The sequence below is a fragment of the Streptomyces daliensis genome, assembly GCF_054782395.1.
This window is the reverse complement of record NZ_BAAGSO010000058.1, coordinates 59,066-174,408: the sequence shown is the minus strand read 5'-3', so window position 1 is coordinate 174,408 and position 115,343 is coordinate 59,066. Positions and strand designations below refer to the sequence as shown.

Sequence of the window (115,343 nt, the reverse complement as noted above, 5' to 3'; positions counted from 1 at the left end):
GCCCGTCCGCTTCGTCTTCGAGGTGCTGCGCGGCCTCGCCCAGGTCGACTTCATGCCCAACGCCGCGTGCGGCCTCTTCTTCGCCGCCGCGCTCTTCGCCTCCGGCTGGCGCTACGGCCTCTACGGGCTCACCGGCGCCGTCGTCGGCACCGCCACCGCCTACGCGCTCGGCGTGGACAGACAGCGGATCTCGCAGGGCCTCGAAGGCTTCAACGGCTGCCTCGTCGCCGTCGGGTTCGCCGTCTTCCTCGGCCCCGCACACCCGTCCACCTGGCTGCTCGCCGTGGGCGGCTCGGTCGTGGCGGGCGTCGTCACCGGCGCGCTGGTGACCGTGCTGGGCACCTGGAACCTGCCCACCTTCACGCTGCCCTTCTGCCTGGTGGCCAGCGCGATGACGATCGCGGCGCCCGGCTTCCAGCGCGTGTGGCACGCGGGCGCCGGGCTCTCCGCGCTGCCACGGCCCGCCTCCGGCGCCTCGTCGTTGGGGTGGAACGAGCTGTGGCACGCGTTCTTCGCGAACGTCGGCCAGATCTTCTTCATGCCCCAGTGGTACGTGGGCCTGCTCTTCCTCCTCGGCATCTTCGCCGCCGACCTGACGGCCGGGCTCACCGCCTGCTTCGGCAGCGTCGTGGGGATCGGCACCGCCTGGCTGCTGGGCTCGCCCGCGCGGGACGTGGCGCAGGGCGTCATGGGCTACAACGCCGTGCTCGTCACCATGGCCCTGGGCGGCGTCTTCCTCGTCCTGAGCCGCTGGAGCCTGGCGTACGCGGCGGTCGGCGCGATGGCCGCCACCGCGCTCACGGCGGCGGTGACATACGTCTTCGCGCCCTTCGGCGGCCACACCTTCACCTGGCCGTACATCCTCACGACCCTCGTCTTCCTTGCCGCCGTGCCGTCCTTCCCGCGACTGCGCAGAGCCTGACGGGGCCTCCCTCCCCGGGCTCCGGCTCCGGTCACGGGGCCGGGCCGGTGCCGTGTGTGCACGGGGCTCCGGACGTGGGTCAGTCCGCGCCCACGTGTGTGATCCGGTCGTCGCCGAGCCGCGCCTGCACGTCGGCCAGCAGGATCCGCAGCAGCTCCGTGAGCTGGGCCTGCTGCGGTTCCGAGAGTCCGGCGACCAGCTCGGACTCGCGGCCCAGCACCTGGTCAACGGTCTCCTCGACCAGCGCGTGCCCCGCCTCCGTCAGCGCGACCCGCACGGTACGGGGACGGCCCTCGCCGGGTGAGCGGACGACCAGCCCCTCGCGCTCGGCCCGCGCCACCCGCTGGGAGACCGCGCCGGCGGTCACCAGGGAGCGGTTCGCCAGCTCGCGCGTCGTCAGCTCGTACGGGGCACCGTTCCGGCGCAGCACGCTGAGCAGGTCCAGGGTGGCGCTGTCGATCCCGGCCCGCGCGAGCACACGCCTGCGGTCGTCGCCGAGCAGCTTCGCGAGCTGCCAGATCGGCGTGACGATCCCGATGGAGCCCACCGGCGTCCCGGGCCGCTCCCGCCGCCACGCCGCGGCGATCTCCTCGGCGGGGTAGCCCGAGGCGTTGTCGACGGGGAGGGCGCCTGGCGCGGGCCGCCCGCCGCCCTCGCTCCTCCCTCCGGGTTCGTCCGCCCTTCCGGGTTCGTCCGTCCCGCCGTCCGTCGGCGTGCTCGTCATTTGCGGCTCCCTCGCGATCAGGTTACGTTTAGCTCTAAATTTAGACCTGAACATTCGACTTGGGGGTCACCCTATGACATCCGCACCAGCAGCACAGGCATCACAGGCACCCGCCGCACGTACCTCGGGCACCCCGCGCCATGTCCTGGTCACCGGCGGAGGCACGGGCATCGGCCGGGCCATCGCCGCCCGCTTCGCCTCGCGGGGCGACACGGTCACCGTCACCGGGCGGCGCGCCGCGCCGCTGGAGGCGGCGGCGAAGGAGACGGGCGCCGAGCCCGTCGTCTGCGACCACACGGATCCGGAGCAACTCGCCGCGCTGCTGGAGCGGCTGCCCGAGCGCGTCGGCGTCCTGGTCAACAACGCGGGCGGCCAGACCGACTTCGGCGCCCCCGACGAGGACGGGGAGGCCGGAGAGGGCGGAGCGAGCGGGCTGGCCTCCTACGCGCGCCGCTTCCGGGCCAACCTGGAGGCGAACCTGATCACCGCCGCGCTCACCACGCACGCGCTGACGGACCGGCTGGCCGAGGGCGGCGCCGTGATCCACCTCGGCTCCATCGCCGCCGACAAGGGCAACGGCGCCTACGGCGCGGCCAAGGCGGGCCTCGCCGCCTGGAACGTCGGGCTGGCCAGGGAACTCGGCGTGCGAGGGATCACCGCGAACGTGGTGTCGCCCGGCTACATCGCGGAGACGGAGTTCTTCGGGGACGCGCTCACGGGCGAGCGGCGGAACCAGCTCGTCGCCGACACGGCGCTGAAGCGTGCGGGGGTTCCGGAGGACGTCGCGGAGACCGTGGCGTTCCTGGCGTCCGAGGGCGGGCGGCACATCACCGGGCAGGTCATCGCCGTCAACGGCGGGGCGCACAGTACGCGTTGACGCGGACGGCGCTTCGTGGCGCTCGCGGACCGCTGCTCGCTGTTCGCCGCGTACGGCGGGTGCGAGGAGGGGCGTCCGCTCCCGTGGGCGTTCCCGTGGGAGCGGGCCACCGGGCCTGGCCGGGTGACGGGGGCGCGGTGGCGGTCCTTCGATGGGCGCGGCCGACGGGGTGGTGCGGGCCGCGATCCGGTCGGGGGCGGCGCCGGTGGGGCGGCGCCGTGCGTGCGGGGTGCGCCGTGGCCCGTGCCGTACGGCCAGGACGACCCCTCGGGCGTCAGTCGATGCCGCGCCAGATGTGCGGCTCGGCGCCGTTCTCGTCCTCGGTCTCGAAACCGGCCAGCGGCCACGAGGGCGCGCCGGGAGCGGCGAAGCCGACGGCGTCCACGGGGGACATGCGGACCAGGGGCCCGGCCGGTGCCGGTGCCCCGGGATGCGGCTCGCTCTCTTCCTCCACGCGCTCCACGCGTTCCTGCGGAGGGCTCACGGTGGTGGTCATGTCGCGTCAACTCCTTCGTACGACCTGGACGTCGGGTATGCCGATTCTGTCCTGCGGCCACGCGTCCCGCAGTTGAATACCGTGCAGACCGCTACTCTTCGGCCATGTCCGCCGGCCGAATGGGACACACGGTCCTTACGTGCGGTTCGCGGGCCGCACCGCCGGGTTTCGGCGCCGTGACGGTCAGTCGGTGCCCCGGCGGATGCGGGGCTCGAAGCTCTCCTCGTCCTCGACGCCAGCGAGGAGCCACGCGGGGGCCTCACGGTGGAACTGGACCTCGTCGTTCCACGGGAGTCTTTCCTGCGTGGGTGGGGTCGTGGTGGTCATCCTCGCGTCAACTCCCTGGCCCTGTCGCCCGGCACGATGAGCCGCCGACGAGGCCCCCGGAGCCGACCGGATCTATCTGGCCGAAAACCGATGCTGCCGACGTCAAGCGGTACGGCCGATTCTGGCCCCTTGGCCCTCGCATCGCAGCTCGGCAGGGCCCGAAGGGATCGGCTCACACGGTCCTTACGGCCTCATGCGGCCCTTCAGGGTGGCTGAAACGGCACCCGGTGCCGCGTAAATGGGGGATGGCTGGCACCGGGTGCTGAGACATATGTCGTCTGCCGCGCGTCTACGAGTCCTGCGGCTCCTGCGACTCGGCGAGCCGCGCCGGGAAGCCGCCGGTCGCGACCGGACCCCAACGGCGCGGTGTGACACGGATGAGCGACTTGCCCTGCTTGAGCATCGCCGCGCGGTACTCGTCCCAGTCGGGGTGCTCCCCGGAGATGTTGCGGAAGTACTCGACCAGCGGCTCGACCGAATCCGGCGCGTCGATGACCTCAGCCTCGCCGTCGATCTGCACCCACGGACCGTTCCACTCGTCCGAGAGCACGACCACGCTCACCCGCTCGTCGCGGCGCGCGTTACGGGTCTTGGCGCGGTCGGGATAGGTGGACATCACGATCCGTCCCGCGTCGTCCACGCCGCACGTCAGCGGCGACGCCTGCGGGGAACCGTCCGCGCGCCGGGTCAGCAGGAGGGCGCGGTGGCGGGGGCGTACGAAGTCGAGCAGGCCGTCGAGTTCGACCTTGGTGTTCGTGGCGATGGAAGGGCTCATACGCCCGAACGTACGCCATCGCCCCCGCTCTCCCCGCTCTCCCCGTGCGTCCCCCGTCCGTCACGTGTCGCACTCCAGGACCGTGCGGCACAGCCCGCACCGCGCCCTGACCCGGCCCTGGACGGGGACGCGGATGCGCTGGTGGCAGACGGGGCACGGGAAGCTGACGCGCAGGGGGGAGTGGCTCTCGAAGGTGTAGAAGCCGTTGCCCAGCGGCGGGACGCCGGGACCGAGGCGGTCCCGCGCCTCCCGGCGGTCCCGCGCGTAGCGCCGACGCGCCGCCCAGCCCGAGGCGGCCAGCGGGGGCCGCGCCGCGTCCTGCCTGGCCAGGTCGCGGCCCGCGACATACGCCTCGTACGCCTGCGGGCTGGTGAACCACACTGCCGGGTCCTCGCCGAAGAGCGCGGCCCGCTTCGCCAGGACGTAGCCGTACTCCTCCGGCGTCAGATAGCCCAGCTTCTGCGAGGAGAGCGCGTCCTGCCGGAACGCGTCGAGCAGCAGCCAGCCCGCGCCGAGGTAGGCGGTCGCGGTGTCGGTGAGGATCTCGTTGTCGCGGGTGCCGGGGAAGGAGAGGCCGAGGCGGTGCAGGTAGACGTGCATCACCTCGTGCGCGAGGGCCGCGCCGATGTCGCGGCGATGGTTCTTGAAGCGGGCGTTCAGCTCGATGAAGTACTCGGGCCCGGCGGTGAGTTCGACGTGCGCGGCGTGCCGCATCTCGCGGAAGCTCACGATCATGCGGGCCTCGGGGAGCCGCAGATGCCGCACCATCACGTGGGCGACGCGCTGCACGCCGAGGTACAGCTCGTCGCCGTCGGCGAAGGCGACGTCCCCCGGCGCGACGCTCGCGTCGAAGGTGCCGATGGTGTCCCAGGACATCCGCTTGTAGAGGGCTGTGAGCGAGGCGCGCACGGTCTCCAGATGAGGGAAGCCGCGCTCGACGGGCGCCGCGCCGTCAGGACCGGCATCTCCCGGCTCGCGGCCCTGCTCCCGCCCGTGGCCCTGCGGCGTGCTTCCGGCCGACGTCATGCCACCACCCCCGCGCCGTGTCGGTCCCCTTGCCACTCTACGGGCGCGGTACGGGGCAGGGCCCGGTCCTGACGAAGCGGGGTCACGGGGTCACGGCGGCAGCGGCGTCGCGGCGGCCGTTAGTCCAACATCTGCCCCGCCTTTGTCCATGGGCACGCTCCGCGCCCCTGCCGCAGGCTGGCGCCGCACCACGTCACACGTCACCGGTGCGCGGCGGCCCGGCGCCCCGCGCGAGCGCGAGGAGGCACGGAGATGACGGAGCGGCCTGTACGGACAGAGCCGGGTACGGCGCACCAGGGCGGCCCCGGGCGGCGTTCCGTCGTCGCCACCGGGGCCCTCGCCGGGGTGGGCGCGGCCCTCGGCGCCGCCGGACCGGGCGCCTCGGCCGCACCCGCCGCGTCGTCCCGTGCGCTCGGCCGGGGCGGTGCGCGGGAGGGCGAGGGGGACGGGGAGGCGCTGATCCGTTCCGAGGAGCTGGAGGTACGGGTCGGCACGGACTTCCCCCGGATCATCGCGTACACCGACCGCGCCACCGGGGCCACCCTCCACGGGCAGCGGGAGCCCGTGACCACGCTCCTCGTCGACGGCACCCCGTACACGCCCCGGACCGCCTGCGAACCCGGCGGACCCGGCGGACCCGGCGAGGACCGCGTCGCCTACACCCTCACCCTGGAGGGCGGTACCGAGGTCGGCGTCGAGATCCGGGTGGCGGGCCCGGCGGTCCACTGGCGGGTCACCCGCATCCACGACAGAAGACGGTCCCCGCGCGTCGGCACCCTCCAGATCCCGGACCTCGCCTTCCTCTCCGTACGGGCCGACCAGCCCGGCGCCACCCTGTACGCCGCGCGCGTCGAGCTGGACAAGGCCAAGAGCGGCGACACGCTCGTCGAGGTCACCCCCGGCACGGCCACGGACCCGGAGCCGGTGGGCTGCGCGTACGCCGTCGTCTCCACCGACGCGCTCGCGGCGGCGATCGAGACCAACACCAGCTACGACAAGCCCGCCGCGACCAAGGGCGCCACCTGGGAGAACGGACGGCTGTGGCGCCAGACCCGCGGAGAGGGAGACGGGGACGGCGCGGGCCGCACCGTCACCGCGCGGCTCACCTGCGGCCAGTGGACCCACCGCGCCGCCACCGCGCCCGACGAGGACACCGAGCCCCTCCCGTACGCCACCGTCATCGTCACCCGCGACCGCAACGGCGACGGCACCGTGGACTGGCAGGACGCGGCCATCGCCCTGCGCGACATCATGACCGACCCGCTCGGCGCCGACGGGCAGCACCTGCGCGTCGTCCCGCACATCCCCTTCAACTTCGCCAGCCAGGCAACCAACCCGTTCCTGGCCACACTTGACCAGGTGAAGCGCATCTCGCTCGCGACCGACGGACTGCGCCAGTTCACCCTGCTCAAGGGCTACCAGTCCGAGGGCCACGACTCCGCGCACCCCGACTACGCGGGCAACTACAACAAGCGCGCGGGCGGCCTGGAAGACCTCAACACCCTGCTGCGCGCGGGCGCGAAGTGGCACAGCGACTTCGGCGTGCACGTCAACGCCACCGAGTCCTACCCCGTCGCGCACGCCTTCTCCGAGACCCTCGTCGACAAGACCGACGAACAGTGGGACTGGCTCGACCAGTCCTACCGCATCGACCAGCGCCGCGACCTCGTCTCCGGCGACATCGTGCGCCGCTTCCAGGACCTGCGCGACCAGACCGACGGCGCCCTCAACACCCTCTACCTGGACGTCTTCCGCGAGTCCGGCTGGACCTCCGACCGCCTCCAGCGCGCGCTGCGCGCCCAGGGCTGGCACGTGACCACCGAGTGGGGCCACGGGCTGGAGCGCTCCGCGCTCTGGTCGCACTGGGCCACCGAGACCGACTACGGCCCCGACACCTCACGCGGCATCAACTCGCGCCTCATCCGCTTCGTCCGCAACCACCAGAAGGACGTCTTCGCCGACAAGTGGCCCACCCTCCTGGGCATCCCCCGCACCGGCAACTACGAGGGCTGGGTGGGCAAGACCGACTGGCACGCCTTCTACGAGCTGATCTGGACCGACAGCCTCCCGGCCAAATACCTCCAGGCGCACCCGATCAGGACCTGGACCACGCACGAGATCACCTTTTTCGGTGACACCGCCACCTCCGTCACCGACGTGGACGGCACCCGCAGGATCACCACCGACGGACGCCTCGTCTACGACGACGGCGCCTACCTCCTGCCCTGGGAGCCCCGCGAGGCCACCGACCCGCACCGCCTCTACCACTGGAACCCGCGCGGCGGACGCACCACCTGGCGCCTCCCGCGCGGCTGGTCCGGCGCCCGCACCGTCCTCGCGTACCGCCTCACCGACACAGGGCGTGCCGACCCCGTCAGGCTCCCCGTCACCCGGGGCGAGATCACCCTCGACGCCGAGGCGAAGCAGCCCTACGTCGTCCACCGCCGCGACCCCGGCCCCGTACCGGACCCGGAGTGGGGCGAGGGCACCCCGCTCAAGGACCCCGCCTTCACCTCCGGCACCCTCGGCTCTGGCGCCTGGACGGCGCGCGGCCCCGCACGCGTGGCGCGCAACGCACTCGGCGACCCCGAACTCGTCATCGCGGGCGGCGGCGCTCCGGCCACCGTGTACCAGCGGCTCGCCCGGCTGCGGCCCGGCAGCTACGCCGCCTCCGTGCAGATCGAGGTCGGCGAGAAGGCGGGCGAGAGGCGACGGGCCGCGCTCACCGTGCGTACCGCCGACGGCGTCACGGCGTCGAACTGGACCGAGACCTCCACCGCCGTCAACCACGTCGCAGCCGACCGCAAGCACGGCACCCGCTTCCAGCGCCTGTTCACCTGGTTCACCGTCCCCGAGGGCGGCGGCCCCGTCACCCTCACCCTCACTGCCGGGGCGGGGAAGGCCACGGTCCGCTTCGACGACGTCCGCGTCGTCCCCTGCCCCCGTACCCGCCGGGAGGGCGCCCTCGTCCACGAGGACTTCGCCCATGTGCCGCAGGGCTGGGGCCCCTTCGTCAAGGGCGACGCGGGCGGGGCCGACGACCCGCGCACCCACATCGCCCAGCGGCACGCGCCCTACACGCAGCGCGGCTGGAACGGAAAGGCGGTCGACGACGTCATCGAGGGCACCGAGGCCCTCAAGTCACGCGGCGAGAACAGCGGCCTCGTCTACCGCACCGTCCCGCACACCGTCCGCTTCAGCGCCGGACGCCGCTACCGGGTCACCTTCCGCTACGAGAACGAGAGCGCGGGACAGTACGCCTGGATCACCGCCGTCGACGCGCCCGAGCCCCGCGAACTGGACCGCACCCCGCTCCCCGAGGCCCACCACCCCGCCACGCACACCCACACCTTCACGGCACCGGAGACCGGCGAGGCGTGGGTGGGGCTGCGCAAGACCGGCGACAGCGCCACGGCCGAGTTCGTCCTCGACACCTTCACCGTGACCGAGCTGGACTGATCCGCCGCGGATCCCCGTACGCTGCTCCCCTCGTAACGGATCGACCCGACCACATCCGCGGGCGGCGAGGGGAGCGGGCGGTGGAGCAGCCGGTACGGCATGCCGAGGAGCGCACGGCGGCATCGCGGACGTCGCAGGCATGGCGGGGGTCGCGGGGGCCGGCGGCCATGCCTCCGCACCGGCCGCCGCCCAGGTACCGGACGTGGATGCGGTACTTCACGCCGGGACCCGTCCACCACGGGCTCGGCCTGGTCTGCCTCGGAGTCGGCCTCCAGCACGGCAGCCTGCCGACGGTCGGCCCGCGCACCCTCGACCACCACGTGGCCGTCGTCATCAGCGCGGGCCACGGCTGGTTCAGGGGAGCCGAAGGGCGCGTCCAGCCCGTACGGGCCCCCGCGCTGCTCTGGCTGACCCCCGGCGTCCCCCACCACTACGCGCCCGACCCGGACGAGGGCTGGGACGAGAGCTTCGTCGACTTCACCGGGACCGCCGTGGCCGCGTACACCGAGCTGGGCTGCGTCGAGCCGGAGCGTCCCGTCGTCCCCCTCACCGACACGGGGCCCGCGCGCACCGCCATCGGCCGCATCGCCCGCGCCGCGCGGCACGGCAACCCGCTGCTGGAGGTCGAGTCGGCCGCCGCGGTCCACGAACTGCTCGTCGCCCTGCGCCGCGCCCGCGCCGACACGACGTCCGACGGAGCGCCCGTACTCCAGGCGCTGGCCCGCGACGCGTTCCTCCCGCTGTCGGTCGCCGAACACGCGGCACGGCACGGCATGACCCCCGCCGCCCTGCGCACCGCCGTGCGGCGCGGCGCCGGATGCAGCCCCAAGGACTATCTGCTGGGCATCCGCCTCGGCCGGGCCAAGGAACTGCTGGCCACGACCGACCTCGCCGTCTCGGCCGTGGCGCGTCGCGTCGGCTACGACGACCCGGCCTACTTCTCCCGGCTGTTCACCCGCCGCGTCGGGACGCCGCCCGTCCGCTTCCGGGAGCGGCAGGGCCGCACGGTCCACGGCGGCTGGAGCCACCGCGTCCCCGACCCTGACCACCCGCCGACCATCGTCGCGGGGCACCACGACGACGGGACACGGCGGCCGTCATAGGGTTCGTGCGTACGGGCCCGCCGTCCGCGACGGCGGGCCCACGTGTGACGGACCGACCGACCCCGGACAGGACGAACCCATGGCGACGACGGACAGCGGAACGGACAGCGGAACGGGCAGCGCGGCGAACACGGCGGCGGATGCTACGGACACGACGGACGGAGTCGAGGAGGCCGTACGCGCCGAGCTGGGCGCCCTGCGCGACAGCATCGACAACATCGACGCGGCAGTCGTGCACATGCTCGCCGAGCGCTTCAAATGCACCCAGCGCGTCGGACAGCTCAAGGCGGACCACGCCCTGCCCCCCGCCGACCCCGCCCGCGAGGCCCGGCAGATCGCGCGGCTGCGCCAGCTCGCCGAGAGCGCCAAGCTGGACCCGGCCTTCGCGGAGAAGCTCCTCACCTTCATCATCGCCGAGGTGATCCGCCACCACGAGACGATCGCCCGCTCCTGACGGGAGCGCTTCGACCGGGCCAGGCCGGACCCGGGTCGGATCAGTGCTTCTTCGGGGCGTCGTCCTCACCGATGTGGTGCACCCGCACCAGGTTGGTGGAACCGGCCACACCGGGCGGCGAGCCCGCCGTGATGACGACCAGGTCACCCTTCTCGCAGCGCCCCAGCTTCAACAGGTGCTCGTCGACCTGGTCGACCATCTCGTCCGTCGACTGGACGGTGGGGCCGAGGAACGTCTCCACGCCCCACGTCAGGTTGAGCTGGGAGCGGGTGGCCGGGTCCGGGGTGAAAGCGAGCACCGGGATGGGGGAGCGGTAGCGCGACAGACGGCGCACGGTGTCGCCGGACTGCGTGAAGGCCACCAGGAACTTCGCGCCCAGGAAGTCGCCCATCTCCGCAGCGGCCCGCGCCACGGCCCCGCCCTGCGTCCGCGGCTTGCTGCGCTCGGTGAGCGGCGGGAGGCCCTTGGCGAGCATGTCGCCCTCGGCCGCCTCGACGATCCGGCCCATGGTCCGCACCGTCTCCACCGGGTACTTGCCCACGCTGGTCTCGCCCGAGAGCATCACCGCGTCCGTGCCGTCCATGACGGCGTTGGCGACGTCCGAGACCTCGGCGCGCGTCGGCCGGGACGCGTCGATCATCGAATCCAGCATCTGCGTGGCGACGATGACCGGCTTGGCGTTCCTCTTGCACAGCTTGACGGCGCGCTTCTGCACCAGCGGCACGGCCTCCAGCGGCATCTCGACGCCCAGATCACCGCGGGCGACCATGATCCCGTCGAAGGCGTCCACGATGGACTCCAGGTTCTGCACCGCCTGCGGCTTCTCCACCTTCGCGATGACGGGCAGCCGCACCCCTTCCTCCGCCATGACGCGGTGCACGTCCTTGACGTCGTGCCCGCTGCGCACGAACGAGAGCGCGATGACGTCGGCCCCCATGCGCAGCGCCCAGCGCAGGTCCTCGACGTCCTTCTCGGACAGCGCGGGCACGGAGACGGCGACACCGGGCAGGTTCAGGCCCTTGTGGTCGGAGACCATGCCGCCCTCGATGACCATCGTCCGGACGACGGGTCCCTCGACGGCGGTCACCTCCAGCGTGACCCGGCCGTCGTCGACGAGAATCCGTTCGCCGGGTGACACGTCGGCGGCGAGGCCCCCGTATGTGGTGCCGCAGCAGGTGCGGTCGCCCTCCATCTCCTCCACGGTGATGGAGAATTCATCACCGCGTTCAAGGAGTACGGGCCCCTCACGGAAACGGCCCAGCCGAATCTTCGGACCTTGAAGATCCGCGAGAATGCCGACGCTACGGCGCGCTTCCTCGGACGCGTGACGCACCCGGTGGAAGCGTTCCTCGTGCTCGGCGTGCGAGCCATGGCTCATGTTGAAGCGGGCCACGTCCATACCGGCGTCGACGAGCGCCTTGATCTGCTCGTACGAGTCGGTGGCCGGTCCCAGAGTGCTGACGATTTTTGCACGGCGCATGGTTTGAGCCTACGACTTACCCATGGGTAGAGAACTCATGTCTGATGACTCTCCAACGTCCTTTGCGTGAAAGGACATTGACAACTAATAAAGTGGGCAAGGGGTCGCTCTGATGAGCGCGAAGAAGGGCCCCGGAGGGCCCCAAGAGGGGCGGCACATTCCGCCCCACGCGCCTCACGCATCATGCTCAGAGCGCGGGGCGCGTCATGAGGAACCGCGCGTTGACCTCCGCGTACACGCTCTGCCGCTGCGGTTCCAGATCCAGCGCGGGCGCCGTCTCCGACGGCCCGGCGAACGCGGAACGCGCCATCCCCTGCCTGCCCTGGAACGGCGGCGGGGCGCCGTCCTCCGCGCCGATGTCGGCCAGCTCCACGAGCGCGGCCAGCTCGGCCCCCAGCGCCCCCGCGTACTCCCGCGCACGGGTCACCGCCTCGTGCACCGCCTGCTGCCGCGCCTCACGGTGCGCGGGCGAGTCGGGACGCAGCGCCCACCAGGGGCCGTCGACACGGGTCATCTCCTGCTCGGCCAGCAGCGTCGTCAGCTCGCCGAGCGCGGTGAAGTCGGCCACCGTCGCCGTGACGTGCACCCGGCCGCGGTACGTGCGCACGCGCTCGCGGCGGCCCTTCTCCGTCAGCTCGGGCGTGACGGAGAACGCCCCCGTCTCCAGCTTCTCGACGGCCTCCCCGTAGCCCTTGACCAACTCCAGCGTCCGCGCGTTGCGACGGGTGAGATCTTCGAGGGTGGCGCGCCTGTCGGTGCCGCGCGCGGTGACCGTGATCGCGAGACGGGCGATCTCCGGATCGAACTCCAGCCGGGCCTCACCCCGGACGGCCAGCCTCGGCGCGTCCGCCGTGCCGTACGGTACGTTCTCGCGCTCGCGCCCCTCAGTAGTCATGGGGGCACCCTCCCACGCCCGGTGCGCCCGGGGGACCCGGCCCGGGGACCCGGTCCCGGTCAAGGGGTGCGCAGGGGGCGGACCTGTGCCGGGGGGACCCCGTCGGGGAGCGGCGCCGACGCGGTGGAAGCCGCCACGTCGCGCAGGCCGAACGAGGTGAACGCGGTCCGGCGCGGCAGCCGGAAGTGCTCACGGCCCGTCACCGCGTTGAGGATCGTCGCACTCCGGTGCGCGGCGAGCCCCAGATCGGGCGCCCCCACCCCGTGCGTGTGCCGCTCCGCGTTCTGCACATAGACCGCTCCGGTCACCGACCGGTCGAGCACGAGCCGGTACCGCTCGTCCACCCGCGGCCGTTCCGACCCGTCGCGCCGGATGTACGGGTCCAGCGCCGCGAGCATCCCCTCGGCCGACCGCTCGCGGTAGCCCGTCGCCAGCACGACCGCGTCCGTCGTCAGCCGCGTGCGCTCGCCCTGCTCGGCGTGCTCAAGGTGCAGCTCCAGTTGCGTGGTACCGATGCGGCCCGCCGTCCGCACGGACACACCGGGCGTCAGCACCGCCTCCGGCCAGCCCCCGCCCACCGTGCGGTGGTACAGCTCGTCGTGGATCGCGGCGAGCGTCTCGTGGTCGACGGCCTTGTGCAACTGCCACTGCCGCGGCACGATCCGGTCCCGCACCTGCTCGGGCAGGGCATGGAAGTAGCGCGTGTAGTCGGGCGTGAAGTGCTCCAGGCCCAGCTTGCTGTACTCCATCGGCGCGAAGGCGCCCGAACGCGTCAGCCAGTGCAGCCCCTCACGCCCCGCCGGCCGGTGCCGCAGCAGGTCGAGGAAGACCTCGGCCCCGGACTGGCCCGAGCCGATCACCGTCACATGCCGCGCCCCGAGAAGCCGCTCGCGGTGCTCCAGATACTCGGCCGAGTGGATCACCGGGACCGTGGGCGTCTCCGCGAGCGGACGCAGCGGCTCGGGCACATACGGCGCCGTGCCGATGCCGAGCACCAGATTGCGCGCGTACGCGCGGCCCAGCGCCTCCGCCTCGCCGCCCGCGTCGAGCTGGGTGAAGTCCAGCTCGAACAGGGCCCGCTCCGGGTTCCAGCGCACCGCGTCCACCTGGTGCCCGAAGTGCAGCCCCGTGCCGCTCGCCACAGGCGCGGCGCCGTTGGCGGGGCCTTCGCCGGAGCCGCCGCGGGCCGCCAGGCCCTCGCTCACCCAGCGGCAGTACGCGTCGTACTCGGCGCGCTCGATGTGGAAGCGCTCGGAGAAGTAGAAGGGGAACAGCCGCTCCCGCTCCTTGAGGTAGTTCAGGAACGACCAGGGGCTCGCCGGATCGGCGAGGGTCACCAGGTCCGCGAGGAAGGGGACCTGGAGCGTCGCGCCCTCGATGAGGAGACCGGGGTGCCAGCGGAAGCCGGGGCGCTGGTCGTAGTGGGCCGTGCGCAGACCGGGGACGCCGTGCGCGAGCGCCGCGAGGGAGAGGTTGAAGGGCCCGATGCCGATCCCGGCGAGATCGAGCGGCGCGTCGCACCGCGTCGGGTTCGGGACGTCCGGGGGGCTGGGACGGTGCTGCTGGGATCCGTCGAGGGGGCCTGGGGAGGCGGGGGCCGTCATCGGGCTGGGTGTCCTTCCGCAGCGGCGTCGTGTACAAGCGTCAGCAGCCCGGCGAGATCACCGGACCGCACATGGGGGTTGAGGAGGGTGGCCTTGAGCCAGAGCCCGTCACCGGCGACGGCGCGCCCGAGCACGGCCCGCCCCCCGGCGAGCAGCCGACGACGGATCGCGGCCACCGCCTCGCCGTCCGCCCCGACGGGCCGGAAGAGCACCGTGGACAGCGCGGGCGCCGCGTACAGCTCGAACCGCGCGTCCGCCGCGACGAGTTCCGCGAACCGGCACGCCGCCTCACAGGTCCGCTCCACCAGCTCCGCCAGCCCCTCGCGGCCCAGCGCACGCAGCGTCACCGCGACCTTGAGGATGTCCGGGCGACGCGTCGTACGCAGCGAACGGCCCAGCAGATCGGGCAGGCCCGCCTCGGTGTCGTCGTCGGCGTTGAGATAGTCGGCGCGGTGGTCCAGCGGGCTCAGCGAACGGCCGTCCGGCACCAGGAACAGCCCGGCGGCGACGGGCTGCCAGCCCAGCTTGTGCAGATCGAAGGTCACGCTGTCGGCCTGCTCCAGGCCCGCGAGCCGGGGACGCAGCCGCTCGCTGAACAGGAGCGGCCCGCCGTAGGCCGCGTCCACGTGCAGCAGCGCGCCGTACTGCCGCGCGAGGGGAGCCAGCTCGGCCAGCGGATCGATGTCCCCGGTGTCGGTCGTGCCCGCCGTGGCCACCACGAGCGCGGGCTCCTCCAGCGACACGAGCACCTTCTCCAGCGCGCCGGGCTCCAGCACGCCACGCGGCGTCGGGACGACCACCGGCGCGGGCAGGCCCAGCAGCCAAGCAGCCCGGTGGACGCTGTGGTGCGCGTTCGCGCCGCAAACGACGCGGACACGCCCGTCCGCCGCGCGTTCCCGGGCGAGCAGCACACCGAGCTGATTGGACTCCGTCCCCCCGGTGGTCACCAACGCGTCGGGCCGCCCCGGCCAGTCGTGGGTGTCGTGGGCTCCGTGGGTGTCGTGCGGGGCGTGTCCGTTGCGGCGGCCGGACGTGACCGGCGCCTCCGGTCCGCCGAGTGACGCGTCGTCGCCGGGCTCGCGGTGCACGGGCCCGACGTGACGGTCGTGACGGTCACACCCGCCGCCATCGCCGTAGACGAGGGCGGCCAGCGCACGGCACGTCAGCGCCTCCAGCTCCGACGCGGCGGGCGCCTGGTCCCACGAGTCCATCGACGGATTGAGCGCGCCCGCCGCCAGATCGGCCGCCGTCGCCACGGCGAGCGGCGGACAGTGCAGATGGGCGGCACAGCGCGGATCGGCCGGATCGGCGGCCCCCTCGGCAAGCAGCCGCACAAGATCGCGCAGCGCCGCAGGGCCACCCGTGCCGCGCTCGGGAATGCCCGCACCGAGCCCCTCGCGCACCCGCTCGGCGACCCGCTCGGGGCCACCGGCCGGCAGCGGGCCGTCGCGCTCGGCGGCACCCTCGAAGAGCGCGTCCAGCACGGTGTCGGTCAACGGCCGCAGCGCGGCGGGTCCTTCGGTGCCGCCCGCGAGCAGGCAGGGGTCGGCGGCGTACGCAGGCATGGGGAGGGCTCTTTCGGATCGTTCGGCGGCGCGGGCGAACCGGCGGTTAGGTGGGCCTAACTTATGCTTGTCCGTCCGGCTTTCGTACCGATCTCACCCGTTCTTCGCCCGAAGGGGGTACGACTGCCCCGAACAGCACCCCCCTCTCTGCTACGGCCCGCGCCCCGTGCGCCACCCCCCCCGCCGCTGACCTCGCCCGCGCCGCACCCGGGCCCCGGGCCGGGCCCGCCGCTGACGGTGCGGCCTCGACCCGCCCCGGCCCCCAGTCCAGCCGTTCGACCTGAGCATCTGGACACCCGTCCCGGACGTGAGCCGCGCCCCCTCCCGACGCCCCCACCGCCCTGGCCCGACACCCCCGCCCCGCAGCCCTACTCGGTCCGGCACCCCCTCCCCACCCGCCACCCCGCAACCGTCAGCCCCGGATCAGAGCGCCCCGCGCACCCTCAACGCCCGGCGCAGATCATCGAGCTGGTCCGCCAGTTGGCGCCGCAACGCAGGCGTCGGCCCCTCACCCGCCAGACACTCCTCACCCGCACGCAACGTCCCCACCTCCACCGACGCACGCGGGAACGCGTACCGCCCCGCCGCCTCAGCCATCGACTCACCACGCCGCCGCGCCAACTCCACCACCTCCACGAAATACCGCCCCGCGAACTCCTCCAGCAGCCCCGCCTGCTCCGGCTGCCAGAACCCCTGAGCCGTCGCCGTGAACAAATAGTTCGACAACGCCTCCGACTCCGAGACCTCCCCGAACATCGCCCGCCACGCCGCCGCCTTCGCCCCCGGATCCGGCAGCGCCGCCCGGCAACGGGCCGCCCCCTCCTCACCCGTCGCACTCGGATCCGCCACCAGCGCGGCCTCCACATCCTCCGCACCCGCCGTCCCCAGCACACACAGCCGCAACAACAACCGCCACCGCAACTCCGCATCCAGCTCCGGACCACCCGGCACCGCACCCGACGCCCACCACACACCCAGCTCATCCGCCGACGTCGCACTCTCGATGAAGTGCCGCACCGCCGTCAGCCGCAACCCCGCACCCGCCGCATCCGCAGCCCCCGCCGTCGCCTCCAGCACCACCCGGCACGTCTCCGCCACCACGTCCAGCGCCTCACCGCGCCGCTCCGCCGCCACAAAACGATCCGCCACCTGCGCCCGCGCGAACGTCAGCACACTCTGCACCACCGCGTTGTCCGACTCCGACGGCAAATGCGCCCGCATCGTCTCCAGATACGCCCACGGCGACAGCTCACCGTCCCGCACCATGTCCCGCGCCGCGTTCCACACCACCGCCCGCGACAACGCGTCCGGCAGACCCGACAACGCCTCCCGCGCCGTCGCCCACGACCCCTCGTCCAGCCGCACCTTCACATACGACAGATCACCGTCGTTCAACAGCACCAGGTCAGGACGCGACCCATCCGCCACCACCGACGACTGACCACTGTCATGCGGCACATCCCGCTCCAGCCGCTCCCGCAGCACCAGCCGACCCCCACCACCCGGCACCCGGTCGTACAACCCCAACGCCAGCCGGTGCGGACGGCTCCCCGCATGCCGCACATCCACATACCACTGGCCCTCCGTCTCCGCGACCTGCGGCGTCAGCGCGTCCACCCCCGTCGTCCGCAGCCACCGCTCCGCCCAGCCGTGCACATCCCGGTCCGAGGCCCGCGCCAGCGAATCGATGAAATCCGCCAGCGTCGCGTTCCCGAAACGATGCCGCGCGAAATGATCGTTGATCCCCGCCAGGAACGTCTTCTCCCCGAGCCACGCCACCAACTGCCGCAGCGCCGAAGCCCCCTTCGCGTACGAGATCCCGTCGAAGTTCAACCGCGCCGCCGCCGTGTCCGGCACCGCATCCGGATCCGGCGCCACCGGATGCGTCGAAGGACGCTGATCCGCGTCATAACCCCAGCTCTTGCGCGCGATCGCGAAATCCGTCCACGTATCCGTGAAACGCGTCGCCTCACTCAGCGTCTGATACCCCATGTACTCCGCGAACGACTCGTTCAGCCAGATGTCGTCCCACCAGCGCAGCGTCACCAGATCCCCGAACCACATGTGCGCCATCTCGTGCGCGATCACCATCCCGCGCGTCTGACGCTCCGTGTCCGTCACCGCCGAACGGAACACGAACTCGTCCCGGAACGTCACCAGCCCCGGATTCTCCATCGCCCCCGCGTTGAACTCCGGCACGAACGCCTGGTCATACGAATCAAACGGATACGGCTCATCGAAAATCTCGTGATACCGGTCGAAACAACGCCGCGTGATGTCCAGCAACTCCTCCGCGTCAGCATCCAGATACGGCGCCAGCGACCGCCGCACATGCAACCCGAACGGCAGCCCCGCATGCTCCGTACGCACCGAGTGGTACGGGCCCGCAGCCACCGCGAACAGATACGTACTGATCGGCTGCGTCGGCGCACACACCCACCGGCCCTCACCCACACGCTCCGTCACCCCGTTGCCCAGCACCGTCCACTCCATCGGCGCCGTCACCGAAACCCGGAACTCCGCCTTCAGATCCGGCTGGTCGAAACACGCGAACACCAGCGGCGCATCCGACATACAGCACTGCGTGTACAGATACGCCAGCCCGTCCACCGGATCCGTGAACCGGTGCATCCCCTCACCGACACGCGAATACGGCATCTCCGCCTCGACCGCCAGCTCGTGCTCCCCCTCGGCCAGCCCTCGCAGCGGCAACCGCCCCTCAGCCAGCGCCCCCACGTCCAGCTCGACGCCGTCCAGCACAGCACTCGACAACGTGACGGGCCGCAGCTCGACGAACGTGTCCGTGCCCGCCTCCCGCACCGTGAAGCGGATACGCGTCGTCGAACCGAAGACCTCCTCGCCGCGTGTCAGGTCGAGATCGACCGCGTACTGCTGAACCTGGAGCAGCCGGGCACGTGTCTGCGCTTCAGAGCGCGTCAATACGGACATGCGCGCCATGGTGCCCCACCCCGGGACCCCGCGCACCGCTGTTGCCCGCCCCGCCTCCCCGGACCCCCGGCTCACCACTTCGGCCCCACATGCACATCCATGAGCGCCACGGACTCACGCCGGGCCACCGAGACGTTGTAGTCATCGCCGCCGCGCCGCGTGTAACGCCACTCCACCCCGACCCTGTCGAGCGTGGCGCCGCACAGACGCAGCAGGTCCCCGGACTTGTTGGTGAAGAAGTACCGCGGATACTCGTACCGCTTCGCCCGCCCGCCGACGATCCGCGTCGTCCAGTTGGTGATCCGACAGCCGTCGGAGTGCACCAGACCCCGTAACAGCCCCCACGGCTCGGCCTCCACGATCTCTTCCTGCCACGGCGCGAGGACGATGGGGCGCTCGTGCTTCTTGCCTGGACCGTGCTGGGGGAAGAGGCAGGGCCAGTGGTTGCTGTAGGCCGTCACCGCTTTGCAGCCCGGGTGCTGGGAGCGCGAGACGCGGTTGTCGGGGCGGACCGCACGCATGGCGTGCTCGCACTCGTCGATCAGACCGGGCCAGGCGTCGGCACAGGCGATGCGCAGGGAGTAGGTGCGGCCCAGGCGGCTGATGCAGCCGTCACCGAGATAGAGCCCGAGCAGATAGGCGTAGGCGGCGGGGTCGTCGGGCAGCCGGGGAAGGCCCATGCACCGTGGGCAGTCGGACGGCGCCTGTAAGGGTTCGAGCCGGGTCTGCCAGGAGCGGAGCGCCGCCCTGGAGATGCCGGTGTGCTTGCTGACCGCGTTGAGGCTCCGGCCCTGGGCCACGAGCGAGAGCGCGTGTTTCCGCGTAGCGATGTCGTACATGAGTACGAGTGTGAGTGCGGCAACAGGTGAACGGGGAAAATCGAAGGCTTGTTCCCTGGAAGGGGTGAACCCCCGCGAAGTCGCTTGCAACCTTCGATTCGAAGGAAAAGTACCCCGGGTCGGATTCGAACCGACACTGTATGGGTTTTGAAGCCATGGCCTCTACCGTTGGGCTACCGGGGCCAGCCTGTGGAATCGAAGGTTTACGACCACCTGCCGTGCGACCACTTTACAGGAGGTGGGTAGGCTCGATGCTCCCACCGTGCGGAAACGAGGAGCCCAGTGAGCACCGCGGACGTCCCCGAGCCCAATACCGACGTGACCGAGGCCGACGAGGCCCCCGAGACCGCTGCCGCGGAGGCCAGTGCGCATGTGCCTCCGTTGACCACGCGGGTCGTGCTCGCCGAGGACGAGGCCCTGATCCGGATGGATCTCAAAGAGATGCTGGAGGAGGAGGGCTACACCGTCGTCGGGGAGGCGGGGGACGGGCAGACGGCGATCGAGCTGGCCCGTGAGCACCGCCCTGACCTGTGCATCCTCGATGTGAAGATGCCGGTGCTCGACGGCATCTCCGCCGCCGAGAAGATCGCGGAGGAGAGTATCGCGCCGGTGCTGATGCTGACCGCGTTCTCGCAGCGTGAGCTGGTGGAGCGGGCCAGGGACGCGGGGGCGATGGCGTATCTGGTGAAGCCGTTCAGCAAGAGTGATGTGGTTCCGGCCATCGAGATGGCGGTGTCGCGGTTCACGGAGCTGAAGGCGCTGGAGCAGGAGGTCGCGGATCTCTCGCAGCGGCTGGAGACGCGGAAGCTGGTGGACCGGGCGAAGAGTGTGCTCCAGACCCAGTACGGGTTGGCGGAGCCTGCCGCGTTCCGGTGGATCCAGAAGACGTCGATGGACCGCAGGCTCTCGATGCAGCAGGTCGCGGAGGCTGTGCTGGCGGATGCCGAGGAGAAGAAGCAGAAGTAGTGAGCGTGTGCCGAGGGCCCGCCCGGACATTCCGGGCGGGCCCTCGGTGTTGTGCGGCCCCGCGTCACGCGTCACGCGTCGCGGAAGGGCGTCAGTCCTCGCCGAGGTACGCCTTGCGTACGGATTCGTCGTGCAGGAGTTCCTGGCCGGTGCCGGAGAGGGCGATGGTGCCGATCTCCATGACGTGGCCGTGGTCGGCGAGGGAGAGGGCCGCCTGGGCGTTCTGCTCGACGAGCAGGATCGTCGTGCCCTGGGACTTCAGCTCGGTGATGGTCTCCATGATCTTCTGCATCATGATCGGGGAGAGCCCCATGGAGGGCTCGTCGAGCATGAGGAGCTTCGGGCGGGACATCAGGGCGCGGCCCATGGCGAGCATCTGCTGTTCGCCGCCGGAGAGGGTTCCGGCGGCCTGGCGGCGGCGTTCTCCGAGGATGGGGAACAGTTCGTAGGCGCGGTTGATGTCCTGTTGGATGCCCGGGGTGTCCTTGCGGAGGAAGGCTCCGAGCTGGAGGTTCTCCTCGATGGTGAGCCGGGGGAAGATACGGCGGCCTTCGGGGGAGTGGGCGAGTCCCATGGCGACGATCTTGTGGGCGCCGACGCCGTTGAGGGGTTCGCCGTTGAAGACGATCTTTCCGGCGAGGGGCTTGAGCAGGCCTGAGAGGGTGCGCAGGGTGGTGGTCTTGCCCGCGCCGTTGGTGCCGATGAGGGTGACGACCTGTCCGGCTTCGACGTTGAACGAGATGCCTTTGACGGCTTCGATCTTGCCGTAGGCGACGCGTAGGTCTTCGACTTCGAGCAGTGGCATCAGTCCTTGCCCCCTTCCTCTGAATCGTTGCGCCCGCGTCCGGTCGCCGTGTCGCTGCCCCCGGGCGCTGCCGTGGCGGCTTGTTCCGCTGCCTGGACCTCGGCGGCTTCTTCGGCGCCGGGGGCGCCTTCGAAGGGGGTGCCGAGGTAGGCGGCGACGACGCGGTCGTCGTTCTGGACCTGTTCGGGGCTGCCCTCGACGAGTTTTTGGCCCTGTACGAGGACGGCGACGCGGTCGCAGAGGTTGAAGATGAACCGCATGTCGTGCTCGATGACGAGGACGGCGGTGCCCTGTTCGCGTACGGCGAGGACGAGGTCGCGGGTGGCGCTGGTCTCGCTGGCGGTCATGCCCGCTGTGGGTTCGTCGAGCAGGAGCAGGCCGGGTTCGCTGGCGAGGGCGCGGGCGATCTCCAGCTTGCGTTGTTCGCCGTAGGGGAGGTTGCGGGCGAGGTGTTCGCGTTTGGCGGTGAGGCCGGTGAACTCGAGGAGTTCCATGGCGCGTTCCTCGGATTCGCGTTCGGCTTTCTTGAAGCCGGGTCCGCGCAGGAGTGCGGACCAGAGTCCTTCGCGGGTGCGGGTGTGGCGTCCTACGAGGACGTTTTCCAGGACCGTCATGTTGGCGAAGAGGCGGATGTTCTGGAAGGTGCGGGCGATGCCTGCCTGGGTGACCAGGTGGGAGCGGTGCGGCAGCACTTTGCCCTTGTAGGAGACGGTTCCCTCGGTGGGGACGTAGAGGCCGGTGAGGCAGTTGAAGAAGGTGGTCTTGCCGGCGCCGTTGGGTCCGATGAGTCCGAGGATCTCGCCGCTGCCGACGGTGAGGTCGACGTTCTGGACCGCGGTGAGTCCGCCGAAGCGCATGGTGACGCCGGAGGCTTCCAGTACGGGGCTGCCGTCCGCCGGTGTGGTGCCGGGGGTTGTGGTCGTGGTTGTGGTGGTCATCTGTCTCATGCCCCCGTCTTGCTGAGGCCGGGTGTGCCCTTGGGCACGTCGAGCTGTCCTGTGTCGTGGAATTCGAGCTGCTTGCGCCGGTCGGCGATGAGGCCCTCGGGGCGGAAGCGCATGAGGAGGACGAGTGCGAGGCCGAAGAGCAGCAGTTGGTAGTCGCCGATGAACTGGAGCTTGGCGGGGATGAGGTAGAGCAGTGAGGCGCCGATGAGGGGTCCGGAGACGGTGCCCATGCCGCCGAGGATGACGGCGGCGAGGAGGAAGGCGGAGTTGGGCGGGACGACCTCGACGAACTGGTACTGCTCGGGTGTGACGGACGAGGTGACGTGTGCCTGTACGGTGCCTGCCATTCCGGCGAGGGTGGCGCCGAGTGCGAAGGCGATGAGCTTGACGCGGAAGCCGTTGATGCCCATGGCGCGGGCTGCGGTCTCGTCTTCGCGGACGGCGACCCAGGCGCGGCCGATGCGGGAGCGGTCGGCGCGCCGGAAGACGGTGACGACGATGATCGTGAAGATCAGCATCAGCAGGTAGTAGTTGGCGAAGGGGCCGAGTTCGAAGCCGAGGACGGTGTGGTCCTCGCCGAGGTTGAAGCCGAAGATCTCCAGGTCGGGGATGTTGGCGATGCCGTTGGCTCCGTTGGTGACGGAGGGTCCTGAGGAGCCGTCGAGGTTTTCCATGACGATGCGGAAGATCTCGCCGAAGCCGAGGGTGACGATGGCGAGGTAGTCGCCGCGGAGCCGCAGGGTGGGGGCGCCGATGAGGACGCCGAAGACGAGTGAGGCTCCGGCGCCGGTGAGGACGGCGGCCCAGAAGGGGAATTGGACGCCGAGTACGGAGGTCTCGGAGCCGGAGACGAGGGCCGCGGCGTAGGCGCCGACGCCGAGGAAGGCGACGTAGCCGAGGTCGAGGAGTCCGGCGAGGCCGACGACGACGTTCAGGCCGAGGGCGACGGTGGCGAAGATGAGGATGTTGGCGGCGACGGAGGTGTACTGGTCGCTGCTCTGGGTGAAGGGGAAGCAGGCGGCGGCGACGAAGGCGGCCGTGAGGGAGATGGTGCGGTGTTTGCCGGTGAGTCCTGCGAGGCGTCGGGTGAGTCCGGCTCTGCCGAGCGCGGGTGCGGCGAAGCCGACGAGGACGAGGTAGCCGACGAAGAGTTCGCCGTACGAGGTGTCGATGCCGTAGGTGAACAGGTAGAGGCCGGCGCCGAAGGAGACGGCGATGACGAGGATCTCGGCCCAGCCGGGGAGTTCCTTGGCGGGGGTGGGCGCGGGTGCTTTGAAGGAGTGCAGCAGCCGCTGCCAGGGGTTGGGCCGCTCCTGTCCCGGGAGGGGTTCGTAGGGGGTGTCGGCGGGGAGTCCGAGGGCTCCGGCGACGGTGGTGAGGGTGGCGAGTACGGCGACCCACATGCCGGGTTCGAAGTTGACGATTCCGCCGAGGGTGCCGGTGATGGCGCCCGCCGTGTACCAGGTGGTGCCGAGGGTGCCGAGGGCGAGGAGGAGTACGGGGCTGTGGGTGCCGCCGGGGGTGAGCCAGCGCAGTCCGCGGACTCGGTAGGCGCCGGAGAGGAGGAAGAGGAGGGTGAGGACGGAGCCGACGAGGGTGAGGAGCTGGAGGTCCACGGGCGAGCCGTAGTAGGTGAGGTCGCCGGGGAATTCGGCGGTCCAGGTCCAGGCGAGCATGGTGCTCGCGAAGGTGGCGGCGGCTCCGGCCGCTGTGATGAGGCGTGCCGCGCCTGCGGGGAGCGGGAGTGCGCCCGGTGTGGTGCGGTCGCTGGTGGTGGTTTTGGCCGTGTCGGGGCCGTCGGGCTCTGCGGGGGTGGTGGGGTCGGTGGCCGTCATGCGTATCACGCCCTGTCCGCGACGCGCTCGCCGAGCAGGCCCTGGGGCCGTACCAGCAGTACAAGGATGAGGAGGGCGAAGGCCCAGACGTTCTTCCAGGCGCCGCCGCCGAACAGGTCCATGCCGGGGATGTGTTCGATGTAGGCGGTGGCGAGGGATTCGGCGAGGCCGAGGACGAGGCCGCCGAGCATGGCGCCGTAGATGTTGCCGATGCCTCCGAGGACGGCCGCCGTGAATGCCTTGAGGCCGAGGATGAAGCCGATCTTGAAGTCGATCTGCCCGTACTTGAGGCCGTAGGCGAGCGCGGCGACGCCGCCGAAGGCGGCTCCGATGGCGAAGGCGGTGACGATGATGCGGTCGGTGTTGATGCCCATCAGCTTGGCGGTGTCGGGGTCCTGCGAGGTCGCCTGCATGGCCCGGCCTGTGCGGGTCTTGGCGACGAAGAAGCCGAGTGCGGCCATGCAGATGGGGGCCGCTATGAGCAGGAAGATCTCGCCGCGCTGGATGTTGGCGCCGAGGATCTCGAAGCTCTCGCCGCTGAACTGGGGGAAGGAGCGGGCCTTCTTGGCGTCCGGGTAGAACGTCCAGATGAGCTGCTGGAGCATGATCGAGAGGCCGATGGCGGTGATGAGCGGGGCGAGCCGTGGTGCTCCGCGCAGCGGCCGGTAGGCGAATCGCTCGGCCCCGATGCCGACGAGGACGGTGACGGCGACCGCCATGAGGAGCATGAGGGGCAGGGCGAGGACGAGCGAGGTGCCCTCGGGGAGGATCAGCCATGCGGTCAGTGCTCCGAAGGAGCCGACCATGACGATCTCACCGTGGGCGAAGTTGATGAGCTGGATGATGCCGTAGACCATCGTGTAACCGATCGCGATGAGACCGTACATCGCGCCGAGAATGAGTCCACTGGCCAGTTGCTGCGGCAGGTCGTTCACCGCTGGGCCTCCGAGTGGTGTCAGATACGACCGCGCGGGGGCGCTGTTGGCGCCCCCGCGGGTGTGTGGGCGTGCGGGACGGGGCGGTTGGCCCGGGTCAGTCGTTGAAGGTGCCGGTCTTGACGGGCTTGTGCTCGCCGTTCTTGACCTCGTACAGCGAGAGCTGCTTGTTGGTGGTGTCGCCGTACTGGTCGAAGCCGACCTGGCCGCTGACGCCGTCGAACTTGACGTCCTGGGTGGCTTCGACGACCTGCTCGCGGGCCTCGTTGATGTCCTCGGGCAGCTTGCCGTCGTTCTTCTCGACGACTGCCTTGACGGCCTCGATGATGGCCCAGGTGGAGTCGTAGGCGTAGCCGCCGTATGCCTCGTAGGGGAGCTTGTAGCCCTCGGCCTTGTAGTTCTTCATGAACTCCTTGGCCGTGTCGAGCGTCTCCAGGGGGGCGCCGACGGAGGAGGCGAGGTCGCCCTCGGAGTTCTTCTTGGCCAGCTTCACGTACTCGGCGCTGAAGAGTGCGTCACCGCCGACGACGGGGCCGTCGAGCCCGGCCTGCTTGGCCTGGTCGGAGAGGGGGGCGCCGGCCGGGTACTCGCCGCCGTAGTAGACGAATTCGGGCTTCGCCTTGGCGATCTTGTTGGCGACGGCGGTGAAGTCCTTCTCCTTGGGGTCGACGTGGTCGGTGCCGACCACCTTGCCGCCCAGCTTCTCGAACTCGGCCTTGAAGGTCGCCGCGAGGCCCTTGCCGTAGGTCTTCTTGTCGTCGACCACGTAGACGGACTTGAGCTTCTTCTCGTTGTACATGTACTGCGCGGCGAACGGGCCCTGGATGGCGTCCGTCGTGGAGGTGCGGAAGTACGTGTCGAAGGGGCGCTCCTTCTTGCCGGTGCGCCAGTTGTTGCCCTGGGACAGCTCGGGTGCCGTGTTGGCGGGCGAGATCTGGACCATGCTCGCCTTGTCGAAGACCTTCTGCATCGACTGGCCGACGTTGGAGTTCAGGGGGCCGACGGCGCCGATGACCTCGTCGTTGGCGACGAACTTGTTGGCGTTCTGCTGTCCTGCCGAGGGCTGGGCCGCGTCGTCGAGCGGCTCCAGCTTGAAGGTGACGCCCTCGGCCGTCTTCTCCTTGTTCGCGGTCTTGACCGCGAGGTCGGCCGAGTTCTTGATGCCCTGGCCCAGAGCGGACAGGTCACCGGTGAGCGGGGCATCGAGCCCGATGGTGACAGTGGTGTTCTTCCCACTGTCCCCGCCGCCGCTTTCGTCGCGTGATCCGCACGCGGAGAGCGTGAGGGCTCCCGCGGTGACGGCGGTGGTGAGTATGAGCAAGGAACGGTGACGCACGATCAGTCCTTTCCCCTGGCGCGGCCATCACAGGTGAATGGCCGTAGGCGCGCCGGGCCGTACTGGGGTGGTACAGATCGGTGCTCGCATCGCACGCCCGGCGGCGCGGTGACTGGCGGTGACTCTATGGCCGAGGACTGGAGTCGGGCAGAGGTGCAAGCCAGGATGTGACTCTCTTGTTATTGACGCGCGTCGAGGTGTACCTCTCCGGGCGCGGTGTCCCTTACAACGGTTCTGTTTCGGGGTGTATCGGCGATGTAGCGGACACGTATCGGGCATCGAAGGGCCAGTTGGCTCAGGGGGCGGGTGCGGAGGGGCGCGAAGAGGGTCCGCATACCGTACGGAATACCCGCGTCAGTTCGTGTGCGTACCTTTCTCCCGGGATCACGCTGAAGTCCTGTACCGCGCGCGTGTTACGGAGCGTCACTTCGAGGAAGGGCATGCCCGCGTCGATCGGCAGCCCTCGGCAACTGATGATCCGCGCACGCAGGATGAGCTTCTTGGGGGAGTACGCGGTGACCTCGACGGGGTGCGGCGAGGCGGAGGTGAGGTCGAGCGCTTCGTAGCCCTGGGTGACGCGTTCGACGGAGACGGGCGAGGTGGTGCTGGCGAGCAGCTCGATCGTGAACGTCCCCTCGTCGGGGGAGACGTCGCTGATCCGCGAGAAGCTGACGCTGACGGCCTGCGCGGGGTAGGGGGCGCGGGCGCGCGGCGGGGCGTGCGGGGGGCCGGGGCGTACGGCGAGCGCGTAGCCGGTGGCGGCGGCGAGCAGGGCGAGGCCGAGCGCGGTGACGGCCGTGCGGCGTACGCGGTGGGGGAGGGTTTCCCAGCGCTCGTGCAGGCGCCGTGATTCGTCCCCGGCCGCCAGCACTTCGGGTTCGCGCACGGAGTCCCCCATGCGCGTGAAGCTAGCGGGCTCGCGGGCCGGGGGCCAGAGCGCGTGCCGGTGCGCGGCCGGGCGCACCGGTTGCGGGCGCTCCGGCCGCGTGGTGCGGTCGGCGAAGGGTCAGCGGGCGGTCAGCACAGGGTCAGCGCGCGGCGCCCTCGGGGTTGCCGGTGCTGCCGCCGTCGGGTGAGGCGTCGCGCAGCATGCAGGTCAGCCGGGCCGTGCACACCCGCTTGCCCCGCTCGTCGGTGATGACGACCTCGTACGTGGCGGTGCTGCGGCCCTGGTGCGCGGGGGTGGCGACGCCGGTGACCAGCCCTGAGCGCAGGCCGCGGTGGTGGGTGCAGCTGAGGTCGACGCCGACGGCGATCTTGCCGGGGCCGCCGTGCAGCATGGCGCCGACCGAGCCGAGGGTCTCGGCGAGCACGGCGGAGGCGCCGCCGTGCAGCAGCCCGTACGGCTGGGTGTTGCCCTCTACGGGGAGGGTGCCGACGACCCTCTCCGGTGCCGCCTCCACCACCTGGAGGCCCATGCGCTCGCCGAGGTGACCGGCCGAGAAGAGGGACGGCAGGTCGAGCCCTGAGCCCGCCCACTGGTCGAGGATCTCCTGCGGGAACTTGGTCGTGGTCTGCTCGCCCATGGGCTGCGGCTCCGATCACCCTCGTGCGGCCGGCACCGTCGGCCGGTCATGTCGCTGTCGTACCCACCTGTTCCTATCAGGTGGCTGAGCGTGCGCTCAGGAGGGAGTGACGCGGATCACCACGGACTTGCTGGCCGGGGTGTTGCTGACGTCGGCGGTGGCGTCCAGGGGCACGAGGACGTTCGTCTCCGGGTAGTAGGCGGCGGCGCAGCCGCGCGCGGTCGGGTAGTGCACGACGCGGAAGCCGCGCGCCGTACGCTCGGTGCCGTCGTTCCACTCGCTGGTGAGGTCGGCGTAGGCGCCGTCGGCCAGGCCGAGCGCCGTCGCGTCCTCGGGGTGTACGAGGACGACGCGGCGGCCGTTCTTGATGCCCCGGTAGCGGTCGTCGAGGCCGTAGATCGTGGTGTTGTACTGGTCGTGGGAGCGCAGCGTCTGGAGCAGCAGCCGCCCCTCCGGCAGCCTCGGGTACTCGACGGGCGCCGCGGTGAAGTTGGCCTTCCCCGTGGCGGTGGGGAAGCGGCGGTCGTCGCGCGGCGCGTGCGGCAGCGCGAATCCCTCGGGGCGTGCCACGCGGGCGTTGAAGTCCTCGAAGCCGGGGATGACGCGGGCTATGCGGTCGCGGATCGTCGCGTAGTCCTTCTCGAACTCCTCCCACGGCGTGGCCGAGTCCGCGCCCAGCACGCGGCGGGCCATCCGGCTGACGATCGCGGGCTCGGACAGCAGGTGCTCGCTCGCCGGGTCCAGGCGCCCGCGCGAGGCGTGCACCATGCCCATGGAGTCCTCGACGGTCACGAACTGCTCGCCGCTGCCCTGGAGGTCGCGCTCGGTCCTGCCCAGCGTGGGCAGGATCAGGGCGCGGGCGCCCGTGACGCAGTGTGAGCGGTTCAGCTTCGTGGAGACGTGCACCGTCAGCCGTGCGCGGCGCATCGCGTCCTCGGTGACGTCGGTGTCGGGCGAGGCGGCCACGAAGTTGCCGCCCATCGCGAAGAAGACCTTGGCCTGCCCGTCGCGCAGGGCGCGGATGGCGCGGACGACGTCCAGCCCGTGCTCGCGCGGGGGCGCGAAGCCGAACTCCTTCTCCAGGGCGTCCAGGAACGCGGGCGCGGGCCGCTCGAAGATGCCCATGGTGCGGTCGCCCTGCACGTTGCTGTGCCCGCGCACGGGGCAGACGCCCGCGCCGGGGCGGCCGATGTTGCCGCGCAGCAGCAGGAAGTTGACGACCTCGCGGATGGTGGGCACGGAGTGTTTGTGCTGGGTGAGGCCCATCGCCCAGCACACGACGGTGCGCTCGGACTCCAGGACCATGCGCAGGGCGGCCTCGATCTCGGCCCGGTCCAGGCCCGTCGCCGCGAGCGTCGCCTCCCAGTCGGCGTCGCCCTCGCGTGCGGTGCGCGCGAACTCCTCGAAGCCGTGCGTGTAGGTGCGCACGAACTCCTCGTCGACGGCGCCCTCCGTCTCCAGGACGAGCCGGTTCAGCGCGCGGAAGAGGGCTTGGTCGCCGCCGATGCGGATCTGGAGGAACAGGTCGGTCAGCGGGGTGCCGCCGCCCGCGAGGCCGCGCGGGGTCTGCGGGTTCTTGAACCGCTCCAGGCCCGCCTCGGGCAGCGGGTTCACCGTCATGATCTTCGCACCGCCCGCCTTCGCCTTCTCCAGCGCGGAGAGCATGCGGGGGTGGTTGGTGCCCGGGTTCTGCCCGGCGACGATGATCAGATCGGCCTTGTGGAGGTCGTCCAGCAGCACGCTGCCCTTGCCGACGCCGAGGGTCTCGGTGAGCGCGGAGCCCGAGGACTCGTGGCACATGTTGGAGCAGTCGGGCAGGTTGTTGGTGCCGAACTCGCGCGCGAAGAGCTGGTAGAGGAACGCGGCCTCGTTGCTGGTGCGGCCCGAGGTGTAGAAGAGGGCCTCGTCCGGGGAGTCCAGCGCGGTCAGTTCCTCGGCGATGATGTCGAACGCGCGCTCCCAGGAGACCGGTTCGTAGCGCTCGCCGCCCTCGGGCAGGTACATCGGCCGGGTGAGACGGCCCTGCTGGCCGAGCCAGTAGCCGGAGCGGTGCGCGAGGTCGGCGACGGGGTGCTCGGCGAAGAACTCCGGGGTGACCCTGCGCAGCGTCGCCTCCTCGGCGACGGCCTTGGCGCCGTTCTCGCAGAACTCGGCCGCGTGCCGCTTGTCCGGCTCGGGCCAGGCGCAGCCCGGACAGTCGAAGCCGTCCTTCTGGTTGACCCGGAGCAGGGTGAGCGCGGTGCGGCGCACCCCCATCTGCTGCTGGGCGATGCGGAGGGAGTGCCCGACGGCGGCCGTTCCGGCGGCGTAGTGCTGGGGCGCGGAGACGTCGGGGGAGTCCTGGACCGGGTCCTGAGCAGGCGGCTTACGCATGGTGCCGATCCTGCCACGGTGTGCGGCGCGGACGGGAGGGGGACGGGGCCGGGGTGCCGGAGGGCACACTGCGCGGGTGACCGAGCGTGGCGGGAGTGACACGAGGGGACGCGGGGTGACGGCTTCGGCCCGGCTTCGGCCCGGCGCTTCCGGGGCTCGCGGGCGGGGGAACCGGATTGTCAGTGGGCCGTGACAGTATCGGGGACGTGGCTAAGAAGGCATCGAAAGAGACGGCACCCCAGCACGCGCAGCGCCTGCTCCTCATGGACGGGCACTCTTTGGCCTACAGGGCGTTCTTCGCGCTGCCCGCGGAGAATTTCTCCACCTCCACGGGCCAGCCGACGAACGCGATCTACGGCTTCGCCTCGATGCTGGCGAACACCCTGCGCGACGAAGCGCCCACCCACTTCGCCGTCGCCTTCGACGTCTCGCGCAAGACCTGGCGCTCCGAGGAGTTCGCCGAGTACAAGGCGAACCGCTCCAAGACCCCGGACGAGTTCAAGGGCCAGGTCGAGCTGATCGGGGAGCTGCTGGACGCGATGGGGGTGCGCCGCTTCGCCGTCGACGGCTTCGAGGCGGACGATGTCATCGCCACTCTCGCCACCCAGGCCGAGGCCGAGGGCTTCCAGGTCTCGATCGTCACCGGTGACCGCGATTCCTTCCAGCTCGTGAGCGATCAGGTCACGGTGCTCTACCCCACGAAGGGCGTCTCGGAGCTGACGCGCTTCACGCCCGAGAAGGTGCTGGAGAAGTACGGCCTGTCGCCCTCCCAGTACCCGGACTTCGCGGCCCTGCGCGGTGACCCGTCGGACAACCTCCCGGGCATCCCCGGCGTCGGCGAGAAGACCGCCACGAAGTGGATCACCCAGTTCGGCTCCCTCGCGGATCTCATCGAGCGCGCCGAGGAGGTCAAGGGCAAGGCCGGGCAGAACCTCCGCGAGCACCTGGACTCCATCAAACTCAACCGCCATCTGACGGAGCTGGTCAGGGACGTCGAGCTGCCCTGCCGCCCGGATGACCTGGAGCGCGCGGCGTACGACAGGGAGGCACTCGGAGTCGTCCTGGACGCGCTGGAGTTCCGCAACCCGAACTTCCGGGAGCGGCTGTTCGCCGTCGATCCCGGAGCGGTCGAGGAGGAGATCGTCCCGGACGCCGGAGTCCAGGTGGACGGCGCCGTGCTCGGCGCGGGCGAGCTGGGCCCGTGGCTGGACGAGCACGGGGGCGTGCCGCTCGGCCTGGCCACGGTCGATGTGTGGAAGCTGGGCACGGGCAGCGTCAGCGAGATCGCGCTGGCCACGGCCGAGGGCCCGGCCGCCTGGTTCGATCCCGCGCAACTGGACGAGGCCGACGAGAAGGCGTTCGCCGCCTGGAGCGCCGACACGGCCAGGAAGAAGGTCCTGCACGACGCCAAGGCGATCATGCGGGTCTTCGGTGAGCAGGGCTGGAGCGTCGAGGGCGTCCACATGGACACCGCGCTGGCCGCCTATCTGGACAAGCCGGGCCGCCGTTCCTTCGCGCTGGACGCGCTGTCCGTGGAGTATCTGGGCCGCGAGCTGGGCCCAGCGGCCGAGGGCGGCGGACAGCTCGCCTTCGGCGTGGACGAGCAGGCGGAGGCCGAGGCGCTGATGGCCAAGGCCCGCACGATCCTCGATCTCGGCGAGGTCTTCGAGGGCAGGCTGGCGCAGGTCGGCGCGGCGGAGCTGCTGCGGGACATGGAGCTGCCCACCTCGGCGCTGCTGGCCCGCATGGAGCGCGCGGGCATCGCGGCCGACCGCGAGTGGCTGACGAAGATGGAGCAGCAGTTCGCCGACGCAGTCCAGCAGGCGGTGAAGGAAGCGCACGCGGCGGTGGGCCACGAGTTCAACCTCGGCTCGCCCAAGCAGCTCCAGGAGGTCCTCTTCGGCGAGCTGGGCCTGCCCAAGACGAAGAAGACCAAGACCGGCTACACCACGGACGCCGACGCCCTCGCCTGGCTCGCCGCGCAGACCGAGCACGAGCTGCCGGTGCTGATGCTGCGCTACCGCGAGCAGCAGAAGCTGCGCACCACCGTCGAGGGCCTGATCAAGACCATCGCCGCCGACGGCCGCATCCACACCAGCTTCAGCCAGACCGTGGCGGCGACGGGCCGCCTCTCCTCCACGGAACCCAACCTCCAGAACGTGCCGGTGCGCACGGACGAGGGCCGCGCGATCCGCAAGGGCTTCCGCGTCGGCGAGGGCTATGAGTCCCTCATGACCGCGGACTACAGCCAGATCGAGCTGCGCGTCATGGCCCACCTCTCGGAGGACGCGGGCCTGATCGAGGCGTTCACCTCCGGCGAGGACCTGCACACCACCGTCGCCTCGCAGGTCTTCGGCGTGGAGAAGTCCCAGGTCGATCCCGAGATGCGCCGCAAGATCAAGGCGATGTCCTACGGGCTGGCGTACGGCCTGTCCGCCTTCGGCCTCTCCCAGCAGCTCGGCATCGCCCCGGACGAGGCCCGCAGGCTGATGGACAACTTCTTCGAGCGCTTCGGCGGCGTGCGGGACTATCTCCAGAACGTCGTGGAGGAGGCCCGCGCCATCGGCTACACCCAGACGATCCTGGGCCGCCGCCGCTATCTCCCCGACCTCAACAGCGACAACCGCCAGCGCCGCGAGATGGCCGAGCGGATGGCGCTCAACGCGCCGATCCAGGGCACGGCGGCCGACATCGTCAAGATCGCGATGCTGCGCGTGGACGAGGCACTGCGCAAGGAGAAGCTCAGCTCGCGCATGCTGCTCCAGGTGCACGACGAAATCGTGCTGGAGATCTCGCCGGGCGAGCGGGAAGCGGTGGAGGAGCTGGTCCGGCGCGAGATGGCCGGGGCGGCAAAGCTGCGCGCCCCGCTGGACGTCTCCGTCGGTTCCGGCCCGGACTGGGAGTCCGCGGCGCACTGACGCAGGCGGAGGCGGGGCGCCGCCGTCGACCGAGCGGGTTGCGGTGCTCCCCCTCCGGAGGGGCCCTGCTTCGCGGGGCGGGGCCCGTTGGCCGGGTAAGTGTGCTGGCTGAGGGCCGGGCGGGGGTGCTGGCGCGTCCGGCCGGGGTGGGCTCCGGTTCCGTGTCCGGGGCTCGTTGGCCGGGTGCGTCGGGCAGGGGCCGCAGGAGCTGGGCGGGGGTTCCGGTGCCTCGGCCGTGGCGCGGGCCGGTTCCGCGGCCGGGCGCCGTTGCGCCGCTTGGCGCAGTCCCGCGTGCGGCGCTGGCACACGTCACCGGAAGGTGGGCCCATGGTCGTCAACGGCACCCCTCCCGCCCGGACAAGCGCACCCATGGCGCCCCGCACCCGCCCCCATCCGACCGAGGTGACACCGGTGGCTGCCCGCGCCCGCGCGGGCAGCCGCGCACTGGTCGTCGGCGCCCTGGTCCTCACCCTGTGCGCCCCGGCCTCCGCGACGCTGGCGGCCACCGCCCCTCACCACGCCGACCCCGGCATCCCCGACGGCACCCCCGCCGCCTCCGCCACCCCGGCGAAGCCGTCCGCGTCCGCGAAGCCGTCCGCGTCCGCGAAGCCGTCCGCGTCCGCGAAGCCCGCCGCTCCGAAGATCTGCACCTCGCCGACGCGCCCCGCCTTCGCGGCGCGCGTCGAACGCGAGCTGCGCAAGGTGCTGCGGACCAGACCGGGGTCCATCGCGTTCGACGTGCGCGCCGAGGCGTACGGGATGCGCTGCCGGTCACGGGAGCGATCACAGTACGAGGCGGCCAGCGTCACCAAGGTGCTGATCATGGAGGCGACGCTGCACCGCGCCGAGACGCGCGGCAAGGACAAGGGCAAGGGCGGCGGACTCACCAGCCGGGAGGCACAGCTCCTGCGCGCGATGATCACGCGCTCCGACAACTCCGCCGCCTCCACCCTGTGGTCGGACCTGGGCCGGTCCCGTCTGCACGCGTTCCTGCGCGAGGCCGGTACGCAGGACACCACGCTGGGCCCGGGACGCCTCTGGGGCCTCACCCGTACCTCGGCCCGCGACCAGACGCGGCTGCTGGGTCTGCTCACCAACGCCAAGTCCTTCCTCAAGAACCGCAGCCACGCGCTCACCCTCCTCGGCAGGGTCCAGCGCGGCCAGCGCTGGGGCGTCTCGGCCGGGGTGCCGCGCCGGGTGCGGGTCCATCTGAAGAACGGCTGGCTGTCGCGGCCCTCGGGCGGCTGGCGCGTCCACAGCGTCGGCGCCTTCACGGGTGGCGCGAAGGGTCCGTACCGCATGGCCGTGCTCACCCAGGACGACGGGTCGATGGCCCAGAGCGTCCGGACGATCGAACGCCTGGCGCACGCCGTGAACCGGAACCTTCACTCCGGGCGCAAACAGGAACGCCGGGGCTACACGCCGCACGGCTCCATCGACCGGACCCCGGACGGCAGCGTTCCGGCGGACACCGCGGACACCGCGGGCACCGGAACCAGCCCGCAGAGCCCCGGCCCCGTCGACGGCCCGCAGCCTTCCGACGGCCCCGGACCCTCCGAGATCCCCGATCCCCCCGAGCCCCCGGAGCACCCCGGACTCTCCTAGCGCCCGCAGCCCCGCAGCCCCGCAGCCCCGGGAATCCGGGACCCGGAAACCCCGGAGTCCCGGGCCAGGCCCCGGGGACGAATCCCCCTCACCTTCGCGAAACCGGAATCCGCCTCGGGTCCGGCACCGTCCCGAACCCGCCAAATGCGCCGGGAGTGCCCGGAGTGCCCCACGAGCGCTGACTTCGGGCCTGGACTTGTCGTAAGGTCACGACAGTTCACGGGTGCGGTGTCCGAAGGGGAGAGGACGGGACGGGCTCATGGGGCGGTACCGCGGTAGGCACGCAGCGGCCAGGCAGTACACCGCTACGGACGGAGGGCGGCGCGTAGGCGGCAGCAGGCTCCGCAGGGGAGTGACCAGTACGGCCATCGCGGCCGTCGCGATGGCGGCGCTCACCGCCTCGCAGGCACCGGGCGCGGTGCTGGGCGGCGGCTCGGACGAGGACGGCAAGGCACGCGCGGACTCGGCGCAGCGCGACAGTGGTGCCCAGGGCGACGACTCGTACCACACGGAACTGCCACCACTGGAGTCCCCCGCGCCGTCCGACGGCGCCTCGGCGATACCCGGCGTGGGAGAGGCGGAGTCGGGCATACCGGCCTCCGTACTGGACGCGTACAAGAAGGCGCAGTCCTCACTGACGGCCTCCCTGCCCAACTGCGGGCTGCGCTGGGAACTCCTCGCGGCCATCGGCAAGGTGGAGTCGGGCCAGGCACGCGGCGGCGCCGTCGACAAGAACGGCACCACCCTCAAGCCGATCCTCGGCCCCGTGCTGAACGGCGAGGGATTCGCCCGGATCACGGACACGGACGGCGGCGAGTGGGACGGCGACTCGACGTACGACAGGGCCGTCGGCCCGATGCAGTTCATACCGTCGACGTGGGCCAGTTGGGGCGCGGACGGGAACGGCGACGGCCGCAAGGACCCGAACAACGTCTACGACGCCGCGCTCGCGGCGGGCAAGTACCTCTGCGCGGGCGGCCGTGACCTGTCACAGAAGGCCGATCTGGACCGCGCGATCCTGAGCTACAACAACTCCCAGGATTATCTGCGCACGGTCCTGTCCTGGTACGAGTTCTACCGCAAGGGCGCCCACGAGGTCCCGGACGGCCTGGGCCAGCTTCCCACCTCTCCCGGCGCGGGCAACAAGAACGCGTCCGGCGGCTCGTCGGGCGGCAGCGGTAGCGGCAGCAGCGGCGGGAAGTCGGGTGACAACGGCGGTTCCGGCAAGGGAGGCGGGAAGACCCCGGGCGGCAACGGCTCCCAGAAGCCCAGCAAGCCCGGCAGCCCCAGTCCCGACCCGTCCAAGCCCGGAGGCAGCGGCGGCGGAGGCGGGGAGAGCGAGTCGCCCTCCCCGAGCCCCACGGCCCCCAGCGTCCTGGAGCACGACAGCGACCGCGCGGTGACGGCGACGGCGGGCGGCACCTTCGCCGAGCGCCTGCGCGTACGCGCTGAGAACAGCAAGGGCAAGCCGGTCGACGAGGCGCGCGTGAAGTTCGCCATCGTCGGCGAGACCGGCGCGCGTTTCCCCGGAGGCGCGCGCAGCGCCACCGTCTCCACCAACGCCGACGGCATCGCCACCGCGCCCAAGCTGAGCGCGGGTGCCGAGGCCGGGACCTTCACCGTCCGCGCGACGGCCGTGGGCACCTCGCTGCGGGCCGACTTCAGTGCGACGGTCAAGGCCAGGGCCGACAAGCTGACCCGCGTCTCCGGCGACGAGCTGAAGGCCGGGGCGAACGGCAGCTTCGCCGACGCGGTCGAGGTCAAGGCCACGTACAAGGGCGCGGCCGTGCCCGGTGTGCCGGTCTCCGCCAAGATGATCACCGACGGCGCCCTCCCCGTGCAGAACCACAAGGGCCCGTACTTCAAGGCGGACGGCAAGACCGTGCGCTCCCTCAGCGGCCTCAAGACCGACGCCGAGGGCGTGCTGCGGCTCCCGAAGATCTACACCGACGGGAACGAGGGCACGTTCAAGCTCCAGCTCACCACGGCCGACGGCGCGAAGCTGACCGTCGAGCTGGAGGTGGCGAAGTCCTGACGGCCCAGGCCCAGGCCCAAGCCCGGAATTGACCCGCACCGGACACCACCCGCACCGCACCGCCGTCACGCCGCGACGGCGGTGCGGTGTTTCGCGTACGGCCCGGCCCACTGCGGTGCGGTGCGGCCCCGTCCGGTGCGACGTGTTCTCATCTCGCGCCCCCGTTGCTACGGTGCCCCCGCCCTGACGCTGTATCAGTTCTTCCGTACGGGAGGTACCGAGCATGCGCGCCCTCGTCGCGGCCGGGATCGGTCTGGTGGCCGCCGTCGCCCTCGTCCTCGCGATGACGGCCGTCGGCGTCCCGCCCGGCGAGACCTCACCGAAGCCGCTGCACACCACCGTCCCCCGGCACCCGTAGCAGGAGGGCCGTCACGCCATGCGCCGCCGAGCCAGTCTGGTCCTTCTCGCCTTCGCGGTCTTCTTCACCGCGCTGTCCCCGCTCATGCGCTGGTACGCGTTCCCGCGCCTGGCGAAGATCCCGCCCAGCCAGTACCAGGACATGGTCCTAGAGGCGAAGAACGCCACCCTCCTCGACTACGCGACCATGAAGCCCAAGAAGGTCGACAAGGTCAGCATCGTGCAGACCCTCAAGGGCAACGTGAAGGAAGCCGGGAAGGTCAAGGACAGCACGGGCCGCGACGTCGTCGTCTGGGACACCCTCAGCTACGTCGCCGACCCCGACGGCGAGATGGTCTCCCGCATCCCCGAGCGCTACATCTTCGACGCCCACACCCAGGAGCCCGTCCACGCGAAGGGCGAGCACGTCGACGGGGACCCGGTCAGGCGCGAGGGCGTCGAGTACAAGTGGCCGTTCCTCACCGAGAAGCGGGACTACGAGTACTTCGACTTCCAGACCCGCACCTCGGCGCCCATCCACTACAAGGGCACCCAGAACTTCCGCGGCCTGGAGGTCTACTACTTCGAGCAGACCATCCCGTGGACGAAGGTCAAGGTCCCCAAGAAGCTCCCCATGGGCGCCACTCCCGAGGTCGTGAAGCAGGCCGGGATGGAGCGCTGGTACAGCACGAAGCGCATGTTCTGGGTCGAGCCGACAACCGGAGCGCCCGTCAACGGGGAGGAGATCCACAAGGAGGAGATGCGCTGGACGGGCAAGCCCGACAAGGAGCCGCTGACCGCCTTCGCCGGGCACGTGAAGATACGCCCCGACTACCTCGACGCCACCTACGACCTCGTCAGCTCCCAGCGCCAGCTCGTGCTGCTGCTGACCGCCTATCTGCCGTGGGGCTTCCTCGTACTCGGCGGCGGACTGCTCACGCTCTCGCTGCTCCTGGAGGCGCGCTCCCGGCGCCCCTCGGGCCCGGCGTCCGACGACGACGCCGCAGCCCTCGACCCGGACCCCGATCCCCAGCCCGCCGGGGTCTGACCCCGACCGGTCTCGGGGCCGCCGCCCGGCCCGGCCTGCCTCAGCCGCCCGCCCGCTTCCCGCCCGCACCGGACCCGCCCGCACGCCCCGGCTGCCCCGCACGTCCCGCCTGACCCGCACGGGACGACACGCGCCGCGTCGGCTCCGCCGTCGTCGGATCCTCGGGCCACGGGTGCTTGGGGTAGCGCCCGCGCAGCTCGGCCCGTACGGAGTGGTAGCCCTCGCGCCAGAACGAGGCCAGGTCCGCCGTCACGGCGGCGGGCCGCCCCGCGGGCGACAGCAGATGGACGAGCAGCGGCACGCGCCCACCCGCCAGCCGCGGCGTCTCGCGCCAGCCGAACAGCTCCTGCAACTTCACGGCCAGTACGGGCTGGTCCCCGTCGTAGCCGACGCGTATCCGCGACCCTGACGGCACCTCGACGCGCTCGGGCGCCAGCTCGTCCAGCCGCGCCGCCTCGCCACCGCGCCAGGGCAGCAGCCCCTTCAGCACCTGCGCGGCGTCGATCCGGGCCAGCGCGGCGCGTGAACGCGCCTGCCCCAGCCAGTCGCCGGCGCGCTCCAGCAGCGCCTCGTCCGACACATCGGGCCAGGGCTCGCCCAGCTCCCTGTGCAGGAAGGCCAGCCGGGCGCGCAGCGACCTCGCGCCCTCCGACCAGCGCAGCAGCCCGAGCCCCTCGCCGCGCAGCCCGTCGAGCACCGCTTCCCGCACCCGCGCCGGATCGGGCGACGAGAGGGGGCGCGCGGACAGCTCGACCGCGCCCAGCGTCTCCACTTCGCGGGCCACCACATCACCGCGCGCGCCGTCCCAGCGCACCTCTTCCCGTACGCCGTGGAGCGCGCCCGCCGCACGACGGGCAGTCTCCTCGTCGACGGCGGCGGCCAGCCGCACCCGCGCGAAGGCGTCGCCCACCGGGCGGTCCGCGACCGCCACGGCCAGCCATGGCGCGTCCCGCAGCGCCGAGCCCTCCCGCAACCGGGCACGCGTGCCCGAGGCCATCAGGCAGGCGCCCGCGCCCCGCGCCCGCCCGACCCGCTCCGGATACGCGAGCGCCACCACAGCGCCCACGGCCCCGGCCTCGTCCAGGGAGCCGCTGTCGGCCCGTCGCCCTTCCCCGGGGGAAGCCTCCGGGGACGACGTGCTCTCCAGCGCGCCCCGCAGCCTGGCGACCTCAGCGCGCCAGCGCGCCCCGTACGCGTCGTGCCCGCGCCGCGCGGCCCGCAGCGCCTCCGCCGCGTCGTCCCCGTACTCCCTCGGCGGCTCCTCGCTCAGCAGCGCCACCGCCTCGGCCGCACGCTCGCGGCCCACCAGGTCCGCGCCGTCGAGCAGCGCCCTGGCCAGGCGCGGCGGCAGGCCCAGCCGCGCCATGCGGGTGCCCCTGGCGGTCACCCGTCCGTCGGGGCCCACCGCGCCGATCGCGCCGAGCACCTCCCGCGCCGCGGCCATCGCCCCGGCCGGAGGCACGTCAAGCAGCGCCAGGTCCGCCGCGTCGGGGCTGCCCCAGCACGCGGCCTGGAGCGCGAAAGCCGTCAGATCGGCGACCGTGATCTCCGGCGACGGCCAGCGCGGACGGCCCCCGTCCTCCGCCTCCGCCCAGCAGCGGAACGCCACACCGGGCGCCTCCCGACCGGCCCGGCCCACCCGCTGGGCCGAGGCGGCGAGCGAGACCCGCACCGTCGCGAGCGAACCCAGCCCCCTCGCGTGGTCCGTCCTGGGCTCGCGGGCCAGGCCCGAGTCGACGACCGCGCGCACACCGGGCACCGTCAGGCTCGACTCGGCGACGGACGTCGCGAGGATCACCCGCCGCCGCCCGCCCCCAGAGCCCTCCGTATCCGATGTATCCGACGTATCCGAGGGGCCGCGCCCCCGCAGCACCGCGTCCTGTGTCGCGGCGGGCGCCCTCCCGTGCAGTTGCAGCACGTCAGCGTCCACGTCGCCCAGCAGCCCGGCCACCCGCGCGATCTCGCCGACCCCCGGCAGGAAGCACAGCACATCGCCGTCGGGACCCCCACCCCCGCCCATGCCCCCGGAAACGCTGTCCAGGGCCAGCCGCACCGTCGCCGCCACGTGCCGCAGCAGCGCGGGATCGACCCAGGTGCCGTGGGCCGGACGCACGGGCGCGGGCGGCGGGACGTAGCGGACCGCGACGGCGTGCCCCTCGCCACTGGCCCACACGACCGGCGCGGGCCCGGAACCGTCCAGGACGGTGAGAAGCTGCGCCCAGGACGCGCTGTCCTGCGTCGCCGAGGCCGCGATCAGCCGCAGCTCGGGGCGCAGCGTCGCGCGTACGTCGACGAGGAACGCGACCGCCGTGTCCGCGTCCAGATGGCGCTCGTGGCACTCGTCCACCAGCACGACGTCCACCCCCGGCAGCTCCTGGTCCCGCTGGAGCCGTTGCAGCAGCACCCCCGTGGTGACGACCTCGACCCGCGTGCGGCGCCCCACCTTGCGCTCCCCGCGCACCGTGAAGCCGACGTTCTCACCGGGGCGCTGGCCCAGCAGCCACGCCATGCGCCGCGCGGCCGAGCGCGCCGCCATCCTGCGCGGCTCGGCGACCAGCACGCGCCGCGGCGGAGCGCCGTCGTCCAGCAGCCCGGCCAGCGCGAGCGGCACCAGCGTGGTCTTGCCGGTGCCGGGCGGCGCGTGCAGCACGGCGGTCCCGCGCGCCTCCAGCGCCTCCCGTAGCGCGGGCAGCGCTGCGCGCACGGGCAGCCGCTCCCACGCGTCGGCGCGCGCCCCGGCGCTCACGAGCCTCCGCCTCCGCCCCCGTGGCCGCCCCTGTTGTCGTCGCGGCCGTCGTCACGGTCGTCGTCGCGCTCGCAGACGAAGATCGCCGTGCCGGGCAGCAGCCCGCCGCGCAGCGGGGACCAGCCGCCCCAGACCTGCTGGTTCCACTCCGGCCACTCGGGCTCGACGAGGTCCACCAGCCGGAAGCCCCCGGCCACCACGTCCCGCACCCGGTCGCCCAGCGTCCTGTGGTGCTCGACGTAGACGGCGCGGCCCGCGTCGTCCTGTTCCACGTACGGGGTGCGGTCGAAGTACGACGTGATCGCCGCGAGCCCCTCGGGCCCCGGCTCGTCCGCGAAGGCCCACCGGACGGGATGGGTGACCGAGAACACCCAGCGCCCGCCAGGACGCAGCACCCTGCGCACCTCGCGCATCACCCGCACCGGGTCCGCGACGAAGGGGACGGCGCCGAAGGCCGAGCAGGCCAGGTCGAACGACCCGTCGGCGAAGGGCAGCGCCCTGGCGTCGGCCTCCACGAGGGGGAAGGGGGGATCGCCGCCGAGGCCGTCGCCGATCCGCAGCGCGTGCTGGAGCTGCCGGTGCGCGAGGTCGAGCGCGACGGGACGGGCGCCCTGCGCCGCCAGCCAGCGCGAGCACTGCGCGGCGCCCGCGCCGATCTCCAGCACGTCCAGGCCGCGCAGCGAGGAGGCCGGACCCAGCAGCTCCGCCTCCTCCTCGTCCAGCCCCTCGGGGCACCACACGAAGCGGGCGTCGCCGAGGAAGTCGCCGTGGTCGTTCTGGTACTCGTCCGCGTTGCGGTTCCACCAGCCGCGGTTGGCGAGGCTGCTCTCCGCGTCCCCGGCCGCGCGCCGCACGGCCTCCGCTTCCTCGTCGACGGACGAGGCGGGAGTGGGGTCGGCGGGCGTGGAAGGTGAAGAAGGTGTGAAGGGTGCGGGATCGTGCTCGTGGGGCACTGGGGGCTACCTCGCGGTGTCGTACGGGACGCTCCTGCCCGGCCCGTCGGTCACGGCCGGACGCCCCGGGTCGTGCCCGGGGCTGTCAGTATCGCGCCACGACCCGTATCCTCGCTGGTGAAGCTTGTGGCGACGAGGTGGCCGCGTGGCCGCGCTGCACCCGCCGCGCGTGCCGTCCGGGGCGGACTCTGCCGGGTATGGGAGGTTCCATCCCAGGTGTGCTCTTTCGCGCATTGACCATGCCCAGCAGCCCCCGTATGCTACAAGTTGCGCTGCGGGCCTGCGCGCCTCGGACGGAGCAGGTCGCGCTCGCATCTGGTGGATGTCCCCTCGGGTAAGTGGCTCTCAAGGCCGTGTCCGGCTGGCTTGCATGTAGGTGCGATGGAACGGGCTCTCGGCGTAGCAGTACCTACGACTCACTGTCCGTACCGGAGACCCTTTCCCACATGACGAGCAGCACCGAGACCACCGCCACCACCCCGCAGGTTGCGGTTAACGACATCGGTTCCGAGGAAGAATTCCTCGCCGCGATCGACGAGACGATCAAGTACTTCAACGACGGCGACATCGTCGACGGCGTCATCGTGAAGGTCGACCGGGACGAGGTCCTGCTCGACATCGGTTACAAGACCGAAGGTGTCATCCCTTCCCGAGAGCTGTCGATCAAGCACGACGTCGACCCCAATGAGGTTGTCGCCGTCGGTGACGAGATCGAGGCCCTGGTCCTCCAGAAGGAGGACAAGGAAGGCCGCCTGATCCTCTCGAAGAAGCGCGCTCAGTACGAGCGTGCCTGGGGCACCATCGAGAAGATCAAGGAAGAGGACGGCATCGTCACCGGTACGGTCATCGAGGTCGTCAAGGGTGGTCTCATCCTCGACATCGGCCTCCGTGGCTTCCTCCCGGCTTCCCTGGTCGAGATGCGCCGTGTCCGCGACCTCCAGCCGTACGTCGGCAAGGAGCTCGAGGCCAAGATCATCGAGCTGGACAAGAACCGCAACAACGTGGTCCTGTCCCGCCGTGCCTGGCTGGAGCAGACGCAGAGCGAGGTCCGCCAGACCTTCCTCACCACCCTCCAGAAGGGCCAGGTGCGCTCCGGCGTCGTCTCCTCCATCGTCAACTTCGGCGCCTTCGTGGACCTGGGCGGCGTGGACGGACTCGTTCACGTCTCCGAGCTGTCCTGGAAGCACATCGACCACCCCTCCGAGGTCGTCGAGGTCGGCCAGGAGGTCACGGTCGAGGTCCTGGACGTCGACATGGACCGCGAGCGCGTGTCCCTGTCGCTCAAGGCGACCCAGGAAGACCCGTGGCAGCAGTTCGCCCGGACCCACCAGATCGGCCAGGTCGTGCCCGGCAAGGTCACGAAGCTCGTGCCGTTCGGCGCGTTCGTCCGCGTGGACGAGGGCATCGAGGGTCTGGTCCACATCTCCGAGCTGGCCGAGCGCCACGTGGAGATCCCGGAGCAGGTCGTCCAGGTCAACGACGAGATCTTCGTCAAGGTCATCGACATCGACCTCGAGCGTCGCCGCATCAGCCTCTCGCTGAAGCAGGCCAACGAGTCCTTCGGTGCCGACCCGACCGCGGTCGAGTTCGACCCGACGCTCTACGGCATGGCCGCGTCGTACGACGACCAGGGCAACTACATCTACCCCGAGGGCTTCGACCCCGAGACCAACGACTGGCTCGAGGGCTTCGAGACCCAGCGCGAGGCGTGGGAGAACCAGTACGCCGAGGCGCAGAGCCGCTTCGAGCAGCACCAGGCGCAGGTCATCAAGTCCCGCGAGGCCGACGAGCAGGCCGCGGCCGAGGGTGCCACCGGTGGCACTCCGGCGCAGCAGGGCGGCGGCCAGAGCAGCAGCGGCGGTGGCCAGGGCGGCGGCGGCTCGTACTCCTCGGAGTCGAGCGACGACGGCGGCGCCCTCGCCTCGGACGAGGCCCTGGCGGCGCTCCGCGAGAAGCTCGCGGGCGGCCAGAGCTGAGGCCGAGCCGAGTGCTCACCGCGCTGAACGAGCGGCGGGTGAGGGCCGAGGCGTGAGCGCCGGAGCCTGAACCGGGACCGACAGACAGCACGGCCAAGTGAGGCCCGTTCCCTCCGGGGAGCGGGCCTCACGGCTGTTTCCGGCCGGCCGTGGTCTCGCGGTCGCCGCCCGTCGGCCGATTCCGCGGCTGTCGGTCCGATGCCGTACGTTCACAGAGGGCGACGGCCGGAATGCGCGGGCGGCGGCGGACGTTATGCCGGGGGTAAGCGACGAGGAGGGGCGGCAGCAGTGCTGGAACCGCACAGTGCGCAGAGCATGTATACCTGGGACGCGAGCGGACTCGCGGCGGTCGACGCGATCGTGGACGAGCCAGACGGCGCCGGGCTGGTGATGCTCTACCACTTCGAGGGCTTCATCGACGCGGGTGACACCGGCGACCAGATCGTGGAGCGGCTGCTCGACAGCCAGCCCTACGTCACGGTCGCGCGCTTCGACGTCGACAGGCTCATCGACTACCGGGCCAGGCGCCCGATGATGACCTTCCGGCGGAATCAGTGGGTCTCCTACGACACCCCGCGCCTGGACCTGCGCCTCGTGCGGGACGCCACGGGGTCCCCGTTCCTGCTGCTGTCGGGGCCCGAACCCGACGTCGAGTGGGAGCGGTTCACGGCGGCGGTGCGCGAGGTGGTGGAGCGCCTCGGCGTCCGTCTCTCCGTCAACTTCCACGGCATTCCCATGGGCGTCCCCCACACCCGCCCCGTCGGCATCACCCCGCACGGCAACCGCACGGATCTCGTCGCGGGCCAGCGGGACGTCTTCGACGAGGCGCAGGTGCCGGGCAGTGCGGCGGCGCTGGTCGAGCTGCGGCTCGCGGAGTCCGGGCACGATGTGCTCGGCGTGGTCGCGCACGTCCCGCACTACATCGCGCGCTCCACGTATCCGGACGCCGCGCTCGTCGTCATCGAGGCGATCACCTCGGCCACCGGGCTGGTGCTGCCCGAGGTCGCCCACGCGCTGCGCAGCGAGGCGCTCAAGACGCAGAACGAGATCGAGCGGCAGCTCGCCGAGGGCGACGAGGAACTGGTGTCGGTGGTGCGCGGCCTGGAGCAGCAGTACGACGCGCTGGCCGGTGCCGAGACGCGCGGCAGCCTGGTGGCCGAGCCCGCCGAGCTGCCCTCGGCCGAGGAACTCGGCGCCGTCTTCGAGCGCTTCCTCGCGGAGCGCGAGGAGGAGGGCGGCGGCGCGGGCGGCGCGGGTGGCCCGGGTGGTGGTCCCGGTGAGGGGCGCGGCGGGGACGGGTCCGACGGCGGGCGGTAGCCGGGGCGCCGGACGCGCGGTGCATGCGGGGCGCGGGGGAGGCCGGGCGGGGTGTGATGGCGCACGGCGCGCGGCGCACGCGCCATGGCGGGCGCGGGCGGGTAACGGTGGCCGCGTGTCCGGTCAGCGGGCCCGCACCGTATAGCGTGGCGCGCATGGGCATGGTCAAGGTCGGACTGACGGGCGGGATCGGCGCGGGCAAGAGCGAGGTCTCGCGGCTGTTCGCGTCGTACGGAGCGGTGATCGTCGACGCGGACAGGATCGCGCGCGAGGTCGTGGAGCCGGGCACGCCGGGACTGGCGGAGGTGGTCGCGGAGTTCGGGACGGACGTCCTCGCTCCGGACGGCAGCCTGGACCGCCCCAAACTCGGCTCCATCGTCTTCGGTGACACCGAACGGCTGGCCGCGCTGAACGCCATCGTCCACCCACTCGTCGGCGCGCGCTCCGCCGAACTGGAGCGGGAGGCGGGCGAGGAAGCGGTCGTCGTCCACGACGTTCCGCTGCTCACGGAGAACGGCCTCGCGCCGCTCTACGACCGGGTCGTGGTCGTCGACGCCTCGCCCGAGACACAGTTGGACCGGCTGGTACGGCTGCGCGGCATGGGGGAGTCGGAGGCACGGGCCCGCATGGCGGCCCAGGCGACCCGCGAGGAGCGGCTCGCGGTGGCCGACATCGTGATCGACAACGACGGCGCGCTGGAGAACCTGGAACCGCAGGTCCGGAAGGTCTGGGAGGGGCTGCGGGCCTGACCGCGCGGCGTGCGGGCCGGGTGCGGGCCGCGTGCGAGATCGCCGGTGGCACGTGTGAGACGGCATGGTGACGGGGAATAGTCGCCGACAGCGGTGTGTTGTGGTGTCCGTCAACAGGCTCGTCGAACCGTCGGAAGAGACGGTTCCCCTGGACACGCACGCGCGGCAAGCGCGTCGTGCGGCACCGCGGTGAGGAGGCAGCCCGTGCCCGAGGCCACGCCCGAGACCCATGTCATCGAGTTCCGAGCGGCGGAGCATCTCATCGAGGCGCGTGACCCACGCGGTGCGGTGAAGCTGCTCGACTCGGTCATCTCGGCCCATCCGGAGAACACGGCCGCGCGTCTGCTGCGCGCCCGCGCGTTCTTCCTGGGCGCGCAACTGCGCTCGGCGGAGATGGAGTTCCAGACCGTGCTGGAGCGCGAGCCCGACAACGCGTTCGCGCACTTCGCGCTCGGCCGTACGTTGCAGCGCGCGTCCCGTGGGGACGAGGCGCGCCGTCACTTCCGGCTGGCCGCCGCGCTGGATCCGCGGCCCGACTTCATCGAGGCGGCGAACTTCGACCCGCCCCGCGCGGCGGGCTGAACCCCGGCCCCTGTCCGGGCCCCTGTTCCTCCGATCCTCTGCTCCCTCTGATCCTTCCGTGTACGGCCGTGGGTACGGCCACGTCGTGATGCCGCTAGGGTGTCCGGCTGGGCCGTACCCACACGTATGTGCGAGCGGCCCGGACCGTACAGGCACCTACGGGCACCCGCGCGCGGTGGCGTGCGGTGGACACGTCAGAGCAACGGGGGAGGGCCGTTCATGGCCGCGTGGGGACGGGGACAGGGCACGGCACGGGCCGGAGCGCCCGGGTTCGGAGCCGGGGCCGGAGACCTCGATCCGGGGCGGCACGGCCTCTCCGCGCATGCGCCGCTCCCGAGCTGGAAGGGGCGCGCGCTGGGCGGGTTCCTGCTGCTGGTGGCCCTCGTCTGCGCCGGCGTCTCCGTCTACAACGCCGCCCACGCCGCGGGCCTCGCGGGCCGCCACGGCACGCTCACCGTCGAGAACTGCTGGGTCGAGCAGGGGCGGCGGCACAGCAGCGACAAGACCATCTGCTCCGGCGTCTTCCGGCCGGCGGACGGCTCGGCGCCGGACCGCGAGGCGACGCTGACGCGCGACCTCGCGCGAGGCGACACGGTGGAGGTGCAGCAGACCGCCAGGGGCTATCTGGCCACGGGCTTCGGCGAGACCTGGCGCTGGAACGCCCTCTTCTTCGTGGGCTGGATCGCCGCGGGGATCGGCGTCGTCTTCGTCGCGAGCGGGATCTTCCCGCGGCGCGGCCAGGAGTCGGCCGTCACCGAGCGGATACGCGGGACGCGGTCGGCGGTGGCCGCGAAGTACCTCTGTCTCGGCGGTGTCGCGGGGGTCGCCGTGAGTCTCTATCTCACCTGGCTCTTCTGAGTACCTGGGCGAGAGCGGGTGTGCGGGCGAGTGGGTGAGCGGGTGAGCGGTGGCGGGATCACCGGCCGGACGTCTCCCGTGCCCACCGTGCGAGTGCCGCGAAGTCCGCTTCGCGCAGCCCGTGCCGCGCGTCGACGTGGTGCAGCAGCGCGGGACCCTTGTGGACGGCGGCCACGAACTGCCTCTCCCGCTCCGTGATCCGGTCGTCCACCCACGCGAAGGGCCGCCCGGCCGCCCACTCCACGATGGGCCGCGCCTTCCAGAGCAGCAGGCCGGGCTCCTCGGCACGGAACATCATGGGCCACTCGATCACGGGCAGCTCGGGCAGCCCCAGCACGGGGCTTATGCACTCGTTCGCGTCGTGCGTCCAGGCGGTGGCCCACACCAGTTCGCACGGCAGCCCCGCCAGCAGCCGCCCGTGCTCGGCTTTCAGCCACACCCGCAGCGTGGCCGCCTTCCTGCCCGGCACGGAGGGGTGCCGTTCCAGCCATCCGGTGGGGCGGAAGCGGTGGGTGGTGTAGCCGCGGGGCCGTAATCGCCACCGTGCGGCGAAGGGGTTCAGCGGCCCGTCGACGTCCAGCAGCAGCAACGGTCGTTCGCTCGTGCTCATGCCCATGCCCATGCATGATGCGTACCCCCTCACGGGAGGAACGCCAGCGCGTCGGACGCGTCGGACGCGCTGGGCAGTGGCGGGACGGCCGAGAAGGAGCGATCGACTGCCGGGCGCGTGCCGGGGCGCATACGGTGAGGGGATGGACATCGACGCCGCCGTCACCCTCGCTTCCGCCGCCGCCGGTGGCGCCGCCACCGCCGCGGGACAGAGCGCCTGGCAGTCCCTCGTCTCCCTCGTGCGCCGCGACGGGCGCACCCCCGCACCGGACGAGCCGGACCCCGCCTCCGTCGACCCCTCGAACGAGGACGCCGTCCGCGTCCTCGTCGGGCACATCGCCGACCGCGCACGGGACGACGAGGCGTTCGCGGCGGACCTCATCCGCTGGGCGGAGGCCCATCGCGCCTCGATCCAGGTGGACAGGTCCGAGGTGCACAACACCGTCTCGGGCAACGCCAAGATCAGCGGCAACGTCATCATGGCCCGCGACATCCAGGGCGGCATCAACCTGGGCTGAGCCCTCCCCGCGCCCCGCCTCTGCTCTTGCCCCGCCCTGCTCATCGGCGCACGTCAGAACAGTGCGCCGGGTCCGTAGACTCGGAACCCGGAACCCGGAACCCGGAACCGGAACCCGGAACGGGGCCGGGCGAGCACGGGCGGAACGTAAGGCATGAGGCGTGAGGGAACGGTGACGGTGCGTACGTCGGGGCCGGGGGAGGAGCGGCCCGCGAGTGACGTGCTCGCGCGCTGTGCGGTGGCCTTCCTGCCGGGCGACCCGCCGCGCGAGGGCCGGTTCGCCTTCTGGAGCCCGGACGGCACACCGCCTCCCGACCACGCCCGGGGCGAGCGGTCCGACCTCACCGTCGTCGCACGGACACCGGAGACCCAGGAGGGCGACGGGGCGGGGGCGGACGGGGTGCGCGCTGTGACCGTGCCCGCGCTCCTGCTGCCCGTCGCCGAGGCCGTACCCCTCCTCGTACGGGCCCGGCTCGCGCCCACGCCCGCGCGCCCCGTCGCGCATCCGGCCGCCGCAGCCTGGGGAGCGGCGGCCCTGCACGCGCTGCATCTGGTGGCGCGGGGGCGGCTGCTGCCCGGTCTGACGGACGGGGACGCCGACGCCTGGCGGGCCGGTCCGCTGGAGAGCGACGACATCGCGTATCTGCGGGCCGTCGCCGCGGCCATGCCAGCCGAGGCCCACGCCGTACCGCTGCCGCACGCCGCTTCCCCCGGCGGCCCGCGCTCCTCGCGGGAAGCGGCGGCCACGGGTCCGCCGCGGCTGCCAGCGCCGGAGGCGCTCGTACGGGCGCTGCTCGACGCCGTCGCCGACACCCTGCCCCGTACGCCCGCAGGCCCCGCCGCCGTCGGCGCGCCCTTCGCCGCGCACGCGCCGCAGCGGCTGCCCCGCGCACGCGAGTGGGCCGCGGAGATCGCGGCGGGTGCCGACGCGGGCGTACGGATCTCGCTGCGCCTGGACCTCTCCGCACGCGATCTCTTCGACGGCGGCGCGGCACCGGAACCCCGCGCCCCCTCCGGCCCCTCCGGCCCCTCCGGCCCCTCCGGCCCCTCCGGCCCCTCCGGCTCCTCGGACCCTTCGGCCCCCGCGGGGCCGGGCGGCGCGGACGAGTCGCACTCGGGCGCCGCTGCCGTCGTGCAGGTGCACAGCCTCGCCGATCCGACGCTCGTCGCCGACACGGCCCAACTGTGGGCCGACGAGGAGACGGCCGAGCGCTTCGGCTCCCGCGCGCGGGTCGAGACGCTGCTGACGCTGCGCCGCGCGGCCCGCGTGTGGTCCCCGCTGGCGCGACTGCTGGACCGGCCGGTCCCCGACGTACTGCCGCTGACCGGCGACGAGGTGTACGAGCTGCTGGGCAGGGCAGCGGCCAGGCTGGGCGCGGCCGGGGTCCAGGTGCACTGGCCGCGTGAGCTGGCGCGTGAACTGACGGCCACGGCCGTCGTAAGGAGCCCGGCGCCCGGCTCGGCGGCGGACGGCTTCGGCTTCTTCGACACCGACGAACTCCTCCAGTTCCGCTGGCAGCTCGCGCTCGGCGGCGAGCCGCTGACAGAGGGGGAGATGGACGCGCTCGCCGAGGCGCACCGGCCTGTCGTGCGGCTGCGGGACGAGTGGGTGCTCGTCGATCCCGCGCTCGTGCGCAAGGCGCGCAAGCGCGACCTCGGCCTGCTGGACCCGGCCGACGCGCTGGCGGTCGTGCTGACAGGCGAGGCCGAGGTGGACGGGGAGCGCGTCGAGGCGGTGCCGGTCGGCGCGGTCGCGCGGCTCCGCGAGCGGCTGACGGCCGAGCCGGGACCCGTCGCGGCGCCCGAGGGGCTGCGTGCCACGCTGCGCGACTACCAACTGCGAGGGCTGGCGTGGCTGGACCTGATGACCTCGGCCGGGCTGGGCGCCTGCCTCGCGGACGACATGGGCCTGGGCAAGACCGTCACTCTCATCGCGCTGCATCTGCGACGGGCCCAGGCGCGACGGGATCAACGGGATCGGGGGCAGGCCCCTGAGGGGGCGGGTGCCGCGACCCTCGTCGTCTGCCCCGCCTCGCTGCTCGGCAACTGGCAGCGCGAGATCGAACGCTTCGCGCCCGGCGTGCCCGTGCGGCGCTTCCACGGGCCCGAGCGCTCCCTGGAAGGGCTGGCCGGAACCGGAACCGGAACCAGCGCCGAACCCGGTGGGGGTTCCGGTACGGAGGACCCCGGCTTCGTCCTCACCACGTACGGCACCCTCCGCACCAGCGCGGCCCAACTCGCCGCGCACGACTGGGGCATGGTCGTCGCCGACGAGGCCCAGCACGTCAAGAACCCCCGGTCGGCGACGGCCAGGGCACTGCGGACGGTCAAGGCGCCGGCGCGGGTCGCCCTCACCGGGACGCCCGTCGAGAACAACCTCTCCGAGCTGTGGGCCCTGCTCGACTGGACGACGCCGGGGCTGCTCGGCCCGCTGACGACGTTCCGCGCGCGGCACGCGCGCGCTGTCGAGGGCGGCGAGGACCCCGACGCGACGGCGCGGCTGGCCCGGCTGGTGCGGCCGTTCCTGCTGCGGCGCAAGAAGTCGGATCCCGGCGTCGCGCCCGAGCTGCCGCCCAAGACCGTCACCGACCACCCCGTCGCGCTCAGCCGCGAACAGGCCGCGCTCTACGAGGCCGCCGTGCGCGAGACGCTCGCCCGCATCGAGGAAGCGGAGGGCATGGCCCGGCGCGGACTGGTCATGAAGCTGCTCACCTCGCTCAAGCAGATCTGCAACCACCCGGCGCAGTACCTGCGGGAAGCGGCCCCCGGCGCCGCCGCGCGCTCGGGGAAGCTGGAACTCCTCGACGAGCTGCTCGACACGATCCTCGCCGAGGACGGCTCGGTCCTCGTCTTCACGCAGTACGTGGAGATGGCACGCCTGCTGGCCACGCACCTCGCGGACCGCCGCATTCCGGCCCAACTGCTGCACGGCGGCACGCCCGTCGCGCGGCGCGAGCAGATGGTCGACGCGTTCCAGGCGGGCGAGGTGCCCGTCTTCCTCCTCTCCCTCAAGGCGGCGGGCACGGGCCTCAACCTCACCCGTGCCGGGCACGTGATCCACTACGACCGCTGGTGGAACCCGGCCGTCGAGGAGCAGGCCACGGACCGCGCGTACCGCATCGGGCAGACCCAGCCCGTACAGGTGCACCGGCTGGTCAGCGAGGGGACCGTCGAGGACAAGGTGAGCCAACTGCTGGAGGCGAAGCGGGAGTTGGCGGACGCCGTGCTGGGCGGTGGCGGCGAGGCCGCGCTGACCGAGCTGACCGACGCGGAACTCGCCGATCTCGTCTCGCTGCGGAGGACATGATGAGAGACGGCTCCTCGCCTTCGGCCCCGCGCTCGTCCTCGTCCCCGTCGCGGACTCTCGCGCCGCTCGCGCCGGATCCCGGCAGCCGCGGCCCGTTCGCCCGGTCGTGGTGGGGGAACGCCTGGGTGCGGGCGATGGAGGAGGGCTCCTCCATCGACCCCGGCCGCCTCTCGCGTGGACGTACGTACGCGCGCGGCGGAAACGTCGACGCGATCACGGTCACGGCAGGGCGGATCGTGGCCCAGGTGCACGGCAGCCGTTCGCGCCCCTACCGCGCCGAGGTCCGGCTCCGTACGTTCGGCGACGCCGAATGGGAAGCGCTGCTCGACGCGGTCGCCGCCCGGCCCGCCCGTATCGCCGCGCTCCTCGCGAAGGACATGCCCGGCGATCTGGTGACCGCGGCCGAGGAGGCGGGCGTCCGGCTGCTGCCCGACGCCAGGGAACTGGACTGGCGCTGCTCGTGCCCCGACCGGGGCCACCCCTGCAAGCACGCCGCCGCGCTCTGCTACCGCGCCGCGCACTTCCTGGACGCCGACCCCTTCGTCCTGCTGCTGATGCGTGGCCGCGAGGAGGGCGAACTCCTCGACGAGCTGGCCCGCCGCAACACGGCGCGCGCCGCCGACGCGCCGCCGGCGTCCTCGCATGCGGAGGGCGTCGGCGCCCGCGAGGCGTTCGCGACGGCGGTACGTGCGCCGCTGCCCGATCCGCTTCCGGTCGCCGCGGCGCCGGGCCAGCCGCCCCTGTTCCCCGACGCCGCCGATGTGCCCGACGCTTCCGGTGCCGCGGGTGCCGCGGGTGCCGCGGGTGCCGCGGGTGCCGCGGGTGCCGCCGGTGCCGTCGATGTGCCGGAACCGGCCGCGCTCGAATTCCTGGCCACGGACGCGGCGGCCCGCGCCCACGCCTTCCTCGCGGGGACGGTCAGGGCGGCCGGGGCGCCCGGGCCGGACGGGGCGGAGGCCGGGCCCGGTGACGACGGGTCAGTGGACGCGCCGCCGCCCCCGGATCCCTTCGCACGGCTGTCCCCCTGGCATGACGCGGTCCGGCTGGCGGCGACCCACCCCCACCTCACCGGCCGCCGCACCTTCTCCCCTCTCTTCGCTGAACTCGCCCGCGCCACGGGGCACACCGCACAGGACCTCGCGCGTGCCGCTGCGGCCTGGCGACAGGGCGGCGCGGCGGGCCTGGCGGTGCTGGAGGACGCGTGGGACCCGCCCGCCGGTGGCTTCGACCGTGCGCGCGGGGCGCTGTCGGCCGCTGACCTGCCCCGTATGACCATCCGCCGCAACCACCTCACCGACCCCACGGGCACGCTCCAGCTCCGCTACGGGAGGGACGGCCGCTGGTACCCGTACCGCAGCGAACCGGCCCGCGACGACTGGTGGCCCGAAGGCCCCGCCGACGACGATCCGGTGGGCGCGCTCACGGGCTTGCTGGACGAGTGAGCGGCGAACGCGAGGCGAGGGCGGGGCGGGCCGAGCCCGCACGTCCACGTATCGCACGTATCCCACGTACTCCACGTATCGCCTGGTGAGCAGGGCCTTCACCGCCGACTTCTCTTCTGGCACGCTGATCGCTTCGACCGGACCTCACCGTTCCACAGGCCCGGCCGTGCCCCGTCGCTCACGCCTCGCCCTCACCCCTCACCCCTCGCCTCTCGTCGCCGCGTACAGGAGCCGCCGTCATGAAGCGCGCCGCCACGTTGTCCGCCCTCGCCTGCCTGCTCGCCGTGACCAGCGCGGCGCCCTCTGCCCCCGCGCCGTCCCCGGGGCCCTCCGCGTCGCGGGACGCGTCGATCAACGCGGCGAGCGCGCGCAAGGGACACGCCTCCCTCCTCGACACGGTTCCCGAGCGCGGGCTCCTGCGCGTGTGCACGACGGGCGACTACCGCCCCTTCACCCACCTCGACCCGGAGAAGGGCACGTACAGCGGCGTGGACATCGACATGGCCCGCGACCTCGCGACGAGCCTCGAAGCCAAGCCGAAGTACGTCGAGACGACGTGGGCGAAGCTCGTCGACGACCTCTCGTCGGGCAAGTGCGACATCGCCGTGGGCGGCGTCTCCATCACGCTCCCGCGCGCCCGCGACGTCTACTTCAGCGAGCCCACCCGCGAGGACGGCAAGACGCCGATCGTGCGCTGCGAGGACAAGGACAAGTACCAGACGCTCCAGCAGATCGACCGGCCCGGCACCACGGTGATCGTGAACCCGGGCGGGACGAACGAGCAGTTCGCGCGCGACAACATCAAGCAGGCGACCATCAAGCTGCACCCCGAGAACACCACGATCTTCGAGGAGATCGTCGAGGGCCGCGCCGACGTGATGATGACCGACGCGAGCGAGACCCGCTACCAGGCCAAGATCCACCCCGAGCTGTGCTCCGTCCACCCCGACGAGCCCTTCACGTTCTCGGAGAAGGCGTACGCGCTGCCGCGCGGGGACGAGCAGTTCAAGGAGTACGTGGACCAGTTCGTGCACCTCGCCACGCACGACGGGACGTACGAGAAGTACGAGGACGAGTGGATGAAGTGAGGCCCGGCGGTCCGGCGGTCCGGCGGTTCCGCGGTCCGGCGGTCTGCCGGGGGAGCGGGGCGCGTGCATCATGGGCGGATGCCGTTCGAACCGATCACCTGGGAGCGCCTGACCGAGTCCCTCGCCGACCGCGTCGCGGCGACGAAGGCGGGGGACGGCGGACCCTGGCTACGGGTCGCGCTCGACGGCGCTCCGCCCGCGCGCCCGGCCGGCCTCGCGGAACGTCTCGCCGAGGCACTGCGCGTACGCGGCCGTCCCGCGCTGACGGTCGCGGCCGACGGCTTCCTGCGCCAGGCTTCGCTGCGGCTCGAACACGGCAAGCGGGACCCCGACGCGTACTACGACCTCTGGTACGACACGAGTGCGCTGTGGCGTGAGGTCTTCAACCCCCTGGACCCCGGCGGGAGCGGCCTCGTGCTCCCCGACCTGCGCGACCCGTCGACGGACCGGGCCACCCGCAGCGACCGTGTACGCCTCGCCGAGGGCGGGGTACTCCTGCTGCACGGGCCGCTGCTGCTCGGTCGCTGGTTCCCGTTCGACCTGTCCGTCCACCTGAAACTGACCCCCGCCGCGCTGGAACGGCGCTCCGAGGAGAGCGCGCGCTGGACGCTGCCCGCGTTCGCCCGCTACGAGGAAGAGGTCTCCCCGGAGACCACCGCCGACGTGGTGATCCGCGCGAACGATCCCCGTCATCCCGCGTGGAACGCGCAGGGCGAGTGAGGTGCGCGGGTCAGCGCCGTGAGGGGGCGCGCTCGGCGTCGATCTCGCTCCGCAGCCCCGCGAGATAGCGCCGTGCCTCCGCCTCTTCTCCGGCCCGCGACTCCGGCGACTGCCGCTCGTACTCGTGCCGGGCCGCGCCTACCCGGTCCGCGAGCGCGTCCGCGTAGGCGCCGACCCGTACGGCTTCCCGCAACCCCATCCGCCCGGCGAGCACTTCCCGCGCCATCTCCCCCAACGCGTCCCGCCCCCCTCCACGCCTTTCTTCCGCCAATCGCTCCAACGCCCGCCTCAACGCCCGCGCCCGCACCTGATCCCCTCCGGTGAGCGGCAAGAACTCAACATCCTGAACCTGCAACGCTTCCCGCCCGGAAGCGTCGTTGCCCTGCGCCATGTGTCAGCTCCTTGTGGGGACGGCGGGGTGGTCGTATGCGGTGCCGGGGACGGGGAAAGTCATGAGTTGGCTGGCGAGCGTGGCGCTGAGACCTTGGATGATGCCGACGCTGGCGTTGACCGTGTTCTGTGTCCTGGAGAGGGTCTCGGTGATCTGCCCCCAGTGCTTCAGCATGCGAGCGATGTGGATGGACGCGACTCCGTAGCCGACGGCCGCCCCGACACCGGTCCAGGAAAACGCTGTTCCCTCGGCCAACAGAACGGCGGTGATGATGACGTCGTCTGCCAGAGCGGCCAGCACGCCCTTTGCCGCTTCCGCCGCCGAGAAGACCGCGTGCGCGATCTCTCTGTATTCTCCGGAAAGTTTCGTCAAGGACGAGTTGTAGTTGACCGTCTTTTGCTGGAGGGTGTCGAAGTAGAGGTAGGCCATGTCTGCGGCGTGCCCCTGCCAGCTCGCGTCCAACTCTCTGTTTCCGCCTTGAATATTGGCAGCGATGTCGTCACACATGGACCCGAGGTTCTTCCAGGCTTCAGCGCAGCGGGCAAAGGCTTGCCAATCACCGGTGAACCATTGGAGCGTTTCGTCCAGCGGGTTGAAACCGAAGACCATCTCGTAAACTTCTAGAACCCACGCTGTTGGGCTGAGCGCGTCGCTCACATCGTTGAAGATCTCCAGAAGCCCTCTTGAGTACTCTTCCGGTTCGGAAGGTGGGGTCAAGCGCGCCGTAGGCTGTCTCGCGTCCTGAAATCCGCTCATCGAGGGGTTACCGGGTAGGTCGCGTCGATACTCCGGGCGGTATCGATGTCGGTGCGGGTGTAGTAGGCGCTGACACGGAGAAGTTCGCTCTGGCACGAACCAAGCACTGAGGCCAGCTGGGAAAGAGCGCCGGTGACGTTGTCGACGACATTCCGATGGGGGCCGACGGCGAGCTTCAGTAACCCCTCTTCCCACCAGTCGATCGGAGTGTGTTTGTCGACGTATTGAAGTCCATCAGTGATGTCGTCAACTGCCCTGCCCACTTGACGGGCGAACGACTTCAGGTCGGACGGTTCAACTTCGAGCCTCATGAAACCACCAGAATCGAAAGCGTGAGCAACGAGGGGGTGTCCTGTGGATGGGCGTGTACGTTACACCGCATGCTGAATGGCAATGACGATCTTGGTAGGGAATTCTCCCGTTCCAGCCTCTCGGTCCCGCTAGGGCAGGAGTTCGAGGACGGGTGGCAGCGCATTCGCTGGAATGGAGCGGCGCTGGCGCTTCTTTTCTGTGTCCCCGGGGGAGCGGCGCCCCTGATCGGGGCGTTCGTTCTCGGGGAGGCGCTTGTGCTGCCGGTGATTGGCCTGCTGCCCACGACAGTTGCGGCGGTGGCGGCCGTCCTCGGGTACCGGCGTCGACGAGGCGGATACATCCTGGGATCCATCGGGCTGACCGTGGGCTGGGGGCTCTTGGGCCTGGCTCTGCGGGCGATGTGACCCGATCGGTTCGCTCGATCGAGGTCCAGACCTCAAGAGGGTTACGCCGAACGGGTGACACTCCGCCTCGCCCCGGCGTCCGGTATGAACCAAGGGTGGGTGCCCCCTCAACATCTGGGCCCTGGGGATAGCTTGCAGCTATGGATCATGTGAGCGACCAGATACAAGGGGCCGGCGCGCTGCCCGGGCAGAGTGGGTACGCCGCGACGGCGGAGATCGCGCCGCGTGCCGTCGGGCAGGTGCGGACCACCTATGCGCCGGATCCGGACGGGGACCCGGACCCGGGGGAGATCGTGTGGACGTGGGTGCCGTACGAGGAAGGGGACGGCCGCGGGAAGGACCGGCCCGTGCTGATCGTGGCCCGGGAGGATCGCGGGACCGTGCTGGCCGTGCAGTTGACGTCCCGTCAGCGCGACGGTGACCCGGACTGGCTCCCTCTCGGCGCCGGGCCGTGGGACCGGAGCGGACGGGACTCGTGGGTCGGCATCGACCGCGTGCTCCGGATCCACCCCTGGGGCATGCGCCGCGAGGCATGCGCCCTGGACCGCGCCCGGTTCAACCGCGTCGTCCACCGCCTGCAACAGGTCTACGGCTGGCGGTAACCCCTCCACCACCCCGTCGCGCCGTACTCGCGAGTACCGACTTGGTCAAAGGGGCGCGCGCAGGGGAGCGCGTCTCTAACATGGGGCGGCCACATGTGTGTTCATTGTGTGACGGTTCCTTGTTCGTGAAGCGGTCTCCCGCGTAAGGATGGCGATGGGGCGATGGTGATATCGGCGGTGGCGGTTCCGGTCGACGCGTTCTCGTACGGGCTGGTGACGCCGCTGGCGGCGTACGCCGTGGCCTGCCTGGGCAGCGCGTTAGGACTCAGATGCACGGCGCGGGCGCTGAGCGTGGACCGCTCGGAGCGGAAGGGCTGGCTGACGCTCGGCGCCCTGGCGATCGGTACGGGCATCTTCGCGATGCACTTCATCGCGATGATGGGCTTCACGGCCCAGGGCGTCGACATCGGTTACGACTTGCTCACGACGTACGCCAGTCTTCTCGTCGCCGTGGTCGTGACCGGCGTCGGTGTCTTCCTCGTCGGCTACAAGGGGCGGAACTCCGGCGCCCTGCTCGGCGGTGGGGCGATCACCGGTCTCGGTGTCGCGGCCATGCACTACTTGGGCATGGCGGGGATGCGGATGTCGGGCGAGGTCGTCTACGAGACCGGCACCGTCGTGCTCTCCATCGGTATCGCGGTCTTCGCGGCCACGGCCGCGCTCTGGTTCGCGACGTCCGTGAAACTCTTCGGCTCCGCGCTCGGCGCAGCGCTCATCATGGGCGTCGCCGTCAGCGGCATGCACTACACCGCCATGGAGGCGGTGTCGGTCCACATCCACGGGTCAGGGCTGGGCGGAGGCGGCACCTCCGTCATCGGCACGCTGACTCCGATCCTCATCGGCCCCGTACTGCTGCTCCTGTTCGTCGCGCTCTTCGTGAGCCTCGACCCGATGATGGAAAGGGACCGGCGCCGCCAGTGGGGGAGCAGGCCGGGAGAGACCACCGGTGAGAAGCTGGAGTGGACACCGTTCGAACGGCGTTGACCAGGCTGACCAGCACGCGCGTCACCCGCCACCCGTCAGCCGCCCCACCCGTCACCGTGAACAGGGGATGAGAGCAGCGATGACCACGCCGCAGCAGCCGCCACCGCAGCAGCCGTCACCACTGGAGGACATGCCGGAGGACTGGCAGCGCGCGCTCGCGGTCGTCGCGCATCCCGACGATCTGGAGTACGGGGCAGCGGCGGCCGTCGCCGAGTGGGTGGAGGCTGGTAAGGAGGTCACGTACCTGCTGGTCACGCGGGGCGAGGCCGGGATCGACGGGCTCGCGCCCGACGAGTGCGCCACCGTGCGCGAGGCCGAACAGCGGGCGAGCGCACGGGCCGTCGGCGTCTCGACGGTCGAGTTCCTCGGGCAGCGCGACGGCGTCATCGAGGAGGGTCCGGTGCTGCGCGAGGACATCGCGGCGGCCGTACGCAGGCACCGGCCCGAACTGGTCGTCACCATCAACCACCACGACACGTGGGGCGGTACGTACTGGAACACCCCCGACCACCGTGCGGTCGGCCGCGCCGTGCTCGACGCCGTGGGCGACGCGGGGAACCGGTGGATCTTCCCCGGGCAGTTGGAGCGCGACGGTGCCGGTACCGGTACCGGCACGTGGGGCGGGGTGCGCTGGGTCGCCGTCGCCGCGTCGCCGTACGCCACGCACGCGGCGCCGGTCGGCGACAAGGCCGTCGAACGCGCCGTCGCCTCGCTGGCCGAGCACCGCGCGTATATCACCGCGCTCAGCGACGAGGATCCCGTGGCCTATGCGCGCTCCGTCGTCGACCGAGGGCTGGGCATGGGTGCGGAGCGCTACGGCGGGCGGCGTTGCGTCTCCTTCCAGTTGTATCCGCGGTGAGCCGTTGGGGCCGTACGGGGGACGGACAGGGCCGGAAGGGGGTCGGACGGGGCGCTACGGGCCGGTCCACGGCCGGATTCGGGCCCCGCGAGATTGACACGACCGGGGGACGGCGAACGGCCTAGCGCTGGGCCGCCCGGGTCACTCGCGCCGTCTCAGGGCGAGGAGCGCGAGGGCGGCGACGGGGAGGAGCAGCGCCGCTCCCATCACGTTGAGCCACCCGTATCCGGCCTGCGCGACGACGAGCCCGGAGAGGGCTCCGCCGACTCCGGCACACGCGTTCATGGTGAGGTCGGAGAGGCCCTGGGCCGCGGCGCGTGTCGCCTGGGGCACGGAGTCGGTGAGCAGGGCCGAGCCCGAGACGAGGCCCGCCGACCAGCCGAGGCCGAGGAGGAAGAGCCCGGCCGCCGACTGGACGTGGCTGCCGTCCGACGTCCCCGCGAGGGCCGCGGCGCAGACGAGCAGCGCGAGGGCCAGGAAGATGACGCTGAGCCGCCCGATGCGGTCGGCGAGCCAGCCCATCAATGGCGAGAACGCGTACATCCCGGTGATGTGGCCGCTGATGACGAGGCCGATCAGCTCGATTCCGGCGCCGTGGTGACCGAGGTCGACCGGCGTCATGACCATGATCGAGACCATGGCGGTGTGCGAGCCCGCGATCGTGGCGAGGGCGAGTCGTGCGCGCGGAGAGGCGGCGACCGCGGCCAGACCGGCCCGCAGCGAACGCTCCTCCGCGCCGGTGCCGGTACTGGTACCGGTTCCTGCCTCCGCATTGCCCGTCTCCGCCGCCGCGTGGGCCGCGTCCGCCGCGGCGAGCGCGCGGGCCGTGAGCAGGGGGTCGGGACGCAGGAGTACGTGGACCAGTGCGGCGGCCACGACGAAGACCCCGGTCGCCCAGAGGAAGGGGCCAGCGGCGGCCGGTATGCCGAGGCCGACGACGCTGCGTCCGGCCGGAGCGGCGATGTTCGGGCCGAGTACCGCGCCGATGGTCGTGGCCCAGACGACGGTGGAGATCGCCCTTCCCCGCTGGTCGGGCTCGGCGAGATCGGCCGCGGCGAAGCGGGCCTGGAGGTTGGCGGAGCTGCCGGCGCCGAAGGCCGTCATGCCGCACAGCAGGAGCGGGAAGTTCCCGAGGGCGGCCCCGACCACGACGACCGCGCCGCCGACGGCCCCGATCAGATAGGCGAGGGTGAGTCCGGGACGACGGCCCCGCGCCGCCATCAGCGAGGCGAGCGGGAGCGACAGCAGCGCGGTACCGATCACCGACGAGGTGGAGGCCAGCCCGGAGACCGCCTCCGAGCCGCCGATGTCCTTGGCCAGTACGGCGGCCAGCGCGATGGCCGTCGCCACGCCGAGGCCGCCCAGGATCTGACTGACGATGAGCACGGCGTTCGTACGGCGCCGCAGCGCGGGGAGGCCGTCCCGCGAGGGGAGTCCTGGCACGCCCGGCAGCTCGCGTGGAGCGGATGCGCCAGATACGGCGGGTGGGCCGGGTGGGCCGGGTACGGCCGCTCCGGTGGCCGGATCGACCGCGTCCGCCGTGGGGGCCGCCGGGTCCGAGGTGCTGCGGCCGGTACTGGGGGAGGGGCGTGCGCCCTTGCCTATGTCAGGAGTGTCGGCCTCGTGATGGGTGTCGGTCACGGCGGGAGTCTGTCACCGAGGAGCGTGCGCGGGCCATGCTTTTGCCGTCCGTCCACGCGTTCCGCCTCCCTGGCGCCCGCTCCGGCCCCCGGGCGCGTCGCGCGGTCAGGGCCGCCGTGGAGCTGTTCTCCGTGCGGTGGAGGGGGTGGGGGCGGGGCGGCCTCCGGCCTCCGCCGCCGCCCGGCGGCGGCACTCCCCGGCCAGCGCCGGATACGCGGCGGCTATCGCCCCGTACATCCGCCCGCGCAGCACCCGTGTGCCCTCGTCCCGGCTCTCGGTCGTCGGCAGGGCCTCCAGCAGGGAGTGCCGGTCGCCCAGCAGTTCGTACAGATAGCGCACCTGCCAGCGGGCCAGCGCTGCCGGATCTGCCGTGTCCACCGTGGCGGGGCTGGGGACGTGGCCCCAGCTGTCGGCGGCGCGCTGCGCGTCCCGCACGTTGCGGTGCTCGACCGCGCGGCGCGCCAGCTCGCCGGGGGACAGCCGCGGCAACTTCATCGGCGCCGTCCTGACCGCTTCGAGCGCCCGCTCCCTGCGCCGGTCAGCCGCCCGTCGCAGCGCCTCGCCGCGGCGTCGGCGCGTCGTGCTCGTGCGCGCGAAGACGGGATCGCGCTCGGCCTCGTCGACCCGCGACGTGAGATACAGCTCCATGGGCTCCGTCCGGTCGGGCCCGCCGAGCAGAGCGCGTATCAGTCCGGGCGTCCAGCCCCGTGCCCTGAGCGTGTCCAGCGAGCAGAAGGTGACCGCCCGCTGCCGCTCCACAGCGGACGCCCCCTGCGACGACCGTTCCTGCGAGGGCCGACCCTGCGACGACCGTGCCCGCGAGGGCGGCTCAGCGCTGGGCCGCAGCCGCGCGGGCTCGTACGGCGAAGGAGCGCGCCGTACGGGGGTGTGCTGCGTGAACGCTGAACGGGGCACCGTCATGATCCGTCCTCCTCCGGGCCGTGGCGGCCGTACCAGCCATGGCACACGAGCGGCGCCCACCACGCGACCCGGACCACGCGAACCAGGACCGCACCCCCAGAGACCGGGGCACGCCGATCCGGCTCAGAACAGCGGTTCCGGCAGCAGCCCCTCCAGGGCCAGCAGCGTGCGCTTGGTCTCCAGTCCGCCGCCGAAGCCGCCTATGCCGCCGCCGCTCTCGACCACGCGGTGGCAGGCGACGACGACCGGCAGCGGGTTGGAGCCCATGGCCGCGCCCACCGCACGCGCCGCGCCCGGTTCCCCGACCCGGTCGGCGAGGTCCTGATAGCCGACCGTGGCGCCGAAGGGGACGGACTCGTGCAGCGCGTGCAGAACCCGTGCGTGGAAGCCTCCGGACAGGGACCAGTCCAGGTCCACGGTGAAGGCGCGCAGCTCGCCGCGGAAATACGCGTCGAGCTGGGAGACGGCCTCGCCGAGGACGGCGTCCGCCGGGTCCCGTATCTCCTCCGGACCGGGGCCCTCGGCGCCCGCGGGCACCGGCCCGCCCGGGACCGCCCCGCTCCAGGGCCTGGGCTCGCAGCGCAGGCGTCCCGCCAGTCGGGTGAGCGCCTTGTCCGCCGTGGGCGCGTCGGCGTGGAAGACCACATTGACCAGGCCCTCGCCGGTCGCGGCGAGCAGCAGCGGCCCGAGGGGGGTGTCCCGTACCGCCCACGCACAGGAACGGGCCGTGCTCGCCGTCGTCTCAGTCATACGGGAACCCTAGAGCCGCCCACTGACAAGCGGCCCCGGGGCGGCCGGGGGACGGCTCCGGAGCGGATCCGGAACGGCCCCTTCCCGACCGTTGCCCGTACCGGCGGTCCGGATCAGCCGCCGGTCTCCTGCCGGACGACGTCCGGATAGTTGGAGATGATCCCGTCGACCCCCGCGTCCGCGACCTTGCGGGCCGTGGCGGCGTCGTTCACCGTCCAGGCGTACGTCTCCAGCGGCTTGCCGTGGGGGCCCTTCACGCTGTGGATGGCGTCCACGTACTCCTTGGACACGGTCGTGTACTTCGGGTTGATCTGGTCGGCGAAGCCCGCGTAGGTCTTCAGCTCGTTCTTGGGCGGGTTGCCGAGGAAGCCCGTCTTCAGCGCGGGCTTCAGGCCGTGGATCTTCTTGACCGAGTCGGCGTTGAAGCTCTGGACGACCAGCTTGCTCTTGAGGTGCCGCCCGTCGAGCCAGCCCTTCTTGGTCAGCTCCTTGAGCACCTGGGCCTCGATCCCCGGGTACAGCTCGGGCGCCTTCAGCTCCATCAGCAGCTTCTGGCCGTTGCGGGTGACCCGGTCGAGGTACTGGTCCAGCGTGGGGACCTTCTGGTTCTGGTAGCTCTCGCTGAACCAGCTTCCCGCGTCGAGCTTGGCGATCTCCTTGGCCGTGAAGTCGGACACGTTCCAGGGGGAGCGGTCCGGGAAGACCTTCTCGGCGTTGGTCGTACGGTCGAGCGTCGTGTCGTGCATCACGACCAGCTTGCCGTCCTTCGTGCGCTGTACGTCGTTCTCGACCCAGCTGATGCCCAGCTTGCGGGCCTTGTCGACCGCCGCGAGCGTGTTCTCGGGAGCGTGGCCCGAGGCGCCTCTGTGGGCGACGGTCGTGGGTGGCTCTGTCTTGTCGGCCCGCTGAGGGGCGGCGTGGGAGGGACTGGCGGAGAGGATGAGTGCGGACATACCCAGGAGAGCGCCGGTGGTGGCGGCTACGGCGGGGCGCATCAACATTCGGGACTCCTCGCGATCGACCGTGCACGGACAGCGAAGAGGATTCCCGTTGCGCGATACACGAAAGCAGAAGCGGAGTGGCCGTGATGTGAACGTATAGCGTCCGGGACTCGCCTTGCGCGAGGTCGATGTCAGTGGCGAGTCGTACGGTGGATCGCATGCGGCCCCAAACCCAGATCGAACGCAAGGTTGCGCCCTTCGAGGTCGTCAGCCCCTACCAGCCCAGCGGTGACCAGCCGACGGCCATCGCCGAGCTAGCGCAGCGCGTCAGCGCAGGTGAGAAGGATGTCGTGCTGCTGGGCGCGACCGGCACGGGAAAGTCGGCGACCACCGCCTGGATGATCGAGAAGCTCCAGCGCCCCACCCTGGTGATGGCGCCGAACAAGACCCTGGCCGCCCAGTTGGCGAACGAGTTCCGCGAGCTCATGCCGAACAACGCGGTGGAGTATTTCGTTTCCTATTACGACTACTACCAGCCGGAGGCGTACGTCCCCCAGACGGACACCTACATCGAAAAGGATTCCTCCATCAATGAGGAGGTCGAGCGGCTCCGGCACAGTGCGACGAATTCGCTGATCACCCGCCGGGACGTAGTCGTCGTCGCCTCCGTCTCCTGCATCTACGGTCTGGGCACGCCGCAGGAATACGTAGACCGGATGGTGCCGCTCAAGGTCGGCGAAGAGGTCGACAGGGACCAGTTGCTACGCCGTTTCGTGGAGGTCCAGTACACGCGCAATGACGTCTCGTTCACCCGCGGCACCTTCCGGGTGCGCGGCGACACCATCGAGATCTTCCCCGTCTACGAAGAGCTGGCCGTCCGCATCGAGATGTTCGGGGACGAGATCGAGGCGCTCTCGACGCTCCACCCGCTCACCGGCGAGGTCATCTCGGACGATCAGGAACTGTACGTGTTCCCGGCCTCCCACTATGTCGCTGGCCCGGAGCGGATGGAGCGCGCCGTCGCGGACATCGAGGCGGAACTGGAGCAGCAGCTCGCCTCCATGGAGAAGCAGGGCAAGCTGCTGGAGGCCCAGCGGCTGCGCATGCGCACGACGTACGACATCGAGATGATGCGCCAGATCGGCACCTGCTCCGGCATCGAGAACTACTCCCGGCACATCGACGGCCGCGAGCCGGGCACAGCGCCGCACACGCTGCTCGACTTCTTCCCGGACGATTTCCTGCTCGTCATCGACGAGTCGCACCAGACCGTCCCCCAGATCGGCGCGATGTACGAGGGCGACGCGGCCCGCAAGCGCACCCTGGTCGATCACGGCTTCCGGCTGCCCTCGGCGATCGACAACCGGCCGCTGAAGTGGGAGGAGTTCGTCGAGCGGATCGGCCAGACGGTCTATCTCTCGGCGACCCCCGGACCGTACGAGTTGTCGCGCTCCGACGGCTATGTGGAGCAGGTCATCCGCCCGACGGGCCTGATCGATCCCGAGGTCGTCGTCAAGCCGACCGAGGGGCAGATCGATGATCTGGTCCACGAGATCCGCACCCGCACCGAGAAGGACGAGCGGGTCCTCGTCACCACCCTCACCAAGAAGATGGCCGAGGACCTGACCGACTATTTCCTGGAACTGGGCATCCAGGTCCGCTATCTGCACAGCGACATCGACACGCTGCGCAGGGTCGAGCTGCTGCGCGAGCTGCGCAGCGGCGAGTTCGACGTGCTGGTGGGCATCAACCTGCTCCGTGAGGGCCTGGACCTCCCCGAGGTGTCGCTGGTGGCCATCCTGGACGCGGACAAGGAGGGCTTCCTCCGCTCGGGAACCTCCCTGATCCAGACGATCGGCCGCGCGGCGCGCAACGTCTCAGGCCAGGTGCACATGTACGCGGACAAGGTCACCCCGGCCATGGAGAAGGCCATCGACGAGACCAACCGCCGCCGCGAGAAGCAGATCGCGTACAACACGGAGCGCGGTATCGATCCCGAGCCGCTGCGCAAGAAGATCGGTGACATCGTCGCCGACATCGCCCGCGAGGACATCGACACCGAGGAACTGCTCGGCTCGGGCTACCGCCAGGAGCGCAAGGGCGGCGGCAAGGACGGCGGCGGCACCAAGGGCAAGGCGCCGACCCCCGCCAAGTCGGCGGGCAAGGGCAAGGGCAAGAAGGCCAAGGGCGAGGACGAGCAGCTCACCGACAGGCCCGCGGCCGAACTCGCCGAGATGATCGAGGAGATGACGGAGCGGATGCGCGCGGCAGCCGCGGATCTCCAGTTCGAGGTCGCCGCGCGCCTGCGCGACGAGGTGGGGGAGCTCAAGAAGGAGCTGCGGCAGATGAAGGAGGCGGGGCTCAAGTAACGCGCGTGAGCACGTCCGGCCCCCGCCCGTACCAGCGGAGTGTTGCAAGAACGACACAAAGGGGGACGGGCGGTCCGGGCCCCGCGCGCGCATGCGTAGGGTGCGGTGCGTGACAGCCGTCGGCTGCGACGGCGGCCAGCCATGTCGAGAGGGGAACGCACGTGACGGTCAACTTGTCCAAGGGGCAGGCGATCAGTCTCCAGAAGAGCGACGGAGGCACGCTGAACGCGGTGCGCATGGGCCTGGGCTGGAAGTCGGCGCCGCGCCGCGGCCTGTTCGGCAAGCGTTCCAAGGAGATCGACCTGGACGCCTCGGCCGTGCTGTTCGCCGACAAGCAGCCGGTGGACGTCGTCTTCTTCCGCCACCTGGTGAGCGACGACGGCTCGGTCAAGCACACCGGTGACAACCTGGTCGGCGGCGCGGGCCAGGGCGGCGACGACGAGGCGATCATGGTCGACCTCCAGCGGGTGCCCGTCCACATCGACCAGATCGTCTTCACGGTGAACTCCTTCACCGGGCAGACCTTCGCCGAGGTCGAGAACGCCTTCTGCCGCCTCGTCGACGAGACCAACGGCCAGGAACTGGCGCGCTACACACTGACCGGCGGCGGCCAGTACACCGCCCAGATCATGGCCAAGGTGCACCGTCAGGGCAGCGGCTGGCAGATGACGGCGGTGGGCAACCCTGCCAACGGCCGTACGTTCCAGGACCTGATGCCGGCGATCCTGCCGCACCTGTAGAACCGGCCCGCGCGGGCGCCACGAGGGGGGACGTGAGGATGACGGCCGAGCTTGTCCGGGGGCAGAACCACCCACTGCCGGAGACCCGCCTGGAGATCCGGATCTCGGCGGGGAAGCCGGTCGTGGCGGGGGCGAGCCTGAACGACGAACAGGGGCGGGTCCGCGAAGCGGAGTGGATCGCCCACCCGGCACAGCCGCGTCTTCCGGGCCTGGAGGTCTCCCGCCAGGCCGCCGCCGACCACAGGCTCGCCGTCGATCTCGGCGCACTGCCCGCCGACGTCCACCGGGTGAACGTGCTGCTCGCACTGCCCGCCGGAGTCGGCGGCCCCGCCTCCTTCGGCACCCTCGCGGCGCCCTTCGTCGCCGTCACGGGGCTGGAGGGCGACGAGGTCGCCAGCTACACCGTCACGGGTCTTGACGCGGAGTCGGCTGTCGTGGCCGTCGAGCTGTACCGCAGGCAGAACGCCTGGAAGGTGCGCGCCGTCGGCCAGGGGTACGCGGGCGGTCTCGCCGCCATGCTCGCCGACCAGGGGCTGCCACAGGCGGACGAGCTGGCCGCCACGATCAACGAGGCCGTCGCCGCGGGGCTGGCCCGCTCCGTCGCGCCCCCGGCGGGCCCGCCCGGCGCGGCCCGCGCCCGCAGCGGCGCCCACGCGTCCTCCGGCCACACCAGCACCCAGGCGGGTGCGGGCCAGGGGGGCGGGGGCGACCCGGCCACCGGAGGCGCGACGGCCGGTAGCGGCGCACCAGGAAGCGGCGCGGGGACGCCGTCCGCCGACGGCTCCCTCGGCGCGCCGGGACCGGGACCGGTCCCCGGCGCGGGTGCCGCCCCAGCCGCCACGGGGCCCGGCGGCCCGATCGACTACCAGCACCCCGGCCGCCGCCCGGCCGCTCCGCCCCCGCCACCGCCCGCACCGCCCACCGCGCCGCCGACGAGCGGCGATCCGCACGCCCCCGTGGCCGGAGACGCCGCCGGGTGGTCGATGGAGGAGCGGCTCTACAACCAGGTCTGGGGCATGTTCGAGGACCTGGCCCGTACGGTCGCCGCGTACCGCTCGGCCGTGGACTTCGCGGAGTCGCGGCAGGAACAGGAGCTGGACCAGGTCCTCTCCGACCCCCGCACCCGGGTCGGCCCCGTGGCGGACGCGGCCCGCAAGGAGGCGGGGGACAAGCACGCCCGCCTCGTCGAGCAGGCCCGCGCGGTGCTGGACCGCGACGTTGCCCAGCTGGCCGCCGAGTCCGAGGTGGTCGAGCCCGCGCTGCCGCCCGCCTTCGCGGGCTGGGACAGCCCCGTGTGGCAGGCGTACCAGGTGCCCATGGAGGTGCCGATGGCGATGCGCCTGGGGGACCTCAGCCTCACCGAGAGCGAGGCGGCCGGGCTGCGCATCCCGATGCTGGTGCGGCTGCCGATGGAGCGCGGGCTGTGGATCGACAGCGGCCGTGAGCAGGGGACCGCCGACGCCTCGCTCGCCGACGCGGACGAACTGCGCCGCCGTGCCGCCATAGCCGGAACAGCCATCGCCGCGCGGCTCGCCGCCGTCTACCCCGTGGGGGACTTCACGCTCCACGTGATCGACCCGGCCGGAACCGCGGCCCCCGCCCTCGCCCCGTTCGTGGACAGCGGCGTGCTGGCCGAGCCCCCGGCAGCGGGCGCCGCCGGGGTGGCCAGGACGCTGGAGCGGCTGACGCAGCGCGTGGACCTGGTGCAGATGGCCGTGCGCAGCGGCGCGGCCGACGCGCTGCCGCCCGACCTCGACACCGCGGAGCAGTTGCTGATCGTCCACGACTTCCCGCACGGCTTCGACGACCGCGCCGTCACCCAGTTGCGCTACCTCGCGGACGAGGGCCCCTCCGTCGGGGTCAACCTGATGCTGATCGCCGACCGCGAGGACGCGCGTGCCTACGGCCCGGTGCTCGATCCGCTGTGGCGGGCCCTGCTGCGCGTCACCCCTGTGGCCAGCGGCCACCTCGCGGATCCCTGGGTGGGACACGCGTGGACGTATGAGCCCTCAGTGGCTCCGGACCACAGCCAGGTGATCCCGCAGGTGCTCGGGAAGGTCGCCGCGGCCCGGCGCGTCTACGGGCACTGAGCGTGCTGAGGCCGCTCTGACCAGGGGTTCCATGCCCCGTCCCGTTCCCCCGTACGGATGCATGGTCGTGCCCCCTACCTGCGCTCTTTACTATTGCTTGGTATTGCTTTACTGTTCCTTGTGCGGAGGGGAGTATTCCCAGCCTCGCGGCGTTCTCGTCAATACGGATCGGCTCGTCCGATCCCGGGACGTCGGTCCAGCGGCACTTGTCACTGGGCGGAAGAGACCTCCGGCCCATGCGAACATGCAAGCCGGAGGTTGCGTTCATGGACGTGTCCCTATCGGTCTGGGTGCTGACCATCGTTGGTCTGTGCGCCCTGATCGCCGTCGATTTCTTCATCGGGGGCCGTAAGCCCCACGAGGTCTCCCTGAAGGAGGCCGGGACCTGGACGATCGTCTGGGTCGTCCTCGCCGCACTGTTCGGCGTCGGCCTCTTCCTCTTCGAGGGCGGTCAGCCCTCGGGAGAGTTCTTCGCCGGTTACATCACGGAGAAGTCGCTCAGCGTCGACAACCTGTTCGTCTTCGTCCTGATCATGGCGAAGTTCGCGGTCCCCACCATCTACCAGCAGCGGGTGCTGATGGTGGGTGTGCTGATCGCGCTGGTGCTCCGCGCCGTCTTCATCGCGGCCGGTGCCGCGATCATCTCGACCTTCTCCTGGGTCTTCTTCATCTTCGGCGCCTTCCTCATCTGGACCGCCTGGAAGCTCATCCAGGAAGCGCGGGCAGGCGAGGAGGACGAGGAGTGGGAAGAGGGCCGCCTGATGAAGGCCGTCGAGCGCCGCTTCCCGTCGACGAACAAGTACCACGGCACCAAGCTGTTCATCGTCGAGAACGGCAAGCGGCTGATGACGCCGATGCTGCTCGTGATGCTGGCGATCGGCACCACCGACATCCTGTTCGCGCTGGACTCCATCCCCGCGATCTTCGGTCTGACCCAGGACCCGTACATCGTCTTCACCGCCAACGCCTTCGCCCTCATGGGTCTGCGGCAGCTCTACTTCCTGATCGGCGGCCTGCTCAAGAAGCTGGTCCATCTGTCCTACGGGCTGTCCGTCATCCTCGGCTTCATCGGCGTCAAGCTGGTGCTGCACGCCCTGCACGAGCTGGGGGTGCACGTCCCGGAGATCAGCATCCCGGTCTCGCTGGGCGTGATCTGCGCGGTGCTCGTCGTCACCACCATCACCTCGCTCATGGCCTCCAAGAAGCAGGCGAAGGCCGAGCAGGCGGAGCAGGAGAAGGCCGACAAGGAGAACGCGGACGCGTCGTAACGTCCGTCCGTACGGCCGCCCCGCCGTACGGCCGCGCGGCGCACGCGCCGCATGGGGCGGCGGGAGGATCCCTCCCGCCGCCCGTCGGCGTTTCCGGTGCCCTTCCGGCCCTTTCCGGCCCCGGAGCACCGGATCAGCGGGCGACGACCACCCGGCGCTCCGCGCGTTCGCCGTTCACCGTCACGGCGAGGGTCACCGTGCCGGGGCGCAGGGCGGTCAGGACTCCCGTGGCGGGGGAGTAGGAGGCGACGCAGCGCCCCTTCTTCCCGCTCCCCTTCACGCACAGGCCGCGCGAACCCGACCAGTCGGCACTGAGGGGCCAGGCGACCGGTATGGCACGGGCCGCCGCGCCCTCGCCCTGGAGGACGGTCGCCGGTGTCTTCGCCGAGTCCCCCACGGACAGCTCCGACGGCGCCTCAAGGGTGAGGCCGTCCACATGGGCCCGCGTCTGCGCGGAGATCCAGCCGCCGGAGCCGGAGCGCGGGCCCGAACCGGAATCTGAGCCGGCGCCGCCCGTTCTGGGCGTGCCCCGGTCCACGCCCAGCATCGACCACCCCGTGAACCCGCCCGAAGCGGCCCCCGCCGCCGGCGCTTTGCCGGAGTTGCCGTTGACGAGATACGGGACGCCGTCCACCCGCGAGGCGTCGAAAGCCCCCGCGTGCGCGCCGATGAGGACGGCGCCCTTGCCCGTACGGTCCTGGAAGTCGCTCAGCCAGTCCTCCAGCAGGTCCGCCTCCATCCGGTCGGAGAGCTGGCTCGCCGACTGGCCGGTCGGATCGCGCGGCGGGACGTGCTGGAGCACTGCGACCGAGCTGACGGAACGGTCCTTCGCCGCCGAGTCCAGCGCTCGCCGCAGCTCCTGGAACTGCGCGTACCCGCCGCCGCGCACCGTCAGGGACGAGGTGTCGAGAGTGACGAAGCGGGTGCCCTTGTGATCGAAGGTGCGCTGCGTCGGACCGAACTCACGGACGAAGTTGTCTATGCTGCCGCCCATGACCTCGTGGTTTCCCGGTACGTAGTACCAGTCCACGGCGTCCCCCAGCTCCTCCTCCAGTATCGAGCGCGCGAACCTGAGATCCTCGGGCGAGCCCTCGTCGACGAGATCGCCGTTGATGACGACGAAGTCGGGCTTCGCCGCGCGGATCTCGCGCAGGGTGCGACGGGCCTGCCGCACCAGCGGGCTGTCCGGCGCGCGGGCGACGAACTGGGCGTCCGACATGACCGCGAAGCGCCAGTCGCGGCCCTGGGTGTCGGCGGCCGTCGAGATCAGCGGGTCCTTGTGGCGGGGCGTCGCGGGCAGATCGACGTCCGGCGGGGTGCGGGCCACCAGCTCGTCGAGCACCACGTCGCCCGTGTACTGCTCGGCCGGCCGGGTCTCGGCCAGATAGAAGCGGTACACGCTCACCGGATACGCGACCGCCCCCGGAACGGGGAACGTGACCTCCTGCCAGCCCGTCCAGTCGACGTTCGCGCCGCGCAGCACATGGTCCGTGCCCATCGCGTCCTTGAGGTGGAGGGAGGGCCAGGCGCCCCTGCCGTCGCCCTTGATCCACATGGTGAAGCTCTGCGGCTGCCCCTCGACGGGGATCTGCGCCGGAGGGGTGGCGTAGGCGGCGCGGGTCGCCGTCGACCTGCCGAAGTCGTAGCGCATCCGCAGCCCGGTACCCGTGTGCCCCGCAGGCTCCGCCGCGAGGGAGCCCTCGGCGCGCGCGGCGCTGAACTTCCAGCTCCCCGCGTCGTCGAACCCCGCGACCCGCTGATCGTGCAGCCCGACGGTGACGGCGAGCCGCGTCGTACGCCCCTCGACCGTGACGTCGACGACCCCCGAAGCGGCCTCCTGGCCGGGACGGGCCTTGACGGTGAAGCCCCCGGCGGCCGTGTCGGGGGTGATGGTGAACCGCGAGCGGTCGTAGTCCAGCCGCACATCGGCCGGTTCCACCGGGGCGCTCGTGCCTCCCGCGTCGTAGCCGAGGATCCCGAAGGAGCCCTCGGCCTGCGCGTCCGCGAGGCCCACGCGGTCACGGGTGGCGCGTACGCGGTCCAGCTCGCCGAGGACCTCCAGCTCGGCCGAACCCTTCGCGCGCCCCTGATGGGCCGTCACCTCGGTGCTGCCCGTGCGACGGGCGTGGAAGACCCCGGAGGCGTCGGCGCGGCCCACGGCGGGGCGCTCGGCGCGCCAGTCCGGGGTGCCGTCGGCGGGGCCGTACGTCTCGTCGTAGCCGGCGGCGGTCAGCTTCCTCGTCAGCCCGGGGAAGACCCGCTCGGGGTGGCCGCCGGGGACGTTGTCCGCCGTCGGCGCACGCTCGGGGTCGGCTGCCGTCTCGACCCAGAACCCGTCCAGCCGTCCGCTGCCCTCCGGCGCGGTCAGCGCCAGCCCGTTGGGCACCGCGCGCTCCTCCCCGTCCGAGGGGGAGTTCTCCAGCTGGGGCTCCTCGGCACCGGGCTCGCGGGCGAGCAGGGTGGAGGAGCCGCCGCCGTCGAGGTTCAGGGCGTTGTACGCGCCCAGCTCGTCCATCATCCGGCCCAGCTCGGTGAGGGTGACCCCGCCCGAGGCCGCCTGCCGTCCGTCCACGGTCAGGACGTGCATCGTCGAGCCGTCCTTGGAGAAGCCGACGGCGGTACGGGGCGCCGCCGTGTTGTTCGGCCCGCCCTCCCAGTCCTGCGGCTCGCCGTCCACGACCAGCAGCCCGCGCCCGCCGACGGCCGTACGCGGCACGGGGCTCCCGTCGTCCGTCCGCACGTGGTACTCGACCGAGACCGGATCGCCGGGGTCCAGGGAGTCCAGGGTCTTCGCGCCGACGTCGCGGCCGACCAGCACCGTGGCGCCCTCCTCGATCGGCCCCTTGCCGGGCGTGTCCGCGATGGAGGCCACCTTGCCGTCCTTGACGGTCACCTCGGCGGTGTCCGCGGCGCCGTCGGCCGTCATCGCGCGGTCGGCGTCGCCCCACTGGGAGTTGTACGCGCCGATGCCGTTGCCCGGCACGTTGGCCGCGTTGTAGCCGCCCAGCGGCTCCTTGCCGTCGGGGAGGGTGAGCGTGCCCTCGAAGTAGAGGTCCAGGACGCGGCCGGCCGCCTCGGGGCCGATGCCCACGGCGGCGGAGTTCCCGGCAGCGGGGGAGTGGGTGGGCTCGCCCTCGCGCACGCCGGGGCCGAGCGGTGCGCCCGTCTCGTTGATGTCGAAGAAGTCGGCGTTGAGGGAGGCGACGGTACGGCGGCCCTCGCCGGGGTCGTGCTGCTTGGTCAGCTCGCTCACGGTCTTGCGCTGGGAGACCTTGCCCGAGGAGAGGTAGTCGGTCCGGGTGCCGCGCGTGCCGCTGCCGAGTTCCAGGCTGAGGGCGTCGGCCCGCAGCCACTTGTCGGGCTCCAGCCGTTCGAAGGAGGTGAGCGTGGCGCCGGGTGCGACGGGGCGGCTCTCACGGGACAGCTCCATGCCGTCGCCGGCCGTGCCCGGTGCGGTCGTGGTGCCGGGGGTGGCCGGTGCGGTCGCGGTGGCCGGTGCGGTCGCCATGCCCGGAGTGGTCGCGGCGCCCGTCGAGGATGTCGCGAGAGATGCCGCTTCGGGCGCGGGCCGATCGGGTGGCGCGACGGCTCCCGCGGGTGCCGCCAGCCCCGCCGCGAGCGCGGAGACGGCCGTGGCGGAGAGCAGGGAGCGGGTGAGGAGTCTTCTTCTTCTGCGTGCGTGGATCTGGGTCTGAGTCACAGCATCCCCCACAAACACGTGTGTTCCATGCGCTTCCTGCGCACAGCGCGGCACAGCGTCCCAAGGGGGACCGGTCTACACCAGAGGCCGCGCGAGAAAACGGTGCGAACAACACGCCGCGTGTATCTGACGGTTGAGTCATTCCCGCGCCGGGGCGCGTACGCCCCCGCCTGCGAGGGAACTGCTGAGCGGCGGCGCGGAGGGCTGCGGGGGAGCGCCGGTGGCATGGTCGCAAACATTGCGGGACACGACATGAAACGGATTCTGCCGAGCGAGTCACGACTATCTGTGCACGTCTTTTGAACGCAATGCCCATGTCGCTTGCGTAGGTCCACTCCCGGGCGAGACGGTTTCCGTTCATCGAGCCCCAGAGAACGAGCCCATAGAGAGCCGCATCAGGTGATCACCCGCACTACGGGTGGCACCCGCTGTGACGTCCTGTCGTGAGGTCGTCCCAATGCCCGCACCCCGTCCCTCGCGGTCAGCCGCACCTCTGCTGCCGTCCTCCGACCTCGACCTCCCTGACCTCTGGCGCGCCGTCACCGACAGCGCACCGGGGCCGGTGCTGGCCTTGGACGGGTCCGGACTGGTCATCCTCGCGAACGGACACGCGCAGGCCGCCTTCCCCGGGCTCGCGCCCGGCAGGCCGCTCGCGGAGGCGTCGATTCCGCACTGGCTGACCAGGGCGTTCCTCGCACAGCGGGAAGGCGGGACGGGGCGGAGCCCCGACGAGGTGCGCGGACGCCTCGCCGACCGCTGCGTCAGAGCGCGGCGGCGTCCCCTCGGCCGCGGCGGTGACGCGTGGTGGCTGACGGAGACCGACGAGGGAGCGGCACGCGCGGGGCGCACAGGGGCGACGGCCGAGCACGAGCGAGCCGAGTACGAGCGGATGGCGTTCCTGGCGGACGCGTTACAGAGCCTGGTCGGCTGCCTGCGCCCTGACCGGTGCAGGGCGTCGATCGCCGAGCTGGCTGCGGGGCGGCTCGCTGACGCGGCCCTCGTCGTCACCAGTCACCGCGAGGGGCGCCTTTTGACGGTGACGTCGGCTTCCGCTTCGGCGTCGGGATCGGCCCCGGCTTCGGATGCGGGCCCCGCTTCGGGTGCGGGCTCCGCCCAGGAACCCGCCCGGGCGCGGGCCTCGGGACGCGCCGCCGAACGGACCGTGAGCGCCCACCCGCGCGACGTCCCCGGCCTGGCGGAGGCACTGACCGGAGCGCCCCCGGCGCGCTCCGGCTGGACCGACCCCGCGCACCTGCCGTCCTGGGTGCCGCCCGAGGGGTTCGGCGAGGTGGGCGACTTCGTCGTCGTGCCCCTGGTCAGCGGCCTCGTCCCCGCCTCGGCGCTCGTGCTGCTGCGGAGCGCGGAGAAGGGCGGCGGCGGCTTCGGCGAGGACGGCGGCTTCGGCGAGGACGGCAGCTTCAGTGACGACGAGGTGCTCTTCGCGCGGCTCTTCGCCACACGCGCGGGCTCCGCGCTCTCCTCGGCCTGCCTCTACGCCGAGCAGGCCGCGGCGGCCGACGTCCTGCGCGAGGGACTGCTGCCGCCCGCGCTCCCGAGCGATGATCGCGACGGCCTGGACCTGGCGGGTTCCTACCGGCCGGCGCTCGCTCTCGGCGGGGTCGGCGGCGACTTCTACGACCACTACCCGCCCGCCCCCGGCACGCACGAGAGCACCGTCGTGCTCGGCGACGTGTGCGGCAACGATCTCGAAGCCGCCGCCGTGACCGGCCGGGTGCGCCACACGCTGGCGGCCCTGCGCCAGTGGGAACAGCACGACCATCCGCGTACCCTGCGCGCCCTCAACGGCGCCCTGCTGAGCGCCGGCTGCCCGCGCTTCGTCACCCTCGTGCTGGCCTCCGTGACGCCGGTGCGGCAAGGGGAGGGCGGCCTCGCGCTGCGGCTGACCACGGCCGGGCATCCGCCGCCGCTGATCGTCCGGCGAGAGGGCCGAGTGGAGGAGGCGGCGACAGAGGGGACCGTCCTCGGCGTGTTCGACGAGATCGAGGCGACCAGCTTCGAGACGACGCTACGACCCGGAGAGAGCTGCCTGCTCTACTCCGACGGCATCACCGACGCTCGCGGCGGCCCGACCGGCCGACGGCTCTTCGGCGAGGAACGGCTCGGCCCGGTCCTGGAGACCTGCGCGCGGATGACCTCCGCGGCGCTCGTCGAACGGGTGCAGAGCCAGGCCATGCAGTGGCTGGAGGGCCAGCAGCACGACGACATGACCCTCGTGGCCATCACCGCTCCCTTCCGCGTGCGTGACGACGCTGTGTGACGACGCGGCCGGGGCCGTAAGGAGGGAAGATGTTGAGACCCGATGAACGATGAAGAGAGTTCGGACGAAGCGGGCACGGGCGAGAGAAGCCCGGACGTAACCGGCCCGTCTGGAGGGCCCGCGGGATCTGCGGCGTCCGCGGTGGGCCCTGACGGAGCGACGCTGGAAGCGCGCGTCGCGGAGTTCGTCGCCGCGGTCTCCGAGGGCGACGAGCACACAGCACTCCGCGTGGTGAACGGCGCCCTCGAAGCGGGCACGGAGCCGGAGGACGTGCTCCTGCGGATCATCGCGCCCGCGCAGTACCGCGTCGGCGAGGACTGGGCGGCCGACCGGATCAGCGTCGCGACGGAGCACGTGGCCACCGGCATCAGCGACCGCGCCGTCGCGGCGGTCGCGGCGACCCACTCCGCGCCCCGCGCCTGGTACCGCGGCCGTATCGCCGTGGCGTGCGTCGAGGGGGAGTGGCACGCCCTTCCGGCGCGCATCCTCGCGGAGGTGCTGCGGCTGCGGGGCTGGCGCGTGGACTTCCTCGGCGCGCATGTGCCCGGCACCCATCTGATCGACCATCTGCACCGCACGGGCGCGCATCTCGTTGCGCTGTCGTGCTCGCTGCCCGTCCGGTTACCCGCCGCTTACGTCGCCGTCTCGGCCAGCCAGGAGGCGGGCGTTCCCGTGCTGGCGGGCGGCGCTGGATTCGGCCCCGACGGGGAGTACGCGCGGACGCTGGGCGTGGACATGTGGGCGCCCGACGCCGTGACGGCCGCCTCCCTGGTGCACGACGAGTGGCCGGTGCTCGGGGGCACGCGGGTGCCGGATCTGGCCCACCTGGAGGATCAGGAGTACGCGCTGCTGATGCGGGACCGGCACCGCCTGGTGGCGGACACGCTGGCCGCGCTGCCCGCGCGCTTTCCGGCCATGAAGTCGTACACGAGCCATCAGATGCGGTGCACGGAGGACGACCTCTCCTGCATCGCCGAGTTCCTGGCGGCTGCGCTGTACGTCGACGACCAAACCCTGTTCACGCGCTTCCTGCTCTGGACGGCGGACATTCTGGAGGCCCGGAACGTGCCGGTGGTCTCGCTGCTGGAGGCGTTGGACCTGATGTCCCTCTCGTTCCGGGACTTCTTCCGGGCCGGTGCGGTGGTCGGCGCAGGGCTGACGGCGCTGCGGGAACGGGAAGGGGAGCGGGGCGGGGGAGGGCCGATGGGCGTGGGCTGAGGACCGCGCCCCGTCCGCCGCGTCAGTAGCCCCCGCCGGAACCCGAACCGGAACCGGAACCCGAACCGGAACCGGAACCGGATTCGGGGCCCGCCACGAGCTTGCCGTCCTTCTCCCGTACGGGAACTTCGGGGAGGGGGTTCGTGGCGGGACCTCTGATGACCTCTCCCGTGGTGACGTTGAAGCGGCTGCCGTGGCAGGTGCAGTCGCCCTCCTCCTTCTTGACCGTGGACAGCACGCAGCCACGGTGTGTGCACACCGCGCTGAACGCCTTGAACTCGCCCTTCGACGGCTGGGAGAGCACGAGCTTCTGCTCGCGGAAGAGCTTCGCCCCGCCGACGGGGACACCGCTCGCGGGGCCGAGGTCGACGGGGGCCGTGGGGGTCGCGGTGCCCTTGGCGGGCTGCTCCTCCCCGCCGCCGGAGGAGTCGGAGCAGGCGGTGACGGCGAGGCCGAGTCCGGCCACCGCCGGCACGCGCAGGACGGTACGGCGCGGGGTCTGCTGATCGTTGATCGTCACGCTCCGTACGATACGTCACCGTCTGTGGTGGAGTGCTCCCTCGCCGACGCATCCGGTGCCGCGTCCTGCCGCGTCCCGCCCCGCAACGCAACGCGAAGGGTCCCGTCGTGCCGCGGCACGACGGGACCCCTACGCCTCTACAGCCTCACGACCGCTTGCGCGCCGCCGTCTTCTTCGCGGTGGCCTTCTTGCCCGTGGTTTTGGCCGTGGCTGCGGTGGCCGTCTTCTTGGTCGCCGCAGAGGTGGCCTTCTTGGCGCTCGTCTTCTTCGCGGGCTTGCGGCCCGCGCTCCGCACCGGTGTCGCGTCGCTCACGCGGTCGCCCAGGAGGTCCCGCAGAAATTTGCCCGTGTGGCTGGCCGGGACGCCCGCGACCTGCTCCGGGGTGCCCTCGGCGACGACGAGACCGCCGCCGTTGCCGCCCTCGGGGCCCATGTCCACGACCCAGTCCGCGGTCTTGATGACATCGAGGTTGTGCTCGATGACGATCACCGAATTGCCCTTGTCGACCAGGCCCTCCAGCACCGTGATCAGCTTCCTGATGTCCTCGAAGTGCAGCCCGGTGGTGGGCTCGTCGAGCACATAGACCGTGCGGCCCGTGGACCGCTTCTGGAGTTCGCTGGCCAGCTTCACCCGCTGTGCCTCGCCGCCCGAGAGGGTGGGCGCCGACTGGCCGAGCCGGACATAGCCCAGACCCACGTCGTTCAGCGTGCGCAGATGGCGGGCGATGCCGGGCACCGCCTCGAAGAAGTCCAGGGCCTGCTCGATCGGCATGTCCAGGACCTCGGCGATGTTCTTGCCCTTGTAGTGGACCTCCAGGGTCTCCCGGTTGTACCGCGCGCCGTGGCAGACCTCGCACGGGACGTAGACATCCGGGAGGAAGTTCATCTCGATCTTGATGGTGCCGTCGCCCGAGCAGTTCTCGCAGCGCCCGCCCTTGACGTTGAAGGAGAAGCGCCCCGGCAGATAGCCGCGGACCTTCGCTTCCATGGTCTCGGCGAAGAGCTTGCGGACGTGGTCGAAGACACCGGTGTACGTCGCGGGGTTGGAGCGCGGCGTACGGCCGATGGGCGACTGGTCCACGTGCACGACCTTGTCCACCAGATCGTCGCCCTCGACGCGCTTGTGGCGTCCGGGGACGCTCTTGGCGCCGTTCAGCTCGCGGGCCAGGTGGGTGTACAGGATGTCGTTGACCAGGGTGGACTTGCCCGAGCCCGAGACACCGGTGACGGCCGTCAGCACGCCCAGCGGGAAGTTGACGTCGATGTCCTGGAGGTTGTTCTCGCGGGCGCCGTGGACGGTCAGCCTGCGCTGCGGGTCCACGGGACGGCGCACGTCCGGGATCGGGATCTGCCGCTTGCCGGAGAGATAGTCACCGGTCACCGAGTCCCCGTTGGCCAGCAGCTCCTTCAAGGTGCCGCTGTGCACGACCTTGCCGCCGTGCTCTCCCGCCCCTGGGCCGATGTCCACGACCCAGTCCGACGCCTTGATGGTGTCCTCGTCGTGCTCGACGACGATCAGGGTGTTGCCCAGATCGCGCAGCCGCACCAGGGTCTCGATCAGCCGGTGGTTGTCGCGCTGGTGCAGCCCGATGGAGGGCTCGTCCAGCACGTACAGCACGCCGACGAGGCCCGAGCCGATCTGGGTGGCCAGCCGGATGCGCTGGGCCTCGCCGCCGGAGAGGGTGCCCGCGGCGCGGTTGAGCGTCAGATAGTCCAGGCCGACGTCCACCAGGAAGCGCAGCCGCTCGTTGACCTCCTTGAGCACCCGCTCGGCGATCTTCTTCTCGCGGGAGTTGAGCGTCATGCGGCCCAGGAATTCCGAGCACTCGCTGATCGACATCGCGGAGACATCCGCGATCGACTTCTCCTGCACCGTCACCGCGAGCACGATCGGCTTGAGCCGCGTGCCCTCACAGGCCGGGCAGGGCACCTCGCGCATATAGCCCTCGAAGCGCTCCCGGCTGCTGTCGGTCTCCGCCTCCTGGTGGCGCCGCTTGACGAACGGCACGACGCCCTCGAAGGCGGTGGTGTAGGCCCGCTGGCGCCCGTACCTGTTGCGGTAGCGGACCTCGATCTGGGTCTTGTGCCCGTACAGCAGGGCCTTCTTCGCGCGCTGCGGCAGGCCCGCCCAGGGGACGTCCATGCGGAACCCGAGAGCGTCGGCCAGGGCGCCGATGAGACGGCCGAAATAGTCCCGGGTGTGGCCGTGGGACCACGGGTGGAGCGCGCCCTCGTCCAGGGACTTGTCCTCGTCCGGGACGACCAGCTCCGGATCGACCTCCATCCGGGTGCCGATGCCGGTGCACTCGGTGCAGGCGCCGAACGGGGAGTTGAAGGAGAAGGTGCGCGGCTCCAGCTCCTCGAAGGACAGATCGTCGTACGGGCAGTAGAGGTGCTCGGAGTACATCCGCTCGCGCTGCGGGTCGTCCTCGTCGAGATCCACGAAATCGAGGATCACCATGCCGCCCGAGAGGCCGAGCGCGGTCTCCACGGAGTCCGTGAGGCGGCGCTTGGCGCCGTCCTTCACCGTGAGGCGGTCGATGACCACCTCGATGGTGTGCTTCTCCTGCTTCTTCAGCTTCGGCGGCTCGGAGAGCTGGATGGTCTCGCCGTCGACCCGCGCCCGGCTGTAGCCCTTCGTCTGGAGCTCGCTGAACAGATCGACGAACTCGCCCTTGCGCTCGCGCACCAGTGGCGAGAGCACCTGGAAGCGGCTGCCGGGCTCCAGGGCCAGCACCTTGTCCACGATGGCCTGCGGCGACTGCCGCGCGATCGGGCGCCCGCACTCGGGGCAGTGCGGCTTGCCGATGCGGGCGAAGAGGAGCCGCAGATAGTCGTAGACCTCGGTGATCGTGCCGACCGTGGAGCGGGGATTGCGAGAGGTCGACTTCTGGTCGATGGAGACTGCCGGTGACAGTCCCTCGATGAAGTCCACATCGGGCTTGTCCATCTGGCCGAGGAACTGCCGTGCGTACGCGGAGAGCGACTCCACGTAGCGCCGCTGGCCCTCGGCGAAGATCGTGTCAAAGGCGAGCGAGGACTTCCCCGATCCCGAGAGCCCGGTGAAGACGATGAGGGAATCGCGAGGGAGGTCGATCGAGACGTTCTTGAGGTTGTGCTCGCGAGCGCCACGGACGAGAAGACGGTCGGCCACGCCGGTTGGCACCTTTCGTGTGAGAACGGGGCGCCCTCGACTGCGCGGGAGCCCCCGACCAAGAGTATGGGTGGCGTCGTCCGAATGTCCTTGGCTTCCGGTCGACACTGCCCTTCGAGCCTATAGCACGTGCTTTCGATTTACGGCCCCCTTCGCCACCTTCCACCCGAAGGAGTGCCCCCACTAACTTGGGGATCATGACTTCTCCCGCGCACGACTCCGCTCTCGTACGGGAAGCCACCGGCCGCCTTCTCGCCGCCACCGCCGCGCTGGGCGACGCGGACGTCGCCGAGCCCTCCCTGCTGCCCGGCTGGACCCGCGGCCACGTCCTCGCACACCTCGCGCGCAACGCCGACGCGCTGGTCGAGGTGCTGGGCGGCCGGCCCATGTACGCCGACGGCGAGACCCGCGACGCCGACATCGAGCGGGGCGCCGCGCGGCCCCTCGCCGCCCACCTCGACGACCTGCGCCACAGCTCCGCGCGCCTCGACGGCGCGTTCGCCGCGCAGCGCGACGCCGTGACGGGCGCCGCCACACCGGCGGCGGCTGACTGGGACCGCGCCGTGGAACTGCGCAACGGCGTGCGGGACACCGCCGCTTCCCTGCCCTTCCGGCGCTGGATCGAGATCGAGCTGCACCACGTGGACCTCGGTATCGGCTATGGCTTACAGGACCTTCCCGACGCCTTCGTCGGCCGGGAGCTCGCCAACTTGGCCGCGCGCTTCCGCGGCCACCCCGAGATTCCGCTGCCCCTGGAGCTGCGCGCCGAGGGCGGCGGCCACTGGGAGACGGGCGCGACGGACGCGCCCGGCGGGGAGCCCTTCGTGATCACGGGATCCGCCGTGGCACTCGTCGGCTGGCTCACAGGGCGTACGCCCGGAACCGGCCTCTCCGCGAGCGGCCCTCTGCCAACACTTCCGCCACTCTGAACTATTCCCTCCGGCCGCTCTCCCCCCGGGGGCGCGGCCGGAAGTGGTGGCCACGCAGATCACGCGGACCACACAGGTCACACCGACCACGTACCGGCGACGGGGACCCGACAGCCCAGGGGGCGGGCATTAGGCTGGGCGCATGGCTTACAGCGGAGCGGTGAAGGTCGGCGGACCCGCGGACGTGCACGAGCTGACCAGCCTGATGATCTCCAAGGTCGCGGTCGGCCCCATGAACAACAACGCGTATCTGCTGCGCTGCCGGACGACCGGCGAGCAGATGCTGATCGACGCGGCGAACGAGCCGGAGACGCTGCTGCGCCTCGTCGGCGAGGACGGCCTCGCGTCCGTCGTCACCACCCACAGGCACGGTGACCACTGGCAGGCGCTCGAAGAGGTCGTCGCCGCGACCGGCGCCCGTACGTACGCGGGGCGGCACGACGCCGAGGCCGTCCCGGTGCCGACGGGCGTCCTCGTGGACGACGGCGACACGCTGCGGGTCGGCGAGGTCGAGCTGACGGCGCGCCACCTCGTCGGGCACACGCCGGGCTCCATCGCGCTCGTCTACGACGACCCGCACGGCCACCCGCACCTGTTCACCGGCGACTGCCTGTTCCCCGGCGGCGTGGGCAACACCTTCGGGGACGCGGACGCCTTCGTGAGTCTGCTGCACGACGTCGAGACCAAGATCTTCGCCCAACTCCCCGACGAGACCTGGGTGTACCCGGGCCACGGCGACGACACCACGCTGGGCGCCGAGCGTCCGCACCTGGCGGAGTGGCGCGAACGCGGTTGGTGAGGCGCGCCGCGCGTCCGACGGGTCTCCTGGCGGGGCCCGTCGTCACACCCCGCCAGTAGGGTGTGAGGCATGGCAGACCCCTCCAGCTACCGTCCCAAACCGGGAGAGATCCCCGACTCGCCGGGGGTCTACCGTTTCCGTGACGAGCACCGTCGGGTGATCTACGTCGGCAAGGCGAAGAGTCTGCGCTCCCGGCTGGCCAATTACTTCCAGGATCTGGCCAATCTCCACCCGCGCACGCGCACCATGGTCACCACCGCGGCCTCCGTCGAGTGGACGGTGGTCTCCACCGAGGTCGAGGCGCTCCAGCTCGAGTATTCCTGGATCAAGGAGTACGACCCCCGGTTCAACGTCAAGTACCGCGACGACAAGAGCTATCCCTCCCTCGCGGTGACGATGAACGAGGAGTATCCCCGCGTCCAGGTCATGCGCGGCCCCAAGCGCAAGGGGGTGCGCTATTTCGGGCCCTACGGGCAGGCGTGGGCCATCCGCGAGACCGTGGACCTGATGCTGCGGGTCTTCCCCGTGCGCACGTGCTCGGCCGGTGTCTTCAAGCGCTCGGCGCAGATCGGCCGCCCCTGCCTGCTCGGGTACATCGGGAAGTGCTCGGCCCCCTGCGTCGGCCGCGTCAGCCCCGAGGAGCACCGCGAACTGGCCGAGCAGTTCTGCGACTTCATGGCCGGGCACACCGGTTCCTATCTGCGCCGCCTGGAGCGGGACATGCAGGAGGCGGCCGAGGAGATGGAGTACGAGAAGGCGGCCCGCCTGCGTGACGACATCGACGCGCTCAAGCGCGCCATGGAGAAGAACGCGGTGGTGCTGACGGACGCCACGGACGCCGATCTGATCGCGGTCGCCGAGGACGAGCTGGAGGCGGCCGTCCAGATCTTCCACGTGCGCGGCGGCCGGGTGCGCGGGCAGCGCGGCTGGGTCACCGACAAGGTGGAGGACGTGACGACGGCCCAGCTCGTCGAGCACGCGCTCCAGCAGCTCTACGGCGAGGAGAGCGGGGACGCGGTCCCCAAGGAGGTGCTGGTCCCCGCGGTGCCCGAACCGGCGGAGCCGATCACGCAGTGGCTCGCCGGGCGCCGGGGCTCCGGCGTCAGCCTGCGCATCCCGCAGCGTGGCGACAAGCGGGCGCTCATGGAGACGGTGCGGCGCAACGCGGAGCAGTCCCTCGTGCTGCACAAGACCAAGCGCGCCTCGGACCTGACGACGAGGTCGCGCGCGCTGGAGGAGATCGCCGAGGCGCTGGAGCTGGACTCGGCGCCCCTGCGCATCGAGTGCTTCGACATCTCGCACTTCCAGGGCGACGATGTGGTGGCCTCCATGGTCGTCTTCGAGGACGGGCTCGCGCGCAAGAGCGAGTACCGCCGCTTCCAGATCAAGACCTTCGCGGGCCAGGACGACGTGCGGGCGATGCACGAGGTCATCAGCCGCCGCTTCCGCCGCTATCTCCAGGAGAAGCAGAAGACCGGCGAGTGGCCCGAGGGCGACGCCGCGGGCCCCGGCACCGACACCCTGGCGGCCCCCGCGTCCGGCCCCGCGTCCAACGGATCCGGCCCCGCGTCCAACGGATCCGGCCCTGCGCCCAACGGTTCCGGGCCCGTCGCCGTCGAGGAGGCCGTCGAGGAGCTGGAAGGCCCCGCCACCGGCAGCAGGGACGAGGACGGCAGGCCGAAGAAGTTCGCCTACCCCCCGCAGCTCCTCGTGGTCGACGGCGGCCAGCCCCAGGTCGCCGCCGCCCGCGCGGCCCTGGACGAGCTGGGCATAGACGACGTCGCCGTCTGCGGCCTCGCCAAGCGCCTCGAAGAGGTCTGGCTGCCCGGCGAGGACGATCCCGTCGTGCTGCCCCGCACCAGCGAGGGGCTCTACCTCCTCCAGCGCGTACGGGACGAGGCGCACCGCTTCGCGATCACCTACCAGCGCAGCAAGCGGACGAAGGCGCTGCGGGCCGGACCCCTGGACGCCGTCCCCGGTCTGGGTGAATCCCGCAAGCAGGCACTGATCAAGCACTTCGGCTCGGTGAAGCGGCTGCGCGCGGCCACGGTGGAGCAGATCTGCGAGGTGCCAGGCGTGGGCCGCAAGACGGCGGAGGCGGTAGCGGCGACGCTGTCGGGCGCTGCACCTGCCGCGCCCGCCGTGAATACGGCGACCGGTGAGATCGTTGACGAAGAATGACCGTAAAACGGTTGAAGAGGAATGACCGTAAGACGACGGGGGGACCAGAGCATGAGCACACAGCACGAGCACGAGCGTGAGCCCGAGCGGCGCGCCGACGAGCAGGGCGAGAGCGGAGACGGAGTCCAGGTGAGTACGGGCACGCCGGCGGAGGCCGAAGAGGCGACGATCCCCGAGCTGGTGATCATCTCCGGGATGTCGGGTGCGGGACGCAGCACGGCGGCCAAGTGTCTGGAGGACCTCGGCTGGTTCGTCGTCGACAACCTCCCGCCCGAGCTGATCCCGACCATGGTCGATCTCGGCGCGCGTTCGCAGGGCAACGTGGCCCGCATCGCCGTCGTCGTGGACGTCCGGGGGCGCAGCTTCTTCGACAACCTCAAGCAGTCCCTGTCCGATCTGGCCGCCAAGCAGGTCAAGCGCCGGATCGTCTATCTGGAGGCCAGCGACGAAGCCCTGGTGCGCCGCTTCGAGTCCGTACGCAGACCGCACCCCCTCCAGGGGGACGGCCGGATCGTGGACGGCATCGACGCCGAGCGTGACCTCCTGCGCGAGCTGCGCGGCGACGCCGATCTGGTCATCGACACCTCCAGCCTCAACGTCCACGAGCTGCGCGCCAAGCTGGACGCCCAGTTCGCGGGCGACGAGGAGCCGGAGCTGCGCGCCACGGTGATGTCGTTCGGGTACAAGTACGGGCTCCCCGTGGACGCCGATCTGGTGGTCGACTGCCGCTTCCTGCCCAACCCGCACTGGGTCCCCGAGCTGCGCCCGTACACGGGCACCAGCGAGGAGGTCTCGAACTACGTCTTCAACCAGCCGGGCGCCAAGGAGTTCCTTGACCGCTACTCGGAGCTGCTCCAGCTCATCGCGGCGGGCTACCGCCGCGAGGGCAAGAGATATGTCACCGTCGCCGTCGGCTGTACGGGCGGGAAGCACCGCAGCGTCGCCATGTCGGAGAAGCTGGCGCGGAGACTGTCCGACGAGGGTGTGGAGACCGTGGTCGTGCACCGGGACATGGGACGTGAGTGAGGCGTATGCCGCGTAGGACGGTCCGGCTCCGGCGTCTGGTCGGCCCGCGCGGCGCCCAGCCCAAGGTGATCGCGCTCGGCGGAGGGATGGGCCTGTCCGCCTCTCTGACGGCCCTGCGCCGCATCACGGGGGATCTGACCGCCGTGGTCACGGTCGCCGACGACGGGGGCTCCAGCGGGCGTCTGCGGGACGAGCTGGGCGTGCTGCCCCCGGGCGATCTGCGCAAGGCCCTGGCGGCGCTCTGCGGCGACGACGACTGGGGCCGCACCTGGGCCGAGGTCATCCAGCACCGCTTCGAGAGCAAGGGCGATCTGCACGAGCACGCGGTCGGCAATCTGCTGATCGTGGCACTGTGGGAACAGCTGGGCGATCACGTCCAGGCCCTGGACCTGGTCGGGAAGCTGCTGGGCGCGCACGGCCGGGTGCTGCCCATGTCGGCCGTGCCGCTGGAGCTCCAGGCGCTGGTGCGCGGCCACGACCCGGCCGAGCCCGAGGCGCTGTCCACGGTGCGCGGGCAGGCGACGGTGGCCCTGACCCCCGGCGAGGTCCAGCAGGTGCACGTCGTGCCGCACGACCCGCCCGCGGTCCCCGAGGCGGTCGAGGCGGTCATGGACGCCGACTGGGTGGTCCTCGGGCCAGGGTCCTGGTTCTCGTCCGTGATCCCGCACCTGCTGGTGCCCGAGCTGCTCCAGGCGCTGACGGTGACGAAGGCCCGCAAGGTCCTCGCACTCAACCTCGCACCGCAGCCGGGAGAAACAGATGGTTTTTCCCCGCAGCGTCATTTGGAGGTTTTGGCCCGACACGCACCTAAACTCGCCTTCGACGTGGTGCTGGCCGATCAGGACGCCGTGCCCGACCAGGATTCTCTGCGCGAGGCCGCACAGCGGCTCGGCGGGACGGTCGAGCTGGCTCCCGTAGCGGCGCCGGACGGTCTTCCCAGACACGACCCAGAGCTGCTGGCCGCCGCGTACGACCGTATTTTTCGGATGCATGGAAGGATCGGCCCATGGCGATGACGGCTGCGGTGAAGGACGAGATCTCCCGGCTCCCCGTCACCCGGACCTGCTGCCGGAAGTCCGAGGTCTCGTCGATCCTGCGCTTCGCGGGCGGCCTGCACCTGGTGAGCGGGCGCATCGTGATCGAGGCGGAGCTGGATACGGGCATCGCGGCCCGCCGGCTGCGCAAGGACATTCTTGAGATCTTCGGACACGCCTCCGACCTGGTGGTGATGGCGCCAGGAGGACTGCGGCGCGGCAGCCGTTACGTCGTACGGGTGGTGGCGGGCGGTGATCAGCTCGCCCGGCAGACGGGGCTGGTCGACGGCCGTGGCCGCCCGATCCGCGGACTGCCCCCGCAGGTGGTCTCCGGGGCCACGTGCGACGCCGAGGCGGCGTGGCGCGGGGCCTTCCTCGCGCACGGCTCGCTGACGGAGCCGGGGCGCAGCTCCTCGCTGGAGGTCACCTGCCCGGGGCCGGAGGCGGCCCTCGCCCTGGTCGGGGCCGCGCGACGGCTCCAGATCGCGGCCAAGGCGCGCGAGGTGCGCGGCGTGGACCGCGTGGTGGTCCGTGACGGTGACGCGATCGGCGCGTTGTTGACGCGTCTTGGCGCCCACGAGTCCGTGCTCGCGTGGGAGGAGCGGCGGATGCGCCGCGAGGTCCGCGCGACGGCGAACCGGCTCGCGAACTTCGACGACGCGAACCTGCGCCGCTCGGCCCGCGCGGCCGTCGCGGCGGGCGCGCGTGTGCAGCGGGCGCTGGAGATCCTGGCGGACGACGTGCCCGAGCACCTGGCCGCCGCGGGCAGGCTCCGCATGGACCACAAGCAGGCGTCCCTGGAGGAGCTGGGCGCGCTCGCCGACCCGCCGCTGACGAAGGACGCGGTCGCGGGCCGCATCCGCCGCCTGCTGGCCATGGCGGACAAGCGGGCACAGGACCTGGGCATCCCCGGCACGGAGTCCACCCTCACCGAGGAGATGGTCGGCTAGGGGGCTCCGGGACCTCTGGTCCGGGCCGGGGATTCCGGGCCCGTAGACCGCCCGACAGCGTGGTCGGACGGTGCCGTGAGGGCGGTGGACAGGCCGTGACCAGGCCGTATGAAACCGCCCTCGGTCCCCGTGCGGGGGCCGCCCGGCCGATGTCACCTCCGCCGCCCATGCGCGGTAGGGTCGGACATGGTCGGGGACATCCCAAACAGCTTTCGCCGGTGTCCTCACCGGCGTACCAACGAGGAGATCGGTTCGTGACGATCCGCGTAGGCATCAACGGCTTCGGCCGCATCGGACGTAACTACTTCCGCGCGCTGCTGGAGCAGGGTGCGGACATCGAGATCGTCGGTGTCAACGACCTGACCGACAACGCGACCCTGGTGCACTTGCTCAAGTACGACACCATCCTGGGCCGCCTCAAGCACGAGGTCAGCCACACCGACGACACCATCACGGTGGGCAACCAGACCTTCAGGACCATGGCGGAGCGCGACCCGGCCCAGCTTCCCTGGGGCGAGCTCGGCGCCGACGTCGTGATCGAGTCCACCGGCATCTTCACCAAGCGTGACGACGCGGCCAAGCACCTGGCCGCCGGTGCGAAGAAGGTCCTCATCTCGGCCCCGGCCAAGGACGAGGACATCACCGTGGTCATGGGCGTCAACCAGGACAAGTACGACGCCGCCAACCACCACGTGATCTCCAACGCCTCCTGCACCACCAACTGTGTGGCGCCGATGGCCAAGGTCATGGACGAGAACTTCGGCATCGCCAAGGGCCTGATGACCACGGTTCACGCCTACACCAACGACCAGCGCATCCTGGACTTCCCGCACAAGGACCTGCGCCGCTCCCGCGCCGCCGCCGAGAACATCATCCCGACGTCGACGGGCGCCGCGAAGGCCACCGCCCTGGTGCTCCCGCAGCTCAAGGGCAAGCTGGACGGCATCGCCATGCGCGTCCCGGTCCCCACGGGCTCCGTCACCGACCTGGTCCTGGAGCTGGACCGCGAGGTCAGCAAGGACGAGATCAACGCCGCCTTCCAGAAGGCGGCCGAGGGCCAGCTCAAGGGCATCCTGGAGTACACCGAGGACCCGATCGTCTCCTCGGACATCGTCAACTGGCCCGCCTCCTGCACCTTCGACTCGTCGCTGACGATGTCGCAGGGCAAGCAGGTCAAGATCGTCGGCTGGTACGACAACGAGTGGGGTTACTCCAACCGCCTCGTCGACCTGACCACCTTCGTGGGCGGTCAGCTCTAAGCTCTGATCGCTGCTCAGCGACCACAGCGCCGACAAATGGCATGACCAGGGCTCGCAGGGCGCTACGGCGCGCCCGGCGAGCCCTGTTCCATGAGGGCCTGACCGCAAGGAGTCAGTAAGCATGAAGACGATCGATGATCTTCAGGTCGAGGGGAAGCGGGTCTTCGTCCGCGCCGATCTGAATGTTCCGCTCGACGGCGGCACCATCACCGACGACGGCCGTATCCGCGCCGCCGTCCCCACCATCCGCAAGCTCGCCGAGCGCGGCGCCCGTGTCGTCGTCGCCTCGCACCTGGGCCGCCCCAAGGGCGCCCCTGACCCGCAGTTCTCGCTCGCACCGGTGGGCAGGAGGCTCGGTGAACTCCTCGGCAAGGAGGTCGCGTTCGCGGCCGACACCGTGGGCGACAGCGCGAAGGCCACCGTCGGCGCCATGGCCGACGGCGGGGTCACGCTGCTGGAGAACCTCCGCTTCAACGCGGGCGAGACCAGCAAGGACGACGCCGAGCGCGGCGCGTTCGCCGACGAGCTGGCCTCCCTCGCCGACCTCTACGTCGGCGACGGCTTCGGCGCGGTCCACCGCAAGCACGCCTCTGTCTACGACCTCCCGGCGCGCCTCCCGCACGCCGCCGGCGGGCTCATCGCCACCGAGGTCGGGGTGCTGAAGAAGCTCACCGAGGACGTCAAGCGCCCCTACGCGGTGGTGCTCGGCGGCGCCAAGGTCTCCGACAAGCTCGGGGTCATCGACCACCTGCTGGAGAAGGCCGACCGCATCCTCATCGGCGGCGGCATGGCGTACACCTTCCTCAAGGCCAAGGGCTACGAGGTCGGCACGTCGCTGCTCCAGGAGGACCAGGTTCCGGCGGTCCAGGGGTACCTCAAGCGCGCCGAGGAGCGCGGCGTGGAGTTCGTGCTCCCCGTCGACGTGCTGGCGGCCGCGGAGTTCCCCGACCTGAAGACCAAGGCCCCGGCCAACCCGACGACGGCCGCCGCCGACGAGATCCCCGCGGACCTCCAGGGCCTGGACATCGGTCCGGAGACCCGTAAGCTCTACGCCGCGAAGCTCGCCGACGCGGCCACCGTCTTCTGGAACGGCCCGATGGGTGTCTTCGAGCACCCCGACTACGCGGAAGGCACCAAGGCCGTCGCGCAGGCGCTGCTCGACAGCCCGGCCTTCACGGTCGTCGGTGGCGGCGACAGCGCGGCTGCCGTCCGCCTTCTGGGCTTCGACGAGAACGCATTCGGCCACATTTCAACCGGCGGCGGCGCCAGCCTCGAATACCTCGAAGGCAAGACGATTCCCGGCCTCGCCGCACTGGAGGACTGACCCACCGTGACTGCTTCACCCCAGGGCCGCACCCCGCTGATGGCGGGCAACTGGAAGATGAACCTCAACCACCTTGAGGCCATCGCGCACGTCCAGAAGCTCGCCTTCGCGCTGACGGACAAGGACTACGCGGCCGTCGAGGTCGCCGTCCTGCCGCCCTTCACCGACCTGCGTTCCGTGCAGACCCTGGTCGACGGCGACAAGCTGAAGATCAAGTACGGCGCCCAGGACGTCTCGGCGCACGACTCCGGCGCGTACACCGGTGAGGTCTCCGGGCCGATGCTGGCCAAGCTGAACTGCTCGTACGTCGCCATCGGCCACTCCGAGCGCCGCCAGTACCACGGCGAGGACGAGCCGCTGGTCAACGCCAAGGTCAAGGCCGCGTTCCGGCACGACGTGACGCCGATCCTGTGCGTGGGCGAGGAGCTGGAGGTCCGCGAGGCGGGCAACCACGTCGCGCACACGCTGGCGCAGGTCGACGGCGCGCTCAAGGACATCCCCGGTGAGCAGGCCGAGACGATCGTGATCGCCTACGAGCCGGTGTGGGCCATCGGCACCGGCAAGACCTGCGGCGCGGAGGACGCGCAGGAGGTCTGCGGCGCGATCCGCGCGCGCCTCGCCGAGCTGTACAGCCAGGAGCTGGCCGACAAGGTCCGCATCCAGTACGGCGGCTCCGTCAAGTCCGGCAACGTCGCGCAGATCATGGCGCAGCCCGACATCGACGGCGCCCTCGTCGGCGGCGCCGCGCTGGACACGGACGAGTTCGTCAAGATCGTCCGGTTCCGTGATCAGTAGCGAATGACGGCGGGCGCCCGCCCGTCGTAGTCTGTCGGGGGCCGGACGTGCTGTCCGGCCCCCGCACGTACCCGAAGCTCCCACGCTTCGTCCTCACCCGTAAGTGTCCGTAAGCGTCCCGTCAACAGTCCGAGAGAGTTGGTCCAGCCGTGGTTATGGGGTTCTCAATCGCCCTCATCGTCTTCAGCGCCCTGCTGATGCTGCTGGTGCTGATGCACAAGGGGAAGGGCGGCGGCCTCTCCGACATGTTCGGTGGCGGCATGCAGTCCTCCGTCGGCGGCTCCTCGGTCGCCGAGCGCAACCTCGACCGGATCACGGTCGTGGTCGGGGTGATCTGGTTCGTGATCATCATCGCGCTCGGCCTGCTGATGAAGTTCAACAGCTGACCCCCGCTCGCGAAACGCCGTAGAACTCCGCAGACCTCGCAGAGACTCGCAGAGAGCTGCCCCGTGGGCGAGGACGCGGCCTATCATGAGGCTCGCGTCCCGAGCCGACGCAGTAACTAGGGTCACTGGACGCGCGTTGGGCCCTACGTACACTAGGGCGCCCGCAGCGGAGCTGCTTGTCGATGCTCCGCGGCACCGTGAGGCAGGGAGTTACGACCGTGGCAAGTGGCAACGCGATTCGGGGAAGCCGGGTCGGAGCGGGGCCGATGGGGGAGGCTGAGCGGGGCGAGTCCGCACCACGCCTCCGCATCTCCTTCTGGTGCTCGAACGGGCACGAGACCCAGCCGAGCTTCGCCAGTGACGCGCAGATTCCGGATACCTGGGACTGTCCGCGCTGCGGATTCCCGGCCGGCAAGGAACGGGAGAACCCGCCGGACCCGCCGCGTACGGAGCCGTACAAGACCCATCTCGCCTACGTCAGGGAGCGGCGCAGCGACGCGGACGGCGAGGCGATCCTCGCCGAGGCGCTGGCCAAGCTGCGGGGCGAGATCTGATCCCCGGATCAGCCCGTGGACACACTCTTCGAAGACGGCCCGGCCGCCACCGCCCCACGCGGTGCGCGGCCGGGCCGTCCATCATTTAGGTTGGAGTGCGGCGGGGTACGTACGAGAAGAATGGGCTGATTTCGCAGATGAACGCAGAAGGCCGCACCCGGCTCGACCGGATGCCCGAGTGGAACGCGCTGGCCAAGCACCGCGAGGAGTTCGGCGACACCCACCTGCGCCAGCTCTTCGCGAGCGACGCGAGCCGGGCGGAGCGGTACGGCGTGCGCGTCGGCGACCTGCATCTGGACTACTCCAAGAACCTGGTCGATGACGACACCCTGCGGCTGCTGCGCGAACTCGCGGGCGCCGCCGGGGTCGCGGAGCTGCGGGACGCGATGTTCCGCGGCGAGAAGATCAACATCACTGAGGACCGCGCCGTCCTGCACACCGCGCTGCGCACCCCCGAGTCCGCCGTCGTCGAGGCCGACGGTGAGAACGTGGTCCCCAAGGTGCACGCGGTGCTGCGGAAGATGGCGCTCTTCGCGGACAAGGTGCGCGACGGGCACTGGACGGGCCACACGGGCCGGCGCATCAGGACCGTCGTGAACATCGGCATCGGCGGCTCCGACCTCGGTCCCGCGATGGCCTACGAGGCGCTGCGCCCGTACACCCACCGGGAGATGGACTTCCGGTTCGTGTCGAACGTCGACGGCGCCGATCTGCACGAGGCCGTGCGCGATCTGGACCCGGCGGAGACGCTGTTCATCGTCGCGTCCAAGACGTTCACCACCATCGAGACCATCACCAACGCGACGGCGGCCCGCCGTTGGCTGCTGGACGGGCTCGGCGGCGACGAGAGCGCGGTGGCCAAGCACTTCGTGGCCGTGTCGACGAACGCCGAGAAGGTCGCGGAGTTCGGCATCGACACGGACAACATGTTCGAGTTCTGGGACTGGGTCGGCGGGCGTTATTCGTACGACTCCGCCATCGGCCTCTCCCTCATGACCGCCATCGGGCCCGTGCACTTCGGGGAGATGCTCGCCGGGTTCCACCTCGTGGACGAGCACTTCCGCACGGCGCCGTTCGAGGAGAACGCGCCGCTGCTGCTGGGCCTGCTGGGCGTCTGGTACGGCGGCTTCTTCGACGCGCAGTCGCACGCGGTGCTTCCCTACAGCCACTACCTGTCGAAGTTCACGGCCTACCTCCAGCAGCTCGACATGGAGTCCAACGGCAAGTCGACGGACCGTCAGGGCCGTCCCGTCGCCTGGCAGACGGGCCCCGTGGTCTGGGGCACGCCGGGCACCAACGGGCAGCACGCCTACTACCAGTTGCTGCACCAGGGCACCAAGACGATCCCGGCAGACCTGATCGGCTTCGCCCGCCCCGTCGAGGAGCTGGGGCCCCTGGCAGGGCAGCACGACCTGCTGATGGCGAACCTCTTCGCGCAGGGCCAGGCGCTGGCCTTCGGCAAGACGGAGGAGGAGGTGCGGGCCGAGGGCGTGGCCGAGGAGCAGGTGCCGCACCGCACCTTCCCCGGCAACCGGCCGACGACCACCATCCTCGCCGAGGAACTGACGCCGAGCGTGCTGGGGCAGCTCGTCGCGCTGTACGAGCACAAGGTCTTCGTCCAGGGCGCGATCTGGAACATCGACAGCTTCGACCAGTGGGGCGTCGAGCTGGGCAAGGTGCTCGCCAAGCGGATCGAGCCCGCGCTGACCGAGGGTGCGGCCGTCGAGGGGCTCGACGCGTCCACCGCCGGGCTGGTGGCGCGGTACCGGGAGTTGCGCGGGCGCTGAGCGCTGGGCTTTGCGGGGTGCGGGGTGCGGGGTCGGGTGCGGCGCGTGTGTGGGTGCGGGTGCGCCGGGCCTCGCGCCCCTTTGCGGGTGCCCCTTGGGGTGCGTTGCCGGGTGCGGGTGCGTGGTGGCTGGGCGCGCAGTTCCCCGCGCCCCTTGCGGGGCGCACGAAAAGGAGCGCGGGACCCTGGTCGGGGTCCCGCGCTCCTTCATGGGCTGCCGAGGGGTTACGACAGCGTCGGCGGGTACAGGTCCCGCGGCAGTTGTGACGCCGCGGGCTCGTCCAGGAGCCACAGCGTGCGGCTGCGCCCGTATGCGCCCGCCGCCGGGGCCTGGATCTCGCCCGCGCCCGAGAGGGCGAGGGCCGCCGCGTTGGCCTTGTCCTCGCCTGCCGCCAGCAGCCACACCTCGCGTGCGGCGCGGATCGCCGGAAGCGTGAGCGAGACACGCACGGGCGGGGGCTTGGGCGCGCCGCGCACGCCGACGACCGTGCGCTCGGTCTCCCGCGTACCGGGGTGCTCGGGGAAGAGCGAGGCCACGTGCGTGTCCGGGCCGACGCCCAGCATCAGCACGTCGAAGGAGGGCACGGGGCCGTGGTCCTCGGGCCGTGCCGCGGCGGCCAGTTCGGCCGCGTACGCCTCGGCCGCCGCCTCCACGTCGTCGCCGTACGGCCCATCCGAGGCGGCCATGGCGTGCACCCGCGCGGGGTCGAGCGGGACGGCGTCCAGGAGGACCTCGCGGGCCTGTGTGTGGTTGCGCTCCGGGTCTCCCTCGGGGAGGAAGCGCTCGTCGCCCCACCACAGGTCGATACGGGACCAGTCGACGGAGTCCCGCGCGGGGGAGGCGGCCAGTGCGGCGAGCACGCCGTTGCCGTTCCTGCCGCCCGTCAGCACCACGGAGGCGCTGCCGCGCGCGGACTGCGCGTCCACGATGCGGGCGAGGAGCCGTGCGGCCGTGGCCCTGGCCATCTCCTGCTTGTCGTGGTGGACCACCACCTGGGGCGCGCCCGTCACTTGGCGGGCGCCTTCTTGGCGGGAGCCTTGGCCGCGGTCTTGGCGGGTGCCTTCTTGGCGACGGGCTTGCCGCCGCCCTTGGCCCCCGCCTCCGGCGCGGACGCCGCCTCGGACCCTTCCGCGCCGTCGGGCGTGACCGTCGTGGAGGCGCCGTCCCGGCCGCTCTCCCGGTGCAGCTTGTGCACGCCGAACTGGACCGCTTCCGCGTACGCCTCGTCCGGGTCGAGCCGCCGCAGCTCCTCGGCGATCAGCTCGGCCGTGGTGCGCCGGTGCAGCGCCACATGGCGGTCGGGCTGTCCGGGGACGGCCAGCTCGGCCAGGGAGCCGTCGGCGCGGTCGAGGCAGATCTCGCCGTCGCTGGTCTCCATGCGGACCGCGGTGATGCCGGGCCCGTCGGTGATCTTGCGCTCGACGGGGACGTTCAGCCGCTCGGCGAGCCAGAGCGCCAGCAGCTCGGTGGAGGGGTTGTACTCCTCGCCCTCGACCGAGGCGCCGACGATCTTGCTGTGCTTCTGGTCCAGGGCAGCGGCCAGCACGCTGCGCCAGGGCGTGATGCGCGTCCACGACAGGTCGGTGTCACCCGGCGCGTAGGTCTCGGCACGCAGGCTGAGCGCGCCGACCGGGTCCTCCGTCGCCGCCGCGTCGGTGATGCGGCGCTGCGCGAGCCCGCCGAGCTTGTCGTCCGAGGGGTGCTCGGGCGCGTCCTCGGGCCACCAGACGACCACGGGGGCGTCCGGGAGCAGCAGCGGCAGGACGACGCTGTGCGAGTGCGAGGCCAGCTCGCCGTGCAGCCGCAGCAGCACGGTCTCGCCCGAGCCCGCGTCGACGCCCATGCGTACCTCGGCGTCGAGCCGGTGCTGGGCGCGGTCGCGCGGCGAGCGCCCCGGGCGGCGCACCACGACGAGGATGCGCGACGGGTGCTCCTTGGACGCCTCGCTGGCGGCCTTGAGCGCGTCGTAGTGGTTGCCCTCGTCGGTGACGATGACGAGGGTGAGGACCATGCCGATGGCGGGCGAGCCGGTGGCCCGGCGCGCCTTGACCAGGGCGTTGTTGATCTGGCTGGACGTGGTGTCCGTGAGGTCGATGTTCATGGCCGACGCCAGCTCCGTCCGTCGCGTGCGAGCATCTCGTCGGCGGCCTGGGGACCCCAGGTCCCGGCGGAGTACTGCTCGGGCTTGCCGTGCTTGTCCCAGAACTCCTCGACCGGGTCGAGGATCTCCCAGGAACGCTCGACCTCCTGGTGGCGCGGGAAGAGGTTCGCGTCGCCCAGCAGGACGTCGAGGATGAGGCGTTCGTACGCCTCCGGGCTGGACTCGGTGAAGGACTCGCCGTAGGCGAAGTCCATCGTCACGTCCCTGATCTCCATCTGGGTGCCCGGCACCTTGGAGCCGAACCTGATGGTGACGCCCTCGTCCGGCTGGACGCGGATGACCAGGGCGTTCTGGCCCAGTTCCTGGGTGTCCGTGGCGTCGAAGGGGGAGTGCGGCGCGCGCTGGAAGACGACCGCGATCTCGGTGACGCGACGGCCCAGGCGCTTGCCCGTACGCAGGTAGAACGGCACTCCGGCCCAGCGGCGGTTGTCGATCTCCAGCCGCATGGCGGCGTACGTGTCCGTCTTCGACCTGGGGTCGATGCCCTCCTCTTCGAGGTAGCCGCGGACCTTCTCGCCGCCCTGCCAGCCCGCCGCGTACTGGCCGCGGACGGTGTGCTTGCCCAGTTCCTTGGGCAGCCGGACGGAGTTGAGGACCTTCAGCTTCTCGGTGAGCAGCGCCTTCGCGCCGAAGGAGGTGGGCTCCTCCATGGCGGTGAGGGCGAGCAACTGGAGGAGGTGGTTCTGGATCACGTCACGCGCGGAGCCGATGCCGTCGTAGTAGCCCGCGCGACCGCCGATGCCGATGTCCTCGGCCATGGTGATCTGCACGTGGTCGACGTACGAGCGGTTCCAGAGCGGCTCGAACATCGTGTTGGCGAAGCGCAGCGCCAGGATGTTCTGGACGGTCTCCTTGCCCAGGTAGTGGTCGATGCGGAAGACCTGGTCCGGCTTGAAGACCTCGTGCACGACCGCGTTCAGTTCCTGCGCGCTCTTGAGGTCGTGGCCGAAGGGCTTCTCGATGACCGCGCGCCGCCAGGAGTCGGGGGACTCCGGGCTGCTCTCGGACAGCCCGTGCTTCTTGAGCTGCGAGACGACGGTGGGGAAGAACTTCGGGGGTACGGAGAGGTAGAAGGCGAAGTTGCCGCCCGTGCCCCGTGACTTGTCCAGCTCCTCGATGGTGGACTTGAGGGTCTCGAACGCCTCGTCGTCGTCGAAGACGCCCGGGACGAAGCGCATGCCCTCGGCGAGCTGCTGCCAGACCTCCTCGCGGAAGGGCGTGCGGGAGTGCTCCTTCACCGAGTCGTGGACGACCTGCGCGAAGTCCTCGTCCTCCCAGTCGCGCCGGGCGAACCCGATGAGGGAGAAGCCCGGGGGCAGGAGGCCGCGGTTCGCGAGGTCGTAAACAGCGGGCATCAGCTTTTTACGTGACAAATCGCCCGTGACGCCAAAGATCACCAGGCCCGACGGCCCCGCGATACGCGGGAGCCGCCGGTCCTGTGCGTCACGCAGCGGATTGGCTGCGTTGCTCAACTGGCTTACGCCTCCTTCGGGGCGAGGCGCTTCAGCTCGGCCTCGGTGGAGGAGAGCAGGTCGTTCCAGGAAGCCTCGAACTTCTCCACGCCCTCGTCCTCCAGCACCTGGACGACGTCGTCGTAGGAGATCCCGAGCTTGGCGATGGCGTCCAGCACGGCCTGCGCGTCCTTGTAGTTGGACCGCACGGTGTCGCCGGTGATCTCGCCGTGGTCGCCGGTCGCCTGGAGGGTGGCCTCCGGCATGGTGTTCACCGTGTTGGCGGTGACCAGCTCGGTGACGTAGAGCGTGTCCGGCAGGTTCGGGTCCTTCACGCCGGTGGACGCCCACAGCGGACGCTGCGCGTTGGCGCCCTTGCGCTCCAGCTCCTTCCAGCGGTCGGAGGAGAACGCCTCCTCGTACGCCTGGTAGGCGAGCCGGGCGTTGGCGATGGCCGCCTTGCTCTTCAGCTCCTTGGCCTCGTCGGTGCCCACGGAGTCGAGGCGCTTGTCCACTTCGGTGTCCACGCGGGAGACGAAGAAGGACGCCACGGAGTGGATCTGCGAGAGGTCGATGCCCAGCGCTGCGGCCTTCTCCAGACCGGCCATGTAGGCGTCCATGACGGCGCGGTAGCGCTCCAGCGAGAAGATCAGCGTGACGTTGACGCTGATGCCCTTGCCGATGACCTCGGTGATGCCCGGGAGGCCCGCCTTGGTGGCCGGGATCTTGATGAAGGTGTTCGGCCTGTCCACCAGCCACGCGAGCTGACGGGCCTCGGCGACGGTCGCCCGCGTGTTGTGCGCGAGACGCGGGTCCACCTCGATGGACACGCGGCCGTCCTTGCCGCCGGTGGCGTCGAAGACGGGGCGCAGGATGTCGGCCGCGTCCCGGACGTCCGCCGTGGTGATCATGCGGACGGCCTCTTCGACGGTGACGCCGCGGCTGGCCAGGTCCTCGAGCTGCTGCTCGTAGCCGTCGCCGGACGAGATGGCCTTCTGGAAGATGGTCGGATTGGTGGTGACGCCCACGACGTGCTGTTCGTCGATCAGCTCGCCGAGATTGCCGGACGTGATGCGCTTGCGCGACAGGTCATCCAGCCAGATCGCGACGCCTTCGTCGGAGAGGCGCTTGAGTGCGTCTGTCATGGGAATTGCATCTCCTGCTGTGTTGGAGCTTGAGGCTTGTGGATTGTGGGCGTGAGCGCCGCTCAGCGGGCAGCCGCTTCCAGGGACACCCGGGCCGCCTGGGCGACGGCCTCGGTGGTGATGCCGAACTCGCGGTAGAGCGTCTTGTAGTCGGCGGAGGCGCCGTAGTGCTCCAGCGACACGATGCGGCCCGCGTCACCGACGAAGCGGTGCCAGGTCAGACCGATCGCGGCCTCGACCGCGACACGCGCCCGCACGGCGGGCGGGATGACGCTGTCCCGGTAGCTCTGGTCCTGCTCGTCGAACCACTCGACGCACGGCATCGAGACGACCCGCGTCGGCACGCCCTCGGCCTGGAGGACGTCGCGCGCCTCGACCGCGAGCTGAACCTCGGAGCCGGTGCCGATCAGCACGACCTGCGGGGCGCCGCCCTCGGCCTCGAAGAGCACGTAGCCGCCCTTGGCCGCGTCGGCGTTCGCCTCGTACGTCGGCACGCCCTGACGGGTCAGCGCGAGGCCGTGCGGCGCCGGCTTGGCGGCGTGCCGCTTGAGGATCTCGCCCCACACGATCGACGTTTCGTTGGCGTCCGCCGGACGGACCATGTTGAGCCCCGGGATGGCACGCAGCGCCGACATGTGCTCGACGGGCTGGTGCGTGGGGCCGTCCTCGCCCAGGCCGATGGAGTCGTGCGTCCACACGTAGGTGACCGGCGCCTTCATCAGCGCGGCCAGCCGCACCGCCGGACGCATGTAGTCCGAGAAGGTGAGGAACGTGCCGCCGTAGACGCGGGTGTTGCCGTGCAGCGCGATGCCGTTCATCGTCGCGCCCATGGCGTGCTCGCGGATGCCGAAGTGGACGGTGCGCCCGTACGGGTCGGCGCCCGGCAGCGGGTTGCCCTCCGGCAGGAACGAGCTCTTGTCGAACGAGGTGTTGTTCGAGCCCGCGAGGTCGGCTGAACCGCCCCACAGCTCGGGAATCACCGGGCCCAGCGCCTTGAGCACCGCGCCGGACGCCTTACGGGTGGCCTCGGAGCCGCCCGCCTCGAACGAGGGCAGGTGGTCCTCCCAGCCGTCGGGCAGCTTGCCCGCGCTGACGCGGTCGAACTCGGCCGCGCGCTCCTTGTTGGCGGAACGCCACGCCTCGAACCGCTTCTCCCAGGTGGCGTGCGCCTCACGGCCGCGGTCCACGGCCTTGCGGACGTGGGAGAGGACCTCGTCCTCCACCTGGAAGTGCTTCTCGGGGTTGAAGCCGAGGAGCTTCTTGGTCTCCGCTACCTCCTCCTCGCCCAGCGCCGAGCCGTGCGCGGCCTCGGTGTTCTGGGCGTTCGGCGCGGGCCACGCGATGATCGAGCGGGCCGCGATGAAGGACGGGCGCTCGGTCTCGGCCTTGGCGGCCTGGATCGCCTCGTAGAGCCCCTTGGGGTCGAGGTCGCCGTTCGGCAACTGGTCGACGCGCTGGACGTGCCAGCCGTACGCCTCGTACCGCTTGAGGGTGTCCTCCGAGATCGCGGTCTCGGTGTCGCCCTCGATCGAGATGTGGTTGTCGTCCCACAGCATCACGATGTTGCCGAGCTTCTGATGGCCCGCCAGCGAGGACGCCTCGGCCGAGATGCCCTCCTGGAGACAGCCGTCGCCCGCGAACACGTAGATGGTGTGGTCGAAGGGGGACTCGCCGGGAGCGGCGTCCGGGTCGAAGAGACCGCGCTCGTAGCGCGCGGCCATCGCCATCCCCACGGCGTTGGCGACGCCCTGGCCCAGCGGGCCCGTGGTCGTCTCGACGCCCGCGGTGTGGCCGTACTCGGGGTGACCGGGGGTGCGGCTGTCCCACGTACGGAACGCCTTCAGGTCGTCCAGCTCCAGGCCGTAGCCCGTCATGTAGAGCTGGATGTAGAGCGTCAGGCTGGAGTGCCCCACGGAGAGGACGAAGCGGTCGCGCCCCGCCCAGCCGGGGTTCGAGGGGTCGTGCCGCATCAGCTTCTGGAAGACCAGGTACGCGGCCGGTGCGAGGCTCATGGCCGTGCCGGGGTGGCCGTTGCCGACCTTCTGCACGGAATCCATGGCCAGGACTCGGACGGTATCGACGGCCCGCTGGTCAAGTTCGGTCCACTCAAGGTCTGTGGTGGTCGGCTTGCTGCTCACCCTGCGTCAGGGCTCCTCTCCACATGTCGATGGCCGGTGTGTTGTGCTCACCGGACGGTGTCGAGCGTACCCCTGCCGGGGTGCGCACTCTTTCGAGTGCTCGCAGTGTGGTCACCCGACGCTCCGGGCAACCAAAACCGGACAAGAGGTATTCCTGGCCGGTGCGTCACCGCGTGTCCACCTCCAGGCTGCCGGGAGGCCGCCGCCTTCGCCTGTCGAGAGCGCGCGCGACGCGCCGCGCGCCTCGCCGCGCCACACTCCGTGAAGCTCTGGCCGTGAAGCTCTGGCGCCTCCCCCTCCGGAGGGAGCGCGCGGCGGGCGGCCGACCCCCGCGAGGGCGCCGGGCCGCCTCCTCAACACGGGGTGACCCCCGCGCCGAGCGGCGTATGGCGGGCGTCTAAAGTGGCGTGGTACGCGCGAGCTTCACCCGGCCTTCACGTTGTCCGGGCTCGCTAGTTCTTGAGTCGATCAGGGGTGTTCGTGACGGCCGTCGAATCCCGTCCCGCAGGGGTGCTCGGCAGCAGCACCGGCCGTTGGCCGTTCAGGGCCAGGGTGATGGCGTTCATCGCGCTCACCAAGCCACGGATCATCGAGCTGCTGCTCATCACGACCATCCCGGTCATGTTCCTCGCCGCCCAGGGCGTGCCCGACCTGTGGCTGGTGCTCGTCACCTGCGTGGGCGGCTATCTGTCGGCGGGCGGCGCCAACGCGCTGAACATGTACATCGACCGCGACATCGACGCGCTGATGCACCGCACCGAGCGGCGCCCGCTGGTCACCGGCATCGTGAGCCCCCGCGAGGGCCTCGTCTTCGGCCTCACCCTGGCGGTCGTCTCCACGCTCTGGTTCGGCCTCCTGGTCAACTGGCTCTCCGCCGCCCTGTCGCTGGGCGCCCTGCTCATCTACGTCCTCGGCTACACGATGATTCTCAAACGCCGCACGGCGCAGAACATCGTCTGGGGCGGCATCGCGGGCTGCATGCCGGTGCTCATCGGCTGGTCCTCGGTCACGAACGAGGTGAGCTGGGCCGCGGTCGTCCTCTTCCTGGTCATGTTCTTCTGGACGCCTCCGCACTACTGGCCGCTGTCCATGAAGGTCAAGGACGACTACGAGCGGGTGGGCGTCCCGATGCTCCCCGTCGTCGCGGGCAACCGCGTGGTGGCCCGCCAGATCGTGGTCTACAGCTGGGTCATGGTCGGCGTGTCCCTGCTGCTGTGGCCGCTGGGCTACGTCGGCTGGTTCTATCCCGCCGTCGCCGTGCTGGCCGGTGGCTTCTGGCTCTGGGAGGCGCACGCGCTCCAGGCCCGCGCCAAGGCCGGGACCACGGGGGCCAAGCTCAAGGAGATGCGGCTCTTCCACTGGTCGATCACCTATGTGTCGCTGCTGTTCGTCGCGGTGGCCATCGACCCCTTCCTGCGCTGAGCCCAGCCCACCCACGGCGCTCGCGCCGAGCAGCGCACACGCACCAGCACCAAGAGAGGGCCCGACCGCCGGAGCGGTCGGGCCCTCTTCTCTTCGGCCGGGACGGGGCCGTAAGGCCGTACGGGGCGTGCGGAGCGGTACGGCCGTACGGGCGCCGGGCCGGGCGGGTCAGGTGTTGGACGGGCCGCCGATCTGGATGCCCGCCATCCGGGTCCACTCGTACGGGCCCGTGCGCACCTTCTCCGCCATCTCGCCGTCGAACGTCTCGCGCAGGGTGAGGTCCGCGCGCTCGGCGGCCTCTCGCGCGCTCTCCACGGACGGCGCCATCAGGTCGCCCCAGGTGCCGTCGGAGCCGACCAGCACGATGCGGGCGCCGACCTGCCCCACATAGGCGATCTGTCCCTCGGCGCTGCCGCCGTGGCTCTTGGCGAACGCGGTGATCTCCTTGGCGAGCCGGGCCGCCCGCTTGCTGCTGTCTGCCATGCACACGATGCTACCGGCGGGTATATCGGCTGGCGACGCCCTCGCCGGGCGCGAGACGGACGACACACCTGAGCGAGACGGACGACACACCCGTGCGGGGCGCCCGCCACCCAATCCGCCTCCGGCCGTTAGTCCCACTGGGACGAGGAGGCGCGATGACCGCAGGTTCCGGGGGGAGGCCGCGCTCTCTCCCGGTTTCACCGTGGGAGACGTCCCAGGCCACCGCCGGGCTGTTCCCCACCGTCGCGGGCGGCCCGTACGCGCTCGTCGACCAGCACAGCTTCGGCGTGCTCCACGAGGAACTCGGTCTCGGCACCTTCGAGACCCACCTGGCCACCGCCGTAGGCGGCGCCGCGCCCCGCAGCGGCACCTTCTTCGACAGCCGTCTCGGCTTCGCGCTGCGCCGCTGGTGCCCGCCGCTGCTCGGCCTCGAACCCCACTGCTCTCCGGCCCGCTATCTGGCCAGGCGCAGGGAGCTGGGTGCGTTCGCCGCGGGGCGCACGCTGCTGCGCGGCAGCGGCATCGGCTGCTTCCTCGTGGACACCGCCACCCCGCCGGACCCGGTTCCGGCCCCGGTCCCGGTCCCGGCGTCCACGCCCGACCGGCACGGGCTGACCTCACCCGACGAGCTGGCCGCCGCGGCGAGTGCCACGGCACGCGAGGTGGTCTGCCTGGAGACCCTGGCCGCGCAGGTCGCCGACACCTCGGGCTCCGTGCGGTCCTTCGTCGCCAACACCGCCGAGGCCCTGCACAGCGCGGCCCGCGAGGCGGTGGCCTTCACCTGCGACGCGGGGTTCCACGAGGCCAGGGCACCCGTGCTGGCCGAGGTCCAGCGGGCCGCCACGCGGTGGCTGCGGGCCCGCGCCGAGCGCCAGAACGGCGCGCGACGCCACGGCCCGCACGCCCGCCTGGCGGACTACGGGAACTACGGAGGCCACGGCGCCTACGGGAGCCGAACGGGTGACACGGACCGCTCCCGCTCGCGGCCCGCCGTCGCCGCCGTGCCTCTGCCCCGTGCCGGGGGGCCGGGGTGGGACGGGGAGTGCGGGACGGCGCACCACGCGCTGCGGACCGAGCCAGCGCTCGTGCGGCATCTGCTGTGGAGCGCCCTCGTCACGGGGCGCCCTGTGCGGCTGCGCTGCGGCGACCCCGCGCCGCTGGAGGGGTTCCTACGCGCCAGCTCCGGGCTCGGTACCGAGGTGGTGCTGCTCGCGCGGCGCCCGCACCACCGTGCGGCGGCGCGGCTGGCCGCCGCCTTCCCGCACACGTACGCGGACGCGGGGCCGCGCCCCGCCGAGACGCTGTACGAGGCACCGTTCGGAAAGCTGCTCTTCTCCTCCGAGGCCCGCGCGCTGCCCGAGCTGTACGTGGTGCGGGCGCGCGCCTTCGCTGGGGAGCTGGAGCGGCTGCTGGGGGAGTGGGTCGGCGAGGGCTTCTGCACCCGTACGGACGCGGTGCGCATCGCCCGTCAACTGGCGGGCGGTACGGCGCGGCGGGTCTACGGCCTGGACGAGGCGGACGGGCCGGACGTGGCCACGGGCTGATCCGACGCGGGCCCGTGGGCCGGGGCGGAGGCCGGGTCCGCACCGGAACCGGAATCGCCGGAGTCGGGGCCTTCGGGGCGCGCGTCCTCGGGCTCCGAGGGCGCGGGAACGGTGACCCCGGCCCCCTTCGTGCTCGTCGTGCTCGTCGCCCCCGTGGGCTCCATGGGCAGCGGCTCGCCGCGCTCGCGCAGCGAGAGCAGCAGCCGCAGCACGGCGATCCACACGAGCGTCGAGCCCAGCAGGTGGATGCCCACCAGCAGTTCGGGCAGGTCGGTGAAGTACTGCACGTAGCCGATGACGCCCTGGGCCATCAGGACGAGGAACAGCTCGCGCGTGCGCCGCTTGGGCCCCGCGGGAGCGTCCACGGCCCGCAGCACGAACCAGACGGCGAGTGTGAGGGCCACGACGATCCAGGCGAGCGCCGCGTGCGCCTGCGTGACCACCTTCGGGTCGAAGGGCATGCGCGGGACCTCGCTGCTGTCCCCCGCGTGCGGCCCCGACCCCGTGACGGCCGTCCCCACGACGACCAGCGCGCCCGCGAAGACGGCGAGCCCGATCACGAGCTGCTTCACCGGCCTGCCCACCAGCGGACGCGGCTCGGCGTCGCCTTCCCGCGCCCTGAGCCAGGTCACCGCCGTGACGGTGAGCAGCGTGCTGGCCAGGATGAAGTGGCCCGCGACGGTCCAGGGGTTCAGCTCGGTCAGCACCGTGATGCCGCCGATGATGCCGTTGGCCACGACGAGCCAGAATTGTCCCCAGGCGAGGCGGCTGAGACCCCTGCGCTGCGGCTTGGCGGAGCGCGAGGCGACGATGGCCCAGCCGACGGCGGCGCTGAGCACGTACGTCAGCATCCGGTTGCCGAACTCGATCGCGCCGTGGATCCCCATCTCGGAGGTGGCGACGAGGCTGTCACTGCTGCACTTGGGCCAGGTGTCGCACCCGAGCCCCGAGCCCGTCAGCCGCACGGCACCGCCGGTCACGACGATGAAGACGCTCATGAGGAGGGCGGCCAGCGTGGCCCGCTGGAGGGTCCGCTGAGTCGGGGTCCAGCGGGCGGCGACGTACGCGACGGGGTTACGTACGAGTTCGAGCAATTTCGGCACGCGCCCATCGTACGGGCGTGCTTGTGCGTGCTTTCACGAGGGGTGCGCGCGTGGTGTCCCAGAAGGCGAACCCCCTGGAGGGAGGCTCGCTCCGAGAGTCACTCCCACTTGAAGAACCGCGCCGCCGCGCCCAGCCCCAGCACCGCCCACACGGCGAGGACGCCCAGATCGGCCCACGGTGTGCCGGAGCCGTGCTGGAGCACGTCGCGCAGGCCGTCGGAGAGGGCGGAAACGGGCAGCAACTGGAGGACGCCCTGCACGGCGCCGGGGAACTTCTCCAGCGGCACGATGATCCCGCCAGCGACCAGCAGCAGGATGAAGACCAGGTTGGCGGCGGCGAGCGTCGCCTCCGCCTTGAGCGTCCCGGCCATCAGCAGCCCGAGCCCCGAGAAGGCGGCCGTGCCCAGCAGGAGCAGGAGCAGCACGGACAGCGGGTTGCCGTGCGGCGACCAGCCCAGCGCGAGGGCGACCACGGTCAGCAGGACGAGCTGGAGCACCTCGATCACCAGGACCGCGCACGTCTTCGCCGTCATCAGGCCCCAGCGGGGGAGCGGCGAGGCGCCGAGCCGCTTGAGCACGCCGTAGCGCCGCTCGAAGCCCGTCGAGATCGCCTGCCCGGTGAAGGCCGTGGACAGCACGGCCAGGGCGAGGATGCCGGGCGCCAAGAAGTCGACGCGCCCGCCCTGGCCGCCTGCCGTGTCCACGGGGACGTCGATGATGTCGACGGCGCTGAAGAGCACCAGCAGCAGGGTCGGAATGACGGCGGTGAGCAGCAGTTGCTCCCCGTTGCGCAGCAGCATCCGGGTCTCCAGCGCCGCCTGCGCCGCGATCATGCGGGGCAGCGGCGCGGCGCCGGGCCGTGGCGTGAAGGTTCCGGCGCTCATGACCGCAGTTCCTTTCCCGTCAGCTCCAGGCTGCTGTTCTCCGGGGGACAACCCCCGGACCCCCGGCCGGGGGCGTGACAGGCGTGCCCCGTCATGACCGCAGTTCCTTTCCCGTCAGCTCCAAGAAGACGTCCTCAAGAGTGCGCCGCTCCACCGAGATGCGGTCGGGCAGCACGCCGTTCTGCGCGCACCAGGAGGTCACCGTGGCCAGGAGCTGGGGGTCGACGGTGCCGGTGAGGCGGTAGCCGCCCGGGGTCAGTTCCGCCGCTGCCGTGTTGGCGGGCAGGGCCTTGAGCAGCGAGGTCAGGTCGAGTCCGGGGCGCCCGGTGAAGCGGAGCGTGTTCTCGGCCCCGCCCCGGCACAGCTTCTCGGGGGCGCCCTGGGCGATGACCTTGCCCGCGTCCACGATGGCCACGTCGTCGGCCAGCTCCTCGGCCTCGTCCATGTAGTGGGTGGTCAGCACGACGGTGACGCCGTCGGATCGCAGCTCCCGCACCAGCTCCCAGGTGGCGCGGCGCGCCTGGGGGTCGAGGCCCGCCGTGGGCTCGTCGAGGAAGACCAGCTCGGGGCGGCCGACGACGGCCATGGCCAGCGAGAGCCGCTGCTGCTGTCCGCCGGAGAGCCGCCGGTAGACCGTACGGCCGCAGCCTCCGAGGCCGAGCCGCTCGATCAGCACGTTCACGTCCAGGGGGTGCGCGTGGAGGCCCGCCACGTGGCGCAGCATCTCGTGCGCGCGGGCCCCGGAGTAGACGCCTCCGCTCTGGAGCATCACGCCGACGCGGGGGCGCAGCAGGCCGCTCTGCGCGACGGGGTCGAGCCCCAGGACGCGCACGGTGCCGCCGTCGGGCCGCCGGTAGCCTTCGCAGGTCTCGACCGTGGTCGTCTTGCCCGCGCCGTTGGGGCCGAGGATCGCGGTGACGGTGCCCTCTCCGACGGACAGGTCAAGACCGTCCACCGCGGTCTTCGCGCCGTACCGCTTCACCAGCCCCGCGACCTCGACAGCCGCTCCAGTTCGCATACGGGGAAGTCTAGGGAGCCCAGGTCAGTGCCTGGTTCGTGGGGCGGTGCGAAGCTCGTGGAGCGCCCGCCGGTAAGGGTGGCCTTACGTGATGCACCCCATTGCGGCAGGTCATGGCCCCGCTTGCCGCCTTCCGGGGAATTACGCAACAATGGCGTTGTGAAAAAGAAGGGTGACGCACACGAGACGCTCCCGGAGGCCGCGACGGCCCCCGGCGGGCAGCCCGTGCCCGCGCCCCTCGATGAACAGCACGGTACGAGGAACAGGGTCGCGCGCTCCATTCTCGACAACGGACCGTCAACCGCCGCCGAGCTGGCACTGCGACTCGAACTCACCCAGGCGGCCGTACGCCGCCACCTCGACGCGCTGGCCGCCGAGGGAGTGGTCGAACCCCGCGAGAAGCGGGTCTACGGCTCGCGCGGCCGAGGCCGCCCCGCCAAGGTCTTCGCTCTCACCGAGTGCGGCCGGGACGCCTTCGACCAGGACTACGACCAACTGGCGGCCGACGCGCTGCGCTGGATCGCGCAGACCGCCGGTGGCGGCGAGCTGGGAGACGCCGCCGTGGCCGCGTTCGCGCGTGCCCGCGTCGCCGCCCAGGCGGAGCGGTATCACCGCGCGCTGGAGCAGGTCCCGCCCGAGGACCGCGCCAGGGCGCTCGCCGAGGCCCTCACGCAGGACGGGTACGCTGCCACCGCGCGCAGCGCGCCCGCCTCCGCCGGAGAGCAGCTCTGCCAGCACCACTGTCCGGTGGCCCACACTGCCGAGCAGTTTCCGCAGCTGTGCGAGGCGGAGACCGAGGTCTTCTCCCGCCTGCTCGGCACCCACGTGCAGCGGCTGGCCACGATCGCCCACGGCGACGGGGTGTGCACCACCTTCATCCCGCAGACCCACACCCCAGCCCAGGCCCAGGCGCAGCCGCCCAGGACCACCAGCAAGACAACCGAAGCCACCACAGCATCTGTGAACACCGCCGGGAGGAACCCCGCATGACCTCTCCTACGGAGACTGCCCACCCCGAGCTCGAGGGTCTGGGCAAGTACGAGTACGGCTGGGCCGACTCCGACACGGCCGGTGCCACGGCCAAGCGCGGCCTCTCCGAGGATGTCGTCCGCGACATCTCGGGGAAGAAGAACGAGCCGGACTGGATGCTGAAGCTCCGGCTGAAGGGCCTGAAGCTGTTCGAGAAGAAGCCCATGCCCAACTGGGGCTCGGACCTCTCCGGCATCGACTTCGACAACATCAAGTACTTCGTACGGTCCACCGAGAAGCAGGCCCAGAGCTGGGAGGACCTGCCGGAGGACATCAAGAACACGTACGACAAGCTCGGCATCCCCGAGGCGGAGAAGCAGCGCCTGGTCGCCGGCGTCGCCGCGCAGTACGAGTCCGAGGTCGTCTACCACCAGATCCGCGAGGACCTGGAGGCGCAGGGCGTCCTCTTCCTGGACACCGACACGGCGCTGCGCGAGCACCCGGAGCTGTTCCAGGAGCACTTCGGCACCGTGATCCCCGCCGGTGACAACAAGTTCGCCGCGCTGAACACCGCGGTGTGGTCCGGCGGCTCCTTCATCTACGTCCCGCCGGGCGTCCACGTGGACATCCCGCTCCAGGCCTACTTCCGGATCAACACGGAGAACATGGGCCAGTTCGAGCGGACGCTGATCATCGTCGACGAGAACGCCTATGTGCACTATGTCGAGGGCTGCACCGCGCCGATCTACAACTCGGACTCGCTGCACTCCGCCGTCGTCGAGATCATCGTGAAGAAGGGCGGCCGCTGCCGCTACACGACGATCCAGAACTGGTCGAACAACGTCTACAACCTGGTCACCAAGCGTGCAGTGGCCTACGAGGGCGCGACCATGGAGTGGGTCGACGGCAACCTCGGCTCCAAGGTCACCATGAAGTACCCCGCCGTCTACCTCATGGGCGAGCACGCCAAGGGCGAGACCCTGTCCGTCGCCTTCGCGGGCGAGGGGCAGCACCAGGACGCGGGCGCGAAGATGGTGCACATGGCGCCCCGCACCTCCTCCAACATCGTCTCCAAGTCGGTGGCCCGCGGCGGTGGCCGCACCTCGTACCGCGGTCTCATCGAGATCGCCGAGGGTGCCGAGGGCTCCAAGTCCAACGTGCTGTGCGACGCGCTGCTCGTGGACACCATCTCGCGCTCGGACACCTACCCCTACGTCGACGTCCGCGAGGACGACGTGACGATGGGCCACGAGGCGACCGTCTCCAAGGTCAGCGACGACCAGCTCTTCTACCTGATGAGCCGCGGTCTGTCCGAGGACGAGGCCATGGCCATGATCGTCCGCGGCTTCGTGGAGCCGATCGCGAAGGAGCTGCCCATGGAGTACGCGCTGGAGCTGAACCGGCTGATCGAGCTCCAGATGGAGGGCGCGGTCGGCTGACGCCGCCCCGCTCCGCACCGAGTCATCGGTGACCCCCCTCTCCAACCAGGTGAGCGAGCCAAAGGGGGCGCCGGTGCCGAAAGGGAGAACGCGCGCAGGTCCCGAGGAACGAGGGACCGAGCACGATCGACCGTCGGCACCGGATCAGAGCCCCCGGAGGCGAGCGAACACAAGAAGGCAGAAAGCGAGCACCACGACAGCCATGGCTGAGGCTCAGAACTCCCCCGAGGACCTCCGACAGGCCCCGGTTCAGGGGGGACCCCCTCCGGTCGGTTCGAACACCACCGGGTCGATCGCGGTGGCGGCCGAGTCCACCGTCGCCACGCGGATGAGCGCGCCGCCGTCCTTCGACGTGGCGGACTTCCCGGTGCCGCACGGCCGCGAGGAGGAGTGGCGCTTCACTCCGCTGGAGCGGCTCAAGGGGCTGCACGACGGCTCGGCCGAGGCGTCGGGCTCGCTCAAGGCGGAGATCTCGGCGCCCGACGCGGTGACGGTCGAGACCGTCGCGCGCGACGACGCCCGGATCGGCCGCACCGGCAAGCCCGTGGACCGGGTCGCCGCGCAGGCGTTCTCCTCCTTCGAGAAGGCCACGGTCGTCTCGGTGCCCAAGGAGGCCGTGCTGGAGGAGCCCGTCCGGGTCACCCTGCACGGCGAGGGCGGCGTCTCCTACGGACACACTGTCTTCGACGTCGGCGCCTTCGCCGAGGCCGTCGTCGTCATCGACCACACGGGTGACGCGGTGCGCGCCGCCAACGTGGAGTTCCACGTCGGCGACGGCGCCAAGCTCACCGTCGTGTCCGTGCAGGACTGGGACGACACCGCCGTCCACTGCTCGCAGCACAACGCGCTGGTCGGCAGGGACGCCTCGTTCAAGTCCGTGGTGGTCACCTTCGGCGGCGACGTCGTCCGCCTCCACCCGCGCGTCAACTACGCGGGCCCCGGCGGCGAGGCCGAGTTCTACGGCCTGTACTTCACCGACAACGGCCAGCACCAGGAGCACCGCCTCTTCGTCGACCACGACACGCCGAACTGCCGGAGCAACGTGGTCTACAAGGGCGCACTCCAGGGCGAGGCGGCCCACGCCGTGTGGATCGGCGACGTGCTGATCCGCAAGGAGGCCGAGGGCACCGACACCTACGAGCTGAACCGCAACCTCGTCCTCACGGACGGCGCGCGGGTCGACTCGGTCCCCAACCTGGAGATCGAGACCGGCGAGATCGTCGGCGCGGGCCACGCCTCGGCCACGGGCCGCTTCGACGACGAGCAGCTCTTCTACCTGATGGCACGCGGCATCACGGAGAAGGACGCCCGGCGCCTCGTCGTCCGCGGCTTCTTCGCGGAGCTGGTGCAGCAGATCGGCCTGCCGGACCTCCAGGAGCGTCTGCTGGCCAAGATCGAGACAGAGCTGGAAGCGACCGTATGAGTGCCGCGTCCTACGTGCGCGCCACCGCGCTCAGCGAGCTGGAGGACGACACGCCCAAGCGTGTCGAACTCGACGGCGTGCCGGTGGCCGTGGTCCGTACGGAGGGGCAGGTGTTCGCCATCAACGACATCTGCTCCCACGCGAACGTCTCGCTCTCCGAGGGCGAGGTGGAGGACTGCCAGATCGAGTGCTGGCTGCACGGCTCCAGCTTCGACCTGCGCAGCGGCAAGCCCTCGGGGCCGCCCGCGACGCGCCCCGTCCCCGTATACCCCGTAAAGATCGAAGGGGACGACGTGCTCGTCTCCGTCACCCAGGAGTCCTGAAGTCCCCATGGCAACGCTTGAGATCAACGACCTGCACGTTTCCGTCGAAACCGAGGGCGGCCCGAACGAGATCCTGCGCGGCGTCGACCTGACCGTGAAGCAGGGCGAGACGCACGCGATCATGGGTCCGAACGGCTCCGGCAAGTCGACGCTCGCCTACTCCCTGGCCGGCCACCCGAAGTACACCGTCACCGGCGGCTCGGTGAAGCTCGACGGCGAGGACGTCCTGGAGATGTCCGTCGACGAGCGCGCACGCGCCGGTGTCTTCCTCGCCATGCAGTACCCGGTCGAGGTGCCCGGTGTGTCCGTCTCCAACTTCCTGCGGACCTCCGCCACCGCCATCCGCGGTGAGGCCCCGAAGCTGCGCACCTGGGTGAAGGAGGTCAAGGAGGCCATGGAGCGGCTCTCCATCGACCCCAAGTTCGCCGAGCGCAACGTGAACGAGGGCTTCTCCGGCGGTGAGAAGAAGCGCCACGAGATCCTCCAGCTCGAACTGCTGAAGCCGAAGATCGCGGTCCTCGACGAGACCGACTCCGGCCTCGACGTCGACGCGCTCCGCGTGGTCTCCGAGGGCGTCAACCGCGTCCGCGAGGGCGGCGAGGTCGGCACCCTGCTGATCACCCACTACACGCGCATCCTGCGCTACATCAAGCCCGACTTCGTCCACGTCTTCGCCAACGGCAGGATCGTGGAGTCCGGCGGCGCCGAGCTGGCCGACAAGCTGGAGGAAGAGGGCTACGAGGAGTACGTGAAGGGGGGAGCCGCCGCGTGACACACCTGCCGGGCCTTCTCGACACAGAGGCGCTCCGTAAGGATTTCCCGATCCTGGACCGCACGGTCCACGACGGCAAGAAGATCGTGTACCTGGACAACGCGGCCTCCTCCCAGAAGCCGCGCCAGGTCCTCGACGCGCTGAACGACTACTACGAGCGGCATCACGCCAACGTCCACCGCGGTGTGCACGTCCTCGCCGAGGAGGCCACGGCGCTGTACGAGGGCGCGCGCGACAAGGTCGCCGCGTTCATCAACGCGCCCAGCCGCGACGAGGTGGTCTTCACCAAGAACGCCTCGGAGTCGCTCAACCTCGTGGCGAACATGCTGGGCTGGGCCGACGAGCCCTACCGCGTGGAGCACGACACCGAGATCGTCATCACGGAGATGGAGCACCACTCCAACATCGTGCCGTGGCAGCTGCTCTCGCAGCGCACGGGCGCGAAGCTGCGGTGGTTCGGGCTCACCGACGACGGGCGGCTCGACCTGTCGGCGGTCGACGAGATCATCACCGAGAAGACCAAGGTCGTCTCGTTCACCCTCGTCTCCAACCTCATGGGCACGGTCAACCCGGTCGAGGCCATCGTCCGGCGCGCCCAGGAGGTCGGCGCCCTCGTCGTCATCGACGCCTCGCAGGCCGCGCCGCACATGGTGCTGGACGTCCAGGCGCTCCAGGCCGACTTCGTGGTCTTCACCGGGCACAAGATGTGCGGCCCGACCGGCATCGGCGTGCTGTGGGGCCGCCAGGAGCTGCTGGACGACCTCCCGCCGTTCCTCGGCGGCGGCGAGATGATCGAGACGGTCACGATGAGCGCCTCGACGTACGCCCCCGCGCCGCACAAGTTCGAGGCGGGCACGCCCCCGATCGCCCAGGCGGTCGGTCTCGGCGCCGCCGTGGACTACCTCTCGGCGATCGGCATGGACAAGATCCAGGCCCATGAGCACGCGCTGACGGAGTACGCCATCGCCAAGCTCAAGGAGGTCCCCGACCTGCGGATCATCGGCCCCACCACGGCCGAGGACCGGGGCGCGGTGATCTCCTTCACGCTGGGCGACATCCACCCCCACGACGTGGGCCAGGTCCTCGACGAGGAGGGCATCGCCGTCCGCGTCGGCCACCACTGCGCACGGCCCGTCTGCCTGCGGTACGGAATTCCCGCGACCACGCGAGCGTCGTTCTATCTGTACTCCACGCCCGCCGAGGTCGACGCTCTGGCCGAGGGGCTGGAGCACGTACGGAATTTCTTCGGCTGAGGCGGCTGGAGACGACGGGACGGACGGATGTACGGGACGGGACGGACTGACTCGTGAAGCTGGATTCGATGTACCAGGAAGTGATCCTGGACCACTACAAGCACCCCCACGGGCGTGGCCTGCGCGAAGGCGACGCCGAGGTGCACCACGTCAACCCGACCTGTGGTGACGAGATCACCCTGCGGGTGCGGTACGACGGCGACACCGTCCAGGACGTCTCGTACGAGGGCCAGGGCTGCTCCATCAGCCAGGCCAGCGCCTCGGTGCTGAACGACCTGCTGGTCGGCAAGCAGCTGTCCGAGGCGCGTCGGATCCAGGAGACCTTCCTGGAGTTGATGCAGTCGAAGGGCCAGATCGAGCCGGACGACGCCATGGAGGACGTGCTGGAGGACGCCGTCGCATTCGCCGGTGTCTCGAAGTATCCGGCGCGTGTGAAGTGTGCTCTGCTGAGCTGGATGGCATGGAAGGACGCCACGGCCCAGGCACTGGGCGAGGACTCGGCGAAGGAGAAGACGGCATGACCGAGACCACCACCAAGCCCGCGAGCGAGGAAGAGGTCCGCGAGGCGCTGATGGACGTCGTCGACCCGGAACTGGGCATCGACGTCGTCAATCTGGGCCTGATCTACGGCATTCACGTCGACGATTCGAACGTGGCCACGATCGACATGACGCTGACGTCGGCAGCCTGTCCGCTGACCGACGTCATCGAGGACCAGGCGAACTCGGCGACCGAGGGCATCGTCAACGAGCTGAAGATCAACTGGGTCTGGATGCCCCCGTGGGGCCCTGACAAGATCACGGACGATGGGCGTGAGCAGCTCAGGGCGCTGGGCTTCAACGTCTGAGCGGCTGAGCCGCCGCGTGGGTGCGGGTGTGGGTGCGGGTGCTGTTTCCGGCATCTGACATCTGGCATCCGAGATCCGGCGCCCAGGGCCGTGCCCGTCAGCGAGGCTGACGGGCACGGCCCTTTTTGTGTCCGCGTGTCCGTGTGCGAGGGGGGCGTCGGCCTTTGTGTACGCTCGTACGCACCCTTGTGTACGCTCGTACGCATGATGTATGTGACGCTCGCGGGAGCGATCTTCGCCGAGGTGCTCGCGACCACGGCCATGAAGTACAGCGACGGCTTCAGCAAGCTGTGGCCCTCGCTGATCACGGCGCTGGGGTACCTCGTGGCCTTCGGGCTGCTCGCGCAGACGCTCAAGACCATGTCGGTCGGCACCGCCTACGCGATCTGGGCCGGGGTGGGCACGGCGGCCGTCGCCGCGATCGGCATGGTGTTCGTCGGTGAGCCGGTGACCGCCGCGAAAATCATCGGTGTGCTGCTGGTGATCGCCGGAGTCGTCGTCCTCAACCTGGGCGGAGCGCACTGATGCCGCGCCGCTACGACCCGGAGCGGCGGCAGCGCATCATCGACGCCGCGATCCGCGTCGTCGAGCTGAAGGGGATCGGCGGCCTCAGCCACCGCGTGGTCGCGGCCGAGGCCGACGTACCGCTGGGCTCCACGACGTACCACTTCGCCAGCCTGGACGATCTGCTGGTCGCCGCGCTGGAGCAGGTCACCAGCGAGCCGCAGAGCGCCGTCGAGAGCTGGCACGAGGAGCTGTCCAAGGAGGTGCCGCTGGCCGACGCGCTGACGCGGCTGCTGGAGCAGTACACCTCGGGCGGGCGTGGGCGGATCCGGCTGGAGTACGAGCTGTACCTCGCCGCGCTGCGCAGGCCCGCGCTCCAGCCTGTGGCCAGGGCGTGGCTGGACGAGATGTGCGAGGTGATCGGGCGCCACACGCGGGACGAGGGCACGGCGTGCGCCCTGGTGGCGATCATCGACGGGCTGCTGCTCCAGACGCTGCTCGCCGACCGCACCTTCGAC

The 115,343-nt window shown here is 71.3% G+C and carries 96 protein-coding genes and 1 tRNA gene (2 of these 97 running past the window's edge); 55 read left to right on the top strand and 42 right to left on the bottom strand.

Annotation, left to right across the window (positions count from 1 at the left end; translation table 11 throughout):
• Positions 1-922, top strand: the 3' portion of a protein-coding gene (locus ACYVOO_RS13095) for an urea transporter (RefSeq protein ID WP_461015817.1). 89 nt of this gene lie to the left of the window's left edge; only the last 922 of its 1,011 coding nucleotides appear in the window; its start codon lies off the left edge, out of view; its stop codon occupies positions 920-922.
• 79 nt (positions 923-1,001) lie between these two features.
• On the opposite strand, the gene ACYVOO_RS13090 is transcribed toward ACYVOO_RS13095, so the two are convergent.
• The gene (locus ACYVOO_RS13090) at positions 1,002-1,646 is read right to left on the bottom strand and encodes a MarR family winged helix-turn-helix transcriptional regulator (protein WP_461015816.1); all 645 of its coding nucleotides are present in this window, start codon (positions 1,644-1,646) and stop codon (positions 1,002-1,004) included.
• Between the two features lie 73 nt (positions 1,647-1,719).
• On the opposite strand from ACYVOO_RS13090, the gene ACYVOO_RS13085 reads away from it, so the two are divergent.
• The gene (locus ACYVOO_RS13085) at positions 1,720-2,523 is read left to right on the top strand and encodes an SDR family NAD(P)-dependent oxidoreductase (RefSeq protein WP_461015815.1); all 804 of its coding nucleotides are present in this window, start codon (positions 1,720-1,722) and stop codon (positions 2,521-2,523) included.
• Between the two features lie 274 nt (positions 2,524-2,797).
• On the opposite strand, the gene ACYVOO_RS13080 is transcribed toward ACYVOO_RS13085, so the two are convergent.
• The 4 genes from ACYVOO_RS13080 to ACYVOO_RS13065 form a co-directional block, all read right to left on the bottom strand.
• Positions 2,798-3,019, bottom strand: coding sequence for a hypothetical protein (locus ACYVOO_RS13080; RefSeq protein WP_461015814.1), 222 nt, complete (start codon positions 3,017-3,019; stop codon positions 2,798-2,800).
• A gap of 183 nt (positions 3,020-3,202) precedes the next feature.
• A complete protein-coding gene (locus ACYVOO_RS13075; protein ID WP_461015813.1) occupies positions 3,203-3,346 on the bottom strand; it encodes a hypothetical protein in 144 nt (47 codons plus the stop codon).
• A gap of 289 nt (positions 3,347-3,635) precedes the next feature.
• On the bottom strand, positions 3,636-4,121 hold the full coding sequence (locus ACYVOO_RS13070) for a PPOX class F420-dependent oxidoreductase (protein WP_461015812.1): 486 nt from the start codon (positions 4,119-4,121) through the stop codon (positions 3,636-3,638).
• Between the two features lie 60 nt (positions 4,122-4,181).
• Entirely contained in the window at positions 4,182-5,147 is a 966-nt protein-coding gene (locus ACYVOO_RS13065; protein WP_461015811.1) for a hypothetical protein, read from the bottom strand.
• A gap of 252 nt (positions 5,148-5,399) precedes the next feature.
• Here ACYVOO_RS13065 and ACYVOO_RS13060 point away from each other — a divergent pair, with 252 nt between their 5' ends.
• From ACYVOO_RS13060 to ACYVOO_RS13050, 3 genes are all read left to right on the top strand, one after another.
• Positions 5,400-8,606, top strand: coding sequence for an endo-alpha-N-acetylgalactosaminidase family protein (locus ACYVOO_RS13060; protein ID WP_461015810.1), 3,207 nt, complete (start codon positions 5,400-5,402; stop codon positions 8,604-8,606).
• 206 nt (positions 8,607-8,812) lie between these two features.
• Positions 8,813-9,709: a helix-turn-helix domain-containing protein gene (locus tag ACYVOO_RS13055; protein WP_461015809.1), complete on the top strand. Its 897-nt coding sequence runs from the start codon at positions 8,813-8,815 to the stop codon at positions 9,707-9,709.
• Positions 9,710-9,788: 79 nt separating this feature from the next.
• Entirely contained in the window at positions 9,789-10,163 is a 375-nt protein-coding gene (locus ACYVOO_RS13050; RefSeq protein WP_461015808.1) for a chorismate mutase, read from the top strand.
• A gap of 40 nt (positions 10,164-10,203) precedes the next feature.
• Here the strand turns inward: ACYVOO_RS13050 and pyk are convergent, their stop codons facing one another.
• From pyk to ACYVOO_RS13015, 7 genes are all read right to left on the bottom strand, one after another.
• Positions 10,204-11,643, bottom strand: coding sequence for a pyruvate kinase (pyk, locus tag ACYVOO_RS13045; RefSeq protein WP_461015807.1), 1,440 nt, complete (start codon positions 11,641-11,643; stop codon positions 10,204-10,206).
• A 187-nt stretch (positions 11,644-11,830) separates the two neighbouring features.
• The gene (locus tag ACYVOO_RS13040; protein WP_461015806.1) at positions 11,831-12,538 is read right to left on the bottom strand and encodes an SIMPL domain-containing protein; all 708 of its coding nucleotides are present in this window, start codon (positions 12,536-12,538) and stop codon (positions 11,831-11,833) included.
• A gap of 59 nt (positions 12,539-12,597) precedes the next feature.
• Positions 12,598-14,142, bottom strand: coding sequence for a lysine N(6)-hydroxylase/L-ornithine N(5)-oxygenase family protein (locus tag ACYVOO_RS13035; RefSeq protein WP_461015805.1), 1,545 nt, complete (start codon positions 14,140-14,142; stop codon positions 12,598-12,600).
• Entirely contained in the window at positions 14,139-15,707 is a 1,569-nt protein-coding gene (locus tag ACYVOO_RS13030) for a pyridoxal phosphate-dependent decarboxylase family protein (protein WP_461015804.1), read from the bottom strand. The genes ACYVOO_RS13035 and ACYVOO_RS13030 overlap by 4 nt, the downstream gene beginning before the upstream one ends.
• A gap of 423 nt (positions 15,708-16,130) precedes the next feature.
• The gene (gene pepN / locus ACYVOO_RS13025; RefSeq protein WP_461015803.1) at positions 16,131-18,665 is read right to left on the bottom strand and encodes an aminopeptidase N; all 2,535 of its coding nucleotides are present in this window, start codon (positions 18,663-18,665) and stop codon (positions 16,131-16,133) included.
• 62 nt (positions 18,666-18,727) lie between these two features.
• Positions 18,728-19,495, bottom strand: coding sequence for a helix-turn-helix domain-containing protein (locus ACYVOO_RS13020; RefSeq protein WP_461015802.1), 768 nt, complete (start codon positions 19,493-19,495; stop codon positions 18,728-18,730).
• A gap of 110 nt (positions 19,496-19,605) precedes the next feature.
• Positions 19,606-19,678 (bottom strand) — tRNA-Leu (locus ACYVOO_RS13015).
• A gap of 135 nt (positions 19,679-19,813) precedes the next feature.
• Between ACYVOO_RS13015 and ACYVOO_RS13010 the strand changes: the two genes are divergently transcribed.
• The gene (locus ACYVOO_RS13010) at positions 19,814-20,461 is read left to right on the top strand and encodes an ANTAR domain-containing response regulator (RefSeq protein ID WP_461015897.1); all 648 of its coding nucleotides are present in this window, start codon (positions 19,814-19,816) and stop codon (positions 20,459-20,461) included.
• Positions 20,462-20,552: 91 nt separating this feature from the next.
• Here the strand turns inward: ACYVOO_RS13010 and ACYVOO_RS13005 are convergent, their stop codons facing one another.
• The 8 genes from ACYVOO_RS13005 to ACYVOO_RS12970 form a co-directional block, all read right to left on the bottom strand.
• On the bottom strand, positions 20,553-21,269 hold the full coding sequence (locus ACYVOO_RS13005; protein ID WP_461015896.1) for an ABC transporter ATP-binding protein: 717 nt from the start codon (positions 21,267-21,269) through the stop codon (positions 20,553-20,555).
• Positions 21,266-22,204, bottom strand: a complete 939-nt coding sequence (locus ACYVOO_RS13000; protein WP_461015801.1) for an ABC transporter ATP-binding protein — start codon at positions 22,202-22,204, stop codon at positions 21,266-21,268. Before ACYVOO_RS13000 ends, ACYVOO_RS13005 begins: the two co-directional genes overlap by 4 nt.
• A 5-nt stretch (positions 22,205-22,209) precedes the next feature.
• Positions 22,210-24,048: a branched-chain amino acid ABC transporter permease gene (locus ACYVOO_RS12995; RefSeq protein WP_461015800.1), complete on the bottom strand. Its 1,839-nt coding sequence runs from the start codon at positions 24,046-24,048 to the stop codon at positions 22,210-22,212.
• Between the two features lie 5 nt (positions 24,049-24,053).
• Positions 24,054-24,983, bottom strand: coding sequence for a branched-chain amino acid ABC transporter permease (locus ACYVOO_RS12990; RefSeq protein WP_461015799.1), 930 nt, complete (start codon positions 24,981-24,983; stop codon positions 24,054-24,056).
• Positions 24,984-25,080: 97 nt separating this feature from the next.
• Positions 25,081-26,319, bottom strand: a complete 1,239-nt coding sequence (locus tag ACYVOO_RS12985) for a branched-chain amino acid ABC transporter substrate-binding protein (protein WP_461015798.1) — start codon at positions 26,317-26,319, stop codon at positions 25,081-25,083.
• Between the two features lie 295 nt (positions 26,320-26,614).
• Positions 26,615-27,217 (bottom strand): hypothetical protein, encoded by a 603-nt coding sequence (locus tag ACYVOO_RS12980; RefSeq protein WP_461015797.1) that lies wholly within the window; start codon positions 27,215-27,217, stop codon positions 26,615-26,617.
• A gap of 130 nt (positions 27,218-27,347) precedes the next feature.
• The gene (locus tag ACYVOO_RS12975) at positions 27,348-27,845 is read right to left on the bottom strand and encodes a PaaI family thioesterase (protein ID WP_461015796.1); all 498 of its coding nucleotides are present in this window, start codon (positions 27,843-27,845) and stop codon (positions 27,348-27,350) included.
• A gap of 96 nt (positions 27,846-27,941) precedes the next feature.
• Positions 27,942-30,218 (bottom strand): FdhF/YdeP family oxidoreductase, encoded by a 2,277-nt coding sequence (locus ACYVOO_RS12970; RefSeq protein ID WP_461015795.1) that lies wholly within the window; start codon positions 30,216-30,218, stop codon positions 27,942-27,944.
• Positions 30,219-30,481: 263 nt separating this feature from the next.
• Here ACYVOO_RS12970 and polA point away from each other — a divergent pair, with 263 nt between their 5' ends.
• The 5 genes from polA to ACYVOO_RS12945 all read left to right on the top strand — a co-directional run bounded on the left by polA (position 30,482) and on the right by ACYVOO_RS12945 (position 38,160).
• Entirely contained in the window at positions 30,482-33,136 is a 2,655-nt protein-coding gene (polA, locus tag ACYVOO_RS12965; protein ID WP_461015895.1) for a DNA polymerase I, read from the top strand.
• 411 nt (positions 33,137-33,547) lie between these two features.
• The gene (locus ACYVOO_RS12960) at positions 33,548-34,741 is read left to right on the top strand and encodes a serine hydrolase (protein WP_461015794.1); all 1,194 of its coding nucleotides are present in this window, start codon (positions 33,548-33,550) and stop codon (positions 34,739-34,741) included.
• A 352-nt stretch (positions 34,742-35,093) separates the two neighbouring features.
• On the top strand, positions 35,094-36,776 hold the full coding sequence (locus ACYVOO_RS12955; protein WP_461015793.1) for a lytic transglycosylase domain-containing protein: 1,683 nt from the start codon (positions 35,094-35,096) through the stop codon (positions 36,774-36,776).
• Between the two features lie 223 nt (positions 36,777-36,999).
• A complete protein-coding gene (locus ACYVOO_RS12950; protein ID WP_461015792.1) occupies positions 37,000-37,134 on the top strand; it encodes an SPW_0924 family protein in 135 nt (44 codons plus the stop codon).
• Positions 37,135-37,152: 18 nt separating this feature from the next.
• Positions 37,153-38,160: a PorA family protein gene (locus ACYVOO_RS12945; RefSeq protein WP_461015791.1), complete on the top strand. Its 1,008-nt coding sequence runs from the start codon at positions 37,153-37,155 to the stop codon at positions 38,158-38,160.
• Positions 38,161-38,200: 40 nt separating this feature from the next.
• Here ACYVOO_RS12945 and hrpB read toward each other — a convergent pair whose 3' ends face one another.
• Both hrpB and ACYVOO_RS12935 read right to left on the bottom strand, forming a co-directional pair.
• Entirely contained in the window at positions 38,201-40,906 is a 2,706-nt protein-coding gene (gene hrpB, locus ACYVOO_RS12940) for an ATP-dependent helicase HrpB (RefSeq protein ID WP_461015790.1), read from the bottom strand.
• Positions 40,903-41,760, bottom strand: a complete 858-nt coding sequence (locus tag ACYVOO_RS12935) for a class I SAM-dependent methyltransferase (protein ID WP_461015894.1) — start codon at positions 41,758-41,760, stop codon at positions 40,903-40,905. Before ACYVOO_RS12935 ends, hrpB begins: the two co-directional genes overlap by 4 nt.
• Before the next feature lie 545 nt (positions 41,761-42,305).
• Between ACYVOO_RS12935 and rpsA the strand changes: the two genes are divergently transcribed.
• The 5 genes from rpsA (at position 42,306) to ACYVOO_RS12910 (ending at position 47,341) form a co-directional block, all read left to right on the top strand.
• Entirely contained in the window at positions 42,306-43,835 is a 1,530-nt protein-coding gene (gene rpsA / locus ACYVOO_RS12930) for a 30S ribosomal protein S1 (RefSeq protein ID WP_461015789.1), read from the top strand.
• 315 nt (positions 43,836-44,150) lie between these two features.
• Complete coding sequence (locus ACYVOO_RS12925) at positions 44,151-45,152, top strand: PAC2 family protein (RefSeq protein WP_461015788.1); 1,002 nt, start codon at positions 44,151-44,153, stop codon at positions 45,150-45,152.
• Between the two features lie 161 nt (positions 45,153-45,313).
• Positions 45,314-45,901, top strand: a complete 588-nt coding sequence (gene coaE / locus ACYVOO_RS12920; protein WP_461015893.1) for a dephospho-CoA kinase — start codon at positions 45,314-45,316, stop codon at positions 45,899-45,901.
• Between the two features lie 204 nt (positions 45,902-46,105).
• Entirely contained in the window at positions 46,106-46,483 is a 378-nt protein-coding gene (locus ACYVOO_RS12915; protein ID WP_453345221.1) for a tetratricopeptide repeat protein, read from the top strand.
• 219 nt (positions 46,484-46,702) lie between these two features.
• Positions 46,703-47,341, top strand: coding sequence for a hypothetical protein (locus ACYVOO_RS12910; protein ID WP_461015787.1), 639 nt, complete (start codon positions 46,703-46,705; stop codon positions 47,339-47,341).
• A gap of 58 nt (positions 47,342-47,399) precedes the next feature.
• Here ACYVOO_RS12910 and ACYVOO_RS12905 read toward each other — a convergent pair whose 3' ends face one another.
• Complete coding sequence (locus tag ACYVOO_RS12905; RefSeq protein WP_461015892.1) at positions 47,400-47,951, bottom strand: HAD domain-containing protein; 552 nt, start codon at positions 47,949-47,951, stop codon at positions 47,400-47,402.
• A 142-nt stretch (positions 47,952-48,093) separates the two neighbouring features.
• Between ACYVOO_RS12905 and ACYVOO_RS12900 the strand changes: the two genes are divergently transcribed.
• The 5 genes from ACYVOO_RS12900 to ACYVOO_RS12880 all read left to right on the top strand — a co-directional run bounded on the left by ACYVOO_RS12900 (position 48,094) and on the right by ACYVOO_RS12880 (position 55,024).
• Positions 48,094-48,468, top strand: a complete 375-nt coding sequence (locus ACYVOO_RS12900; RefSeq protein ID WP_461015786.1) for a hypothetical protein — start codon at positions 48,094-48,096, stop codon at positions 48,466-48,468.
• 153 nt (positions 48,469-48,621) lie between these two features.
• A complete protein-coding gene (locus tag ACYVOO_RS12895; protein ID WP_461015785.1) occupies positions 48,622-51,774 on the top strand; it encodes a DEAD/DEAH box helicase in 3,153 nt (1,050 codons plus the stop codon).
• Between the two features lie 134 nt (positions 51,775-51,908).
• Complete coding sequence (locus tag ACYVOO_RS12890; protein ID WP_461015891.1) at positions 51,909-53,216, top strand: SWIM zinc finger family protein; 1,308 nt, start codon at positions 51,909-51,911, stop codon at positions 53,214-53,216.
• Between the two features lie 239 nt (positions 53,217-53,455).
• Positions 53,456-54,304 (top strand): transporter substrate-binding domain-containing protein, encoded by an 849-nt coding sequence (locus ACYVOO_RS12885; RefSeq protein WP_461015784.1) that lies wholly within the window; start codon positions 53,456-53,458, stop codon positions 54,302-54,304.
• 78 nt (positions 54,305-54,382) lie between these two features.
• Positions 54,383-55,024, top strand: a complete 642-nt coding sequence (locus ACYVOO_RS12880; RefSeq protein WP_461015783.1) for a nucleoside/nucleotide kinase family protein — start codon at positions 54,383-54,385, stop codon at positions 55,022-55,024.
• Between the two features lie 10 nt (positions 55,025-55,034).
• Here ACYVOO_RS12880 and ACYVOO_RS12875 read toward each other — a convergent pair whose 3' ends face one another.
• The 3 genes from ACYVOO_RS12875 to ACYVOO_RS12865 form a co-directional block, all read right to left on the bottom strand.
• Complete coding sequence (locus ACYVOO_RS12875) at positions 55,035-55,250, bottom strand: hypothetical protein (RefSeq protein WP_461015782.1); 216 nt, start codon at positions 55,248-55,250, stop codon at positions 55,035-55,037.
• 168 nt (positions 55,251-55,418) lie between these two features.
• On the bottom strand, positions 55,419-56,072 hold the full coding sequence (locus ACYVOO_RS12870) for a hypothetical protein (protein WP_461015781.1): 654 nt from the start codon (positions 56,070-56,072) through the stop codon (positions 55,419-55,421).
• 95 nt (positions 56,073-56,167) lie between these two features.
• On the bottom strand, positions 56,168-56,482 hold the full coding sequence (locus ACYVOO_RS12865) for a hypothetical protein (protein ID WP_461015780.1): 315 nt from the start codon (positions 56,480-56,482) through the stop codon (positions 56,168-56,170).
• Between the two features lie 69 nt (positions 56,483-56,551).
• Here ACYVOO_RS12865 and ACYVOO_RS12860 point away from each other — a divergent pair, with 69 nt between their 5' ends.
• The 4 genes from ACYVOO_RS12860 to ACYVOO_RS12845 all read left to right on the top strand — a co-directional run bounded on the left by ACYVOO_RS12860 (position 56,552) and on the right by ACYVOO_RS12845 (position 59,332).
• Positions 56,552-56,887, top strand: coding sequence for a hypothetical protein (locus tag ACYVOO_RS12860; protein WP_461015779.1), 336 nt, complete (start codon positions 56,552-56,554; stop codon positions 56,885-56,887).
• 140 nt (positions 56,888-57,027) lie between these two features.
• Positions 57,028-57,489, top strand: coding sequence for a type II toxin-antitoxin system PemK/MazF family toxin (locus ACYVOO_RS12855; protein ID WP_461015778.1), 462 nt, complete (start codon positions 57,028-57,030; stop codon positions 57,487-57,489).
• A 162-nt stretch (positions 57,490-57,651) separates the two neighbouring features.
• On the top strand, positions 57,652-58,473 hold the full coding sequence (locus ACYVOO_RS12850; RefSeq protein WP_453345211.1) for an MHYT domain-containing protein: 822 nt from the start codon (positions 57,652-57,654) through the stop codon (positions 58,471-58,473).
• A 79-nt stretch (positions 58,474-58,552) separates the two neighbouring features.
• Positions 58,553-59,332, top strand: coding sequence for a PIG-L deacetylase family protein (locus tag ACYVOO_RS12845; RefSeq protein WP_461015777.1), 780 nt, complete (start codon positions 58,553-58,555; stop codon positions 59,330-59,332).
• A 141-nt stretch (positions 59,333-59,473) separates the two neighbouring features.
• Here the strand turns inward: ACYVOO_RS12845 and ACYVOO_RS12840 are convergent, their stop codons facing one another.
• The 4 genes from ACYVOO_RS12840 to ACYVOO_RS12825 all read right to left on the bottom strand — a co-directional run bounded on the left by ACYVOO_RS12840 (position 59,474) and on the right by ACYVOO_RS12825 (position 63,645).
• Entirely contained in the window at positions 59,474-60,775 is a 1,302-nt protein-coding gene (locus tag ACYVOO_RS12840; RefSeq protein WP_461015890.1) for an MFS transporter, read from the bottom strand.
• Positions 60,776-61,078: 303 nt separating this feature from the next.
• Positions 61,079-61,894: a hypothetical protein gene (locus ACYVOO_RS12835; protein ID WP_461015776.1), complete on the bottom strand. Its 816-nt coding sequence runs from the start codon at positions 61,892-61,894 to the stop codon at positions 61,079-61,081.
• A 123-nt stretch (positions 61,895-62,017) separates the two neighbouring features.
• Positions 62,018-62,644 carry a methylated-DNA--[protein]-cysteine S-methyltransferase gene (locus tag ACYVOO_RS12830; RefSeq protein ID WP_461015775.1) on the bottom strand — a complete coding sequence of 209 codons (627 nt, stop codon included), beginning with the start codon at positions 62,642-62,644 and terminating at the stop codon, positions 62,018-62,020.
• Between the two features lie 113 nt (positions 62,645-62,757).
• Entirely contained in the window at positions 62,758-63,645 is an 888-nt protein-coding gene (locus ACYVOO_RS12825) for a glycerophosphodiester phosphodiesterase (protein WP_461015774.1), read from the bottom strand.
• A 158-nt stretch (positions 63,646-63,803) separates the two neighbouring features.
• Here ACYVOO_RS12825 and uvrB point away from each other — a divergent pair, with 158 nt between their 5' ends.
• The 4 genes from uvrB (at position 63,804) to ACYVOO_RS12805 (ending at position 70,052) form a co-directional block, all read left to right on the top strand.
• Positions 63,804-65,954, top strand: a complete 2,151-nt coding sequence (gene uvrB, locus ACYVOO_RS12820) for an excinuclease ABC subunit UvrB (RefSeq protein WP_461015773.1) — start codon at positions 63,804-63,806, stop codon at positions 65,952-65,954.
• A gap of 161 nt (positions 65,955-66,115) precedes the next feature.
• Positions 66,116-66,694: a TerD family protein gene (locus ACYVOO_RS12815; protein WP_453345205.1), complete on the top strand. Its 579-nt coding sequence runs from the start codon at positions 66,116-66,118 to the stop codon at positions 66,692-66,694.
• A gap of 38 nt (positions 66,695-66,732) precedes the next feature.
• On the top strand, positions 66,733-68,784 hold the full coding sequence (locus ACYVOO_RS12810) for a TerD family protein (RefSeq protein ID WP_461015772.1): 2,052 nt from the start codon (positions 66,733-66,735) through the stop codon (positions 68,782-68,784).
• 266 nt (positions 68,785-69,050) lie between these two features.
• Positions 69,051-70,052 carry a TerC family protein gene (locus ACYVOO_RS12805; protein ID WP_461015771.1) on the top strand — a complete coding sequence of 334 codons (1,002 nt, stop codon included), beginning with the start codon at positions 69,051-69,053 and terminating at the stop codon, positions 70,050-70,052.
• A 133-nt stretch (positions 70,053-70,185) separates the two neighbouring features.
• On the opposite strand, the gene ACYVOO_RS12800 is transcribed toward ACYVOO_RS12805, so the two are convergent.
• Entirely contained in the window at positions 70,186-73,560 is a 3,375-nt protein-coding gene (locus ACYVOO_RS12800; RefSeq protein ID WP_461015889.1) for a phosphodiester glycosidase family protein, read from the bottom strand.
• Between the two features lie 649 nt (positions 73,561-74,209).
• Between ACYVOO_RS12800 and ACYVOO_RS12795 the strand changes: the two genes are divergently transcribed.
• Both ACYVOO_RS12795 and ACYVOO_RS12790 read left to right on the top strand, forming a co-directional pair.
• Positions 74,210-76,030: a PP2C family protein-serine/threonine phosphatase gene (locus ACYVOO_RS12795; protein WP_461015770.1), complete on the top strand. Its 1,821-nt coding sequence runs from the start codon at positions 74,210-74,212 to the stop codon at positions 76,028-76,030.
• A 141-nt stretch (positions 76,031-76,171) separates the two neighbouring features.
• Complete coding sequence (locus tag ACYVOO_RS12790; protein ID WP_461015769.1) at positions 76,172-77,248, top strand: cobalamin B12-binding domain-containing protein; 1,077 nt, start codon at positions 76,172-76,174, stop codon at positions 77,246-77,248.
• A gap of 22 nt (positions 77,249-77,270) precedes the next feature.
• Here ACYVOO_RS12790 and ACYVOO_RS12785 read toward each other — a convergent pair whose 3' ends face one another.
• Both ACYVOO_RS12785 and uvrA read right to left on the bottom strand, forming a co-directional pair.
• On the bottom strand, positions 77,271-77,762 hold the full coding sequence (locus tag ACYVOO_RS12785) for a Rieske (2Fe-2S) protein (protein WP_461015888.1): 492 nt from the start codon (positions 77,760-77,762) through the stop codon (positions 77,271-77,273).
• A gap of 151 nt (positions 77,763-77,913) precedes the next feature.
• The gene (gene uvrA / locus ACYVOO_RS12780; protein ID WP_461015768.1) at positions 77,914-80,922 is read right to left on the bottom strand and encodes an excinuclease ABC subunit UvrA; all 3,009 of its coding nucleotides are present in this window, start codon (positions 80,920-80,922) and stop codon (positions 77,914-77,916) included.
• Positions 80,923-81,119: 197 nt separating this feature from the next.
• Here uvrA and ACYVOO_RS12775 point away from each other — a divergent pair, with 197 nt between their 5' ends.
• The 12 genes from ACYVOO_RS12775 (at position 81,120) to pgi (ending at position 93,946) form a co-directional block, all read left to right on the top strand.
• The gene (locus tag ACYVOO_RS12775) at positions 81,120-81,851 is read left to right on the top strand and encodes a maleylpyruvate isomerase family mycothiol-dependent enzyme (protein WP_461015767.1); all 732 of its coding nucleotides are present in this window, start codon (positions 81,120-81,122) and stop codon (positions 81,849-81,851) included.
• Positions 81,852-81,993: 142 nt separating this feature from the next.
• Positions 81,994-82,650, top strand: a complete 657-nt coding sequence (locus tag ACYVOO_RS12770; protein ID WP_461015766.1) for an MBL fold metallo-hydrolase — start codon at positions 81,994-81,996, stop codon at positions 82,648-82,650.
• Positions 82,651-82,719: 69 nt separating this feature from the next.
• Entirely contained in the window at positions 82,720-84,831 is a 2,112-nt protein-coding gene (gene uvrC, locus ACYVOO_RS12765; protein WP_461015765.1) for an excinuclease ABC subunit UvrC, read from the top strand.
• A gap of 129 nt (positions 84,832-84,960) precedes the next feature.
• Positions 84,961-85,857, top strand: coding sequence for an RNase adapter RapZ (gene rapZ / locus ACYVOO_RS12760; RefSeq protein WP_461015887.1), 897 nt, complete (start codon positions 84,961-84,963; stop codon positions 85,855-85,857).
• Positions 85,858-85,862: 5 nt separating this feature from the next.
• Positions 85,863-86,873, top strand: coding sequence for a gluconeogenesis factor YvcK family protein (locus tag ACYVOO_RS12755; RefSeq protein ID WP_453345195.1), 1,011 nt, complete (start codon positions 85,863-85,865; stop codon positions 86,871-86,873).
• On the top strand, positions 86,864-87,841 hold the full coding sequence (whiA, locus tag ACYVOO_RS12750) for a DNA-binding protein WhiA (protein ID WP_453345194.1): 978 nt from the start codon (positions 86,864-86,866) through the stop codon (positions 87,839-87,841). Before ACYVOO_RS12755 ends, whiA begins: the two co-directional genes overlap by 10 nt.
• Positions 87,842-88,095: 254 nt before the next feature.
• Positions 88,096-89,100 (top strand): type I glyceraldehyde-3-phosphate dehydrogenase, encoded by a 1,005-nt coding sequence (gap, locus tag ACYVOO_RS12745; RefSeq protein WP_461015764.1) that lies wholly within the window; start codon positions 88,096-88,098, stop codon positions 89,098-89,100.
• 121 nt (positions 89,101-89,221) lie between these two features.
• On the top strand, positions 89,222-90,424 hold the full coding sequence (locus ACYVOO_RS12740) for a phosphoglycerate kinase (RefSeq protein ID WP_461015763.1): 1,203 nt from the start codon (positions 89,222-89,224) through the stop codon (positions 90,422-90,424).
• Positions 90,425-90,463: 39 nt separating this feature from the next.
• Positions 90,464-91,219, top strand: a complete 756-nt coding sequence (gene tpiA, locus ACYVOO_RS12735) for a triose-phosphate isomerase (protein WP_461015886.1) — start codon at positions 90,464-90,466, stop codon at positions 91,217-91,219.
• Between the two features lie 155 nt (positions 91,220-91,374).
• Positions 91,375-91,605, top strand: a complete 231-nt coding sequence (gene secG, locus ACYVOO_RS12730) for a preprotein translocase subunit SecG (RefSeq protein ID WP_453345191.1) — start codon at positions 91,375-91,377, stop codon at positions 91,603-91,605.
• A 218-nt stretch (positions 91,606-91,823) separates the two neighbouring features.
• A complete protein-coding gene (locus ACYVOO_RS12725) occupies positions 91,824-92,159 on the top strand; it encodes an RNA polymerase-binding protein RbpA (RefSeq protein WP_453345190.1) in 336 nt (111 codons plus the stop codon).
• Between the two features lie 137 nt (positions 92,160-92,296).
• Entirely contained in the window at positions 92,297-93,946 is a 1,650-nt protein-coding gene (pgi, locus tag ACYVOO_RS12720; RefSeq protein ID WP_461015762.1) for a glucose-6-phosphate isomerase, read from the top strand.
• A 224-nt stretch (positions 93,947-94,170) separates the two neighbouring features.
• Here pgi and pgl read toward each other — a convergent pair whose 3' ends face one another.
• The 5 genes from pgl to tkt all read right to left on the bottom strand — a co-directional run bounded on the left by pgl (position 94,171) and on the right by tkt (position 100,841).
• A complete protein-coding gene (gene pgl, locus ACYVOO_RS12715) occupies positions 94,171-94,956 on the bottom strand; it encodes a 6-phosphogluconolactonase (protein ID WP_461015761.1) in 786 nt (261 codons plus the stop codon).
• A complete protein-coding gene (gene opcA, locus ACYVOO_RS12710; RefSeq protein ID WP_461015760.1) occupies positions 94,953-96,047 on the bottom strand; it encodes a glucose-6-phosphate dehydrogenase assembly protein OpcA in 1,095 nt (364 codons plus the stop codon). The genes pgl and opcA overlap by 4 nt, the downstream gene beginning before the upstream one ends.
• The gene (zwf, locus tag ACYVOO_RS12705) at positions 96,044-97,579 is read right to left on the bottom strand and encodes a glucose-6-phosphate dehydrogenase (RefSeq protein WP_461015759.1); all 1,536 of its coding nucleotides are present in this window, start codon (positions 97,577-97,579) and stop codon (positions 96,044-96,046) included. Before zwf ends, opcA begins: the two co-directional genes overlap by 4 nt.
• Positions 97,580-97,584: 5 nt before the next feature.
• On the bottom strand, positions 97,585-98,703 hold the full coding sequence (gene tal, locus ACYVOO_RS12700; RefSeq protein ID WP_461015758.1) for a transaldolase: 1,119 nt from the start codon (positions 98,701-98,703) through the stop codon (positions 97,585-97,587).
• 62 nt (positions 98,704-98,765) lie between these two features.
• On the bottom strand, positions 98,766-100,841 hold the full coding sequence (gene tkt, locus ACYVOO_RS12695) for a transketolase (RefSeq protein ID WP_461015757.1): 2,076 nt from the start codon (positions 100,839-100,841) through the stop codon (positions 98,766-98,768).
• 480 nt (positions 100,842-101,321) lie between these two features.
• Here tkt and ACYVOO_RS12690 point away from each other — a divergent pair, with 480 nt between their 5' ends.
• Complete coding sequence (locus tag ACYVOO_RS12690; RefSeq protein ID WP_461015756.1) at positions 101,322-102,263, top strand: heme o synthase; 942 nt, start codon at positions 101,322-101,324, stop codon at positions 102,261-102,263.
• 168 nt (positions 102,264-102,431) lie between these two features.
• Here ACYVOO_RS12690 and ACYVOO_RS12685 read toward each other — a convergent pair whose 3' ends face one another.
• Positions 102,432-102,746 (bottom strand): hypothetical protein, encoded by a 315-nt coding sequence (locus ACYVOO_RS12685; RefSeq protein WP_461015755.1) that lies wholly within the window; start codon positions 102,744-102,746, stop codon positions 102,432-102,434.
• A gap of 155 nt (positions 102,747-102,901) precedes the next feature.
• Between ACYVOO_RS12685 and ACYVOO_RS12680 the strand changes: the two genes are divergently transcribed.
• Positions 102,902-104,290 (top strand): amidohydrolase, encoded by a 1,389-nt coding sequence (locus ACYVOO_RS12680; protein ID WP_461015754.1) that lies wholly within the window; start codon positions 102,902-102,904, stop codon positions 104,288-104,290.
• Here the strand turns inward: ACYVOO_RS12680 and ACYVOO_RS12675 are convergent.
• The 3 genes from ACYVOO_RS12675 to ACYVOO_RS12665 all read right to left on the bottom strand — a co-directional run bounded on the left by ACYVOO_RS12675 (position 104,245) and on the right by ACYVOO_RS12665 (position 107,295).
• Positions 104,245-105,393, bottom strand: coding sequence for a COX15/CtaA family protein (locus tag ACYVOO_RS12675; protein ID WP_461015753.1), 1,149 nt, complete (start codon positions 105,391-105,393; stop codon positions 104,245-104,247). The genes ACYVOO_RS12680 and ACYVOO_RS12675 overlap by 46 nt on opposite strands.
• Before the next feature lie 98 nt (positions 105,394-105,491).
• Positions 105,492-106,277, bottom strand: a complete 786-nt coding sequence (locus tag ACYVOO_RS12670; RefSeq protein ID WP_461015752.1) for an ABC transporter permease — start codon at positions 106,275-106,277, stop codon at positions 105,492-105,494.
• Positions 106,278-106,368: 91 nt separating this feature from the next.
• Entirely contained in the window at positions 106,369-107,295 is a 927-nt protein-coding gene (locus tag ACYVOO_RS12665; protein WP_461015751.1) for an ABC transporter ATP-binding protein, read from the bottom strand.
• A gap of 159 nt (positions 107,296-107,454) precedes the next feature.
• Here ACYVOO_RS12665 and ACYVOO_RS12660 point away from each other — a divergent pair, with 159 nt between their 5' ends.
• From ACYVOO_RS12660 to ACYVOO_RS12615, 10 genes are all read left to right on the top strand, one after another.
• A complete protein-coding gene (locus tag ACYVOO_RS12660) occupies positions 107,455-108,285 on the top strand; it encodes a helix-turn-helix transcriptional regulator (protein ID WP_461015750.1) in 831 nt (276 codons plus the stop codon).
• Positions 108,282-109,703, top strand: a complete 1,422-nt coding sequence (sufB, locus tag ACYVOO_RS12655) for a Fe-S cluster assembly protein SufB (RefSeq protein ID WP_461015749.1) — start codon at positions 108,282-108,284, stop codon at positions 109,701-109,703. Before ACYVOO_RS12660 ends, sufB begins: the two co-directional genes overlap by 4 nt.
• Before the next feature lie 202 nt (positions 109,704-109,905).
• Positions 109,906-111,126, top strand: coding sequence for a Fe-S cluster assembly protein SufD (gene sufD, locus ACYVOO_RS12650; protein WP_461015748.1), 1,221 nt, complete (start codon positions 109,906-109,908; stop codon positions 111,124-111,126).
• Positions 111,123-111,449 carry a non-heme iron oxygenase ferredoxin subunit gene (locus tag ACYVOO_RS12645; RefSeq protein ID WP_453345174.1) on the top strand — a complete coding sequence of 109 codons (327 nt, stop codon included), beginning with the start codon at positions 111,123-111,125 and terminating at the stop codon, positions 111,447-111,449. Before sufD ends, ACYVOO_RS12645 begins: the two co-directional genes overlap by 4 nt.
• A 7-nt stretch (positions 111,450-111,456) precedes the next feature.
• Positions 111,457-112,221, top strand: coding sequence for a Fe-S cluster assembly ATPase SufC (sufC, locus tag ACYVOO_RS12640; RefSeq protein ID WP_453345173.1), 765 nt, complete (start codon positions 111,457-111,459; stop codon positions 112,219-112,221).
• Positions 112,218-113,474 (top strand): cysteine desulfurase, encoded by a 1,257-nt coding sequence (locus tag ACYVOO_RS12635; protein WP_461015747.1) that lies wholly within the window; start codon positions 112,218-112,220, stop codon positions 113,472-113,474. Before sufC ends, ACYVOO_RS12635 begins: the two co-directional genes overlap by 4 nt.
• Before the next feature lie 53 nt (positions 113,475-113,527).
• A complete protein-coding gene (sufU, locus tag ACYVOO_RS12630; RefSeq protein WP_461015746.1) occupies positions 113,528-113,995 on the top strand; it encodes a Fe-S cluster assembly sulfur transfer protein SufU in 468 nt (155 codons plus the stop codon).
• Entirely contained in the window at positions 113,992-114,321 is a 330-nt protein-coding gene (locus ACYVOO_RS12625; RefSeq protein ID WP_453345170.1) for a metal-sulfur cluster assembly factor, read from the top strand. Before sufU ends, ACYVOO_RS12625 begins: the two co-directional genes overlap by 4 nt.
• Positions 114,322-114,525: 204 nt before the next feature.
• Positions 114,526-114,846 (top strand): DMT family transporter, encoded by a 321-nt coding sequence (locus tag ACYVOO_RS12620; RefSeq protein ID WP_453345169.1) that lies wholly within the window; start codon positions 114,526-114,528, stop codon positions 114,844-114,846.
• A protein-coding gene (locus ACYVOO_RS12615) for a TetR/AcrR family transcriptional regulator (protein ID WP_461015745.1) crosses the window boundary here: on the top strand, positions 114,846-115,343 show its 5' portion. Its footprint extends 42 nt past the window's final position; 498 of the gene's 540 nt are visible here — the first part of the coding sequence; it begins with the start codon at positions 114,846-114,848; its stop codon lies off the right edge, out of view. Before ACYVOO_RS12620 ends, ACYVOO_RS12615 begins: the two co-directional genes overlap by 1 nt.

Bases quoted from the DNA above. Each gene is read 5' to 3' on its own strand.
- ACYVOO_RS13090 (WP_461015816.1), bottom strand. From the start codon at position 1,646: ATGACGAGCACGCCGACGGACGGCGGGACGGACGAACCCGGAAGGGCG.
- ACYVOO_RS13085 (WP_461015815.1), top strand. From the start codon at position 1,720: ATGACATCCGCACCAGCAGCACAGGCATCACAGGCACCCGCCGCACGT.
- ACYVOO_RS13080 (WP_461015814.1), bottom strand. From the start codon at position 3,019: ATGACCACCACCGTGAGCCCTCCGCAGGAACGCGTGGAGCGCGTGGAG.
- ACYVOO_RS13075 (WP_461015813.1), bottom strand. From the start codon at position 3,346: ATGACCACCACGACCCCACCCACGCAGGAAAGACTCCCGTGGAACGAC.
- ACYVOO_RS13070 (WP_461015812.1), bottom strand. From the start codon at position 4,121: ATGAGCCCTTCCATCGCCACGAACACCAAGGTCGAACTCGACGGCCTG.
- ACYVOO_RS13065 (WP_461015811.1), bottom strand. From the start codon at position 5,147: ATGACGTCGGCCGGAAGCACGCCGCAGGGCCACGGGCGGGAGCAGGGC.
- ACYVOO_RS13060 (WP_461015810.1), top strand. From the start codon at position 5,400: ATGACGGAGCGGCCTGTACGGACAGAGCCGGGTACGGCGCACCAGGGC.
- ACYVOO_RS13055 (WP_461015809.1), top strand. From the start codon at position 8,813: ATGCGGTACTTCACGCCGGGACCCGTCCACCACGGGCTCGGCCTGGTC.
- ACYVOO_RS13050 (WP_461015808.1), top strand. From the start codon at position 9,789: ATGGCGACGACGGACAGCGGAACGGACAGCGGAACGGGCAGCGCGGCG.
- pyk (WP_461015807.1), bottom strand. From the start codon at position 11,643: ATGCGCCGTGCAAAAATCGTCAGCACTCTGGGACCGGCCACCGACTCG.
- ACYVOO_RS13040 (WP_461015806.1), bottom strand. From the start codon at position 12,538: ATGACTACTGAGGGGCGCGAGCGCGAGAACGTACCGTACGGCACGGCG.
- ACYVOO_RS13035 (WP_461015805.1), bottom strand. From the start codon at position 14,142: ATGACGGCCCCCGCCTCCCCAGGCCCCCTCGACGGATCCCAGCAGCAC.
- ACYVOO_RS13030 (WP_461015804.1), bottom strand. From the start codon at position 15,707: ATGCCTGCGTACGCCGCCGACCCCTGCCTGCTCGCGGGCGGCACCGAA.
- pepN (WP_461015803.1), bottom strand. From the start codon at position 18,665: ATGGCGCGCATGTCCGTATTGACGCGCTCTGAAGCGCAGACACGTGCC.
- ACYVOO_RS13020 (WP_461015802.1), bottom strand. From the start codon at position 19,495: ATGTACGACATCGCTACGCGGAAACACGCGCTCTCGCTCGTGGCCCAG.
- ACYVOO_RS13000 (WP_461015801.1), bottom strand. From the start codon at position 22,204: ATGACCACCACAACCACGACCACAACCCCCGGCACCACACCGGCGGAC.
- ACYVOO_RS12995 (WP_461015800.1), bottom strand. From the start codon at position 24,048: ATGACGGCCACCGACCCCACCACCCCCGCAGAGCCCGACGGCCCCGAC.
- ACYVOO_RS12980 (WP_461015797.1), bottom strand. From the start codon at position 27,217: ATGGGGGACTCCGTGCGCGAACCCGAAGTGCTGGCGGCCGGGGACGAA.
- ACYVOO_RS12975 (WP_461015796.1), bottom strand. From the start codon at position 27,845: ATGGGCGAGCAGACCACGACCAAGTTCCCGCAGGAGATCCTCGACCAG.
- ACYVOO_RS12970 (WP_461015795.1), bottom strand. From the start codon at position 30,218: ATGCGTAAGCCGCCTGCTCAGGACCCGGTCCAGGACTCCCCCGACGTC.
- polA (WP_461015895.1), top strand. From the start codon at position 30,482: ATGGACGGGCACTCTTTGGCCTACAGGGCGTTCTTCGCGCTGCCCGCG.
- ACYVOO_RS12950 (WP_461015792.1), top strand. From the start codon at position 37,000: ATGCGCGCCCTCGTCGCGGCCGGGATCGGTCTGGTGGCCGCCGTCGCC.
- ACYVOO_RS12945 (WP_461015791.1), top strand. From the start codon at position 37,153: ATGCGCCGCCGAGCCAGTCTGGTCCTTCTCGCCTTCGCGGTCTTCTTC.
- rpsA (WP_461015789.1), top strand. From the start codon at position 42,306: ATGACGAGCAGCACCGAGACCACCGCCACCACCCCGCAGGTTGCGGTT.
- ACYVOO_RS12925 (WP_461015788.1), top strand. From the start codon at position 44,151: ATGTATACCTGGGACGCGAGCGGACTCGCGGCGGTCGACGCGATCGTG.
- coaE (WP_461015893.1), top strand. From the start codon at position 45,314: ATGGTCAAGGTCGGACTGACGGGCGGGATCGGCGCGGGCAAGAGCGAG.
- ACYVOO_RS12910 (WP_461015787.1), top strand. From the start codon at position 46,703: ATGGCCGCGTGGGGACGGGGACAGGGCACGGCACGGGCCGGAGCGCCC.
- ACYVOO_RS12905 (WP_461015892.1), bottom strand. From the start codon at position 47,951: ATGAGCACGAGCGAACGACCGTTGCTGCTGCTGGACGTCGACGGGCCG.
- ACYVOO_RS12900 (WP_461015786.1), top strand. From the start codon at position 48,094: ATGGACATCGACGCCGCCGTCACCCTCGCTTCCGCCGCCGCCGGTGGC.
- ACYVOO_RS12895 (WP_461015785.1), top strand. From the start codon at position 48,622: ATGAGGCGTGAGGGAACGGTGACGGTGCGTACGTCGGGGCCGGGGGAG.
- ACYVOO_RS12890 (WP_461015891.1), top strand. From the start codon at position 51,909: ATGGAGGAGGGCTCCTCCATCGACCCCGGCCGCCTCTCGCGTGGACGT.
- ACYVOO_RS12885 (WP_461015784.1), top strand. From the start codon at position 53,456: ATGAAGCGCGCCGCCACGTTGTCCGCCCTCGCCTGCCTGCTCGCCGTG.
- ACYVOO_RS12880 (WP_461015783.1), top strand. From the start codon at position 54,383: ATGCCGTTCGAACCGATCACCTGGGAGCGCCTGACCGAGTCCCTCGCC.
- ACYVOO_RS12875 (WP_461015782.1), bottom strand. From the start codon at position 55,250: ATGGCGCGGGAAGTGCTCGCCGGGCGGATGGGGTTGCGGGAAGCCGTA.
- ACYVOO_RS12865 (WP_461015780.1), bottom strand. From the start codon at position 56,482: ATGAGGCTCGAAGTTGAACCGTCCGACCTGAAGTCGTTCGCCCGTCAA.
- ACYVOO_RS12860 (WP_461015779.1), top strand. From the start codon at position 56,552: ATGCTGAATGGCAATGACGATCTTGGTAGGGAATTCTCCCGTTCCAGC.
- ACYVOO_RS12855 (WP_461015778.1), top strand. From the start codon at position 57,028: ATGGATCATGTGAGCGACCAGATACAAGGGGCCGGCGCGCTGCCCGGG.
- ACYVOO_RS12850 (WP_453345211.1), top strand. From the start codon at position 57,652: ATGGTGATATCGGCGGTGGCGGTTCCGGTCGACGCGTTCTCGTACGGG.
- ACYVOO_RS12845 (WP_461015777.1), top strand. From the start codon at position 58,553: ATGACCACGCCGCAGCAGCCGCCACCGCAGCAGCCGTCACCACTGGAG.
- ACYVOO_RS12835 (WP_461015776.1), bottom strand. From the start codon at position 61,894: ATGACGGTGCCCCGTTCAGCGTTCACGCAGCACACCCCCGTACGGCGC.
- ACYVOO_RS12830 (WP_461015775.1), bottom strand. From the start codon at position 62,644: ATGACTGAGACGACGGCGAGCACGGCCCGTTCCTGTGCGTGGGCGGTA.
- ACYVOO_RS12825 (WP_461015774.1), bottom strand. From the start codon at position 63,645: ATGTTGATGCGCCCCGCCGTAGCCGCCACCACCGGCGCTCTCCTGGGT.
- uvrB (WP_461015773.1), top strand. From the start codon at position 63,804: ATGCGGCCCCAAACCCAGATCGAACGCAAGGTTGCGCCCTTCGAGGTC.
- ACYVOO_RS12810 (WP_461015772.1), top strand. From the start codon at position 66,733: ATGACGGCCGAGCTTGTCCGGGGGCAGAACCACCCACTGCCGGAGACC.
- ACYVOO_RS12805 (WP_461015771.1), top strand. From the start codon at position 69,051: ATGGACGTGTCCCTATCGGTCTGGGTGCTGACCATCGTTGGTCTGTGC.
- ACYVOO_RS12800 (WP_461015889.1), bottom strand. From the start codon at position 73,560: ATGGCGACCGCACCGGCCACCGCGACCGCACCGGCCACCCCCGGCACC.
- ACYVOO_RS12795 (WP_461015770.1), top strand. From the start codon at position 74,210: ATGCCCGCACCCCGTCCCTCGCGGTCAGCCGCACCTCTGCTGCCGTCC.
- ACYVOO_RS12775 (WP_461015767.1), top strand. From the start codon at position 81,120: ATGACTTCTCCCGCGCACGACTCCGCTCTCGTACGGGAAGCCACCGGC.
- ACYVOO_RS12770 (WP_461015766.1), top strand. From the start codon at position 81,994: ATGGCTTACAGCGGAGCGGTGAAGGTCGGCGGACCCGCGGACGTGCAC.
- uvrC (WP_461015765.1), top strand. From the start codon at position 82,720: ATGGCAGACCCCTCCAGCTACCGTCCCAAACCGGGAGAGATCCCCGAC.
- ACYVOO_RS12755 (WP_453345195.1), top strand. From the start codon at position 85,863: ATGCCGCGTAGGACGGTCCGGCTCCGGCGTCTGGTCGGCCCGCGCGGC.
- whiA (WP_453345194.1), top strand. From the start codon at position 86,864: ATGGCGATGACGGCTGCGGTGAAGGACGAGATCTCCCGGCTCCCCGTC.
- ACYVOO_RS12740 (WP_461015763.1), top strand. From the start codon at position 89,222: ATGAAGACGATCGATGATCTTCAGGTCGAGGGGAAGCGGGTCTTCGTC.
- tpiA (WP_461015886.1), top strand. From the start codon at position 90,464: ATGGCGGGCAACTGGAAGATGAACCTCAACCACCTTGAGGCCATCGCG.
- secG (WP_453345191.1), top strand. From the start codon at position 91,375: ATGGGGTTCTCAATCGCCCTCATCGTCTTCAGCGCCCTGCTGATGCTG.
- pgi (WP_461015762.1), top strand. From the start codon at position 92,297: ATGAACGCAGAAGGCCGCACCCGGCTCGACCGGATGCCCGAGTGGAAC.
- opcA (WP_461015760.1), bottom strand. From the start codon at position 96,047: ATGAACATCGACCTCACGGACACCACGTCCAGCCAGATCAACAACGCC.
- tal (WP_461015758.1), bottom strand. From the start codon at position 98,703: ATGACAGACGCACTCAAGCGCCTCTCCGACGAAGGCGTCGCGATCTGG.
- ACYVOO_RS12685 (WP_461015755.1), bottom strand. From the start codon at position 102,746: ATGGCAGACAGCAGCAAGCGGGCGGCCCGGCTCGCCAAGGAGATCACC.
- ACYVOO_RS12680 (WP_461015754.1), top strand. From the start codon at position 102,902: ATGACCGCAGGTTCCGGGGGGAGGCCGCGCTCTCTCCCGGTTTCACCG.
- ACYVOO_RS12670 (WP_461015752.1), bottom strand. From the start codon at position 106,277: ATGAGCGCCGGAACCTTCACGCCACGGCCCGGCGCCGCGCCGCTGCCC.
- ACYVOO_RS12665 (WP_461015751.1), bottom strand. From the start codon at position 107,295: ATGCGAACTGGAGCGGCTGTCGAGGTCGCGGGGCTGGTGAAGCGGTAC.
- sufB (WP_461015749.1), top strand. From the start codon at position 108,282: ATGACCTCTCCTACGGAGACTGCCCACCCCGAGCTCGAGGGTCTGGGC.
- sufD (WP_461015748.1), top strand. From the start codon at position 109,906: ATGGCTGAGGCTCAGAACTCCCCCGAGGACCTCCGACAGGCCCCGGTT.
- ACYVOO_RS12645 (WP_453345174.1), top strand. From the start codon at position 111,123: ATGAGTGCCGCGTCCTACGTGCGCGCCACCGCGCTCAGCGAGCTGGAG.
- sufC (WP_453345173.1), top strand. From the start codon at position 111,457: ATGGCAACGCTTGAGATCAACGACCTGCACGTTTCCGTCGAAACCGAG.
- ACYVOO_RS12625 (WP_453345170.1), top strand. From the start codon at position 113,992: ATGACCGAGACCACCACCAAGCCCGCGAGCGAGGAAGAGGTCCGCGAG.
- ACYVOO_RS12620 (WP_453345169.1), top strand. From the start codon at position 114,526: ATGATGTATGTGACGCTCGCGGGAGCGATCTTCGCCGAGGTGCTCGCG.